Source organism: Alkalicoccobacillus porphyridii (genome assembly GCF_007293315.1).
Lineage (GTDB): Bacteria > Bacillota > Bacilli > Bacillales > Bacillaceae_D > Alkalicoccobacillus > Alkalicoccobacillus porphyridii.
Window position 1 is genome coordinate 1 of record NZ_VLXZ01000004.1, and the last position, 115,343, is coordinate 115,343.

A 115,343-nucleotide genomic window follows, 5' to 3' on the forward strand; every position below is an offset into this window, starting at 1 on the left:
AACTTCTTCGGTATTATGAAGCAAGAGATGTATTATGGGAAGGCTCTGTTGTCTTACGAAGAATTGAAACAGAAAATTGAGGCATACATAGCGTATTATAATAACGACCGAATTAAACTAAAACTGGGTGGACTAAGTCCGGTACAATACCGAACTCAAACCAACCAAACAACTGCATAACAAAAACTCTAACTTTTAGGGGTCACTACCTTATCGCGCATTTCTCATCCGCGAGGGCTGGATGGTGGTGGATTGGCTGTGCTTACCGACTTACGCACGCTTGTTTAGATCGTCTTCCGATGTATTTATCTCTCATTCCCGATATCCTTGTGAAAATAGGAACAAGGTTCACTTTTCACGTTATTAAAAGTTTAAGGTAAAACGCATTTTTCAGTGGCATCCTTTTCATCCCCCCGAGGTGTCAGCCCGCCATTTTTGTCCGCTGGTAAAAGGCAGGATTCAAGTATGTATGAGATAACTCACGTAGAGTCTATTACACAAAGCTACTGCTATATAAGTACTCGGAGGGAATGTAGGTTGTCTGAGTGTGAAGCAAGCAATAACAGCCCTCATTTCCTTAGATAGGAATGTTGGTCATTTGTCTGATTGGGAACGTAGGTTTCCCCTGTAGTGGTGCACATGAGCTTTGTTCTAGATGACTTTTTCTCTCACAATCACCTCCTGTGTTATTAAAGATGCTCATTCCTTGATTTTTCTTAAATCAAGTGATATGATTCACACAACTTCAATGATAATAATGAAGACCAACTTAATACTTTTTTTGCTTCGGGGCCGGGTGAAAATCCCGACCGGCGGTGATGAGACGTATTGTCTCTTAGTCCGTGACCCGTTTTTCTTTGAAAAACGGTGGATCTGGTGAAACTCCAGGGCCGACAGTGACAGTCTGGATGGGAGAAGGAAAAAAGCTACAGGCAGAAAACTGCCGCTAAACATGCGGGAGAGGACTGTCTATTCGATTAGCGCATTTTCAACGATACTTGTTTGAAATGTTATTTGTGCTACGATTGTATGCTTATTTAACGACGCCTTGAAGCAATAGCTTCAAGGCTTTTCTTTATGGAAATGGCGGTGTTTGTAATGGATCAGGAGTATATGAAACTGGCATTAACGCTGGCCGAATCGGCAAAAGGGCAAACCGCACCCAATCCAATGGTGGGTGCGGTGATTGTGAAAGATGGCCGTATCGTTGGAACTGGGGCGCATTTAAAGGCTGGGCAGGCTCATGCAGAAGTGCATGCTTTAAAAATGGCCGGTGATGAAGCAAACGGTGCAACGATGTATGTGACGCTTGAACCTTGCAGTCATTTTGGCCGGACGCCACCATGTGCTAAGCAAGTAATAACTTCCGGAGTGAAACGAGTAGTCATCGCGGTAGTGGATCAAAACCCAAAGGTTGCAGGTAAAGGTGTAGCTATGCTCCGTGAGGCTGGAATTGAAGTAGAAGTGGGTATGTGTGAGCAAGAGGCTAAAGAGTTAAATCGAGCTTTTTTTCATTTTATTAAATCTCACCAGCCTTATGTCACACTTAAGGCGGCGTTAACCTTAGATGGAAAAACGGCCACTGTAAAGGGAGAGAGTCAGTGGATTACTGGTCCAGAAGCAAGATTAGATGGACACATAATGAGACATGAACATGATGCCATTCTTGTAGGGATTGGCACAGTGCTTGCTGATAACCCATCACTAACAGCTCGATTGCAAAATGGGGAAGGACGTCATCCAACTCGAGTCATTCTGGACTCCCATCTACGTATTCCCTTAAATGCAACCATTGTTAATGATCAAAAGGCTGATACTATCATTTTTACAACTAACACAGCTCCAGAAAAACATGAGCTTTTGTTAGCAAAACCGCGCGTTCATATCATTAGTTTAGAGCAGCTAACAATTAGCAACGTGTTACAAGAGTTAGGAAAGCTTGAGATCGTGACGCTCCTTGTAGAAGGTGGGGCAAGGGTACATGGTAGCTTTGTGAAGGAGCACGCGGTTCATGAGCTTGTTCAGTACATCGCACCTAAGCTAATAGGAGGAACACACGCAACTCCTGTAATAGGGGGCGAAGGAATTGCTCGCCTTGATCAAGCTTTAAACCTTAGCATTGTATCTGTGAACAAAGTAGGAGAAGATCTTCGAATACTCTCTAAAGTAAGGAGCGAATAATATGTTTACTGGAATTATTGAGGAGGTTGGCACCATCCAACAGATCACGTCGTCCGGTGAGGCGGTTGTGATGACCATAAGAGCTTCAAAAGTATTAACTGATGTACAGGAAGGGGATAGTATTGCGGTGAACGGTGTTTGCCTCACGGTTACTTCCTATACCGAGAACTCTTTTGAAGTTGATATGATGCCAGAAACCGTTAGAGCGACTAGTTTACAGAATCTTAGCACCAATTCAAAGGTTAATCTAGAGCGGGCTATGCATGCACAAGGACGTTTTGGTGGGCATTTTGTCTCTGGACATGTGGACGGGGTAGGAACCATATCTCATAAGAGCCAAGACCATAACGCGATTTACTACACAATTGAAGTAGCAAGCGATTTAAGAAGATACATGATTAATAAAGGCTCTGTTGCAGTAGATGGCACAAGCTTAACGATTTTTGGGGTAAGCGAATCATCCTTTACAATCTCAATAATTCCTCATACAGTGGATCACACGATTATCGGGGATAAGAAGGTAGGGGACATCGTGAATATCGAATGTGATTTAGTGGGTAAATACATTGAGCAATTTATCCAATCTCCTCCTAAAAAAGAAGGCATCACATCAGAGTTTCTTACAAAGCAAGGATATGATACGTAGTAACCGGAGAGGACATGAGAATATGGAAGAAACACTGTTTGATTTAATTGAAGATGCCATTACAGATTTAAAGCAGGGAAAAGTTGTCATCGTTTGTGATGATGAAGACCGTGAAAATGAGGGGGATTTTGTCGCCCTTGCTGACCAAGCAACGCCTGAGGTTATTAACTTTATGGCTGTTCATGGGCGCGGTTTAATCTGTGCACCGATCAATATGGAGATTGCAACTCGACTTGAACTAAGTCCGATGGTTCAAAACAATACAGATCCACATGAAACGGCCTTTACCGTTTCGATTGATCATGCGAATTCTACAACTGGTATCTCTGCGCATGAGCGTTCTGAAACCATAAAAGCTTTGGTCGATCCTAAGACAAAGGCTGCTGATTTTAAGCGACCTGGTCATATTTTCCCGTTAATAGCGAAAGATGGAGGAGTTCTTCGCCGAGTGGGTCATACTGAGGCTGCTGTTGATTTAGCAATGTTATCTGGAGCGCAGCCAGCGGGTGTTATTTGTGAAATTATGAATGAGGATGGGACAATGGCTCGTGTTCCTGAACTACGAAAGCTAGCGGATGCGCATCAGCTAAAAATGATTACTATAAAGGATCTCGTTCGCTATCGACACAGAAAGGACACGCTTATTAAGCGAGAGATTGAAACAGTTTTACCATCTGATTTTGGGGAATTTACAATCGTTGGTTTCTCGGATGTGCTGGAGGGCAAGGAAAGTGTAGCGATGGTTAAAGGCGATGTGACCACTGATGAGCCGGTGTTGGTCCGCGTTCATTCAGAGTGTTTAACGGGTGATGTCTTTGGCTCTCATCGTTGTGATTGTGGCCCTCAGCTCCATGCCGCATTAAAACAAATTGAGGCAGAAGGTCGCGGAATATTATTATATCTTCGTCAAGAAGGTCGCGGTATTGGATTACTGAACAAGCTGCGTGCGTATAAGCTTCAGGATGAGGGACTTGACACGGTTGAAGCCAATGAAAAGCTAGGTTTTCCAGCTGACCTAAGAGAATATGGAATAGGTGCTCAAATTTTGCGTGAGCTAGGTGTACGTCAAATGAAGCTACTGACAAACAATCCACGAAAAATTACCGGTTTATCAGGGTATGACCTAGAGGTTGTGGAACGAGTTCCTATTCAACTAGCTCATCATAAGGAAAATGAACAGTATTTAAAAACAAAATCAGATAAGTTAGGTCACATTTTAAAATTTTAGGGTTTATTGGAGGAGAAAATGATGGGAAATGTATTTGAAGGAAACATGAATGGAGAAGGATTAAAGATAGGAATTGTTGTGGCTCGTTTTAATGAGTTTATTACAAGTAAACTACTTGGTGGAGCAGAGGATGTATTTAGAAGACATGGAGTAGCGCAAGCAGATGTAGATGTTGCCTGGGTACCAGGAGCATTTGAAATTCCGTTTGCTGCTAAGAAAATGGCAGATACGGGACAATATGATGCCATTCTTACATTAGGCACCGTGATTAGAGGCTCGACTCCGCATTTTGATTATGTGTGTAACGAAGCTGCGAAGGGCGTTGGTTCCCTGTCGATAACTACGGGAATCCCCGTCATCTTTGGCGTATTAACAACAAATACAATTGAGCAAGCGATTGAGCGAGCTGGTACAAAAGCTGGAAATAAAGGCGCTGAAACGGCGATCGCGGCCATTGAGATGGCTAATTTAAGTAAACAATTTGAGTCTAAATAAGTATTCTTTTGTCACTTCATCCGAACACTGACGTTTAATTTTGGTCAATGTTCGGATTTTTTGTATGGTGTACCGCCTACATCATCCTACTTTTTTTCTTTGTTATTTTGTCTACGCTTTAATTGATTGGCGCGCTCATCGATCACGGGTTGGCGATCGCGTAAGGTATGCTTATGGATAAGCTGGGTGTTACTTAGTACACTTGGACTGCACCAAGTTACACGGAGTTGTTGACTTTTGTTTAGACAGAGCTCAAGTAACGCTGAATCCTTGATCGGAAGGTTCAGGTCAACAAATTCAGATTCACTACTTAGTCTTTTATATCTTTCATCTAGTAAAAGTATTAGTTCCTCTGAGTGAAGCCCTAGCTTTTGAATGGGAGCTGGATGAGCTGAAATCAAACGCCTTGCATTTGTTAGCATACGCTCAGCCCCTTTTATATTTCCCCTCCGCTCGTGATATAAAGCGACGGCGATTTGGATTAAAGCCACCCAATGAGAGTTAGCGGAGCCTCTTGACGTTGTTTTCCAATGCTCCTCTAAGATCTCATGACATTCAAAATAATCTCGTTCAGCATGGAAGTAGATTAAATAATCAATATAAGCTGCTGGATAAGTCATAAGAAAAACTCCTTGCCACGTTTAGTAGATTCACTATAACATAAACGAATTGTACCGATAAATGAAATACATGGTTGAGTAACGCTTTCAGTGCATGTTAAGAGATTCCTAAGTATGGTATACTCCAATTGTAAGTAAGCAAAAGGCCGTGATAATTTGAATCCATATAGCGTAAAAGTAGAATCATTTGAAGGACCCCTTGATCTACTCTTGCATCTAATTAACCAAGAAGAAGTTGATATATACGATATTCCAGTTGCTCGAATTACAGAACAATATTTGCATTACGTACACACGATGCAAATCCTTGAGCTAGATCTTGCCAGTGAATATTTGGTGATGGCTGCGACATTGTTAGCCATCAAAAGCAAGATGCTGCTACCAAAAGAAACGCCTGAGCTTTTTGATGATGAATGGAGTATGGAAGAGGAAGATCCTCGCGATGAGTTAATGTACCAGCTTATTGAGTATCGCAAATACAAAGAAGCCTCCTTAGAATTACAGAAAAAAGAACAGGATCGAAGTTTAATACATACTAAACCACCTGAGGATCTTGATCCTTATATAAGTGACGAGGAAAAAAGGAACTTAGCGATACAAGGTGTTTCCTTATTTGATATGTTGTCTGCTTATCAAAAATTAATGAATCGCAAAGCCTTTACAAGTAAAAAGACACGAACAATTAAAAGCCAGGAGTATTCGATTGAAGAGAAGATGAATGAGGTCATGGAACGGTTACTCATAACGGACGGACCTCAACCATTTGAAGCATTTTTTGAGTCAGGAGAGAAGAGCCAGCTCGTGGTCACATTCTTGGCTGTATTAGAATTGATGAAAACAAATGTCATTCGCTGTGAGCAAAGCAGCCATTTCTCTGATATTATGATTTATCAGTCAGATGGAGGAGTACAAGCATGAAACTAGAAGAGCTACATGCAGCCATTGAAGGACTGCTTTTTGTAACAGGAGACGAGGGCTTATCCCACAAACAGCTTGCCGAGGTATTAGAGCTAGAAGAGCATGATATTAAAGAGGCTGTGCATTTCTTAAAGCAAAACTTTCAAACACAAAAACGAGGTTTACAGGTGATTGAGACGGCCGGCATCTTAAAGCTCGCAACATTGCCTGAGCATACAGATTATTTTAAGAAACTGGCTGCTTCCCCGATCCATTCTGGGCTATCTCGAGCAGCCCTTGAAACATTAGCTATTATTGCATATAAGCAGCCGATAACACGCTTAGATATTGATGAGGTAAGAGGTGTTAAATCGGAGAAATCATTACAATCACTTATTTCAAAACTGTTAGTGACAGATGTTGGACGAGTGGCTGGAACTGGAAGAGCCATTCTTTATGGCACTACATCCTATTTCTTAGATCATTTTGGGTTAAAAAGTCTAGATGAACTCCCACCGTTGCCTGATCATGGTGACCACGGTGAGTTAGAAGATGAAGCAGATCTTTTCTTTGAAAAAATGAACGAGACCCCATGGAATTCAGATTAGAGAGGCATGTTGAGTAAGTTTAAGCGTGCCGAATGTTTCAAACTGAAGGAATAGCCAGGGCCTAACGATTATGTGCTTAATCGTTAGGCTCTTTTTCGTAGAGTTTACATAACATCCTCTCTTTTTTATGCACGTACTAGGCAAATGCACATAGTATAAAGCATTCTGATGAATCGGGGGAGTAAAGGATGAGTGCATATGCGCAATCAATTATCACGTGGGCACGGAATTTAGAACAGATGTGGCAACAAGAACGCGTTCAATTAAAAAGAAATCAAGTGAACACGGATGATTTTGAACGGGCTTTGTTTCAATTACAAGATGGTCTTCACTATCGTCAGCGAGATGAAACGGGACTTGCTTATGCTGCGGAAGAGGCATACCGACAGTGGCAATTATTACAATCGTTTAGTAGTCAGAACGGGGAAGTAGATCTTGCGCCCGTACCAATTGGTGGCCACACGCTCCCCCCTCTCCCATACAGTCTTGACGCATTAGAGCCATATATTGACCGGGAAACAATGCGAATTCATCATGATATTTTACATCAAAATTATGTGAATGATTTGAATAAAGCAGAGCTTGCTCTCCAGCAGGCAAGAAACAATAATAATTTTGATTTAGTGAAAAATTGGGAACGTGAGTTAGCTTTTAATGGGGCAGGACATTACTTGCATACCCTATTTTGGAACGTAATGAGCCCTGAAGGTGGAGGGCAGCCAATGGGTGAATTGGCTGTAGAAATTCAACAGGATTTTGGCAGCTTTGAACAATTTAAAGCGCATTTTTCAGCTGCGGCCGAGAAGGTGGAAGGGGGCGGATGGGCGATATTAGTTTGGTCCCCTCGTGCGCATCGTTTAGAAATATTGCAAGCGGAGAAGCATCAAAACCTTTCACAGCAAGATCAGGTACCACTGCTTGTGCTAGATGTATGGGAGCATGCCTATTACTTGCCTTACAAAAACGAGAGGAAAGTATATATCGAAAATTGGTGGAACGTTGTTAATTGGCCAGAGGTTTCAAAACGTTACGCCGAAGCCAAAAAATTAAGATGGCAACCATACTAAAGATAGATTACGTAAGGAGATCGGGACATAGGTAAACAATCTCATAATGCCCCAAACGATTAGATAGATTTACTATATACTCGTTTAGGGCTTCTATAACGGCGAGGTAGGCTCCCCTTCAATACACTGTGCTGGATTAGCTGCGATCTGGCTAAATAACTCAGTAGTGTCTGCGCCTCTCTTAAGAGGCTTTTTCTTTTAAATGCTTGATTCTGTTATGCTTATAAGAGAGGTAGCTGTGAAGTAGCATGCCTACCATAATGATGAGAACACCTATTATTGCAATCCCAGTTGGGGGAGCAATGGAGAGTAGGAGCATTTCTCCAAGTATCACAAACACCACCTGCATGGATTGTGTGGCTTCAACAGAGGCAAGCTGTGCTTGATGCGTTCGAACCTGATTTGTCGCATAAAAAAGTAGGGTGGTAGCAATGACTCCTGAGCAGATCCCAACGATGCCTGATTGAACAATTTGTGAGGGAGCGGGTACACCGACTTGCCAGAGAGCGACGCCACTTAAAACGATCCAAAAAGGTAAGCTAGCTAATGTCATACCTAACACACGTTGAAGTGTGTCGATACGCCCTTCGCAGAGCTCCATCATTTTTCGGTTGCCTAGTGGAAAAGCGAAAGCAGCAATAACCACTGGAGAAACACCTAAAAGCATCTCAGATGTTGAAAGTGAACTTGCATTAGGTAGCTGAATCATCACAACTCCTGCTAAAATGAAAAAAGAAACAGCCAATGTAGAGAATGGAAGACCAAAGCGGGCTTTAACGTTTGGTTTGAACAAAGGAGTAAGTAGGGCACCGCATACAATAGTAAGCTGCCATGTGCCAGCTACTAACCATCCTGGTCCAAAGGATGCTGCAAAGGTTATCGGTCCATAAAAAAGGACAAAACCTACAAAGCTCCAGAGTAACCATTGTAGTGGATATTTCCTCATTTCTAACCAAAGTCCTTTAAGATTACGTCTTAAAAGGACAAGAAGTAAAAGGAAAGGGATCATCCAGAAATATCGTAAAGAAGCAGACCACATCCAGCTGCCACCGGCCAATTCCATTGAGCGATTTAAGACAAAGGTTACAGCAAAAAACGCCGATGCAAGAATTCCAATTCCTATTTCTCTCATGACTAGCCCTCATTTCTGGTTATTATAATATACTTTAAGTAATGTATAATATACCATATTATAAAATAGAAAAGGAGTGCTTCACAAAAATGAGTTCATTTTTAAGTGAAAAACAATTAGCTGCTCAATTTGGCCGTATGTTAAGAAAGGTACGTTCTGAAAAGGAGCTAAGCCTTCAAGAGCTATCTGAGCAAGCAGATGTAAGTAAGCTGACTCTAGGTAACATTGAAAGAGGAGAGGCAAATCCTTCATTAACGGTAATCTGGAAAATAGCGAATGCATTAAATATTCCAATCTCCACACTATTGCAAGAATCTCAGAATGTCGTTGTTTCTAAAAGTCATTCGGGAAGTAGAGTATATAGCCCGGGTGAAGTATGTGTTTTAGAGCCAATGTTTGCCGATCGGGTGTATGGACCGCTAGAGGTGCACAGGGCTTTTTTAAAAGCAAGGAGTACCTATTCTCCGGGTAAGCATCAAAAAGGAGTCGTCGAGATTGTTACTGTCATGAAGGGGGAGGTAACCATTTCAGTCGATAATCAGCAAACGCTTCTTCAGACGTATGATTCTATGAAGTTTGAAGCTGATGTTGCCCATGCCTATACAAATGAGACCGATGACGAAGCGGTTCTGCACTTTGTTATGACGTATACATAATGAAAGGCGCCTTCTCAAGTAAAAAGAGGGCGCCTTGATGAATCCTTATAAGATAGGGGAGAGTAAACGTGAAATAGATTCCTTAAAGCGAATCATTTTGGATCTCTGTTCGTAAATCTCCCAAGTGAATAGTTTAGAAACTTTAAGATCCTCCTGAAATTTAACGAGAAGCTTCTCCGCTGTTTCTTTTTCGTAAATAAACGCATTTACTTCAAAATTCAACTTAAAGCTACGCATATCAATATTGGCTGTACCCACAGAGCTTACTTTGCGATCAACCATTAAGACCTTAGAGTGAATAAATCCATTTTCATACGTATACACCTTCGCTCCAACCTTTAATAGTTCTCCCACGTGCGAGGTAGTCGCCCAATAGATAAACATATGATCTGGTTTATTAGGAATAATGATCTGGACATCAATGCCACTTAGGCAGGCAACCTTTAGAGCATCTAGTAGGGTTGGGTCTGGAATAAAGTAGGGTGTCTGAATGTAGATAGACTCCTCAGCCATCATGATCATCTTTAAATAGCCGTATTTAATTTGCTCCCATTCTGAATCAGGACCACTCGATACAATTTGCATAGCGGTTGTTCCGGTTGTTTGAATCTCCGGAAAGTATCGATCTTCATATGCGATGTGATAATTTTTGGCTGCTTGATTCCAATCAAGAATAAATCTTGTTTGAATCGAATGTACGGCGGGCCCAATGATGCGCAAATGAGTATCTCTCCAATAACCGAATTTCTTGCTTTTCCCTAGATATTCATCACCAACATTAAATCCACCAACATAGCCTAGATGTCCATCAATATTCACAAGCTTGCGGTGGTTTCGATAATTTAATCGCAAATTAATAGGCGAGAATTTAGAAGGAAAAAACACTCCGATTTCTCCACCGGCTTTCTCAAGCTCAGCCAGATGCTTATTCTTCAAGCGACGAGAACCAAGATCATCATACAAAAATCGAACTTTCACGCCTTCTTTAGCCTTCTCCGTCAAGGCACGGATGATTTCTTTACCAATGTCATCATACCGGTAAATATAATATTGCATATGAATGAAAGATTTTGCTTGTTGAATATCAGACAAAAGCTGATCAAATTTTTCTTTTCCGTCTGTTAATAGTTCAATCTGATTTTGTTTGGTTAGTACCGCATCGTTGTTGATTAAAAGCATATAAATTAGATCTCTGCTTTCATCCACCATGGGTTCATTGAATGTAAATTCAGGATCACTAATCTGTTCTTTTTGTTCCTCAATCAGGCTTTCTATTCCTATCTTTTGGATACCTTCCCATTCAAACATTTTTCTTCTTGTCAGGGTTTGCCCAATCAATAAATAAATAATAAATCCAAAGAAAGGGATGAAATACAGAACTAATAACCATGCCCAGGTTGCCGTGGCATCCTTTCGTTCGATAAAAATGAGAACAATCGCTAAAAGCAAATTTACAATAAATAAAATGATTGCGAGAGCTGTTAAGATATCAAATTCAATTGTCAACATAGTGTGTACCTGCCATCGTTAGTATTTGCGTGACTAGAACCGGCCTGACCTGATGATCGAGTAGATAATCCAAATAAACATTAGAGTAGCTATAACAAAACCAACTTCAATAGCCGGAAGCTGAAGTAAGATCGTCGGCTCGCTTGTAAGGGAAGCCCCTACAATAATGCCGACCATGATAATACTGAAGGACATTAACACGATGGCAAATGAAACCTTATTGCTAACTTTGTCAATTTTGTTGATCAGTCGATCTACTTCAGGTACTGAGATCTCGACTTTCACTTTTCCGTGTTGAACAGTTTTGGAAAGGGATCTAAGCTCACGTGGAAGATCTCTTAATAATTCTACTGAATCAACAATTTCATCTTTTAGAAGAGAGCTGAGTCTTCGTGGGTCGTAGCGTTCCTTAATAAGTGTGCGACCAAATGGTTCGATCAAATCCATAATTCTTAAATTAGGATCAAGCGTTGATACTATCCGCTCAACGGATAATAACGATTTGCCTAAAATGGTTAAATCAGAAGGAACCTTACAATGATGTTTATTAGCAACGGCGAATAGATCCTGCACAGCTTCTCCTAAACTAATATCACTTATAGGCATATCATAATACCTTAATCTTAAGGCATCTAAATCATCTCGAAGTAATTGCTGATTTACATGATCCTGTACAATATTTGTATTTTTAAGTGCTTTTAATACTTTATCGGTGTGACGGCTTTTTAGACCAATTACCAGTAGTGCCATGTTTTGTCGCATTTCTGGAGTTAAGCGACCAACCATTCCAAAATCTATAAGAGCGATCGTATGATCTTTTTTCACAAAAATGTTTCCGGGATGCGGATCGCCATGGAAAAAACCATGAACAAATATTTGTTGAAAAAGGCTTTTTGCAAAGGTTTCAGCTACTTTACTAAGATCGTACCCGTCTTCCTCACGAATGGAGGTAATTTTGATGCCTTCTACATAAGCTATGGTCATCATTCGTTTGGTTGAAAAAGAAGGGTAAATAGTAGGGATTTCCACATCCTCTTCATCTTCAGTCTGTTTATAAATTCGTTCTGTGTTTTGTGCTTCCTCTTTATAATTCATTTCCAACTTTAACGCTTCAGCAAATTCATGGAATACTTCAAGCAAATTAAAGCGTTTGGCCCAAACTAAGCGTTCCTCAGCTAATCCAATTAAATCCTCCATAATAGCTAAATCCGTGAGCACTTGCTGTTCAATATTCGGTCTTCTAACCTTTACAACTACCTTTTCTCCTGAAGGCAGAATCGCTTTATGTACTTGACCAATGGAAGCTGCAGCAATCGGCTCTTCATCAAAGTGCTGAAAAATAGAATCCAGAGAATTACCTAAATCCTCTTCAATAATTGCTTTTACATCTTTGAAGGGGAAGGGCGGGACGTGGTCCTGGAGCTTGGATAGTTCCTTAATTAGATAATCAGGAAAAATATCAGATCGTGTGCTGGCCACTTGCCCCATTTTAATGAAGGTAGGACCTAACTCTTCAAGCAAAAGCCGTAATCGCTCAGCTGTTGACCTGTAATAATTAGGATCCTTTTTTCTTTTAGGAGTGCGGACAAAGTCTAATAGTCCAAGATCTCGTACTAGATGACCGAAACCATAATGAAATAAAGCGGTGAGAATATCTTGATATCGCTGAATATAGCGGATCCGTTTTTTAATCATAACACGTTCTCCTCCAACTGCCCGATTATTCAGACGTAACACAAATCGGCGGTTCCTAATGATAAGAGCCGCCTCTTTACTATTTGTTAAACATCATTTTTATTTACTCAGATTCCTTTTGCTCCAACATACGAACTCTTTGTTCAAGTGCAGCAATCTCATCCTTTGTGGCAATGTTCATAGAATCAAGCACCTGTTTCACCCGTTCCTGAACGATGCTATCTATCTGCTTTTGAGTTTGGTTTCCCTTTTCTACAAGCTCATCAACTAGATTAGAGGATTCAGAACGCTTCACTTCGCCTTTTTTGACCAAGTCATCAACGGCCTTTTCAATTTGTTCTTTACTGGTTACAGCAGCGCCTAAACCAAGTGAATACACATTATTTAATAAACTCCGTACCATACAGTGATTCCTCCTCGTTATATCTTATATTTTTGACGAGTGTGTATCTCTTTTCCTTATTCTACCGCAATCTAAACCAAATGAAAAACATTTGCTTAAAGACTGACCGAATCTTACGACTGATTCTCGAGAGGACGGAAGGATTCTACATATAAGCCTTCTCCTTCCACCCATTCTGCGTAGATAATATTTTTGATGTCCGTTTCCCCTTGTCTTGCCATTTCATCATAAAGCCATGACTCCGTAAGGTTTGCTTTTTCTAGATTTTTTGTAGATATCTCCCCATCAAGTATTAATAACATGGGCAGGGGCCTTGCTGTAGGAAGAATATTCAATTCCTCATTTTTTGGTGTATCATATGCGTGTTTTTTCATAACGGTAACCGTACCATCAGTTTCTAAGATTCCATGCTCAACTTCTTGGATCGCAAAGGAGCCTTTGTCACGTAATAGATGCTGTAATTGATTAATGTCTAATTTATTCTTTTTTAGCTCATCATATTGCACTTTACCCTTATGGATAACGATTGATGGGCTGCCCTCTAATATAGAACGAGATCTACGAATTTTTTGTGTGAGTAGCTCGATTAAATAAATGAGAGCCCCCCAAATGGCAATCGCCACTAATACTCGAGTTAAGGTAACCTCATCATCATAAATGGCGTTCCCTACTAGCTCACCAACCACCAGCGCAGACACAAAGTCAAATGGAGATAGCTGTGATAATTGATTTTTACCTAAAATTTTGGTTAACAGTAATAGTGCAAAGAAACCAACAATCAGTTCAATTGCAAGTGAACCATAGACGGAATTCATTCTTTACCCTCTCCTCTAGTGTTCTTATTGAACGTTAGTGTAAACAAAAGGTTTTATCCCTATCCGTAGAATTAATGCAGGAAGGTTGTAATAAAAACAACAGAAAATGTCATCCTAATAAAATCAGGCTCTGCTAAAAAAGAGTAAAAGGGGTGATGGCATGAAACATCGATATTTAGCGGTGTTATTAATAGTGGTTTTCATAACTGGATGTGGTGAAGCAGACAACACGAAGGCTCTTTCAACAGAGGTAGGTGAACCGGTTCAACGACAAGCTGAGGTTGACGAGGCAAAGCAAATTCTCTTATCGATGGAGGAGATTAAAGATGTAAAGGGTGTACAGTATACTCATCTTTTATTTCTTGCTCCAGACGTTAAACAATTTGACAGATTAAAGCTAGAACATGTTCGTCAAGAAGCCTTTCAGAAAGTCAAAAAGGAATATCCAAATGCAAAGGTGCATGTGTCAACGGACAAAAAAATCTACATGGAGCTTGATAAGCTGGAACGAAAGCTTTATGACCACGATATTAGCGAGGAAGAACTTAAAAACAAATTAATGAAACTTGAAGAAGATATGAAAGGGTAGATGAAGGATCATGGCAGCTAAAAATGCTACAGCCGAGCAGAAGAATTATCAAAAATTAGCAAAGCAATATGAAAAAAAACGTCCTGTATTAAAGAATTGTATCCGCGCTTTTTTTGTGGGTGGTTTTATTTGTATCATCGGACAAGCATTAAATATCTTTTTTTATACGTTTTTTGATTTCACTGAAAAATCAGCTGGAAATCCTACGGTAGCTGTTCTTATCTTTATAGCTACTTTGCTAACAGGACTCGGTGTGTATGATCGCTTTGCTCAATTTGCTGGTGCCGGAACAGCTGTGCCCGTGACAGGATTCGCCAATTCTATCGCCTCTGCTGCAATTGAGCATCGTACGGAAGGCTATGTACTGGGAGTAGGCGGAAATATGTTTAAATTGGCAGGCTCAGTTATTGTTTTTGGAACAGTAGCTGCGTTTTTTGTTGCAATAATTAAAACCCTGATTCAAGGGGGCTTGTAAATGCTAACAGGGAAACAAAGCTGGGTGTTTGAGAGCAAACCTATTATTAGAGCAACAGGCACGATTGGGGGTCCATTCGAAGCAAAAGGAAGGCTCGCTGAAGAATTTGATCTTCTGCACGACAACTTATGGATGGGCGAAAGCTCGTATGAAAAGGCACAGACTGTATTAATTGAACAAGCATGTGAACAGGCGATACAAAAGTCAGGTCTTAACAAAGAACAAATTCAATTTATGTTATCTGGAGATTTAGTTAATCAACTAACGCCATCTACCTTTGCTGGAAGAAGCCTCAAAATACCGTATATTGGTTTATTTGGTGCTTGCTCTACGTCAATGGAGGGCTTGGCCATGGCCGCCTATTTAGTGGATTCAAAAGGGGCTAATCATGTGGTAACCGTTGCTTCTAGTCATAACGCTGCAACAGAAAAACAATTTCGCTACCCAACTGAGTACGGTGGTCAAAAGCCACCAACCTCCCAATGGACCGTGACAGCTGCTGGTGCTGCTGTGGTCTCTACTGAGGGAAAAGGACCTCGAGTGACGTCTGCTACTATAGGGAAGATTGTAGACATGGGATTGTCTGATCCATTTAATATGGGTGGAGCGATGGCGCCAGCAGCTGTTGATACATTAGAAGCTCACTTTAATGATACTCAAACTAGTCCAGCGGATTATGATTTAATTGTGAGTGGGGATCTTGGTGAGATCGGTTTAGCTATTGCGAAAGATCTCTGTCAGCAGAAGGGAATTCAGTTAAAGGAAAATCAATTTAAAGACTGCGGATTAATGATTTATCGTGAAGGTCAGCCAGTTCTTGCCGGAGCTAGTGGGCCAGGCTGCTCTGCCGTTGTTACGTATGGACATCTCTTAAACCGTTTGAAAGCTCGAGACTTAAACAAAATTCTCGTCATAGCTACGGGTGCTTTGTTATCCCCCTTATCCTTTCAGCAGAAAGAATCGATTCCATGTATTGCTCATGCTGTATCGATTGAAGCGGCGGAGGTGAGTCTATGATATTTGTTTGGGCTTTTTTGGTGGGAGGTCTCATCTGTGTAATTGGGCAGTTGTTAATGGATGTGGCAGGTCTAACCCCAGCCCACACCATGTCTGCTTTAGTGGTTAGTGGAGCTGTGCTTAATGGAATTGGTGTATACGATCGATTAATTGATTTCGCCGGTGCAGGAATGACGGTGCCTATTACAAGCTTTGGAAATTCGCTAGTTGAAGGAGCCATGGCTGAAGTTGAACAGAATGGGATTATTGGCGTATTAACAGGAATCTTTGAAGTAACAAGTGCAGGTATTTCCGCTGCGATCATTTTTGGATTCTTAGCGTCACTTGCCTTTAAACCAAAGGGTTAATGCTGAATGGATTCGTAACGATAATCAGTCCTATCATAGGATAGATGAATGTTTAAATTAGAGTCAATGGTACAAAGAAAAATGGATGCATACGATGTAATACCCTTCTCGGATAGCTTATTCAGAAGGGTATTTTCATGTAGGTTAATACTTTTTAACACTTCCTTTTGAATTTCCCCTTCTATAATCACTGGATAGGACATACCGCCTGGTTTTTTTTGAATGTGTAGATCCTCTATTAAAACAGATTGTTTACTTGCTTTCTTAAATACGCTCAGCTCACCACTTGCTTCAATAATCCCCAATTCCACGTCGTTAATATCAAATACATCCTTTTCTCTTAGTAGCTGTAAAATATTATCTAAAGAATATCTAATACTTGATAAATTCTTCACAAGTATTTTTCCGTCACGAATAATAACGGTAGGTTCAAATGTAATCCACTTTCCAAATCTCCGTTTACTTATGGCAAGCTTTGATACAAGGACTTGAAATAAACAGATGCAGATAATTGCAAAAGCCGTTGGCAAATGCTTGACATTAGGATCAGCAATATCTGCCCCAACGACAGAGGCTAATGAAATAATAATTAAAAAATCAAAAATAGGAAGCTCACCGATAGACCGCTTACCCATATACATAGTCATGGCAAGTAAAAGGGGGAATATCGTTATAATTCTTCCGAGTATAAGGACTAAGTCTTTTAATTCTTCAAACATGCTGCTGAGCTCCTTCCGATTAGTAGCTAGTGTAATCAGATTTTGCCTTGTTTAAACTTGGTTAAAACAGCTTTTGGCGGAATAAATAAGGTTGTCCGGCATACATATGGTGGTAATACGTGAGGGTGCAACCCCGCATACAGGAACGAGGCGAGGTTACAGATGATAAAGAGACTACTTATTATGCTGGTGTGTGGTTTGATGATTACGGGAGCTCTGCCCCTGCCACCTGCAATGGCTCAAGTAGATTTAGAGGTCTCAGGGAAAGCAGCAGTGTTAATGGAGCAATCAACAGGCAGGATTCTTTATGGGAAAAATGAACACGAACCAATGCGTATAGCAAGCATCACCAAAATCATGACAGCCATTCTAGCCATTGAATCAGGTAAATTAAATGAAACGGTGACTGTTTCTGATCGTGCATATGGTACAGAGGGTTCCTCTCTATATTTGGAAGAAGGAGAGAAGGTAAAGCTTGAAGATTTAGTATATGGTCTCATGATGCGCAGTGGGAATGACGCAGCCGTAGCCATAGCCGAGCATGTAGGAGGAAGTCTTGAGGGCTTTGTCTTTATGATGAACGAAAAGGCAGTTGAAATTGGCATGGATCAAACGTTATTTGAAAACCCGCATGGACTTGACGATCATGAACATCATCGTTCTAGTGCTTATGATATGGCGTTGTTAACCCAATATGCCATGATGAATGATACCTTTAAGACCATCTCGGGAACTAGTGACTATCGTACAACAGAAGGAAAGGTTCGTGTGTTTCATAACAAAAATAAACTACTTACACAGCTATATAAGTATTCAACAGGTGGCAAAACGGGCTATACAAAGCTTGCTCACCGCACACTAGTTTCAACAGCTACAAAAGATGACCTAGATTTAATCACAGTCACACTGGATGCATCCAATGACTGGGATGATCATATGAACTTATTTAATTGGGCTTTTGAACATGTCCAGTTAAAAGAGGTTATTAAAGAAGGTATTCTCCCGCAAGTTAAAGATGATTATTATAAAGGGCGCCTGTACTCAAAACAATCTTACTTTTACCCGCTACAAAAAAACGAATGGCATAAGCTGAAACAGGAACTGACCCTGCAGACGCCTCCAGTTAAAGAAGAGCAGGAGAATCAACCTATAGGAAAGTTAACAATGAAACTTGATAAACAAACACTTGCTAGCATTCCATTATATTATGAGGCTCCTACAAATGAAGAAAAGCGTTCTTTTTGGCAGCGGTTGTTTGGTGTTATTTCAATTGTTGTGGGGGTGAGCCTCATTGATTAATAAGATCTGGGTTTCTATGTTCGTGATTGGAATCCTTTTCGCCGCGTGGAATGGAACGATGGATCAAGTGAATGCAGCTATTTTTTCTGGTGCAAAAGAAGGAGTCGCCATATGTTTAGGCTTAATAAGTGTACTTGCCTTTTGGCTAGGGTTAATGAAGATTGCTGAGAACTCGGGGTTACTCGCTTCATTTGCCAAACTACTAAAACCACTCGCAACTCGAATATTCCCAGAGGTGCCGGAGAATCATCCAGCGATGGGTTACATCCTTAGTAATGTAACAGCAAACATGTTTGGCCTCGGAAATGCTGCGACACCAATGGGCATTAAAGCCATGGAGCAGCTTAAGCAATTAAATCAAAACCGAGATTCAGCGAGTCGTTCAATGGTTACTTTGCTTGCATTAAATACAGCGTGTATCACATTCATCCCCACCACTGTTATTTCTATTCGGATGAGCTATGGATCCGCGTCACCTACAGATATAGTTGGACCAACCATAATGGCCTCTGCCTGCGCATTCACCGGAGCTATATTAATTGACCGATATTTTTATGCCAGAAGACGTAAGAAGGCAATATAGGCATGGGTTGGCTATCAGAATTGTCGATATGGTTTATTCCGTTGCTAATAGGTGGCATTCTTTTATACGGTACGATGAAGAAGGTACCAACCTATGAAACGTTTGTTGAAGGAGCTAAAGAGGGCTTTGGTATGGCCGTTTCTATTATTCCTTATTTAGTTGGAATGATGGTGGCGATTTCTGTGTTTCGTGCTTCAGGTGCATTGGATTTTGTCATGAACGCCCTATCGCCATTTTTCTATGCCATTGGAGTACCTGCTGAGGTTGTGCCGCTTGCTTTATTACGACCGATTTCAGGTACTGGGGCGCTTGCTTTGATGAGCGATTTAACTGCAACGCATGGTCCTGATTCATTTATTGGCAGGCTTGCTGCTACCATGCAAGGAAGCACAGACACAACCTTTTATATTCTCACAGTCTATTTTGGGGCAGTGGGAGTAAAGAAAATGGGAGATGCTTTAAAAGTAGGCTTGCTCGCAGACGCGGTCGGCATCATTGCCTCAATCGTTATCATTACTGTTCTATTTCACGCGTAAGTACCACGATGGTATAACGAAAAAGAGATCGTATCATTCGCTCCCGAAATGAGCGTATGATGATAATCAACCAAACGTAGGACCGTGGTTGGTCAGAAAAAATATAAATAATAGGAAGAGGCTGGGACAAAAGAATTATTACTAATCTAAAAGCTGAAGAATGTTGGAGTCTCTCCATTCATTGTTCGGCTTTTTTTATTGTCTAAACAAGGATAGATGGTACTCTAGGTTACACTTTATACGCTTAAGTACATAAAGGAATTGGAGGTTATCTGAGTTACAGTTCTTCGATTGCCGCTCCCGAAAATGGGGGCACGCTTACCGCGGGAAGATAATGAGCTAACTCGACTCCATCGATTTATCTCATTGAACCTTTTCATCGAGGTCACTGAAAACGATCTTTATAAGATTGCGAACGTTCTTCCGTTTGTTAAGTCAGAACGTTAGCGAAAGGAGAACCCGAAGACTCCTGCGGAACAGAACGAGTCTGAAGACATCGAAGTGGTGGTTTTCGGCTTCGAGGGCTGAGGCCGTTCCCGCGGAAAGCGTAGGGTTCTCCTGTAGCGGCGCCATTCAACTCATTCTTACATGATTTTTTTCAGTGGCCTCCTTTTTATCCAAGCAGGTGTCGGACAACCATTCTCGTCCGCTTGATGAGTAGTAGGCATCAAATATCAGAGATGACTCATCCTGACTCAGAGTAATTAAATCTGAATACCAAACTGAAAATGTTACTTAATGAATGTAAGGAAGCATAAACCAGCGTAAGAAATACACGGAGTCTTCTATAGGAGAAAAAACCTAGGTGAGACACTACAGTGTGTAAGCACAAAGGGCTCAACAGCCGCCCATGGAAAGCGAAGTGTATTTCCGAAGCGGGACCTACCTCTCACGCTCCAGAAAAAACACTAATCTTTGTTGTTTTTCTGTTGATTTTCAAACTTGTTTAATGAGGTTCACAGAGGTATGATGGTACGTGAGGTGAAGGATAAATGGAACGGTTACAAAAAGTGATTGCCCATGCAGGCATTGCATCAAGAAGAAAAGCGGAAGAGCTAATCCTGCAAGGACGGGTGACAGTGAACGGAAAACCCGTAACTGAACTTGGCGTTAAGGTTCAGGCTCAGCGAGACAAGATTGAGGTCGACGGTGTACCGATTGATAAAGAGGAGCCCGTTTACTTTTTGCTGTATAAGCCTAGTGGAGTTATCTCAAGTGTGAGCGATGATCGAGATCGTAAGGTGGTCACAGACTATTTACACATAGAGCAACGAGTATTTCCAATTGGAAGATTAGATTATGATACCTCTGGTTTAATTTTGCTAACGAATGACGGGGATTTTGCTAATCTACTCATGCACCCTAGACATCAAATGAATAAGGTGTACGTGGCGAAGGTAGAAGGCACTCCAACAAAAGAAAGCCTAAAGAAATTAGAGCGTGGAGTTATGCTTGAAGATGGAAAAACCGCTCCTGCCCAAGTAAAGCTAATCTCAGGCGACAAGAAAAAAAATACGGCGATCGTGCGATTAAGTATTCATGAAGGGCGAAATCGTCAAGTTAGACGGATGTTTGAAGCGATTGGACATCAGGTACTTAAGCTGAAAAGAGAAGAGTATAGCTTTTTGACACTTAAGGGGCTTAATCCTGGGGATGTTCGTCCATTAAAACCAATTGAAGTTAAACACTTACGTGAATTGGCTGTCACGAAACCGTCATAAAACGTAAGGTAATGCGAATATCGAGAGCGTTATACTAAAGAGTAGGGTACCATGTGAACAAACGGATGGATTAAATAATGTTTGTGTGGAGGCTGCCTATTTAGGTAGCCTGTTTTAGCAAAGGAGGTACACCATTGAAAAGAAAACGACTCATCATGAGAACAGTGATTCTACTGGCAATTCTTATAGCGGTTGGCTATGCGTTTTACTCAAATTTTATTGCTGATCATAGTATTGCCCAAGCAGGTAATGCGTCAATTGATTTTTCCTTAGAGGATCTTCAGGGTGAGCCGCATCAGCTCTCTAATTATGAAGGAAAGGGTGTTATGCTTAATTTCTGGGGTACGTTCTGTCCGCCATGTGAGCGTGAAATGCCACATATGGAAGCTTTGTATGAGGAATATAAGGACAAGGGTGTTGAGATCTTAGCTGTTAATGTTAACGAAGCACCGCTAACGGTAAATACCTTTGTAAATCGATATGGGTTAAGCTTTCCGATTTTGCTTGATAAAGGCATGAACGTAACGGATGCGTATGGTGTGAGACCACTTCCCACGACTATTTTAATAAATGAAAGCGGTATGATTACAAAAGTTCATGAGGGTGGAATGACTGAAGAAATGGTAGAGGAGTTTCTTGATTCCATTGTTCCACAAGAGTAAAACGGGGTGAGGAAAAATGAAAGATCAATCATGTGAGTGTGGACAGCTGAATCCCGAAGGTACACTGATCTGCCAAAAGTGCGGTAAACCTCTAGTGAAAGAAGAAGCTGAATCAACCCTTCTAAATATGAGATACGAAGGAGCAGCAAGGCGATCTAAGACCTATACAACAACGCTCATTGATAAAATATGGGTGTTTTTTTCCTCTGTAAAGGTAGGCATCTGGATTTTGGTTGTCTTATTAATTGCTTCAGCCTTGGGCAGTGTTTTTCCACAGGAGATGTATATTCCCCCTGAACAAAATGCATCCGTCTATTATAGAGATGAGTATGGGTTTTTGGGGCAGCTTTATTATCAGCTAGGTTTTCATAATCTTTATGGCTCGTGGTGGTACATGCTATTAATGGCCTCTTTAGGTATCTCACTCACGATTGCTAGTCTTGATCGTGTTGTACCATTATATAAATCTTTATCAAAGCAACGAGTAACAAGACATAAGATTTTCTTAAGTAAACAGCGCTTCTTCTCTAAAACGCCACAGCCTGATATGTCAGATGCTGAGCTACTGGAAAAAGTGAAGGACAATCTGCGGAAAAAACGCTACATAATTAAAGAAGAGAATGGTAATTTGCTGGCCGAGAAAAATCGATTTGCCAGATGGGGACCGTATGTAAATCATATTGGAATCATCATCTTTCTTATTGGCTGTATGCTTCGATATTTTCCAGGTATGTATGTTGATGAAACGATGTGGATACGTGAAGGCGAAGAGGCCGTTGTTCCAGTAAGTGATTCCGAATTCTATGTGAAAAATGAACGTTTTTTTGTTGAATATTATGATGAGACTGACCCTACGTTTCAAGATGCACTAGAACGTAACGTGGAACCAGTTGTCAAAACCTTTCAGACTGATGCGGTTCTTCTAGAATCAACAAGTGAAGTCATCGGTGTAGCAGGTGAGAAAGAAGAGGTAGCAAGACAAGAAATACGGGTTAATGAACCATTAACATATGAAGGCTTATCCTTATATCAAACACAATATAAATTAAATGAGTTAAACGAACTGTCGTTTACCCTAGAGGACAAAGAATCTGGAGAAACGTTTGGCAGGATAGACATAGATCTATTTAATCCTGAAGACGAGTATGAATTTGAAGATGGATATCGAGTGGAAGTAATGGGATATTTCCCGGATTACTTTATGAATGATATGAATCAACCATCAACCAGGTCTCGTGTGCCGGATAACCCGTATTTCTTCTTTAGAATGTTTACTCCTGAAACACCAGAGGGCGAAGTAAGCTTTGTGGGTATCCAAGACAATCGAGAACCTATGGGTGAGAATCAGTATAAAATGACGTTTGTTGATGTTGTCATGAAAAATGTTAGCATTCTTACGGTGAGAAGAGACCATACCATTCCTTTTCTTGTTGTAGGAGGGGCTATTTTTATGATTGGACTGATACAAGGTGCGTATTGGATGCACCGTCGGATTTGGTTGCAAAAGGTAGATGGAGAATGGTGGATGGCTGGCCATACGAATAAGAGTGGGCTAGGACTCCAAAAAGACATGTCTGCTGCAATAGAGGAGACAAGCTTACATCAACCAGAGGATCAATCCGAAAAGAAATCAAAAAATCAGTCACAATCTGAGGAGGGGTAACAAGATGGTTTCATTAAGTGGAACATTAATGTTGATTGCTTTTTTCTTATATCTTGCATCAACCATTGCGTATGCTGTGGCTGTTACAGGCAGAAAATGGAGAAATAAGCAAGGTGAGATGAAAGGGAATCACTGGGGCCGTTTTGGTTATATCTTTAGTATATTGGCGGCAGTTTGTGCCATAGGCTACTTCGTCATTCGATGGAACGTAGCCGGGCATCCGCCTGTAAGTAATATGTATGAATACATGACGTTCCTCGGCATAGCTATGGGACTGGCCTTTATTTTAATTTATGGTATTTATAAAAGTAATGTTATTGGATTGTTTACGATGCCAACAGTGATGTTACTAGTAGCCTATGCTTCATTATTTCCAAGAGAGGTTGAGCCACTTATCCCAGCGTTACAAAGTAACTGGCTTAAAATTCACGTGATTACAACTGCTCTTGGGCAAGGTATTTTATCCATTGGTTTTGCAGCAGGATTAATTTATTTAATTCGAACACTAGATTATCAAAAACCTGGAATAAAAACCGCTGCCCTTGAATGGATTATGTATTCAATTACAAGCTTAGTTGGATACATTGGCATTCGTTATCTATTTAAATTAATGAATTATGAAGCCACATTCGCCTATATTAATGAGTTTGATGCAGAGGCTGAAATGACGTATTCATTGCCAGCATTAGTTGGGCCAAACCAAGCAGAAATGCTTTCTGACGGTCGTCTGCAACCATTTTTTAATGTAGGTGCTAATATTCGTAGTGATGATTTAAACACGGTGATTTGGTCCTTTATTGCAGGAGCAGTGATCTATCTAGCTTTACGATTAATTCTTAGAAAAAGAATTGGCCATGCCATCCAACCTCTATTAAGAGCTGTTAAACCAGATCAAGTAGACGAAATAAGCTATCGTGCGATTGCCATTGGTTTCCCGGTATTTACATTAGGGGGACTAATCTTTGCTATGATTTGGGCTCAAATAGCATGGACAAGATTCTGGGGATGGGACCCTAAAGAGGTTTGGGCGCTTATTACTTTCCTATTTTATGCAGTGTATTTACATCTACGCCTATCAAATGGCTGGCATGGAGAGAAATCAGCCTGGTTATGTGTTATCGGTTTTGCCATAATCATGTTTAATCTTGTTTTTGTTAACTTAGTCATTGCAGGTCTTCATTCCTACGCATAAATTCGCAAAAAGTGACTGAAATAATGGTGACATGGTACACTACAACGTATAGTTATTGTTTGTAGCAAAAGGAGGCACTTACTTCATGGACCAACACGAAGCAACGATATTGGTAGTGGATGATGAAGATCGTATCAGAAGATTATTACGTATGTATTTGGAAAGAGAAAATTACGCAATTGAAGAAGCTGTGAACGGCCGTCAAGCGTTAGAGATGGCAAATGAATCAGAGTACGACTTAATTCTACTTGATGTCATGATGCCTGAAATGGACGGAGTAGAAGTGTGTCAGGAGCTTAGAAAAACAAAAGCAACGCCAGTGATGATGCTGACGGCTAAAGGTGAAGAAGCTAACCGTGTTCAGGGCTTTGAAGTTGGTGCAGATGATTATATCGTCAAGCCATTCAGTCCGAGAGAGGTTGTTCTTCGAGTGAAAGCCTTGCTTAGAAGGTCTTCAACAACAAAGTTCTTACAAACAGATGTCCAAACCAAGGATCTGCTTGTGTTTAGCCAGCTAACCATTGATAATGATGCGCACCGTGTGAGTGTGGATGGACAGGATATTGGATTAACACCTAAAGAGTACGAGCTTCTGTATTACCTAGCGCAATCACCTGATAAAGTGTTTTCTCGTGAGCAGCTACTTAAGGATGTTTGGAACTATGAGTTTTTTGGGGACTTGAGAACAGTTGATACGCATATTAAGAGACTTCGCGAAAAACTTAACCGAGTCTCGGAGGAAACTGCAAGTATGATTGCAACGGTTTGGGGAGTTGGCTACAAGTTCGAGGCTATGAAGTCATAATGCTGTGGCAAAGTGTCGTTGGAAAGCTTTGGTTTACGATACTACTACTTGTTTCTGTTGTGTTATCTATTCTAATGGTTCTTCTCCTGCGTTCACTTGAACAGCACAACTTAACCGAAGCTGAGACTCAGCTGCAAAAGCATGCCTCCATGCTCGCAACTATTTATGAGGAACAGGGCAATGATCCTGATAATAGAGAAATGATCGATAGATACGGGGAAAATTTTTCGAGTAACATTGCCATTTTTGAAGCAGGTGAAAAGGTATGGAGCTCAGAAAATTATCTCCCATTTCGATTGCCTCCTGAAGTATTTACTGAGGATACAGATCTTTCAAGAGTCCTTCAAGAGGGAGCAGTTGTTGCAAAAGAAGCTGACTTTAGACCAAGGTCGGCTTCTATTGATAGTGAAATGGAGACCATTATGGTTGTAGGTGTTCCTCTAAACAATGTAGATAATGGCGCAGTCTATATGTACCAAACGCTTTCTATCATTGAACAAACATCTAATGAAACAAGACGAATTGTTTATTTATCTGCAGGTATTGCTATTATTCTTACGACCGTTTTTGCTTTCTTTTTATCTTCTAGGATGACTGCTCCACTAAGAAAAATGCGTCAGGCTGCACTTGAGGTTGCTGAGGGCAACTTTCAAACAAAGGTTCCGATTCTGACACATGATGAAATTGGGCAGCTTGCTATTGCCTTTAATCGAATGCGTCGAGAATTAAATCGGAATATTGCGGCGCTTAATCAGGAAAAGGAGCAGCTTGCCCGTATTTTAAGTAGTATGGCAGACGGGGTCATGACCTTTAACCGTAAAGGAGAGGTTGTGGTGATGAACCCTCCGGCTGAGCGTTTTTTTGAGGATTGGCGTTATGAGATGGAGCTGCAAGAGTCAATCGCTCATCAGTTGCCTGAGGAAATGAATGAACTCTTTCAAAAGGTTGTAACCCAAGAGCGTGAGGAGTTAATTGAGATTGTAGTTCAAGGCAGAAGCTGGGCTATTTTAATGGCACCCTTATATGATCAAGAGGATGTCAGAGGAACCGTTGCTGTTATCCGTGATATGACGGAGGAGCGTCTACACGATAAATTGCGCAAGGATTTTATTGCTAACGTATCTCATGAGCTACGAACACCCATTTCATTACTACAAGGATACAGTGAAGCGATTGTTGATGATGTAGCAGGCACAGAAGAGGATCAAAAGGAAATTGCCCGTATTATTTATGATGAATCCTTACGTATGGGTCGATTAGTGAATGAGCTTTTGGATCTAGCACGAATGGAAGCTGGACATACAGAACTTAATAAAGCAGAAGTTAATATTCAGGAGTTTAGTGAACGGATGATTCGTAAGTTTTACGGTTATGCCGCAGAGGATGGGCTTCATTTAACAACTCATCTAACAGGCGAGAATCCTATTGTTTGGATTGATCCAGACCGGATGGAACAGGTTCTTACCAACTTACTTCATAATGCGATTCGGCATACGGAGCAAGGTGGAGATGTAGCTCTAAACATTCGATTAAAAACAGATATAATTGAGATTGATGTCGCAGATACGGGCAGTGGAATTAAAGAAGAAGATTTGCCATTTGTCTTTGAGCGTTTTTATAAAGGCGATAAGTCACGTACAAGAGGAAGATCTGGTACGGGCTTAGGTTTAGCGATTGCTAAAAACATTGTTGAAGCACATCAGGGTGAGCTCTCTGTTCATAGTCGAATGAATAAAGGTACAACTTTTTCTATCCATTTGCCTCGAATTACTGTTGAAGCTGACGAACGATAAAGAAAAATCTTGTTTCATACGGAACAGTATAAGGTAGGAGAAAAAGTGGGAAACAGACGAGTATTATCGATAAGTATGTTTGTTTTTTTAATATGTGGCATGGCTGGCTGTGTTACGGATCTATCTAATGACACGCCTGAATCGAATTCCTCTTCTGCCTATCCTATTGAACAAACCGATGCTATCGGGTCTGACTTCGTATTAGAGAATGAACCAAAACGAATTGTTTCTCTCATTCCAAGTAATACGGAGATCATTTATGCACTGGAAGCTGGAGGTATGCTTGTAGGGCGTTCTGACTTCGATGATTATCCGGAAGAAGTGTTGGATGTACAAAGTATTGGTGGCATGGAATTTGATGTTGAGCAAATTATAAAGCTGGAGCCGGATTTGATACTGGCGCATGAGTCAGGAATAGGACAGGCAGAGGATCCATTAAACCAGCTTAATGAAGCAGGATATCCAGTATATGTAGTCGAAGATGCTCAAACATTGGATGCTGTATATGATTCAATTCAATCAATTGCTGGTCTGATTAACCGGAATGAAGAAGCTGTTCAGTTAATTGAGGAAATGCAAGATGAGCTGGCGCAGTTGTCTGCAATAACAGAAAGGTCTGAGGAAGAGCAAAAAAGTACATGGATTGAAATTTCCCCGCAGCCTATTTATGTAGCTGGTAAGCAAACATTTATAGATGAGCTGCTCCAAAGGATTCATGCACTAAATGCGGCTGAGGATGTTATTGGTTGGACAGAAGTAAGTGAGGAAGCTGGGGTCACGTATAACCCAGATGTGATTATCTCTACGTATGGTGGAACTGAAGATATTTCCAATAGGCCTGCCTGGCAGCAAGTACAAGCTATCAAAGAGGACCAAATATACGATATTGATCCCAACGTAGTTAGTCGACCGGGACCAAGGCTAGTAGAGGGTGCAAGAACGCTTGCCGAAATGATTTACCCTGAGGATTTCTTAGAGTAAGAATGCATTTAAAAAGGCTTTTTATAACCCGATAAAGGTATAAAAAGCCTTTTTTCTATGAGTTTATCTACAAAAAAGGAGTGAGCATATGAAATTGTATACCAAAACAGGAGATAAAGGTAAAACATCCCTAATAGGCGGAAAGTTATTTAAGCATGACCTGTTGATTGAAACATTGGGCGCATTTGATGAGGTTAATAGCTTTACAGGTATGGCAAGGGCAGAAATGCAGTGTTCGGAGCTAGAACAAATTAGTCAGGAATTGCTAGAAATTCAGCATCAACTATTCGATTGTGGAAGTGATCTGGCTGTCCTTCAATCTAAAAATAAAGTCGATCTAAAAGTAACTTCTGATATGATTACTTGGCTTGAACAGCGAATTGATAACTGGGTTGAACAAGCGCCGCCTATAAAACGTTTTATATTACCCGGTGGAAGCAAGGCTACAGCAGCTCTTCATGTGTGTCGAACCTCCACGCGTCGAGCCGAACGAAATCTCTCAAGGCTCCAAAGTGAAACTAATTCTGTACCCGCAGAGTTATTGGCATATACAAATCGTTTATCAGACTATTTTTTTGCAGTCGCTAGAGCTGTAAATGCAATCGATTCAAATCCTGATATAGAATATGTACGTGGATCCTCGGTGTTCTCTTTTTCAGAAGACAAAAATAAATAATCAAACATGAATTAAGCCCCTCTCACATAGATATATCGAGGGGGTGAAAGTGTTGCTGAGAATCCTAGCTCGTATTGGCTATATATTCATGAGTGTCATGATTTTAACTGCATGTCAGGCACAAGACAAGCTTATAAGTAAACCGAATCCCAAAAAAATTGTGAGTTCGATTAGTGTAAAGGAAAGCTTATCATTTGATTCTATAGAGATTGAGGATCACCTAAATCAACGTAAAATGATTCAGTTGGCAGATGTGGGATTCCCCGAGCAGGGAGATGAACAGGAGCTAGATCAGGAACGAATTATTCAATTTGCTAAAGAACTAGCAGGAGAAATTGATACACCGATGCGTAATCCGTCTTTATCAGAGTCTGGAGATGTAACGGAAGGAACGAACCGACTTATTCTGGCTGAAGATGAATTAGTCGACATGATGCTTGAGTTATCACCGAGAACAAAAAAACTGACGCTCCCGATTTATGAAACTGAACCAACGGTGACAATCGAAGAGTTGGCTGGAATTGATGAATACGAACGAGCAAGCTTCCATACATATTTTGATGGGTCTGTAGATGGCAGGGTAAACAATATTCAGTTATCAGCAGAAGCTATTAATAACTATGTATTAGGTCCCGGAGATCAATTTTCTTTTAACAAGGTAGTTGGTGAACGAACGGTAGAACGGGGCTATGAAGAAGCTCTAGAAATTGTGAACAAGGAATTTGTTCTTGGAATTGGCGGAGGCATCTGTCAAACCTCTTCAACGCTATTTAATGCTATTGATCAGGCAGGGCTAGAGGTTATCCAGCGATATTCCCATTCTCGTGAGGTAGGCTATGTTCCATCAGGTAGAGATGCAACTGTATCCTGGGGAGGGCCTGATTTTGTATTTAAGAACCCATTTGATTATCCGGTTATCCTTCGGGCTGAAGTTTTGGATCAAACAATGAGAGTGAAGGTGTTTTCACATCATCCTTAAATGAATGAGTATATTAGGAGGCATACATGTTCGATTACATTAGACGATTATGTATCGCATTAGTATTAGCCGTTTTTATTGGCGCGTTATTTCTGGGGGCTGCAACAGCAAACGTTGGAGGAATGGATATAACAGATGCAAAAGAGACTGAAAGTAAAGACATTAAATATTTATTTGTGCTAAACTGAACATAAGAATGTGTAAAAGAAAGTATCCATGCTTTTGTGTATGTTTTTAGCGATGAATAGAGTTAAAGTGGCGGCTAAAGGTTTGTTTCTCTGTCCACCGCAAAGAATAATAAGGAATTGAGCAAAAGAAAGGGTTCGGCACGATGACAACTGATGGATTAAAAGCTGAGCTGCTTTCATGGTTTAATCAGCAAATGGATTTATCGAGTGCACAAATTGATATTGTAGATGGTTTTGTATTTATGCTAAAAAAAATTCGGGCAGAGCATAATCAGTGCTTCGTTCGGAATGATCGATTACACAATCGGTTTTGGAAGGCCCATAATCGTGCATTTGGATATCGTATTCAAACAAGGGAAGATCACGAGATAGCAAAGCAAATGCAGAATTTTTACTGGACTGTCGCTCTCCAAGAGGAGTTTCTGAAGGTCGAGCATCAGCAGGTCCAATTAACGGAAAAAGGGCACAACTACTTGCAGCTCACGAAAGAACAACAGCTTGAACAAATTCTTATGCATATTTGGTTATGAATAAGCTGTATAGAGATGTGTAAACTAAGCCAAACACTTAAATGGACGATACTGTTGTCCATTTTTTGGTTTGGGGGTACACGATGAATGAATACAGCATTATTGCTTGAATACGCATGGGTTTTACTCGTACTTATTGGGCTTGAAGGTATTCTTGCGGCTGATAATGCGGTTGTTTTAGCCATGATTATTCGCCATTTGCCAGAACAACAACGAAAAAAAGCCTTATTTTATGGTTTGGCAGGAGCATTTATTTTTCGGTTTGCCTCATTATTTCTGATTTCATATCTTATTGATGTGTGGCAAATCCAAGCCATAGGGGCCATTTACTTACTTTATCTTTCTCTTCATTATATTTGGAGAAAGTTCATTCTTCATAAAACAAAATCGGCAAAGTCGGTAAAGGCACCAGCAGGATTTTGGAAAACGGTCTTAAAAGTAGAACTTGCTGACTTTGCCTTTGCGGTAGATTCTATTCTTGCTGCCGTTGCACTGGCCATGACCTTGCCGGAAACAGCACTTCCTACGATAGGTCAAATGGACGGTGGTCAGTTCATTGTGATATTAATTGGGGGAATTGTTGGCATTATTATTATGAGGTTTGCAGCCAGTAAGTTTGTGAATCTTCTTGAGAAGCGTCCTAATTTGGAAACAGGTGCTTATATTATCGTTGGCTGGGTAGGCGTTAAGCTTCTTGTCTTTACAATTAGCCATCCTGATTTAGCGATCTTACCTGAACATTTTCCAGAATCAACCCCATGGAAGATTGTGTTTTGGAGTGTACTCGTGCTAATCATTCTAATTAGCTGGTTTACTTCAGGTACAAAGAAGAATGAATAAACAAATGCCCGAACCCCTAGGGTATAGGCAGGGTCATGAAAGAGCACAAACCAGCGTAGAGAATACACGAGAATCCCGCCGCCGAAGCCTTTAATGTTAGTAAGACAAAAGAACCGAACCATTACGTTAGTCTATGGCTCGGTTCTTTTTTTAGCTAAAACATATAGTCTGTCTATTGTGGAAGTAAATTTTGTCTTACCTCTTGCTTATGTCGTTAGCAGTTTAGCATTCAATCGTTTCAACAAACTGAATTTCTTCTATTTTCTGCAGGCCTTCTAATACCGCCTGATCCACTAATTTATCAACAGTTACAAGCATAATCGCTTGTCCACCTGCTTCTTGGCGGCCCACCTGCATCGTTGCAATATTAACCTCATGCTCTGCTAAAAGTCCACCCATTTTACCAATAACACCTGGTTTATCATTATGTTGGATATAGAGGATGTGTCCTTCAGGTACAAAGTCAACCGAAAAGCCATTCATATTAACAATACGCGGCCCATATTCTTTAACATAAGTACCCTGAATAGAAAAACTACGATCTTCCCCTTTTACAACAGCATGAATAAGATTTGCGTATCCATAAGAGTCGGATACGTGTTTTTCACCAAAGCTAATATCACGCTCCTTAGCAATAAACGAGGCATTGACATCATTTACCGCTGCATCAACACGAGGTTGCAGGAAACCTGCGAGCAAGCTACGTGTGGTTATTGTTGTTTCAGAGTCCGCAACCTGTCCACTATAATGAACATTTATTTCTTGCACGGGAGTTCGCATAACCTGAGAAAGAATGTTACCCATCTTTTTAGTAAGTTGATAATATGGCTTTACTTTTTCGTAGACCTCTTTTGATAGGGTCGGTAAGTTAATTGAATTTGTAGCAGGAGCTCCTTGGAGGAACTGCAACACTTCTTCAGCAACTTGTGAGGCCACATTTAATTGGGCTTCCTTTGTAGAAGCAGCAATATGTGGCGTAGCGATCACATTTTCAAAGTCGAGTAATTCTCGATCGGTTGCTGGCTCTTCCACAAATACGTCAAGAGCAGCACCGGCTACATGGCCAGTATGGAGATAGTGCTTTAATGCCTGCTCATCGATAATTCCTCCACGAGCACAGTTAATGAGAAAAACACCTGGTTTGGTTTTTGCAATATTTTTCATGCCCAGTAAGCCTTTTGTTTCCTTAGTGAGTGGAGTGTGAACGGTAATGATATCTGCCGCAGCTAATACCTCTTCAACCGAACCTAATTCAACGCCAAGCTTCTCAGCACGGTCTTTTGTTAAAAATGGATCAAAGACAATTAATTTCATTTCAAATGCTTTTGCACGTTGAGCAATCTGACTACCGATTCGACCAAACCCTATGATGCCGAGAGTTTTTAGACGTAATTCGGAACCCTGGTATTTATTTCGATTCCAAAGACCCTCCTTAATGGATGCGTTCGCCTGAGGGATCTTTCGTAATAAGGAGCTCATCATGGCAAAGGTATGTTCAGCTGTCGATATTGTGTTTCCGTCGGGGGCATTAATGACAACCACACCATGCTTTGTCGCTGCGTCTAAATCAATATTGTCTACACCTACACCAGCACGAGCTACAATTTTTAAATTAGGCATTTTAAGCAACAATTCTTCAGTAACCGTTGTTGCACTGCGAACAAGTAGTGCATCAAATTGATCCAATTGATCTAGTTCGTTCACATTTTTTTGTACACATTCTACGAGGGGGCTTTCAAGTAAAGGCTGTAGACCTTCCTTGCTCATTGTGTCTGAAACTAAAATGTTAAACGTATTTGTTCGGCTTTCTCTTTCTTTTGTTTTCATTTCAAGTTGTTGTCCCATTTTACACTCCACTCCCTTGATTACTTTTATGCTTTGTCGCGGCACTGTGAAAGCGTTGCTATCTCAAAAAAACTCCGCCCCTCACAACAATTAGTCGTGAGGGGCGGAAGTCCGCGGTACCACCCTCATTATCTGAACACGTTCAGAGCTCTTATGGAGATATACTCCAATCGTAACGGGATTCACCCGAATACATCTACTTACATTCGATGTATTGACTCAGAAGGGCTATCCAAAAAGACTCTTACTGACTTACACCAACCGTCAGCTCTCTGAAAAGAAGTGCTTTTTTTCATTCTTCTTCGATGTCTGTATCAATATAAAATTAATTAAAGTTCTAATTGTTAGATAACTTATCATACTCAATTAGTACTGTCAACAGGCTACTTAAGGCTAGCTTCATTAAAAATTTTTAACTTTTTTAGAGTAGAAGAAGAGGGGAGAAGCGATATGAACTATGTAGTCAAGAAGGGGGATACCGTTTCACTCGTCGCTTACCATCATCAAATCCGACCGTTTGATCTAATGCTTTTAAATCCGAGTATTCGTTTTGAATATGATTACCTACCTGTCGGAAAAAACCTCCTCTTACCAAAGCAAGCACGTTTCATTAAAAACATTTCACTTGATAATGATCTTCTTTGTGAGTATGGGGCCAACCAATTAGAGCAAGATCGCTTAAGACTTGAGGAGTTAGGAATAAAAGCATCCGTGATAGGATTCTCAGTTCTTGGTCAACCCTTGTATGCGTGGGTGATAGGCACTGGTAAAAAAACCTGTTTATATTCAGGAGGCTGGCATGCAAATGAGTGGCACACCTCAAAGTTTCTCAGTCGATTTATGATGAGCTATGTGGAAAAACAACAGGCGAAAGAGCAATGGTACGGTTTTGATTTAACGGAACTTTTTAAACGGGTTCAGTTGCACGTAATTCCGATGGTTAACCCCGATGGGATTGAGCTCGTACTGCAAGGGTTGTATGAAGGGCATCCATATGAGCATCAAGTAAAAGACATCAATCAAGGGATAACCAGATTTAATCATTGGTCAGCCAACATTCGTGGGGTGGATTTAAACCATCAGTGGCCAGCAGGCTGGGCTCAAGAAGCAAAAGGAAGCCCACATCAACCTTGGCCTAGGCATTATGGTGGTCCCCACCCTTTATCTGAACCAGAAGCAATGGCTGTTTATGAATATACGAAGCAAATACAACCTGATTATGTGTTAGCGTACCATTCCCAGGGTCAGGTCATTTATTGGGGTTATCGAGGAATGGAGCCGGCAGAAAGCGAGGAAATGGTTCAACGACTTTGTCAAGCGAGTTCATACACGGCCATACGCACTGCAGAAAGTGACGCAGGTTTTAAGGATTGGTTTATTAAAGACACACATAAACCTGGATTTACAATTGAAGTGGGTTCAGGGGTAAACCCTTTACCACCCCAATCATTTTCAGAAATATGGACAAATAATGCCAGGATGGGTCTCGTTGGGCTTACCTTATAATAAAAACTAACAAAAAAGACTTGCTCTCACACTTAGAAGGTGAGGGTCAAGTCTTTTCTGAGGTGTATCTATTCAAACTTCAGTGCGTCTCCATTAAATGGTTCGTCTGCGACTTTAATGGAATCAGTCGGACATCCTTCATGGGCATCAACCATGTCTTCCTCTAACTCATCAGGTATTGCTGTTGTACCTGCATTGTCATCTAGAATGACAAATGCTATGCCTTCATCATCGTAATCGTAAATATCAGGGGCTGCTGCGCCACATGCTCCACAGGCGATACAGGTATCTTTATCTACAATCGTGTATTTAGCCATATTATTAACCTCCAATTCGGCAAGCTTTCCCTTTTTACTCATTGTCAATTTATCAGGGAATGCATTTTCTTTACCTATTGTAAAGTCTACCCGTTTTTTTTTCAACTGAATCCTGCTGCTTATTACGCGGAAATCATCGAATGTAGATGAAAGTTCACGAAATCCATACTCTGTTAACACAAGGAAAGCTGAAATTTGTTACAATGATTGAATAGAATGAAGAATCAAAGGGGCTGGCCTAATGAAAAAAGCGTTGCTTCTTTCTATCCTAGGGGCGTTTAAGGGAGAGCGGACGATTTATGGGGCTTTGCATATCTTACAAGGAAAAAAATCAGCACAGGCCATTCAGGATAGTCATTTCTATTCTTTACTCCCTTTTTATAATCTTACACCCCAAATGACAAGAATTGATTTGGAGAAGCTAACTCAGGAACTTGTTCATGAACAGAGTATTATCTTAGATGAAGAGTTTGCAGTCTTGACAGATAAGGGTCAAGAAAAGCTCGCCGAGTTTGCTCAAAACCATCCATACATGACAGAATTAAATGGCTTAAAGTATCTTCAACAAACGACTGAGTACTGGCTACGTTTGACATTACTTATCCAAACAGCAACACATCTTATAATAAAGCAACCACATTTTGTACCTGTCACCTCAAACCATAGTGTGCAAAAATGGGTTAAAGCTCAAATTAAGCAGAACAGAAATGGATTAGACCACCTAGTCCATCAATTGTATAAAGAATGTGACGCATTTCTTTCCACCTGTTCAACGAGTCAGGCGACTGCTTTTGTATTACAGCTAAGCTCGCCTGCTCAAATAGGTTTAACTATTCAACAAATAGCAGAACGCTTACAAATGGAGGAGCTTAATGTAGCTGTTATGCATAAGGCGACATTACATAGGCTTTTCAATGCATTTCAAACACATACTTTTGAAACGCTAGCTATTTGTAAAGTTAACGAGCAAACATTCTCAACCGCCACGGCGCAGAAAACAGCACAATTACTAAAAGAAGGATACACATTACTCCAAGTGGGAAACAAACGAAGACTTAAGCAAAGCACAATTGAAGACCATATTGTGGAGCTAGCTTTGTATGATTCAACCTTCTCTATTGAAGCATACGTTACTGAACAGGAAATTAGAGCTGTTGATAAGGTCGCAAATGAATGTAACACACTAAAGTTAAAAGAGCTGAGAGAAGCACTTGGTGAAGAGTTTACATATTTTAAAATTCGGCTGGCATTAACTCGAAAGGATTATTTGAATGGATCTACTACAATCATTAGATAAGTGGTTTGGATATTCAAGCTTTAGAGCGGGGCAAAAAGAAATTGTTAGCTCGCTTTTAGAAGGATCTGACGTATTAGCTATGCTGCCAACAGGCACGGGAAAGTCAATATGCTATCAGCTTCCTGCATTTTTATCTAAGGGTTTAACCATTGTTGTGTCTCCACTCCTTTCACTGATGCAGGATCAGGTCCAAGATCTTCGTAGTAGGGGGTTAAAACAAGTAGCAGCATTAAATAGTATGGTTTCATACGAAGAAAAACAATATATACTAGCTAATTTGGACTCATATCAATTACTTTATATATCTCCAGAGATGCTACAAACTGACTGGTTAATGACAAGACTAAAACAAGTTTCTATCAGCTATTTTGTTGTGGATGAAGCTCATTGTATTTCTCATTGGGGAAAATCGTTTAGGACGGATTATTTAAAATTATTTGAGGTTCGAAAAGAGCTCGGCCTACCTCCTTGTCTTGCCATAACAGCTACTGCTACACAAGTAGTCCGCAGTGACATTAAGAAACACTTAAAACTTGATGATCCCGTCAGTTTTATCTACAGTGTGGATCGACCAAATATTTCGATAGCCGTGGAGCCTGTATCTTCAATCCAAGATAAGCTAGAGAAACTGATAGAGTATGTCACCACCCTAGAAGGTCCAGGAATGATCTATGTTCAAAGCAGAAAGTGGGCTGAAAAGGTTGCTTCGTATTTAAGACAGAATGGACAGACAAAGTGTAACCATTATCATGGGGGCATGGTTCATGAAGATCGACTACTCATTCAACAGCAATTTATGAATGGTCAGCTCGATATTGTTTGTTGTACAAGTGCATTTGGAATGGGGGTAAACAAAGCAGATATACGGTTTGTTATTCATTTCCATGCTCCTCTTGATCTTGAATCCTATCTACAGGAAATGGGCCGAGCTGGCAGGGACGGGCGACCAAGTGTGGCCATTTTACTGTATTGGGATGAGGATAAAGCATTCTCTCAGGCAATGCTACAAAAGGATCACTTTGATTCTCAGCTTCTTAGACGTGTACTTCAATCTTTTTCAGCGGGCGGCACGTATAACAAAGAAGAAGAAATGGCCATCTATTCTGCTCTAGGCTGTTCAGATACAGCGTTTAACATGCTACGATATCTTCTTGAGCAAAAGCATTACATAAAGGGCAAGACATGGTTAGCCTTTGATCCGCTTACTGTGTATTCTTCACTTGTACCTTCCATACGCTCTTCTCAGTCACTTATACAAGAAAGGCTATTAGCCATGTGGGACTGGGTAACGTCTGATCGTTGTAAACGTGAGCACATTTTATCTTATTTCGATGAAAACTTAACTAATAAGCCCGATCCATGCTGTTCATCTTGTGGAATTAAGCTGACTCGTGTTCATTCACCTACTCAGAAACAAACGTCTCAACATCAAGAAATAAACTGGAGGCAAGAGCTTAAAAACGTATTTACAGGAAGGCAACTTTATGGAGAGTAAGCGAGGAGAGATTGATCAATTTACAAGTAGAGAACTGATTATACAAGCGTATATCACTCAATTAATTCTACTTATGATAATCGTTGTTTTACTTTTGGGTTTTAAAGAACATGTGCATCCCGTTTTTCAGATGAACCGCTTGGACATTGGACAGGCCATTTGGCTAGGGAGCTTAACCGCTGTATTAGTTGTGATTGCTGAATGGTTTTTACTGAAAAATGTGAGTCCCAAAGCCTTGGACGATGGTGGTATTAACAATAAACTGTTTAGTACGATGAGTCATTCTCATATCGTAGGCTTTTGCATGATTGTTAGTATTATTGAAGAAATTCTATTTCGAGCTATTTTGCAAACCCTACTAGGTTTAGTGGGGGCAAGTATCTTATTTGCACTCGTGCATATCCGTTACTTAAGAAAACCACTGCTCTTTAGTGTTCTTATTATTGTTAGTTTTCTATTAGGTGTTTTATTTCATCTTACTGAGAATATTCTAGTACCAATTACAGCTCATTTTTTAATTAATGTCATAACGGGTATGTATATTCGTAAAAAGTCAATATCAAGAGGTGAAGAAATATGAATTCATTACCAGAGGATGATCAGAAGCAAACATCCTTACCACCAAGAAGTGAAATGAGAGAGCGAAGAAGAAAACGAAAGCAGAAACCAGTGGTACCATTAGCAACCCTTCTTTTAATTTTGTTTCTAACCCTTGTTGGTATGGCTTTATTTATTTTGCCAAGGCTATTCTAAATAGGCAAGGCTGTTCATATATTGGGGCTAAAAGGGGGTGCAGGTGTGACACTGCATCAAGAAATAGAGAATAATCCTGTAGCCAAAGTCATCATTTATGAACTAATAGATAGAAAAAAGAATGTAACAAAATTGGAGCGTTTAAGAAATTGGACGAGTGTGGCTCTGCTTTTACTATTAGCAGCTTTATTATTCCTTGGCCTAGACTCAGCTCAGGTAGGCATATTAGGTTTACCTTTTCAACTGACGACATACGGAATATATATAGTAGTTGGTGTGGTTATTATACTAATTAGACTTTTACATCTCCAGAAAAAAGCAGAGAAAGCCGATAACGACTTTGAAGAGCTTCGTGGGGAACTAATAGAAAGAGCCGAGGAACTATGGAAGCAAGATGAAGGCTGGCAGAAACGGAAACTGGTATTCCAGCATGTTCTAACTGATTATGGAATCAACCTATATTATCGATAATTTATCTAAAGTATAATCAGCTTTGACAACATGCCAATACTTCAGCTAAAATATAAGATAGATAAACAGCTTGGGGAGTGAGCATAATGTCAATGAGTCAATTTTTGGCCGTTCTAGGTTTTGGGGGACTGGCCGTTCTGCTTGCGGTATTTATGGCAATTGGGTTACTGAAACTTTCACAGAAATCGGATTAATCAGGTTGATACTCTGAAGCAGGGTATCAGCCTTTTTTTAGCAAAATGAGCTATTATTCCAAGGAGGAGAAGACCATGGCAACGATAATGGAGCAATTAGAAGAACTATACCCAGAGATGGTGGAAATTAGAAGGAAGCTTCATGCACAACCGGAACTTTCCTTTCACGAAGAAAAAACACCCGCTTTTATCGCTGACTACTTAGAAGAGTTGGGAGTAGACGTTAAACGTGGGGTCGGTGGCCGAGGAGTAGTTGGATACATAAAAGGAGATTTACCTGGTAAAACCGTGGCCTTGCGAGCAGATTTTGATGCGTTGCCAATTCAGGAGGATACGGGTTTGCCATTTGCTTCTGAAGTTCCAGGAGTAATGCATGCGTGTGGACATGATGGACATACAGCAACCCTTCTCGTATGTGCAAAGGTGCTAATGGAAAATCGTCACCTAATAAAAGGAACCATTGTGCTCATTCATCAATTTGCGGAAGAACTAGCTCCAGGTGGTGCTATTGAGATGATTAAGGATGGTTGCTTAGATGGAGTGGATGTCATTTATGGTACACACCTTTGGAATCCTCTTCCATTAGGACAAGTTGGATATCGTAGTGGTCCAATTATGGCTGCCTCAGATCGCTTTGAAGTGAAGATTCAGGGTAAAGGTGGACACGGTGCAGCTCCACACGAAACCATTGACGCGGTAGCAGTTGGAGCCGCTGTCGTTCAAAATCTTCAGCATGTAGTAAGCAGGCAGGTAGATCCTCTTAAATCAGCTGTTGTAACCACCGCGTCATTTCATGCAGGAGGGCCATTTAATGTCATTTCCGATACTGCAGAGTTAATCGGTACGGTGAGAACCTTTGAAGAGGACTTGCAAGAGCTCGTCATTAATAAAATGGACCAGCTAATTACCGGGGTATGTGCCAGTATGGGCGCTACTTGTGAATTTACGTATATAAAAGGATATCCAGCTGTTGTAAACGATCCAGTTGAAACGGAGCGGTTTGCAAGCATTGCAAAAGAGATTCATTCAGAACAGCTTGTTACTGAAATGGCTCCAGTCATGGGCGGAGAAGATTTCGCATATTATTTGAGAAAAATTCCTGGTACTTTTTTCTTTACGGGTTCTGGAAATTCAGAGATTGGTGCTGATTATCCTCACCACCATCCAAAGTTTACATTTGATGAAAACGCAATGTTATTGGCTGGGAAGTTACTTTTACATGCCGCAATGACCTATCAAGAGCAATAAAGCATTTTTCTAGGAAAATTTGGTGCGCTATTGTATATTGGATAAAGAAATGGGGAGTACTTTTTGAAATGGTTGCCATACGTTTTGCTAACAGGTTTGTTAAGCGTACCGCTATTGTTTCATATGAAAAAAGAAGCCGCGAAACATCGATTAATTAAACAAACTCTATCCTTTGATAAATTGCCAGAAGCATTTGATGGATGTAAAGTCTTCTTTGTTTCTGATTTGCATAAACGTTTGATTTCAAAAAGTCTTCTCGATGAAGTCGGGACATGTGACATCGTTATCATTGGAGGGGATTTGCTTGAATCAGGGGTATCGACTCCACAAATTAAACAAAACCTTCAACGTATATCAGCCTGCGGACCAACTTATTTTGTTTGGGGTAATAATGATGTAGAAGTGGATGAGGAGATACTTAGAGATCTGCTAAATAAAACAGGAGTTCAAGTACTTGAGAACTCAGGAGCTATTATTAGTCGTCATACAGACGCTCTGTTTATAGCAGGTGGTACAGAGCCATTGGAAGTTGAACAGTATCACCACCTTTCAAAACAGGCGAGCGACTATCCTTTTTCTATTTTTGTCTGTCACTTTCCACAGGCATTTAAGCAGCTTCCGGTTAAGCATCCTTTTTCTTTCATGCTTGGTGGACATACACATGGTGGACAAATTAGACTTCTAGGGTTAAGTGTAGCCAGACATGGTTCTATTCAACAAAAACAACAAGCTATTGAATTAATAAGTAATGGATATGGAACAAGTAAATTACCACTTAGGCTGGGTGCACTGCCAGAAGCGCACCTCTTTACCCTAAGGGCAGGTTTACCTTCCATACAGCCTCAAGTCATATACCAATTTGAAGATTGAGCATGCAAATGTTTATGTACTTGGGAGGAGAGGAATATGACAACATCAGATGGGAAATATAATATTAAGGCTCTATCCATTAAACTTGGCATCCAACCCGGGACTCTCCGGGCATGGGAGCGTCGGTATAAAGTGATTCAGCCATCCCGTAACGCTGCCGGTCATAGACTTTATTCAGAACAGCAAGTTCATATTTTAAATTGGCTAATTGATAAAATAAACCAAGGTTTTACAATTGGACAAGCAGTAGATTTAATGGAGGCAGAGTGGCAATCTCATGAAGAGAGTAAGTACAAGCAAAAAGCAGATTTCATTACACAGCTTGCAGATGAGATCCAAGCGGCATTGTTATCTTTTAATGAGCATGAAGCGACGCAGTTGTTAAACAAAGCATTTAGTATTTATAGTATTGAAAAAGTTGCAAATGACATACTTGGTCCAGTTTTTAAACATGTGCATTTAGAAGCTAATGAACCATCCATTAGCTCCGCAAGCAAGTATATGGTTAAGTCGTTTATCAATACAAAAATTAAACATATTTGTTCAAACCTTCCTGTGGATAGTCGCCTTCCAAAAGCTGTCACTGCACCATTTCACAAAGGTGAACTCGCAAGCATTCAATGTCTGCTTTTTACGTTATTTTTAAGACAACGTGGTTTTGAGGTCATCTATTTAGGAGAAGGAGTTTCGAACCTTGATGTCGAAATAGTGTTGCGGGAAGTAAGTCCAGGATTAAGTTTCTATTTCTGTCAAGAAGATGGGTGCGAGGAACAGGTTCAGTTGTTTCAACAACATATGAAAAAGCAGTTCCCTAACATGTATATTGCATTCGGAGGAAATGTGGATTTAACTATGTGTGACTGTGACTGCTTTTTAATTGGAACGCAGCTTTCTGAATGGGAACAATGGTTGAATCAATGGTTTAAATCAAGGTAGTAAATGTAAAGAAGGGCTTTCAAATAAGCACCATATGCATTGAAAGAACATACCGTATGATATAAGGAAAGATAAGTCGGTTACTAGTAATGGTTTCGTGATAAGGGAGGGACCAATATGCGTCTTGAGCGCTTAGCTGTAGATAAATTTAAAGTGTTTCTAACATTTGATGATATGCAGGATCGCGGCATTACAAAAGAAGACTTGTGGCAAGATGTACCTAAGGTTCATGACTTGTTCCGCGATATGATGCTGGAAGCAGACGATGAGCTAGGCTTTAAGGTGGATGGTCCTATTGCTGTTGAAGTCTTCGCGATGCCTGCTCAAGGAATGGTCTTTATTGTCAGTAAAGGTCAAGCAGATGATGACTTTGACGATGAAGGATTTGACGAGGGCTTTATTGAGATGCAGGTAACGTTGGATGAAACAGATGAAATTTTCTATGAGCTCTTTCATTTTGAGGCGGCAATCGGTTTAGCTTCTAGATTGTATTCCTTTGGAGTGAAAGGTGGGAAACTGTATTCATTTCAAGATCGATTCTTTATGAAATTTGAAGAGCAGGAGATAGAGCAGGTGAACGAAGATGCCTTTATTGCCTTATTGGCTGAATTCGGTAACCCTTCGACCATCTCGTCATTTAGAGTGTATGAATACGGTAAAGAATTAATGAATGAAAACGCCGTAACAACCATTTATGAATATTTTGTAAAGAATAGCATGTGACTAATAATATAGTCATATGCTATTTTTTTGAAAAAAAAATGAAGTCGTTTACGCTAATCTTTGCTAAAATGAGTTTGAGGTGAATCGTTTTGGAAAATGCAATCTTAATTATTGAGGACGATGCGGAAATTGCAAAGATTATACAGGATTACCTTGAAAGAGAAGGGTATCGTGTAAATTGGAAAGCTGCAGGGGATGAAGGCTTAAAAGCTTTTCACGATGAATGCTATTCACTAATATTAGTGGATTTGATGTTGCCAGGAAAAAGCGGTTTTGAAGTCTGTCAGGAAATTAGAGAAACAAGTGAAGTTCCAATCATTGTTGTGAGCGCAAAGCAAAGCGACCTTGATAAAATCCACAGTCTTGGTATCGGAGCCGATGATTATGTAACAAAGCCATTTAGCCCACTTGAGCTAGTTGCGCGAATTCGTGCTCAAATTCGTAGATATCAAGTGTTTCAATCTAAACTTCTTCAACAAAATCAACGTGAGCTCATTTTTCATGATGTTGTTATAGATCAAGGGGGCCGCTTGATTACATTAGATGGCCAACCGATTTCATTTACTGCAAAAGAATATGAACTATTTATCTATCTTGCTAAAAACCCCGGACAGGTTTTTACTAAGGAACAGCTCTATCGACAAATATGGCACCAGGCTGATTACGAAGATATTAGAACCGTAACCGTACACATAAAAAACATTCGTCATAAGCTAAAGGATGGGAAAAAATTTCCGAAATATATTGAAACTGTTTGGGGTGTAGGATACAAATTTATAGGGCACCAGCATGAGTATTCGACTTAAACTATACATAATTTTACTATTAACAGCGATTGTTCCTTTTGTTGTTACTTTGGTGTTTTATATACAGTTAACGGGTTGGTTTGATCGTGAGGAGAGTGCGGAGAGGCTTAATGCAATTCTAAGAGTGAATCAAATTAGTGATTTTATGAAACAGCACAGAGATCTTATGGAAGAGGCCGATGAATTAAGGGAAGCTGTAATCAATGAGCTTGAACCAAATGAAGATATGACTGTATATACAGCAGGATATAACCAGCTATTTTCAACAGGTAATGCTAATTCTGGCAGTATGACATCAAGAAATCAAGTCATGAGAAATTTGTATGAGCTCAAGACCTCTATGAGAGGTTACACGTACAAAGAACCGATCTTTACAAACGAGGGGGAAATCATTGCTTTTTTCACCCTACAAATTGAACGGACTGAAGTACAAGAAAAAACAAACCAAACCTATTGGATGGCACTTCTTATATTTTTGTTTGCAGTTGGAGGCACATTAACTCTTGTTCATTTCTGGTTAAAACGTAGAATGATTGTTCCAATTAATTATATTTTAGCGGAGATGGGCGAAATAGGGCGAGGACTTCCTAATGATGATACCAAAATCAATAAAAAACAAAAAGACGAAATGTCCCAATTATTGGCAGGATTTGGAGATATGAGTCAACGTCTAATTGAGGCTAAGAAAAATGAAGAAGAGGAAGTAGCAAATCAACAAAGACTAATAGCGGCCATTTCTCATGATTTACGTACTCCACTAACATCCATCCGTGCGTACGCTGAGGGAATGAGTGATCATCGTGATAAACAAGAGGATTACGCAAAAGTCATTCTCGCAAAAACCGAGTTTATGCAGAAGCTAATTAATGATTTACTTGCATATTCTGCCATACAGGCAACGAGCTTTTCTCTAAACCTTAAAGAGGTTGAGGCGGAGGAGTTAGCTGAATTGTTAGTTGATGGTTATAGCGAGCAAGACTTAAAAGTACGTGTTTCCTCAGAAATCAAGGTCGAACCGGCCATGGTTTCATGTGATGTAAATCGACTTATTCAAGTAATGGATAATTTAATTATGAATGCTGTAAGGTATTCTGATCCTTTTGAAGAGATTTCAATTCTCATTACAAACAAACGTAATGAATTGCCATCCTTTGTGTCCTATTCACCAGATCAGTTATATTTCCTTGTTAGTGATAAAGGGAAGGGCATACCGAAAGAAGAACAGGAACGTATCTTTTCATCTTTTTATCAAATTGAAAAAGCTAGAAATCAAACAAATTCAAGTGGAGTGGGGCTAGGTTTATCCATTTGTCAGGAATTAATTCATAAGCATCATGGAACGATGCAAGTATATTCAGGTGGGAAGGGAAGTACATTCTACTTTTCCATTCCGAGCTTTAACCACGATTTAAAAAAGGAGTATTCCAAATGAAACGTTTAATAGCAATTGGCTTAGGATCAGTACTGCTCTCAGGCTGTTTCCAGGAAATGAAGGCCGAGGATGTGCTGTACGAGGTATTTGAAAATGGTGGTTCTAAAGATGTATCCTATACAATTAATATGACTTCAACAGATTTGGATGGAGCTAAAACTGACATGCACGAGTGGTATGATGGTAACGGTCAATCCAAAAGGATTACGTACAAAAATGATGAAATTATTTACGAAGATGTGACAAATAATGACGTATCCATGACTAAGGATTATGAAAATGAAGTGGTTACCAATAATGACTATTACGGAGAAGAACGAGATGCCATAGGTTACGTTAGTCCATTTGAACAGGTAGAAGAACTAGTACGATATTATTCGGGATCCTTTAAAGCCGAGGTTGTAGGCGAGGAAACCCTATTGGGCCGGGAGACTACACATCTTCGCTTGGAGGTTCGACCTGAACGTGATATAGGGATGATAAGCGAAATTAATTTATGGTTTGATAACAAAACGTGGGTTGTTTTAAAGGAACAAATTAAAGATGGAGATAGAGATTTCACAAGAGAGGCTACCTCATTTGAACTTGTAAATGATTTTCCGGATGGTACGTTTGAAATTGAGAACGAAGAAGGATTTAGTGAGGAATCCTTCATTGATCTTTTTAAGCCTGAGCCCGTTACGTTAAAGGAAGCGTCAGAACAATATCAGTCCGACTTTTTAACATTTGATGAATCCTTTATTTATGATTCCGGCTTTATAAGACCAGACCCTGATATAGATAACAGCTACGTTTTAAATCTGACCTTCACAGATGATCGTGGGGAGGTATTTCTTTACATTGAACCCGAATGGCGACTCGTTGAAATAGAGGGACTAGAAAAGAAAACCGAAGTAAGGGGCCAGGAAGCTTTAATGGTAGATGAGACCTCGTTACTCACTTTTAATTGGCAGGAGAATGGTTTGCAATATTTTGTAGAATTTACTGGTGACTATTCAAGCGAAGTCGCGGAAGAAATTCTTTCTAATATGACGTTTACTAGCAAATAAAAAAAGATATTAGTTGATTTTTAACGTGACAAGTTTCACTATTAGAAAGAGTGAATAGAGTAAAAGAACACATGGGCAGGAGAGTGGAAAGTATGAAGGTAGCAGTTTTATATGGCGGTATATCAGCCGAACGAGAGGTGTCGTTATCTTCTGGTAAGGGAATAATGAATGCTTTAAAAAACCGAGGGCATGAAGTGGTTGCTATTGACTTTCATCCAGAAAGGTTAGATGAAATTCTTAATTTAGAAGCTGATATTGTCTATATTGCGCTTCATGGACGATATGGTGAAGATGGAAAAATACAAGCGTTACTTGATATGCTTTCAATTCCATATGTAGGATCTGGTGTGCAAGGCTCTGCCTTAGCAATGGATAAAGCTAAATCAAAATTATTCTTTGAACATGAAGGTACACGCGTGGCAAATGAACAAATTCTTTATAAGTATGACTTTAATGAACAGGATTTTAAGTTGTCATTAAAGCTGCCTGTTGTTGTTAAACCAAATCAAGAAGGCTCAACCATTGGTTTAACAATTGCTGAAGATATGGAGACCTTGATGAACGGAATTAAACAAGCGTTTGAATTTGATCAAACCGTGATGCTTGAAGAATTCATTTCTGGAAAAGAGGTTACTGTCTCTGTTCTTGGCGAGCAAGGAGAGGAACAAGCCCTACCGGTTATTGAGATTGTACCGAAAAACAAGTATTACGATTATGAAGCTAAATATGCGGTGGGTGGCAGTGAGCATATCATTCCAGCGAGGTTAAGTGCTGAACAGACGGCATATGTTCAAAAGCATGCCGTAAGAGCACATCAGGTTCTTGGGTGTGAAGTTTACTCACGAGTTGATTTCATCGTGCCAGAAGATGAAACCCAATTACCTGTTATCCTTGAAGTAAACACTTTACCCGGCATGACACCAACAAGTCTTTATCCAGATGCTGCAAAAGAAATTGGTTTATCTTATGAGGATATGGTAGAAAAGCTGATTGAGCTTTCTCTTAAAAAGCATAAGTAACAGCAGAAGCTGTTTCTACAGGGCTAAGCCCATTACATTCTAAGAGTCGAATAATTATGTGGTGAATCTAACATAATTATTCGGCTCTTTTTTAATGTTAGCTTCATGAATAAAGGGAAAACGTACGATATTTTTGCGTTTTGCTGCATGTCTAGTGTTATTTATAATATATTTATTGAACATCTGATAGATTATTTAAAAAAAATCGCAAAATGGTGGAAATCTATTTCGTTTGTCATTATAGTTAGGAGGAGAGGCTTGTTTGGGATATATAAAGACAAGCGATACACAGCTCAGAGGTGAAAGAAATGGACGATTATGAGAAGCAAATTGATCAGCTTGATGTTTTAGGTTCCACTCAAACCGTAATTAAACAGGCACTAACAAAACTTGGATATCCAGATGAGATGTATGAATTATTAAGTGAACCATTACGTATGTTGACTGTTCGTATTCCAATTCGGATGGATGATGGATCAACGAAGATATTTACCGGATACAGAGCTCAGCATAATGATTCTGTAGGACCAACTAAGGGTGGCGTTAGATTCCACCCGGAAGTAACAGAACGTGAAGTAAAGGCCTTATCCATATGGATGAGCTTAAAAGCTGGCATTGTTGATTTACCTTATGGTGGAGGTAAAGGAGGCATCGTTTGTGATCCACGAGAGATGTCTTTTAGGGAATTGGAACGTTTAAGCAGAGGTTATGTTCGGGCCATTAGCCAAATTGTAGGACCTACTAAAGATATTCCTGCACCTGACGTGTTTACAAACTCACAAATTATGGCTTGGATGTTAGATGAGTACAGTAAAATCCGTGAGTTTGACTCACCTGGATTTATTACCGGTAAGCCTTTAGTGTTGGGAGGATCTCACGGTAGAGAGTCAGCTACAGCAAAAGGTGTTACCATCTGTATTAATGAAGCAGCGAAAAAAGTTGGCATCGATATGGAAGGTGCTAGAGTGGTGATTCAAGGGTTTGGCAATGCGGGTAGCTTCCTAGCGAAGTTTCTTCATGATGCTGGAGCCATTGTTGTTGGTATTGGTGATGCATATGGTGCATTATATGAACCTGACGGCTTAGATATTGATTATTTACTAGATCGTAGAGACAGCTTTGGCACTGTAACCAAACTATTTAAAAACACCATTACAAATGAAGAGCTGCTTGAATTAGATTGTGATATTTTAGTACCGGCAGCGATAGAAAACCAAATTACCAAAGAAAATGCGGCAAATATAAAAGCATCCATTGTTGTTGAAGCTGCAAATGGTCCAACAACGATGGAAGCGACAGAGATTCTGGCAAAACAAGGAGTTCTTCTTGTCCCGGACGTTTTAGCAAGTTCCGGAGGAGTCACGGTATCTTATTTTGAATGGGTACAAAACAATCAGGGATACTATTGGACGGATGAAGAAGTCGAAGGAAAGCTTGAATCTGTTATCAAAGGTTCATTTAACAATATTTATCAGCTTGCAAAAACCCGTAAGGTAAATATGCGATTAGCTGCATATATGATAGGGGTTCGTAAAATGGCTGAGGCATCAAGATTTAGAGGATGGGTGTAATCCTTTTTCATTGTATATATTTCACATAGCTTCAGCGAAATCTCTTTGATTTCGCTGTTTTTTTTAGTTTAAACCCGTATGAACTGCAAGCTTTATACAGAGTATGCTATACTTTTTTAATGAAAAAGGAGCATAATAAGCGGAAAAGTGTAGTAGCTACCCGTTATAGTGTTGGAATGGAGTGAGTTGAGTTCAATGCAAAAGGAAGACGTGATTATCATTGGAGCGGGCCCATGTGGCCTAGCAGCAGCCATTGCTTGTCAGGAGCAGGGATTATCCCCTTTACTAATAGAGAAGGATTATATTGTTAGCTCTATTTCCAACTATCCTACCCATCAGACATTTTTCAGTACAAGTGAGAAACTAGAAATTGGAGATGTGGCATTTGTGACCGAGCAACGTAAGCCCCACCGCAACCAAGCCTTGGTTTATTACCGGAGTGTGGCTGAGCGAAAGCAATTACGTATTAACTCTCAAGAAGAGGTAAAACAAGTACAGAAACAAGAGGACGGCACATTTATTGTTGAAACAATAAAAACAAGCTACAAAGCCGCCTTTGTAGTCATCGCTACGGGCTATTATAACTCTCCTAACTTAATGAATATAAAAGGAGAAGACTTGCCCCATGTCTACCACTATTTTAAAGAGGCACACCCATACTTCAGGCGACATGTTGTTGTGATTGGTGGGAAAAATTCAGCCATTGATGCTGCTCTTGAACTAGAGAAGGCGGGTGCGCATGTAACAGCTTTATATAGAGGTACGGATTACTCGCCGAGTGTAAAACCGTGGATATTACCGGAGTATGTGTCACTCGTAAATCATCAAAAAATAAAACTGGAATTCCAAGCAGAAATCAAACAAATCACTGAAACAGAGGTCGAATACTCTGTGTTGGGAAAATTAAAACGAGTCAAGGCAGATTATGTTTTTGCGATGACAGGTTATCATCCTGACCATCAATTCCTAAAGAGTATGGGAGTTAGTGTTGAGGATGAAACAGGACGGCCTGAATATAACCCAGATAGTTTTGAAACAAATGTTGAAGGCCTATTTATCGCTGGAGTTATTGCGGCGGGCAATAATGCAAATGAAATCTTTATTGAAAATGGCCGTTGGCATGGATTGGGTATTGCCGCAAGAATAAAGGAATTGCTAGCAAAACGATAAAGGGGCAACTTAGATGAAAAAGGTCGTACTTATTACAACTGGTGGTACTATTGCAAGTACTGAGAATAAGGATGGTAAGCTCGTTGCAGGTGAACTTTCAGGTGAAGAGCTTGCAAAATTATGTCAGCTTCCTGAAGATATTCATGTCGTTGTAAGGTCAATGCTTCAAAAGCCTAGCATCCACATTACATTTGATGACTGGCTTGACTTAAAAAAAGAAATTGAATTAGCATTTATGCAGGATGATGTAGACGGTGTGGTTGTCACACACGGAACAGATACGTTGGAAGAAACAGCCTATTTTCTAGATTTGGTTATCAAGGATGAGCGACCAGTTATTGTGACAGGTTCCCAAAGAGGACCAGAGCAATTGGGTAGTGATGCATTTATCAACTTACGTCATGCCATTTATGCGGCTTGCCATGAGGATTTGCACCAAGTTGGAACATCTGTAGTATTTAATGAACGAATATTCGCAGCCAGGTATGTAAAAAAAGAGCATGCTTCAAACATTCAAGGCTTTAATGCTTTTGGATTTGGTTATTTGGGGATTATTGATAATGACACGATTTTTTTGTATCAAAAACCAATTGAACGTCAGGTCTTTCATTTACAAGAGGAGCTCCCCCAGATTGCCATTGCAAAGATCTATTTGGGCATGCATCCAAACGTGCTTAAAGGATTACTTGAAACCATGGATGGCGTTGTGATAGAAGGAGTAGGGCGAGGTCAGGTTCCACCACATTTGGTTCCTTTGCTTGCGGAAGCGCTACAAGTAGGAAAAACCATAGTAATGACTACCTCTGCTGAAGAGGGTAAAGTCTATCCTACCTACGAATATGAAGGTAGTGCTCACCAACTAGAACAATTGGGTGTCATTTTGGGCTCGGATTATGATAGTAAAAAGGCACGAATCAAAACAATGGTCCTGTTAGCTTCTCAATCAGATGTAAGGTCTGGCTTTAGTAGATAATAGTTTCTTCTTGAAATGGAATATCATTAGAAATATAATGACCTTACTACGTGTAATGGACAGGTTCCATCCTCTAAGCAGATGCTAACGGGACATTTGTTATAAGGACCTGTGGCTTATAGAAAGGCAGGTCGTATATGTTTTCGTTGCTAACGGCTGCAATAGCGCCTGCGCTGGCATTGTTAACATACTTTTATTTAAAGGCAGATTATCGTCGTAAGCTGCACGAGACCATCATTCGAACATTTCTTTTAGGAATTCTATTGGTATTTCCGGTCATGGTTTTGCAGTATGCATTTATTGAAGAAGAGATATTTACAAAGGAATGGCAGCAAGCTATTATTTTATACGGTTTTACCGAAGAGTTCTTTAAGTGGTTTATTCTTTTGATTTTTGCTTATCAGCATGGGAGCATTGCCAGAAGGAATGATGGAATTGTTTACGGGGTGTCTCTTTCTCTTGGGTTTGCAACAATGGAGAACGTATTTTATTTAATTGCTCATGGCATTGAAACAGCTGTCGGGCGTGCGCTTATGCCGGTTTCAAGCCACGCACTGTTTGGAATTATTATGGGATATTACCTAGGCAGTGCTAAATTAATGCCTACAAAGAAACGCTGGCTACTTTCACTATCACTGCTATTGCCTGTTGCTTTACATAGTTCATATGACTACATTGTATTTTTATTTGATCATTATGTGTTGTTTGGAATAATTCCTTTCATGCTAATGCTTTGGGTGTTTGCCATCTACAAAATTAGGCTTGCAAGTAAGCTGGATCAACAATCACCACGTACAAGGGGGAATTAAACCGTCATGGAAGAACGTTATCGAATCGTCATTCGCTGTCCAGAGTGTCAGGAAAAGTATATTCTTAGAGGCAGACTAAATGAATTTGGTGAATACGAGACTGGATTCAAGCGCTGTGTTTGTGGAAATGAAGAGCGACTTCTTATTGAAGCCTCTCCCGAATCATAAAAACCACTTGCATTTATAATATTCGTCAGGTATGTTATAGTGAACATCCAAAAACAAAATATGTTTTCTTATCAAGAGAGATGGAGGGAAAGGCCCTATGAAGTCTCAGCAACCAGCCTATTTTTGGCAAGGTGCTAAATCCGGCAGGGACAGTTCTGCTAAGATAAGAGGAAGCTTTATGTGCAGCAGACAAAGCACCTTCTTCTTATTAAAGAGGAAGGTGCTTTTTTAATTTTATGAGATGGAGTGATCACAATGGATAAGCGAGCCTTAGAAACTTGTTTGGTGCAAATTGGGAATCGAGTAGATCAACGTACAGGTGCTGTGAACGCTCCCGTATACTTTTCAACGGCCTATCGTCATACTGGCATTGGAGAATCAACTGGTTACGATTACGCAAGAACGGGGAATCCAACGAGAGAGGTATTAGAACAGGCGATTGCAGAACTTGAAGAAGGAGATAGAGGATTTGCGTGCAGTTCAGGTATGGCCGCGGTTCATACAGTTTTATCTCTTTTTCAAGAAGGGGATGAAATCCTTGCTTCTAAGGATTTATATGGGGGGACCTATCGCTTGTTTGAAGAGGGCTGGAACCGCTGGGGTTTAACCTTTAGGTATGAAGACCCTAGAGACTTGGAGACATTTGAGGCAGCAATAACGTCTGAAACAAAAGCGTTATTTATCGAATCTCCTACAAATCCACTTATGCAAGAGGCTTCAATTACTAGCTTAGCAACCATAGCAAAGAAATATAATCTGCTATTAATCGTTGACAACACCTTTTACACCCCGTTAATTCAACAACCCATTGTAGATGGGGCAGACATTGTGGTTCATAGTGCTTCAAAATACATAAGTGGCCATAATGATGTCATTGCTGGTCTCATTGTATCTAAAGGGGCGGAGCTTTCGGAGAGAATTGGTTACTATCATAATGGAATAGGGGCAACTCTTTCGGCATTTGATTCCTGGTTAGTAATTAGAGGCATGAAAACCCTCGCACTTAGGATGGAGAAGCATGAAGAAAATGCTAAAGAAATTGTTCGGTTTCTAGAAGAAGCTCCTGCGGTTGAAGAGGTGCTTTACCCAGGGCGTGGGGGAATGATCTCCTTTCGGGTCAAGGAAGAATCATGGATCAATCCAATTTTGCAGCATTTGTCTTTGATCTCATTTGCAGAGAGTCTTGGAGGGGTAGAAAGTTTAATGACGTATCCTGCTACTCAAACTCATGCAGACATTCCTGAGGAAATCCGCACAGCCAATGGTGTTGACAATAAGCTATTACGTTTCTCCGTAGGGATTGAACGTTGTCAGGATTTAATAGAAGACCTAAAGCAAGCGTTCTCAGCTGTAGATAGATAGGCATCCATCGATTATACGAAAGGAGATCATTATGGGACTATTGGAGAGATTAAAAACAGATATTTTAGTTGGCGACGGTGCAATGGGGACTTTATTGTATGAGCGGGGAATTGAGCACCAGTGCTTTGAAGAGATAAATATTACGCAGCCTGATCAGGTTATTTCGATTCATCGTGAATACCTTCAAGCGGGTGCAGACGTTATTCAAACAAATACCTATGCCGCAAACCACTTAAAGCTTAGCAAATATGGATTGGAAGAGAGAACTGCCGAAATCAACAGAAGGGCAGTTGCTTTAGCAAAACAGGCAGCAGCTGACAAAGCTTATGTAGTTGGCACGATTGGTGGAATCCGACGCTTCCAAATGGAAGAGTCGACTTTAGATGAGATTAATGAAGCATTGACTGACCAGCTTATTACTTTAATTGATGAAGGTGTAGATGGACTTTTATTAGAAACGTTTTATGATCTTGAAGAAGCTTTAATGATCACAAAAGAGGCAAAAAAGCATAGCTCGTTACCTCTTATCGTTAATGTAAGTCTTGGTGATATTGGTGTGATGAGTGGGGGCATTCAAGCAACTGAAGCATTTAGTCTATTAACAAAAGCAGGTGCAGATATTGTTGGGTTAAATTGTCGGATGGGTCCTGCCCATATGCTGCGTTCTTTTGAAGAAATTCCGATTCCCGAACATCATTATCTTGCTGTTTATCCTAATGCAAGCTTGCCTGATTATCGCGACGGGCGATTGTTTTACTCCTCTAATCCAGAATATTTTGCAAATATGACAGGGCGATTTATTGACCAAGGGGTCCGTTTGATCGGGGGATGCTGCGGTACCTCTCCTTCACATATTAAAGCAGTGGCTGAGGTAGCAAAAAGTCGAGTCCCTGTTCAAAAAAAGACGTTAAAGTTCACCGTGCGTGAGCCTATTCCAGAGGTTGATTTAACAGGAAGTGAAAAGAAGCTAACTGAAATTGTCCGTAAGCAGAGTTCCGTAATTGTTGAACTAGACCCTCCCAAAAAGCTCAGTACAAAAAGATTTATGGAAGGGGCACATGCTCTGAAAGAGGCAGGAATTGATGCCTTAACGCTTGCCGATAATTCACTTGCATCTCCTCGTATTGATAACCTTGCTTTAGGGACGATGGTAAAGGAACAGGTAGGGATGCGACCTCTTGTTCATTTAACATGCCGTGACCGAAATCTCATTGGGTTGCAATCACATTTAATGGGATTGCATGCGCTTGGTTTAAACGACGTATTAACGATTACTGGGGACCCAACAAAAATAGGTGATTTCCCTGGGGCTACCTCTGTTTATGATCTTGCATCGTATCAGTTGATCTCTATGATCAAACAGTTAAATGAAGGAATTTCTTTCTCGGGTAAGGATTTAGGAGAGCGAGCTAACTTTACAATAGGTGCGGCTTTTAATCCAAACGTTAAATACATTGATAAAGCAGTCAAGCGCTTGGAGAAAAAAATCGAAAGCGGCGCTGATTATTTTATGAGCCAGCCAGTCTACGATCATCAACAGTTAGAAGCAATTTATGAGGAAACAAAGCATATGACACAGCCTATCTATATTGGAATTATGCCATTAATTAGTGCACGTAATGCTGAGTTTTTACACAATGAAGTGCCAGGTATAAAGCTGACAGATCAAATAAGAGAAGCAATGTCAACTCATGAGGGCAATCGAGAGGCTTCTAAGCAAGAGGGATTGGCCATTGCTAAGTCTTTGATTGATACGGCCATGGACTATTTTAATGGTATTTATTTAATCACACCGTTTATGCACTATGATGTAACCGTGGAACTTGCAGGATATATTAATGCGAAAACAAAAATAAAGCAAAACCAATCTATATTTGAATAAGTTATAACATGTGATTTGCCACTGCTATGATGACAGTGGAAAATTTTTATGTGTAAGTAAACCTGGGAGTTTCTCGGCCGACTCCGAGGGGAGGTACGTGCAGGGGTGAATTAATATTGGCGTTAGCTAAGTTTAGTTCACCGCACGCCCCCGGAAAGCGTGCCCTATCCCTGTAGCAAATTAAAAGCACTACTAATAATAATTTAGATTAGGGTCAATACACACCGAAAAACTCGGATCACTATTTATAGTGGTTTGAGTTTTTTTATTTATTTTTGCTTTTTAAGACAGTCACTTTTTTTATGGCAAAAAAGGTATGAATAAATCCTTTTTTCCAACAAACACTAACATCACGCACGAAGTATACGCGGATAAAAGTGATAGGAGGGAAAGAAATGTTTATTCACTCATTAACAGTTAAAAAAATAGTTCTAAGTTCAATGGCTGTTATTTGTCTTTTAACATGGCATGCTCAGGATGTTCAAGCCTTTTCTGACCAAATTATTCAGAAGGGCGCGACAGGAGATGACGTTGTAGAACTTCAAGCAAGACTGCAATATAACGGCTTTTACACCGGGAAGATTGATGGGGTGTATGGCTGGGGCACATACTGGGCTGTTCGAAACTTCCAAAACGATTTTGGAATGGAAGTAGACGGGTTAGTAGGAGATAACATGAAACAAATGTTAGCCAAGTCAACAAAGTATGATGAAGGCTTTGTGCAAAATGCTCTAAAAGAAGGTAGGAAATTCTCCCACTACGGAGGAACAGATAAGAAAAAGCAGCAAGGACCTAAAGGAAGTGCAAAGGGCGGAGGCAAGAAGGGAACAAGTGGAAGTCAAGCACCTGCACCTGATAATGAAGGTCAAACAGGTGGGGATGAACAACCACAAGCTCCTGAAAATGACGAGCCGACAATTGAAAAAGCAAATAATGTTCCCTCTGGTTATTCAGACAATGATATTCGCTTAATGGCTCAAGCTGTTTATGGTGAAGCTCGAGGAGAGCCATATGTAGGCCAGGTGGCAGTAGCAGCGGTTATTATCAACCGAATAAACAGTGCAACTTTCCCAAATACAGTGTCTGAAGTGATCTATGAGCCTAGAGCATTTACAGCTGTAGCAGATGGGCAAATTAACAATGAGCCTGATGAAACAGCAAGGCGCGCAGTTATTGATGCATTGAATGGGCAGGATCCAACAGGTAATGCTATTTACTACTTTAATCCAGTGACTGCTACGTCCGACTGGATCTGGTCAAGAGAGCAAATTAAAAAGATTGGTAAACATATCTTTTGTTATTAGAAGACGGAGGTGAATGAGAATGTTAAAAACCATCATTATAGGACTTGCCGTTGCTGCGGTGATAGGAACTGGCTGGTGGGGCTATCAACAAAAAAGTGAAGGGGATCAGCTTAGAATTCAAGCAGAAAACAGTTATCAACGTGCGTTTCATGATTTAACATTCAACCTTGATCAGATTGAAGATGAGCTCGGGAAAACATTAGCCATGAATTCAAGAAAGCAGTTATCACCCTCACTCGCAGAAGTATGGAGAATAACAAGCTTAGCTCAAAAAAATCTAGGGGAATTACCGGTTCAATCAGTCAAAACAAGTGATGCAGAAGAATTTCTTTATAAAATGGCTGATTTTAGCTACAGGACATCCGTGAGAGACTTAGATGAAGTACCGTTGACCGACAAAGAGTACCAGACCTTAAAGGACTTGCATAAGCATGCAGGGACAATTCGTGAAAACATGAGAAGTATGCAGGCAAAGGCAATGAACGATCAACATAGTTGGGTAGAGGCTAGTTTAAATGAGGACAATCAAGGGGAAGAAAGTATTCCTGGAAAGTTTGAATTAATGAATAAGTCGGTAGAAGGGTTTAGTGAGGTAGATTGGGGAGCTAGTAAGGATTCTATCCGCAACATTAATGGAGAATTAAAAGAAGCTTTAAATGGTAAAGAGATTAGCGAAGAAGAGGCGAAGGATATCGGCAGAAACTATGCTGGTGTTGGAAAGGGAGCTAATGTTCAAATCTCAAAAACAGGAAAAGGGCTAGAGTATCCTGCCTATACCCTGGTTATAGATGATCCTGATCATGAAGCTGACTATTATATGGATATTAGTCAAAAGGGTGGCGAGGCGATTTGGTTCATGCAAGAGAGACAAATGGGTAAGCAAACGGTTGGTTTAAATGAGGCAGCCGAAAAAGCTAAAACCTTCCTTGAGGACCACGGGAAATCCAATATGGAGTTAGTCGATAGCACACAATATGACAATACTGGTGTATTTGAATTTGTGTATACTCAAGATGATGTGAGGGTTTATCCGGAGTCAATATTAATTGAAGTTGCACTTGATAATGGAGATGTCACAAGCTATGAAGCCAAAGGCTATCTAATAAATCATCAAGAGAATCGAGATATTCCAAGTGTCAAGCTTTCAAGAGATGAAGCAAAAGAGAATGTAAACCCTAGAGTAGAAGTCATGGAAGAACATATTGCTATGGTCAAAAACTCCATCGATGAAGATGTGCTGTGTTATGAGTTTTTAGGTGTGTTAGATGACGATACATTCAGAATTTTTATTAACGCTGAAGATGGACAAGAAGAAAAGGTTGAGCGTTTGATTCAATCAGAACCAGTTTATCAATAACGAATGAGTTGGGAAAAAAAGAATACAGTCTAACAGAACCCGAACAATGATGATGTCATTGTTCGGGTTCTTTATTTGTACAAGCGTTTTCGCGACCATCGGGAATCATGTCTGCCGTTAATAGAACAGGTTTGGAGCTTCTTCCAAACATCTGTATCACGCTTTGCGCTAGTGAGAGTGAAGGTAATAATCGTACTTTAGACTTTATCATCAAGCTCAACCATTACCTTGCGCTTTTTCCAATTCGTGCGATAATAAAGATAATTACTTGGAGAAGGGGCGGCGAAAATGTGGAAGTAGGAATGACCTTATATCTTGAGGCTAAACACCAGGAGATGGAGAAACCCGTACCTGTCTATCGCTGTCGATTAGTTGATATTGAAGATGGACGACTGGTCATTGATTATCCAATTAACGAAAAAACAGAAAAACCTGCTTTTTTTTACGATGGAACACAGTTTAAGGCATGGTGGATTTCAAAGGATGAAGCGGTTTATTCTTTTGAAGCAACAATCTTAGGAAGAAAAAAAGCAAATATCCCTGTATTGCTATTAAATCAACCCGATTCCGATCAAATTATGCGAATGCAGCGACGTGAATATGTACGAATCTCAGCACGAGCCGATGTTGCGGTGCACCCCTTGCACTCGGATTATTATCCATTCGCCTCTACTACGGTTGACATTAGCGGCGGTGGGTGTGCGGTATCACTGCCTCGTAATTATACATGTCCTCCGATTGGTGAAATGGTTATGCTTTATCTTGTTTTACATAGGCCGTCTGGAACTGTGGACTATCTGCAGGTTAAAGCAGATATTGTACGTTTAGCAAAACCAACCGATTATGGTAGAGAGCGAATTTCGTTTGAGTTTTTGAATTTACATCAGCGGGATCGTGAGAAGATCATGACCTATGTTTTTGAGAAGCAACTGGTGGAAAAGAAAAAGATGAAATTATAAATAGCGTGAAGGTGTCTGTCGCACCAAGGTTTCATTAGACCCAACTACGTATCTATGCTACAATTGGGTCGTAGAATTAGTCCATTTTTAAAATGGAAAGTAAAGAAAACGTATATGTGACGGGTGTTACGTGATAATTTGAGGTGTTTGACATGAGTAATTGGGTGAATATTGCTATTGATGGTCCAGCTGGTGCCGGTAAAAGTACCGTGGCAAAGTTGGTTTCAGAGAAATTATCTTTTTTGTATATTGATACAGGTGCGATGTATAGAGCATTGACTTTAGCAGTGCTTAAGTCGAAAACAAATCCATCAAGTGAGACGGATGTTAGTGAGCTCCTTAATCATAGCCATATTCAACTAATTGTTGATCAAGAAGGATCAAGGGTTCTGCTTAACGATGAAGATGTAACACTAGACATTCGTTCTTCAGAGGTGAATCAGCTGGTTTCACTTGTTTCAAGCTACCAGGCAGTTAGAGAGGAAATGGTTAAACGTCAACGTCAGCTTGCTGGTACTACAAACAGTGTTCTTGATGGGCGAGATATTGGCACGTATGTATTACCTTATGCTAATCTAAAAGTGTTTCTTACAGCTGCAGTTTCTGAAAGAGCCCGTAGACGTCATCAAGAGCAGATTGCTAAAGGGATGCCATCTGATTTAGAGCAGCTTAAAGTAGACATTGCAAAACGAGATGAATTGGATTCTACTAGGGCTATCGCTCCTCTAAAAAAGGCAGAGGATGCTGTAGAAATAGATACCACGGCGTTAACCATACCTGAGGTTGTTCAAGCCATCACGGAACTCGCAAAGGAGCGGACAGCATAAGATGGGACTCTATGAATTAGGTCAATTTGTTTGCAGAACCTATCTTTCAACGATGTATAAGGTTGAAATTGAAGGGAAAGAGAATATCCCAGACGAGGGTGGCGTACTTCTTTGCTGTAATCACATCAGTAATTTGGATCCCCCTTTTCTTGGTGCCTATATTAAGCGCCCAACGAGGTATATGGCTAAGCAGGAATTATTTGAAAAGCCTATCCTTAAACAATTGCTGCCAAAGCTTGGCGCATTTCCGGTAAAACGTGGAGGAGCTGATAAGCAAACCTTACGTAAAGGAATCTCTTATTTAAACGACAATGAAATACTTGGTCTTTTCCCAGAAGGGACGAGAAGCAAGGATGGTAAGCTTGGAAAAGGATTGGCAGGCGCAGGGTTCTTTGCTCTAAAAACGGATGCAGTGGTTATCCCTTGTGCGATAATTGGAGAGTACAAACGCGGTAAGCCATTAAAACTGGTTTACGGTGAGCCGATTGACCTTAGTAAAGAAAAAGAGAATAAGGTAAACTCTGCAGACGTTACGTTAATCATCATGACAGCAATTCAAAACCTATTGGATCAGCACAAACAACCTCAAGATTAAATTTCTTTCACTTATCATGAAAGTTGTTTATAAAACTAGTTCGTTCCGCTACGTAAGTTGTGCGGGGATTGAAGGAGGCAGATGTCAATGGTCGAAGATATGAATAACGAAGTTTCTGAAATGAAGTCATTCTCTGTTGGAGATATCGTCACTGGAAAAGTCACAAAGGTAGAAGAAAAACAAGCCTTTGTTGATGTGGGTTTTAAAGTTGATGGTATTATTCCTATCAGTGAATTATCCAGCTTGCACATTGAAACGGTTAGTGATGTGTTAGCAGTGGATGATGAGCTAGAGCTTAAAATTCAAAAAGTCACCGATGATGAGCTAGTATTGTCTAAACGTGCAGTCTCCGCTGAAAAAGCATGGGAACGTCTTCAAGAAGCCTTTCAATCTGGAGAAGTCATTGAAGCGGAAGTAGCTGACGTGGTAAAAGGCGGATTAGTTGTTGATGTTGGTGTACGTGGATTTATTCCAGCTTCATTGGTAGAGCGTCATTTCGTTGAGGATTTTTCTGAGTATAAAGGTCGTACTCTTCGATTAAAAGTAGCTGAAATTGATAAGGAGCACAATAAACTTATTTTATCTCAGCGTGCTGTGCTTGATGAAGAGGTAGAAAATACAAAACGCAAAGTACTTGAATCCTTAAAGCCTGGAGATACCGTGGAGGGCACGGTTCAAAGATTAACAAACTTTGGAGCGTTTGTTGATGTCGGTGGGGTTGATGGGCTTGTTCACATTTCACAGCTTGCACATTATCGCGTAGAAACACCGTCAGAAATTGTTTCTGAGGGCGATAAGGTAAACGTAAAAATCTTATCTGTTGATACGAACAGTGAGCGAGTGTCACTTTCAATTAAAGATACAGAACCAGGCCCTTGGGAAAAAGTTGCACAACAATTCTCTGCCGGTGATGTTGTTGAAGGCACAGTTAAACGATTAGTTTCCTTTGGTGCTTTTGTTGAAATTGCTCCTGGAATTGAAGGGCTAGTCCACATTTCACAAATAGCTAATCGCCACATTGGTACACCATCTGAGGTACTAAGTGAAGGAGAAAGTGTTCAAGTTAAGGTACTTGAGGTTAGTTCAGAGGATAAACGTGTTTCTTTAAGTATACGTGAACTGTTAGCTGATGAAGAAAGTAGCCAAGAATATACTCAATATGAAAATAATCGTGAAGAGGATTCTGGTGGATTTTCTTTAGGAGATATGATTGGTGATCAGCTTAAGAAGTACAGACCATAAATTGAAATATGGTAAGCCAGTAACCCGATGAAAGATTCGGTTACTGGCTTTTTTAGGTTTAACAAATCATCTTATAGCCCATACTAGTTTATGAAACTAGGAGGGCTAAAAATGATTGAAGGATTACTCATGTATTGGTTATGTTGGGCAGCATGGATTACCGTTACGTTTTTGTTACCAAAGTCTACTAAACGTTATCGTTATTCTGTATTTATTTTAATGTTTATCATTCTATATTCAGTGAATATTACGATTGCCTCAAGTACGTTAAATGTCGGCATGATATGGCTTAGCATGGGCTGTTATTTACATGTCAGAAACCAAAAAGCTCTAACGCTTCTATTTTATATGATTTCTGCCTGGTTGCTTTCGGCCTTGTATGCAGGGTTTTCTTTGTGGGTACTATACGATCCTATCATTTTAATTGCGCCTCAATCGTGGATGGCAGCCTTTATTATTTGTTTTTCCTCTATTTTTATTGCTAAAGACTATAAGATGAAAGTAGGTATTTCTATTCTAGGAATGATTCATGGTGAGGTGTTGGCACAGCTTGTCTATGGGCAAATATGGGGAATGTATGTCATCGGTGATTGGATGTTTTATGATGTATTGGCGATGGTCTGCGTATTCTTTATTTTTATGGGAATCTTTGCAGCATGTATGCGATTCTTCGAAAAGTGGGTGAAAAGCCATCCTTATGCCTCACAGAGCCTATAAAACCTTGCTTATAGGGTCGACAAGCTTGGTTTTCTTTAGTAAGATAAGTGAGTTAGAAACGGCAAAGCATGCACTCTGAATTAAGTGGATGGAGATGTCGTTTTTTCGTATGAAAAAATGGCTGTAGAAATCATTTTGATCCATACAGCATTTAAGAGAAAGGTTGTGGCGCTGTGACGAAACCAGTCGTGGCCATTGTAGGTCGTCCAAATGTTGGAAAGTCAACGATTTTTAATCGAATAGTTGGAGAAAGAGTAGCCATTGTAGAGGATATTCCTGGTGTAACACGTGATCGAATTTACAGTCAGGGAGAATGGCTGGACACAGAATTCCAGGTAATTGATACAGGCGGTATTGAAATAGGAGATGAACCACTTCTTGTACAAATGCGTGCTCAAGCAGAGCTAGCGATAAAAGAATCAGATGTCATTATCTTTATGGTAAATGGTCGTGAAGGCATTACTCACGCTGACCAAGAAGTAGCAAAGCTATTATTCCGTTCTAAAAAACCAATTGTGCTAGCTGTTAATAAAATTGATAATGTAGAAATGCAAGAGCAGCTTTACGAATTTTATTCTTTGGGAATGGGCGAGCCTTTTGGGATTTCCGGTTCTCACGGACTTGGTCTTGGTGACTTGCTTGATGAAGTGAAAAGTCATTTTCCCGATCAGGTGGAGGAGCCGTATGATCCAGATACCATCCGAATTGCGTTAATTGGTCGACCAAACGTCGGTAAATCGTCACTGGTTAATGCGATGCTTGGCGAGGACCGTGTTATTGTAAGTGATATAGCTGGAACTACGCGAGATGCAATCGATACACCGTTTTCAAAAGACGATCAAGATTATGTTGTGATTGATACAGCGGGTATGCGTAAGCGGGGGAAGGTCTACGAATCAACAGAGAAGTACAGTGTGTTACGCGCTTTAAAAGCGATCGAACGCTCAGATGTCGTGTTAGTCGTTTTAAATGCCGAAGAAGGAATTATTGAACAGGATAAAAAGATTGCCGGTTATGCCCATGAAGCAGGGAAAGCAATTTTAATTGTAGTAAACAAATGGGATGCATTTCAGGAAAAAGATGATAAAAGCATGAAGAATTTTGAACAAAAAATACGAGATGAATTTTTATTTTTAACGTATGCACCCATTTTGTTCTTATCTGCTTTAACAAAACAAAGAATGCAGCATTTGCTACCGCTTGTGAACAAGGTTGCGGAAAATCATACGCTACGAGTACCAACCCATGTACTCAATGATATGATTATGGATGCAGTGGTGATGAATCCGACACCTACAGATAAAGGAAAACGTTTGAAAATCAACTATGTAACTCAGGTAGCGGTGGGCCCACCAACATTTGTGTTCTTTGTTAATGAGCCTGAATTGATGCACTTCTCCTATCAACGATTCTTAGAAAATCGTTTACGGGCTACATTCGAATTAGAAGGCACACCAGTGAAAATTATTTCTAGAAAGAAAAATGATTAATAAATAGAAAACATGCAAATGGAGGAGAACGTCTATGGGAGTAGCCCTTCTAGTTTCCATAACTATTGGCTACCTGCTCGGTTCAATTAGTTTCAGCTATCTTATTGGCAGAAAGCTGCTTAAGCTGGATATTCGAACAATGGGGAGCGGCAATGCTGGTGCCACCAACACATTACGGGTGATGGGTAAGGGTCCGGCCATATCCGTTTTGGCACTAGACATTGCAAAAGGGATTGCAGCTGTTTGGATCGGAGTGTTTATTGGCTCAGGAAATGATTTAGTTCCTGCTTTAGCAGGTTTGGCAGCGATTCTTGGTCATAACTGGCCCATTTATTTTGGATTCAGAGGGGGAAAAGGGGCCGCAACCACGATTGGTGTGATTGCGACTCTAGTATTTATACCAGCTCTAATAGCAGGTGTTGTGGCGATCGCTAGTATTTTTATTACTCGTTATGTGTCACTTGGGTCTTTATTATTTGTTATTTTAACTCCCGTCACAACCTGGTTACTTCTGAGTACTTTTGATTATCCGATAGAGTTTTTCTACCTCACATTGGCGGTAGCCTTGCTTTCGCTATGGAAACATCGAACCAATATTCATCGGTTAGCAAGTGGCTCTGAAAATAAACTTGGTTCAAAAAAAGAAGCATAATTATGATCGTTCAAGGAGTTGACTTGGTATGAGTAACATTGCTGTAATTGGCTCAGGAAGCTGGGGGACAGCGCTAGGTATGGTTTTAGCTGACAACGGCCACTCTGTTCGTATGTGGGCTAGAAGAGCTGAACAAATAGAAGAAATTAATACTCATAAAACAAATAAACGGTATCTTCCTAATATTCTTCTTCCTGAGAATATACACGGTTATACTGAAGTCAACGAGGCTATTAAAGATACCGATATTGTTGTTCTTGCGGTCCCGGTAAAGGCAATCAGAGAAGAAACTAAGAAGCTACTAAAAACGGCGACTAAGCCTTTAACGATTATTCATGTAAGTAAAGGAATTGAACCTGGAACGCAAAAGCGAGTATCTGAGATGATTGAGGAGGAGGCAGTTGGGTTTACAACGTTAAAGTCTGTTGTTGCCTTGTCTGGCCCAAGTCATGCTGAAGAAGTCAGTCTTCGGCAGCCTACCACGGTAACCGTCTCTTCGTTAGATTCTAATGCTGCTATGCTTGCTCAGGATTTATTTATGAACCAGAGCTTTCGAGTATACACCCATACAGATTTAGTCGGTGTAGAGTTAGGTGGTGCTTTGAAAAATATTATAGCCTTGGTCTGTGGGGTAACGAACGGACTAGGTTATGGTGATAACACTAAAGCTGCCATTATGACGAGAGGGCTTGCTGAAATGACGAGAATAGGAGTTAAGCTTGGAGCGGATCCATTGACGTTCTCAGGGTTATCAGGTCTTGGCGATCTAATTGTTACATGTACAAGTGTACATTCTCGAAATTGGAGAGCTGGACAAATGATTGGGCAAGGTCTCTCACTAGATGAAGTACTAGAGCAAATGGGCATGGCTGTAGAAGGCGTGCGTACAACCCAGGCAGCCTATGAGCTTGCAAAGGTTCATCAGGTCGAAATGCCAATTACAGCTGCGATTTATAAGGTATTATTTAATGGAGTGAAGCCTCAAGAAGCTGCTGAAGAGCTAATGGGCCGTGTCAAAAAGCATGAGGAAGAACAATTAAAGGATCGCTAAGTAAAAAAGAATGAGCTTGATGACGCACCTTCTCCTAACGTACGCATACGATATGTTGATACTACGTACGGAGGAGGAAAACCAGTGGCCTCAAAAAAGGACCCATCGTTTTTTGATCATATTCAAAAAAATACAAAAGTAAGACCTGATGAGCTTCTTAAGCTGGCGAATTCGGTCAGTAAGTCTAACCTTAAGGATGAAGAGACTGTCCGCAGACTCATTCACCAAGTAGCACAGTTAGCTGGCAAGCCCGTTTCAAAGGAAAAAGAAGATCAGTTAGTTCAAGCTATCATCAAAAATAACGTTCCTGCGGATTTTGCTTCCCTTTCAAAAATGTTCAACAAAAATTAAGCGCCACTAGGCACATGTTCTTGCAAATAAACAAGTAGTGCATATACTTGTAAGGAACAACAAATATAGGGCTTGTTACAATATGGGTTATGTCGGAAGTTGGAGAAGGGGCCCCTCTTTTCTCCAATTTTTTGCGAGTGTAAGGACAAGCTATTAATAAGTGCGTGATATTTAAAGGAGGATGACAATGTCTCAAGCAATGCTACATATGTATATTTCATTCGCCGGTATGCTGTTGATGTTTGTGTCTGCTGCATTAGCATTGTTCAGTCGGACTAAGCTACGTGGTATCGTACAAAAAGTAGTGCTTAGCTTTTCTTTTATTTGTTTAGTTGTTTCAGGCCTTATCGTTTTTTATATTGTAATTGGCGGTCCAACTTCAACTTAACTTTCGAATACATCAAAGGGGGGACGAAGTTGAAATCACTACCCATGAAAGCGTTGTTACTCGGAGCTATGCTGTTACTTACGGGATGTTTTTATCCACAAGGTGAGAGACAGGCGTCACAAGTTCCTTATCTTGATCAATTAGCATCTGTACAAAGTGCTGTGGACTCATTTCAGGAGAATACAGGTGTGTTACCTATTCAGACCTTTAATGAACAGACCCCTACCTACAATCGTTACGTGATAGATTTTAGACAGCTGATTCCTCGATATATGCAGGAGCCACCAGGCACAGCTTTTGAGAATGGTGGAGTCTATCAATATGTACTTGTTGATGTGGAGGAAGATCCAACAGTTAAACTAATTGACTTACAATCAGTGAGCACCATACAAGATTTCACTAGAAAAATTAATACCTATCGATCTCAACATACATATGCGCCTGTAAAAGAATTTGTCGCAGACGGGATATTTGAGCTCGATTATGAGAAACTCTCATATGATCAGCCTCCCGTTGTAATCAGTCCATACACAGGGAATACACTACCATTACTATATTCAAATCAAGGTGAAATCATCATTGATTATGCTAGTGATATTAACCAAATTATTCAAGAGCATGAGGTAGAAGAAGGCGAGGATTTACGCCCTTTACTATATGAAAATTCACCATTTGTTCCCTTTCATTCTGTGCCATATACATTGAATGAAGATCAGGAACCCGAGCTAGATCCACAGTTTATACATACAACCGAAGAATAATTAGAAAAAACAAGGTCTATTCTGCCTCTTCCATTGATATATATACGATAATGGAAGGGGCATTTTTGTCGTTGCCGGTGTCCCCTTCCCGAAAAAGGAGTGAAACCGATAATTGAGTAAAACCAAAAACATGATCATATTTTTGGGACAACGCTCATAGCATGAAGTATGTGAGGTTTTGCGAACAATCGGAGCAGCTCTTACATTGAGATGATCGGGAGGGGATCACGTGGAAAAAGTAGACATTTTCAAGGATATTGCTGAGCGAACTGGCGGAGATATTTATTTAGGTGTCGTGGGGGCCGTACGTACAGGGAAATCGACGTTTATCAAAAAATTTATGGAACTCGTTGTTCTGCCAAACATTGAAAATGAATCGGATAAAATCAGGGCACAGGATGAGTTACCACAATCTGCTGCTGGTAAAACCATTATGACAACTGAGCCTAAATTTGTTCCAAATCAAGCTGTCTCTATTCATGTCGGAGATGGACTCGATGTCAACATCAGATTGGTCGATTGTGTGGGGTATGCTGTACCAGGTGCCAAAGGATACGAAGATGAGAATGGACCTCGTATGATAAATACGCCTTGGTATGAGGAACCTATTCCGTTTCAGGAAGCAGCCGAAATTGGAACAAGAAAAGTGATACAGGAGCACTCAACCTTAGGTGTGGTAATCACAAGTGATGGAACGATCGGAGACATCCCACGCTATGATTATGTAGAATCTGAAACAAGAGTGATTGAAGAGTTAAAAGAAGTAGGCAAGCCGTTTATTATGGTGGTCAATAGCGTCAGACCTTACCACCCTGATACAGAAAGGCTACGAGCTCAGTTAGCTGAAGAGCATGACATACCAGTCCTCTCCATGAGTATAGAAAGTATGACAGATCAAGACATACAAAATGTATTAAGAGAGGTACTATTTGAATTCCCGGTTCATGAAGTGAATGTGAATTTACCTAGCTGGGTTATGGTATTAAATCAAGAACATTGGCTGCGTCAAAGCTATGAAGAATCTGTGAGAGAGACCGTGAAGGATATCAAGCGTCTTCGTGATGTTGACCGGGTTGTGGGCCATTTCACAGAATTCGATTTCATTGATGATGCAAGGCTTGCAGGTATTGAAATGGGTCATGGTATTGCCGAAATTGACCTCTACGCACCTGATACACTATATGATGAAGTTTTAAAAGAAGTAGTAGGTGTAGAAATCAGAGGGAAGGACCATCTGCTTTCATTAATGCAGGATTTTGCTCATGCAAAATCTGAGTACGACCAAGTGTCAGATGCACTGCAAATGGTAAAGCAAACCGGTTACGGTATTGCCGCACCTGCATTATCGGATATGAGCCTAGATGAACCAGAGATCATTCGCCAGGGAGCTCGTTTTGGTGTCAGATTAAAAGCCGTGGCACCTTCCATCCATATGATTAAAGTAGACGTAGAATCTGAGTTTGCCCCGATCATTGGAACAGAAAAGCAAAGCGAAGAGCTCGTTCGATATCTTATGCAAGACTTTGAAGAGAATCCTTTATCCATCTGGAATTCAGACATCTTTGGACGCTCATTGAATTCTATTGTGAGAGAGGGGATCTCAGCTAAGCTCTCCTTGATGCCTGAAAACGCCCGCTACAAGCTAAAAGAGACACTAGAGAGAATCATTAACGAAGGCTCAGGCGGTCTAATTGCGATTATCCTTTAAAACAATATAGTCGCTAAACATTACCGAAAGCTTGTCGAATCAATCGACCAGCTTTTTTTTGTGATCAAAATAAAGAAAAACGTCTAATGATTATGACGTGAAAAATGAACAAGCCCACTCTTGTCACATAGATATCGAGATGGAGAGGTAGATCCATCGGGAGAAAGTCGAATACTTCGCAAAGTGCAGAAAAATTTACGGGAACAGCACGTGGCAGATCGACATTGAAGTGGCGCCATACAATTTCAAGGGCTGAGGCCGTTCCTGTGGAAAGCGTAGGTTTCTCCTTTAGCGACGCAAGGAGCTTATTTCTAGCGGACTTTTTCATGGCCCGTTTTTATAATACTAACGAAGAGCAATCAAATCCTGAACGTTTTCATATTTATTGTTAGGGCCCTCTATCCCAAAGGGTTCCTTTTGCTTTTTATGAATTGAATATGCTAAGCTTTAGGGCATAATGGTTGATATTATCGGTTAAAAGCAAACTTAACAGGAGAGATGAATATGTCTAATGATAAAGAATATATCGTGATTAAAGCAAAGGAAAATGGTGTCACTGTCATTGGTCTAACCAGAGGGACAGACACACGCTTTCATCATTCTGAGAAATTGGACAAAGGGGAAGTCATGGTCGCTCAGTTTACAGAGCACACGTCAGCAGTAAAAGTTAGAGGTAAAGCAGAGATTCAAACTAGCCATGGAACCATAGAGTCTGGTGAAGAGTAACAGAGAGGCTAGGAATAGGAAGATTCAAGTCCGGACAGATCATGGTTGGGGCTTCCTGACTATGCTATACTAGTATAGATGAATATGTTTAGCACTGGAGGCAAGACAATATGGGGAAACGTAGCCATATCGAAGAAGAGGTCACAGCAATCATAGAGAAATTTAATCGACTCACGTACCACCCATTTTTAAATGATTATATCCCTGAAGTCGGGATAGATGAGGGAAAGTGCAAATTATTTTATGCTGCCCTAGCGAAGAAGGTACCAAAAGAAGAAGCGTCCGTTGTTACGTTATGTGTGATGTTAGTACAAGCGGCTTTAGACGTTCATGAACAAGTATCTCTTCATGAGGTTGATTCAGATACAGCACGTAAACATCGACAATTACGAGTGTTGGTTGGCGATTTCTATAGTAGCCTTTATTATTATCTGCTAGCAGAAGCTGACCGCGTTCCTTTAACAAGAATATTTAGCTTTACATTACAAGAAATAAATGAAATGAAAATGGAAGTATACAGTACAAGCTCAGATAGCTATGAAGACATAGCTAATAAACTGGTCTTTATTGAATCTATTCTCTATGAAAAAATATTAGAAGAATACAATTTACAGGAATTGAAACCCTTTTTTCAATTGTCCTTTTATTACCACCGTTTCATGGCGGAATGGAATTATTGGTCTCAAGGTCAGAACTCTACGTTGATGAGTTTATTAATTAATTCTTCTGGTTCAGATAGTGCTTGGCAACGCATTCATCATAAACAAGAACAATTAAGAAAAGAAATAGATCAATTAACAATGGAGCAAAAAGGATTCACACAAGAGCTTGAATTATTTTTACAGGAGTCCGTACCGGCGGCTCCTACTGGGTTTATTGAAGGAAGGGTGCAATAGTATTATGACTCAACAATCAAAGGAAGAGCGAGTACATCAAGTATTTGAGTCTATCTCGTCCCAATATGATCGAATGAACTCTGTGATTAGTCTCAAAAGACATATTGCCTGGCGAAAAGATGTCATGAATATGATGCAAGTAAAACAAGGAGACGCGTCCCTTGATGTATGCTGTGGTACGGCTGATTGGACCATGGCACTTGGACGTGCAGCGGGACCTGAAGGACGAACGGAGGGTATTGATTTCAGTCAGAATATGCTTGATGTAGGGAAGAAGAAGCTTAAAGATAGCCAACTTGAATACATACGCTTACAACATGGGAATGCAATGGAGCTTCCTTATGAGGATAACCAATTTGATTTTGTAACCATTGGATTTGGCCTACGAAATGTACCAGACTATCTTCATGTTTTAAAAGAGATGAGACGAGTAGCTAAACCAGGTGGATTGGTTGTTTGTCTGGAGACATCCAACCCTAGTCTTCCCGTTTATAAGCAGGTCTATCAACTATATTTTAGGTACCTCATGCCGCTTGCGGGTAGAATTTTTGCACGGAGCCATAAAGAGTATTCCTGGCTTCAGGAATCAACCCGGACCTTTCCATCTAAAAGTGAACTGGCCGATTTATTTAAGGAAGCGGGTTTAGTGGATGTGAAAGTAAAAAGCTATTCAGGTGGAGTAGCTGCAGTCCATAGTGGAATAAAAGAAGAAAGATAGAGTAGTGTCGGGAATTCTGTCAGGAAGATAGACAGTGTTTGGGCAAATAAGGGGATCGGATAAAGTGATACGTAAGTTAAAAATCATTCTTGAAATGATTAAATTTGAGCATACGGTATTTGCATTACCATTTGCATTTATGGGAACCATTGTTGGAAGTATAATTATTAATGGACGTTTTCCAGAATGGATGGATTGGGTATGGATTGTGGTCGCCATGTTTGGAGCAAGAAGCGCGGCGATGTCATTAAATCGTTTGATTGATGAACGAATTGACCGAGATAATCCACGTACAGCTGACCGAGCGATTCCGTCTGGGTTAGTTTCCAAGATGGAAGTTCTATTATTTATTGTCGTTTCTTTTGCCTTATTATTTATTGCGGCTTTTCAGCTTAACCCGCTGGCCGTTGTCTTTTTACCGCTAGCTGTCTTTTTGCTAGTGATTTATTCATATACAAAACGCTTTACATGGATGTGTCATATTGTGCTGGGATTAACCATAGGTTTTGCCCCTCTTGGCGGATGGATCGCGGTTACCGGACAAATTACTTGGACAGCCATTATTCTATATTTAGCAGTAGCCCTTTGGATTGCTGGTTTTGACGTTGTGTATGCAACCCAGGATGCAGAGTATGACCGGGAACGTGGACTTTACTCCATACCAAGTCGTTTTGGAGTGGCGAAAGGACTTATGATTGCAAGAGGTCTTCATATTGCGAGCTTTTGCGCATTTTTAATGTTGTTTTTTATCACCGGCTTGTTAGGTTGGATCTATTTGATAGGTGTTATAATTGCTGGATTGATGATGCTCTATCAGCATTCACTTGTAACAAAGAATGATTTATCGAGAGTGATGTTTGCCTTCTTTCCGATGAACGGAACGTTAAGTGTAGTTATGTTTTGTTTTACAATGGGGGATATATTACTATGACTTTACCATATGTAGTAGGTGTTACTGGTGCAAGTGGTGGAATTTATGCGGTTCGACTTGTTCAGGAGCTGTTAAGATTAGATCATGAAGTTCATCTAGTGATAACAGAAGCCGCGTGGCAGGTATTTAAAGAAGAAATGAAGCTGGACACGACAGATCGAAAAGCGTTGTTAGCTAGCTTGTTTCCTAATAATCAATCCTTATTGCATGTTCATGATCTCCATCATTATGCCGCTCCTATTGCAAGTGGCTCATTTAAAACAGCGGGTATGATTGTGATTCCATGCTCGATGGGATCTCTTTCTGGTATTGCATCAGGTGCCTCTGGTAATTTAATAGAAAGAGCTGCTGATGTCATGCTTAAGGAAAGACGCAAGCTCGTTATAGTACCTCGGGAAACACCATTACATCAAATTCAGCTAGAAAATATGCTGAAATTATCTAATGCGGGTGCGATTCTCCTACCAGCTATGCCGGGATTTTATCATGCTCCAGAAACGATGGATGATCTAATTAATTTTGTTGTCGGAAAAGCTTTAGATGTTCTTGATGTGGATCACGACCTGTTTAAAAGGTGGGGAAGTACATCATGACATTACGTATCGGCGAAATCGAATATGCGAACATCCAACCTTTTTTTCATAAATTAAATCGGAAGCAGTTAGGATCCCAAGGGTTTGAATTAATCACAAACGTACCAAGTAGAATTAATGAAGAGCTTGCAGCAGGACGATTAGATGTTGCAGGAATTTCTTCTTTTTCCTACGCTGAGCATGCTGATGAGTACTCGATTCTTCCTGACATCTCCGTATCCTCCAAGGGAGAAGTACGATCTTTGCTTTTGTTTTCTAAAGTACCTATTGAGAAGCTGAATGAAAAAACAATTGCATTGACTGCGAGCTCTGCTACAACGATTCATCTGTTAAAGATTATGCTGCACTTCTTTTATGATTTGCAGGTTCAATACGTTACAATGAAGCCTCAACTTCATAGCATGCTCGATCATCATGACGCTGCTCTGCTAATAGGGGATGATGCCATTCGGGCAGCAAGAAAAACGGGTGATCTGCATGTATATGATCTTGGCGAGCTATGGTATCAACATACTGGCCTGCCAATGACATATGCTTTGTTTGCTGTTCGCAAAGAAGTACTACATACTCAAACCAATCCATTAGAAACGGTATATCAATCGCTGTTGGATAGTCGAGAGCAAACAAAAGAAGATAATTATCGCCAATTAGCTGAGCATTTTTCCTTGAAACAAGGGGGAACATTTCATTTTTGGCAGTCATATTTTCAAAATCTATGGTATCATTTTAATGAAGAGAACATGCGTGGACTATTATATTATTACAAGCTGGCTTATGAGTATGGATTCTTGTCAAAGTCAATTCACTCAATTAGCGTCTGGAATAAGATTCATTCCTGATATGGCGGGCAGGATAAGGTGACATAATGAAACTAGCAGAAATCTACGGACATTTTCAATCAGATATTAAGATCATCGAAAAGGAATTAGAAGAGACGATTCAAGCAAGGCACGAGGTACTACGTCAGGCGTCAACGGACTTGTTACACGCTGGGGGAAAGCGTATTAGACCTGTCTTTGTTTTGCTTGCAGCTAGATTCGGCACATATGATATTCAAGCGCTGAAACATATTGCTGTTTCGCTTGAGCTTATTCATATGGCCTCATTGGTCCATGATGATGTGATTGATGATGCAGACTTACGACGTGGAAAAAAAACAATCAAGTCGCAATGGGATAATCGTGTGGCTATGTATGCGGGCGATTACATTTTTGCAAAGGCAGTGCAAACAGCAGCCTACTTTGATTCTCGCTCCATTCACTTGATTATCTCTGATGCCATCATGGAAATGTGCATTGGGGAAGTTGAACAGATTCGAGATCAGTTTAACTGGGATCAGAATTTGCGGACGTACTTCCGCAGGATTAAGCGAAAAACGGCACTTCTAATTGCCGTTAGCTGTAAACTTGGTGCCATCGCAGCTAATGCACCTATTGATGTCCAACGAAGACTTTATTTATTTGGATATTACGTTGGGATGTCGTTTCAAATTACGGACGATATTCTTGATTTTGTTGGTACCATGGAGCAGCTTGGCAAGCCAGCAGGTGGTGATTTGCGCCAGGGCAATGTTACACTTCCGGCTCTATACGCCATGTATAAAGAACCAAAACTGAAGACCATCATTCAAAGTAGCCTTACAAAAGACGAGCCATTTGAAGACATGACTGATATTATTAATCAGATTAAAGCCTCTGGTGGCATTGAATATGCGGTTACAATAAGTGATCGTTATCTTCAAAAGGCTTTTGATCAGCTTGAAGCATTACCTGATGTAGAAGCAAAAACCTATTTTTTGCAGCTTGCATCCTATATAGGCAGAAGGAAGTTTTAACAGGATATTAGGTCAGTTATTGATATTGTCAATAGCTGGCTTTTTTGCTATACTCAACAATGTAAGCGAATGCATAACATACATATTGATGAAGAAAAGAGGCTATACATATGGAACGTACCTACTTAATGGTTAAGCCTGACGGAGTTCAAAGGGGTTTAATCGGAGAAATTATTTCTCGTTTTGAGGCAAAAGGATTTACACTTGTTGCTGGAAAGCTTACTCAGCTATCAAGGGATCTGGCAGAAACCCATTATGGTGAGCACAAAGAACGTCCTTTTTTCGGAGAGCTTGTAGATTTTATTACCTCTGGTCCGGTATTTGCTATGGTGTGGGAAGGTGAGAATGTCATTAAGTCTTCACGCACATTGGTAGGTTCAACTAATCCAATTGAAGCATCACCGGGTACGATTAGAGGCGATTATGGCGTACATGTTGGTATGAATTTGATACACGGCTCTGATTCACCGGAAAGCGCGGTAAGAGAAATTAATCTCTTTTTTACAGAAGATGAGCTTGTTTCTTATAAGAAAACAATCAATCAATGGATTTAAACGAGGGAGGGTAACCTACCTCTTTCGTTATAATAACAAAGATGAGCAGAACAATTATGTTAGCCTACATAACTGTTCTGCTCTTTCTTGTTGCTAAAACCAACTTGGACATAAGAAGATCTCAATCTGACAGAAGAATTTCAAATTATCTTTTAGAGTTGTATTCTTTTGTGTAACAGTTTGGGTTGAGCGCAGTCATCAAAATAGGGTATGATGATCAAAAGATATTTAAGAAGGAGACCACATGAACGGGGATTACGAGCAATTTATTCAATCGCTTAAATCAATGACTGGCATTGATTTAGCATCCTATAAAGAAGCACAAATGAAACGAAGATTAACATCATTACGAGAGAAAAAAGGATTTCCAGACTTTGCATCCTATGTTAGAGCTATGTTACATAATCAGGAGCTGTTAGATGAGTGTTTGGAAAGAATGACGATTAATGTTTCTGAATTTTTTCGAAACCACTCACGTTGGCAGGTACTCGATCAGGACATTCTACCGAGATTGCTAACTCCAACACGAACGCTTAAAACCTGGAGTGCAGCGTGTTCTTCAGGTGAAGAACCGTATACACTGGCTATGATTCTTCTAAAGCATTTACAGCCTGACCAATTCTCAATCCTGGCAACAGATCTCGATCGTGTGATTTTAGAGCGTGCAAAGCTCGGGTTGTATGGGGAGCGTTCTATGAAGGAAGTTCCACCCATTATGCTCGATCAATATTTTTCAAAGAAAAGCACGATCTATGAGCTTGATGCAACATTAAAACAATTGGTTACATTTAAACAACAAAATTTGTTATCAGATCGGTTTGCAGGACCGTATGATTTAATTATCTGTCGGAATGTGATGATTTATTTTACGGAGGAAGCCAAGCATATTCTTTATCAGAAATTCAGTAGAGCATTACGACCTGGCGGGATATTGTTTGTAGGTAGCACCGAACAGATCTTTAATCCAGATACATATGGTTTAAAAAGTCGAGATACGTTCTTTTATGAAAAGATTGGATAAACAGAATTGATTTTAGTGTGATAGAAGACATCAATATAAATATATGTTATAATTTAACGCATAAAAGCGATAAAGAATTGAGTTATACGTATGGATAGTAGGGGGATGGAAGATGAGATATTTAACGGCAGGAGAGTCGCATGGACCACAGCTAACAACCATAATTGAAGGGGTGCCGGCTCAGCTGGAGCTTACGGCGGAAGATATTAATACAGAGCTTTCCAGAAGACAGGGCGGTTATGGTCGTGGCAGACGTATGCAAATTGAAAAGGACCAGGTTCAAATTACAAGTGGCGTTCGTCATGGAAAAACTACAGGGGCTCCCATCGCCTTAGTAGTAGAGAACAAGGATTGGACTCATTGGACAAAGGTGATGGGCGCTGAGCCTATTTCAGATGAAGAAGAGAAGGAAGTAAAAAGAAAGCTAACTCGACCAAGACCGGGGCATGCAGATTTAAATGGTGCGATTAAGTATGGTCATCGTGATATGCGGAACGTTCTAGAGCGCTCCTCTGCAAGAGAAACGACAGTTCGAGTGGCAGCAGGAGCCGTCGCAAAAAAAATCCTCAAAACGTTTGGAATTGAAGTAGCAGGGCACGTTCTTGAAATTGGTGGCGTCCGTGCTGTTCAAACAGAATATCAATCTGTTAAGGATCTTAAAGAACGCTCTGAAGCCTCTCAGGTACGCTGTTTAGATGACCAGGCATCAGAGCAAATGATGGCTGCCATAGATCAAGCAAAACAAGACGGAGATTCAATTGGGGGCATAGTTGAGGTTGTTGTGAGTGGTGTACCAATTGGACTCGGAAGTCATGTGCAATATGACCGTAAGCTTGATGCGAAAATTGCTGGTGCCATTATGAGCATTAATGCTTTTAAAGGTGTAGAAATTGGCATTGGTTTTGAAGCGGCTAAATTACCAGGCAGTCGTGTTCACGATGAAATTATTTGGGACGAAGAGCAAGGCTACACCCGAAAGACCAACAATCTTGGTGGGTTTGAGGGCGGAATGACAAATGGTATGCCTATCGTAGTAAAAGGCGTAATGAAGCCAATACCAACCTTATATAAGCCTCTTCAAAGTGTAGACATTGAAACAAAAGAGCCGTTCCAAGCCAGCATTGAACGCTCGGACAGCTGTGCAGTTCCAGCAGCCTCTGTAGTGGCTGAAGCAGTCGTGGCTTGGGAAATAGCTGGTGCCCTGCTTGAAACGTTTGGACAGGATAAGGTGGAAGCTATTTCTGAGAATATTCATCGTCACAATGCTGCGGCAAAGGACTTTTAATTAATGAAACAGGTTCATGTAAATACAAATGACCATTCATATACCGTGTATTTAGACAATGGGTTACGATTTGAAACCGGGAAATGGCTGCAGAAGTGTCTGGAGCAACCGGTGTCTTCTATTTTAGTTATTACAGATTCCACGGTTGGTCCGCTATATTTAAAGGATGTGCTCTCTGGTTTAAGTGGATTTGAGCAAGTGCATACTGTGACGATTCCGAGTGGCGAACAGTCAAAATCCTTTGCTGAATATGAGCGATTGATTACGGAAGCTTTAACGTGTGGTTTGGACAGGAAATCAGTCATCATTGCACTTGGTGGCGGCGTCGTTGGAGATATTGCTGGGTTTGTTGCGGCTTCCTATATGCGAGGTATTCGTTTTGTTCAAATGCCGACAACGCTGCTCGCTCATGATAGTAGTGTCGGAGGAAAAGTCGCCATTAATCATGCTTTAGGTAAGAACATGGTAGGGGCATTTCATCAGCCTGAAGTTGTATTATATGACACAGCGATGCTGGGGTCACTTTCAACACAAGAATGGCGCTCGGGCTTTGCTGAGGTCCTAAAGCATGGTCTCATTCTTAATCGCCCATTTTATGAGTGGCTGCAAACGTCCATTAAGTCATTTGACTCCATAGATAATGACTTAATGGCAGAGCTTCTTAGTCAATCAATAGCTATTAAAGCGAAGGTCGTATCCGAGGATGAACAAGAGCATGGCGTTAGAGCGCTGCTAAACCTTGGACACACACTTGGACACGCAATTGAGTCCGTATCCGGATATGGGCGAATCACTCATGGTGAGGCAGTAGTCATAGGAATTGTGTTTGCAATGAGGCTGAGTGAACAGCTTTATGATACTCATCTTGATATACCTAGCTTCATAGCCTGGGTGAAGTCATTCGGATATGAGACTGAAATTCCTAATGAGTTAAGTCGTCAAGAGCTTTTACTTGCTATGAAAAAAGACAAAAAAACAGAAGCCGGAATGATCCGGATGATCTTATTAAAAGAAATTGGAGTAGCTTGTGTAGAGAAGGTAGAAACAGATATAATTTTTTCTCTACTCAAAGAGAATTAGGAGGCTGGAAATGGTTCGAGGCATTCGTGGGGCAACAACTGTCGAAGAAAATAAGGAGCACTTCATTCTGGATGCAACCGAGCAGCTTTTTGTGGATATAGTGAAGCAAAATAACATCAAACCTGAGGACGTGGCACAAGTATTATTAACGGCCACATCAGACCTAAATGCTGCCTTTCCAGCTAAAGCAATGCGCCGCTTAGAGGGCTGGGACTATGTTCCGGTAACCTGTGCGCAAGAAATAAATGTGGCTTCTGGTATGCCACTATGCATTCGAATGCTTATGACGGTTAACACAGATAAAACACAGCAACAAATAAAGCATGTTTATTTAAACAATGCAGTTAAGCTTCGTCCTGATTTGGCACAAACAGAAGTTGATAGTTGACGATTAGGATAGATGCAAGGTACAATTTATGAAAGTGTACGGACCAGAGGGTCTGTAGCTTCAGATGAGAGTATTACGAGATGAGAAAAAATGAGAAGAGCCGAGTAGAGAAGAGCTGAGTAGAGACGAGCGGAGACGAGACCAGTCTGCCCTTTACACGTCCCTGAGCCAAGCTCAGAGGGCGTTTTTATATTCCTCTATAGTTACCCTTCCTTCTACTGGCCCTCATATACGTGAGGAGCGAGACAATTCAATGAGACAGACCCCCTATGATACCTTTGCCGAAGCTTGCAAATCGTATGGTACGGTTAGATTTACAGCTAGCTATTTTGCTGATGGCCTTACACCCATCCATATCATTCAACAGCTTCATGATCAGGCTGCCTTTTTACTTGAAAGTAAGGACGAACAATCAACATGGTCTCGGTATTCGTTTATCGGACTAAATCCACTGTACGAATTAAAAGAAAATCAGGGAACGTATGAAACATTTGATCGAAATAAAAAAGTACTAGTAAAGGCTAGCTCATTTGAAGCTGCTTTTGAGAACACATTAACAAAGCTTGATGTAGAACCAAGTGACATCCCCATTCCATTTACTGGTGGTGCAGTTGGATACATGAGCTATGATGCAATTGAAACGATTGAACCAAAGTTAAAGCGAGAGACAGAATCAGTCTTGCCGCACTATCATTTTCTTTTTTGTGAGACATTAATTTCTTACGATCACGAGCAAAAAGAGCTAGTAGTTATGGTGCACTTGCCAAAAGATGATTCCTCCACTAAAGAACGATATGAACGGGGAGAAGCGATTGTTGCTGATGTGATGGGGAAATTAAGCAGAACATCTATTTCAACTCTATCTTCGGGTATACCTACAAGTAATCAAGAGGTTTCCTTTGAGGGAATATCATCAAATTATACAAAAGAGACATATATTCGTGATGTGGAAGCTGTTCAAGAGTATATTAAAGCCGGAGATGTATTTCAAACCGTGTTATCGCAACGATTTACTACACCTGTTTCTGTAAAAGCTCTCGACATCTATCGCGTATTACGCTTAATTAATCCGTCTCCGTATTTATTTTATCTTCGTCTTGATGACATGGAGGTAGTGGGAAGCTCCCCAGAACGCTTGGTACAGGTCCAAAACGGACATGTAGAGATTCATCCGATCGCTGGAACTAGGCCTAGAGGGCAAACTGCTGAAGAGGATCTGCAATTTAGAGAAGAACTTCTAGCGGATGAAAAAGAACGTGCGGAACATTATATGCTTGTGGATCTAGCTAGAAATGATGTAGGTCGTATTGCACAATATGGCTCCGTGGAAACGCCACAGCTTCTAGAAATCGGTTTGTTTTCACATGTGATGCATATTGTCTCAAAAGTAACAGGGCGGTTACATCCCAATACAAAACCACTTGAGGCCTTAATGGCATCCTTTCCTGCAGGCACAGTGTCGGGCGCTCCAAAAATCCGTGCGATGGAAATTTTGCAGGAGCTTGAGCCAACAAGAAGAGGATTATATGCTGGCGCGATTGGCTATTTAGGTTATGACGGGAATATTGATTCATGCATTGCCATACGGACTATGACGATCCAAAATGGCACAGCGACGATACAGGCTGGCGCTGGTATTGTGGCTGATTCGCACCCAGAGTCAGAGTTTGAGGAAACAAGAAATAAGGCTAAGGCATTAATTAGAGCGGTTCAGATTGCTGAGGTCATGTTTAGTACAGAGGAGGCATCATCCCATGTTTAGAACGTTACTAGCGATGTGCGCAGAAGGGCATACGTTAACTGAGCAACAAGCTTATGAGGCTATGGATATGATGATGAAAGATCAAGCGGATGTTAGTCAAATTGCTAGTTTAATAAGCATGATGAAGCTTCGTGGAGAGTCGGTTGATGAATTAGTCGGCTTCACAAGAGCGATGAGAGATCATGCTGTTTCTATTCCGCACAATCTTAGCGGAGTATTAGACACCTGTGGAACGGGTGGCGATCATTTAAATACGTTTAATATCTCTACGGCTGTTTCCTTTGTATGTGCAGCAGCCTCTGTACCAGTCGCTAAGCATGGAAACCGAGCTGTAACCTCAAAAAGCGGAAGTGCAGACGTGCTAGAACAATTAAATATTGATATTCAGCAAGAGCCAGAAGCGGCTGCCAAAGCGTTAGAAGACAAAAATCTATGTTTTCTATTTGCTCCCCTGTATCATCGTTCTATGAAATATGCAGCACCAGCAAGAAAGCAGATTGGCTTTCGGACAATATTTAATTTTGTTGGTCCAATGACCAATCCGGCTAAGGCAGAATTTCAATTAATTGGGGTGTCTGGCAGAGAGCACGCGATCAAGATGGGGGAAGCCATTAAAAGGCTAGGTACTACACATACCATTCTTGTTACTGGTGCAGATAATCTTGATGAATGCTCTGTCCATGGTTCAACGCAAATTGTGGACGTGATGAACGGGGAAATGAATGTGTATGAACTCACACCTGAGGAAGCTGGGATTAAGACAGGTTCACTAAAAGAGATACAAGTGGCAACAACAACGGAAAGTGCTCAATTAATTCAGGGGATTTTCGCCAACACGGCTAATGCTTCGGCAATATCGATCGTTTGTTTAAATGCAGGTGCAGCCCTATATGCTGCTAATCAAGTTACCACTATTAAACAAGGTGCTGATTATGCTAGGGAATTAATAGAAGGTGGAAAGGTACTAGAGTATCTTCAGATGAATGTTAAGCAACAAGAAGAGGGGTTTAAGCATGCTTGAGACCATTTTAAAAACCAAACGTAAAGAAATTTCAGAACTGATACTACCTGAAGAAATGGAAGTAGAGCGACACTCGCTATATCAATCTCTTATACGACCACAAAGAACAGTGGGTTTGATTGCAGAAGTGAAAAAAGCTTCCCCGTCTAAAGGGTTAATTAGGGAGCAGTTTAATCCGGTTGAGATTGCAACAGAGTATGAGAAAGCTGGAGCCGACGCGATTTCTGTACTAACTGACGAGCATTATTTTCAAGGGCACCGTGAGTATCTATCAGCTATCAAACAATCTACGAAGCTACCAATTATGAGAAAGGACTTTATTATAGATGAGATTCAGATTGAAGAGAGTTTTAGAATTGGAGCAGATGCCCTATTGCTAATCGCAGGTACGGTCTCTGATGAAAAGCTTTATGAGCTATATCAATCTGCTTACAGAAGAGGTTTAGAGTGCTTGGTAGAAGTACATGAACGAGAGGAGCTTGAGGGACTTCTTAACGTATTTACGCCACAAATCATCGGAATAAATAACCGAAATTTAAAAACATTCCAAACGGATCTTGGTCAAACAGAAAACATCGCTGAGCTGGTGCCAAAAGAATCGATTTTTATTAGTGAAAGTGGAATTCATCTTCCGGAGGATATAGAACGTGTGAAATCAGCCGGTGCACAGGCAGTCCTTGTAGGCGAATCACTAATGCGGGCAGCATCTCCTACCCATGGGATTGCCACTTTATTTGGAGAGACAAATCATGAGACCACTTCTTAAATATTGCGGGAACAAAAACGAAGAGGATCTTAAGATTACCTCACAAAGTGCTGCAAGTTATCTTGGGTTCGTGTTTGTTCCTGGTGTAAAAAGGGAAGTCCGACCAAGTGACGTGAAACAATGGTTGTCAAAGCATCCTAATTCTAAAAACAAGAAGCTCGTTGCGTTATTTGTGAATGCAACGATTGATGAGATTCAGCATGTGATTAGCCAGCTGCCTATTGATGTGATTCAATGCCATGGCACAGAGTCCCCAGAGACAGTTGCTAATATACGGGCGAAAACAGGGGTTAGGGTTTGGAAAGCCATACACCATCAACTGAATGGTCGAACAGAAATGACGAGGTATGCAGGGATTGCGGATGGGTATGTGATTGATGCCAAAGTGAGTGGTCAATGGGGAGGCACAGGCCAAACATTTGACTGGAAAGCTGTACCAGAATACATTTCAGAAGGAAAAAGACAACGAGTGCCGGTCTTTATTGCTGGTGGAGTTGATACCAGTAATGTCAAGCAATTACTGGCTTATCAACCAGATGGGATCGATCTTTCCAGTGGCTTAGAGGTGAACGGAGAGAAGTCAACGGAAATTATCACTCAATTTGAAGGAGTTGTATGCAAGTGACGATGCAGTATCCAGACGAGAAAGGGCGTTTTGGTGAGTTTGGCGGAAAATACGTCCCGGAAACACTTATGAGCGTGTTAGAAGAGTTAGAAGAAGCTGTAGAGGCGGCTATAGATGATGAAGCGTTTATGGATGAATATCATGAACAATTACGTGAATACGCTGGCCGGCCAACCGCTTTATCCTATGCAAAAAACATTAGCGAGCAAATAGGTGGCGCAAAAATATATCTTAAACGCGAGGATTTGCTACACACGGGAGCCCATAAATTAAATAATGCAATGGGTCAAGCCCTGCTCGCAAAAAGAATGGGGAAAACCAAAATTGTTGCGGAAACCGGTGCAGGACAGCATGGAGTGGCAACGGCAACAATCGCAGCCAGATTTGGACTTGAATGCAAAGTATTTATGGGAACAGAAGACATAGAGCGTCAATCATTAAATGTTTTTCGTATGGAGCTGCTTGGTGCAGAAGTGATCCCGGCCGAATCAGGAAGCCGTACGTTAAAGGATGCTACAAATGAGGCGATACGCTACTGGGTGGCGAACGCAGAGGATACATTTTATCTGATCGGCTCAGTGGTTGGGCCACATCCTTATCCAAAAATGGTTCGTGACTTTCAACGAATTATTGGGGATGAAGCAAAGGTTCAGCTTTTAGCTACAGAGGAACGATTACCAACTGAGATTATTGCCTGTGTCGGTGGGGGAAGCAATGCAATTGGCAGCTTTTATCCCTTCTTAGATGACGATGTCGCATTAATTGGGGTAGAAGCTGCAGGTTTAGGGGTCGAAACTAAACACCATGCTGCAACCATCTCAAAGGGAACGCCTGGAGTGATTCATGGGTCTCTTACCTACTTAATACAAGATCAAGCGGGACAAATTATAGAGCCGTACTCCATTTCCGCAGGACTTGATTATCCTGGTGTTGGCCCAGAGCATGCTCATCTTGCAAAAAGTGGACGTGTGACCTATAAGGCGGTTACTGACCAGCAAGCATTGGATGCTCTCATGAAGTTGTCAAAAGAAGAAGGGATCATTCCGGCAATAGAATCTTCTCACGCGCTAGCAGTGGCTTTTGAGCGTGCTTCAGAGCTCTCAAAAGAAGATATTATTTTAGTTTGCTTGTCTGGCAGAGGTGATAAGGATGTTCATACCATTCGCAAGCATGTAAAAGGAGAGAGTCGTCATGAGCAATAAACGATTAGAAACAGCGCTTAGCAAACAAGAGAAACTGTTTATTCCGTTCATTACGGCAGGAGATCCTTCTGGAGAGGCTACAATTGATATTGCCCTTTCCTTACAGGAAGCGGGAGCGTCCATTTTAGAGCTTGGTATTCCTTACTCTGATCCGCTGGCAGATGGTCCCGTTATTCAAGCAGCCTCTAAACGAGCACTAGCAGGTGGTATGACACTGACGAAAGCTTTAGAGCTAGTACCTGTTATGCGGGAGAGGGGACTCGAGATTCCAGTTATTATTTTTACGTATGTGAATCCACTTTTACAATATGGGCTTAAGCGTTTTACTGAAGAAGCGGCTTCTTTTGGCGTAGATGGGATATTAGTGCCGGATCTGCCTTATGAAGAGAGTGATGAACTAAGCTCGTATTGCGAAGAGGAGGATTTAGCTTTAATTTCTCTAGTTGCTCCTACTTCTAAGGAACGTATCGAAAAAATCGCAAATCGAGCTCAAGGGTTTCTTTATTGTGTCTCTTCACTTGGTGTGACAGGTGTACGAGAGGAATTAGACCCAAGAATCTCAACCTTTATGGATACAGTGCGATCAGCAAGTCGTATTCCAATCGCAGTTGGTTTTGGAATTTCTACGAGAACACAGGTTCAAACGGTTAATGAGTTAGCGGATGGGGTTGTAGTTGGTAGTGCACTCGTGAGACAGATTGAAGAGCAGGCGGAAGCGTTAAAATCGCCACAACAAAAAGAAGTAGCGCTTCAACGCATTAAATCATTTGTCAAAGACCTTATTTCGGAGTAACATAGTCTTAGAATGAATTTAGACATGTAAACGAGGTGCGAGTATGCAAGCGAAGCCACAGCTTTATGGATTACCTGCTTATAAGCCAGGTAAACCGATTAGTGAAGTTAAACAAGAATTAGGATTAGATCAAGTCATTAAGCTAGCCTCAAATGAGAACCCGTATGGTTCTTCTGAAAAAGCTAAACAAGCAATTATTGATGCTGTATTAAACTCAGCTATTTATCCTGATGGGTATTCTACCCTTCTGCGTACTAAGGTGTCGGAGTATTTAGGGGTAGATGGGGAGCAACTTATTTTTGGAAATGGGACAGACGAGGTTATTCAATTTTTATGTAGAGCCTTTCTAACTCCTAAAGATAATACAGTGATGGCCAATCCAACGTTCTCACAGTATAAATTAAACGCAGTGATTGAGGGAGCTGAGGTACGTGAAGTACCTTTGACAGAGGTAGGGGAACATGACCTAGAAGAGATGCTTAATCAAATTGATGAGCATACAAAAATTGTATGGATTTGCAACCCCAATAACCCATCAGGAAATTACATCACAAAAGAAGCGTTTGAATCCTTTCTTAAAAAGGTTCCAGAGCATGTGATCGTAGCTAGTGATGAAGCGTATATTGAATATACTATAGCAGAGGATTATCCTGATAATATTCCTTTATTAGAGCAATTTCCAAATCTAGTTATTCTACGTACATTTTCTAAAGCCTATGGACTTGCTTCATTAAGAATTGGATATGGTGTTGCTTCTAAAGAATTAATTCAAGTAATGGAGCCGCTTCGTCCGGCTTTTAATACAACCACCTACGCACACGCTGCTGCAGCTGCTGCAATAGAGGATCAAGAATTTGTTCTTCATTCAGCCAAAAAAAATCGTGTTGAGCTAGAGAAGTTTGAGTCTTTTTGCCAAGAGCATAGCCTCTTTTATTATCCTTCACAAACTAACTTTATCTTAATTGATGTAGGTATTCCGGGTGATGAAATCTTTTCATATTTATTATCGAAGGGGTACATTACGCGGTCCGGAGAAGCACTTGGTTTCCCTACGTGTATTCGAATTTCTATTGGTACAGAAAAGGAAAACCAAGGAGTTCTTCAAGCGCTGAGTCAACTATTAGAAGAGCGCACGACAATATCGAAATCATAGGATCTATGTTGGTTGGAGTGAATGAAATGAAAAAAGAAGTGCTGATTGTAGGGCTTGGATTGATTGGTGGCTCGATTGCACTAGGAATCCGCAAAGAACATGATGTTCGTATTACAGGATTCGACATAAATGAAGAACAGCTTCGAATGGCGATATCTCTAGGTGTGATTGATGAAAAAGCCGGTTCTCTTGAAGATGCTGTTAAGAACTCAGATCTTATTATTTTGGCAGTACCTGTTGCTGCAGCTGAATCCCTTTTAGAGAGTATGAAGAATTATTCTTTTAAACCAGGAGCGCTCATGACAGATGTGGGCAGTACAAAAAATGAGATCTGTAAGCGGGCTAAAGAACTTAGTCATAAAGTTACTTTTATAGGTGGCCATCCAATGGCAGGCTCGCATAAAAGTGGAATAACAGCAGCAAAGGTGCATTTGTTTGAAAATGCCTTTTACGTCCTGACGCCAGATGCGGAGATTCAGTCACAGCAGATCGATACATTAAAGCAATGGCTAAAAGGTACAAGCGCAACGTTTTTAGAGATGAGTCCAAAAGAGCATGATGAAGTGACAGGGGCTATTAGTCACTTCCCTCATATCATTGCTGCAAGCCTAGTTCACCATGTGGAAGCGGAAGAACATAGAGATGCTAATGTGACACGCTTAGCAGCAGGAGGATTCCGAGATATTACTCGCATTGCTTCTTCAAGCCCAGAAATGTGGCGTGATATTTTACTGCATAATCAGCAAAGTCTACTTAGACTTTTAAATAGCTGGGATAGAGAAATGCAGCGTGTAAGAGTATTGCTTGAGGAGAAAAATCATGGTGGAATTCTTGAGTATTTTCAAAGAGCAAAAGATTTTCGTGAGGGATTACCCCAACGGAAAAAAGGTGCCATTCCTGCCTTTTACGACTTATATGTAGATGTACCCGATCACCCAGGTGCAATATCAGATGTGACCAGTATCTTAGCAGAAGCTGAAATTAGCTTAACAAATATTCGAATTCTGGAAACACGTGAAGACATCATGGGAGTTCTTAGATTAAGCTTTCGTTCCGAAGAGGATCGCGATCAAGCTAAACAGCAGCTTGGTCTTCATACATTTGAGAGTTATATTTTATAAAGGCTGGAAAGTAGCCTACCTCTCTCATATTAATAACATCAAAGAGCCGCCCATTGCGCAATCGGGCGGCCTTTCCTTTAGCTATAAACGTCTGTCTCAGCTTCACTTTAATCAGAAAAAAAATACCTGCATCCGAAAGCGTAAACGCTTACAAATGCAGGCTCAGCAACACGCTGAATTAAATAGTATGGATAGGAGTGGAGAGAAACCATACGCTTAATCCTTATTATATAGAAAACGCTTACATTGTCAATGGATTTAAAAATTTTTTTCATCTTTTTTTTGTTCTGGTGTTAATAAATGATGCATAGCTTGTCTTAATAAGAACCATCCCACTGGAGGGATTAGCTAATGTATCTACTTAATGAAGCGTTACGTCTCAAAAATAATGAGCTTTTCCGGCAATCCTTAGTCATTGATCAAGAGAAAATTAGCTATGTAAGAGAAAGGCTACCGTATTGGAAAAAAAGAAAAGTGAATATGGAAGGTATTGTTTTGGCACCCGCAAAAGTTGGTATGTGTATACGAATGTTAAACAGTCGTAGCGAACAGGAACGCGAAGACATTGAACGCCAATGGCTTAGTGAGGGTGTAACAACGATTATTGTGTTAGCCGAAATTGAAAAGGAACGAAATCTTCATGAGAAGCTTGAAGCAGTAAATCATAAAATGAAGAAGGTATCACTTGATTATGTTGTAGCTATCACAATTCCTTTAAAGCTATTAAAGCCCTCCCTTTTAAGGTTATGCCGTCGTTTAAAAATTCCTTTGATTGAAGTTCGAATTGACTCCAGAGAATCTCTTTCAAGAGTCGCCTGGAGTAGACTTGCGGAGGCTTCGCTTACGTACCCTTGTGTGTTAGTACCCTCAACCCAAGATATTCACTCGACTGAAACCACTCGCTTATGGCAACAGCAGAGTGCACATTTTGGACTAACAACGGCCTCTTCAAAGCGGATTTGGTCTAAAGAATTATTACAGAAAAGCGGTATCTACCCGCAAAAAGGGGAATTACTAGTAGGAAGTGATGCAGATTATCTGCTTTATAAGCAGCTTGGTTCTCATCAGTTAAGTAGAAAAGCTCGAAAGCTTGCGGCGAGCCATAATCTTGATTATGATAGGGTTGAAGCTGAAGTTGTTGTTCGAAGGGGACAGATTCTAAAGGCAAATCAATCTTACTTTTTGTATGGTGATGGTAAGCAAATTCAAGTGAACAAACCAAAACGAATGCTCTCTTTAAACTATGCCACTAAACACAATGTAAACATGTAGCATGGATGTAGAGTAATTAAGAAGTAGCTGGAACGGAGGATTTTAAATACACATGACATTAGTTGAAGAAGCCATTCAAGCGATAGAAGCAGGTAAAACAGAAGATGGCTTAAAGAAATTAGAGCAAGCAAGTCAGACGAATGATCATGAGGAAATGCTTACGGTTGCTGAACTTTATTATGAACTCGGTCATCTTAAGCAGGCGCAATCCCTTTTGGACGAGCTCTTAGTCCTGTATCCAGATGAAGGCGGACTATTCGTGTTCGCTGCTGAAATGATGATTGATGCTGATAATGAAGACGAAGCAATAGAATTGCTGCTAGATATAAAGTCAACAGATGAAGCTTATTTACAGGCTCAGCTTCTCTTAGCAGATCTGTATCAAATGCAGGCGTTAGATGAAGTAGCAGAGCAAAGATTGCTTACAGCATTAAAGCATGCACCAGATGAAGTAATTATTTCTTATGGTCTTGGTGAATTTTATCTTGATCGTGGAGATTATATGAAAAGTATTCCGCACTTGAAAAAAGCCCTTCACCAAAAAGATGAACTTTCAGGAATTGCGATTGAGCTAAAGCTTGCGGAGGCATATAGTGCAAGTGGTGAATTTGAAGAAGCACTCACCTATTATCAAGCAGGTATTAAGGATTCAATGACAGCTGATGCTTTATTTGGATTCGGATTCACTGCCTATCAGGCTGGGGACATGGTTCTTGCTATTGAACAGCTTGAAGCTCTTAAATCACTCGACTCGGATTATACAAGCCTATTCCCATATTTAGCAAAAGCGTATGAGGCAGAAAATAGAGTAGACGAAGCATTAGAGGTTTTAAGAAGTGGTATGTCAGTTGATGAATTTAATGACCAGCTTCATTTGCTCTCCGGAAAGCTACATTTTAAAAAGCAGAATTTAGATGAGGGAGAACATCATCTGCGGCAAGCTCTTGCTTTAAACCCCTCTAATATGGAAGCTTTCCAAACACTGGCAGCTTTCCTTAGACATGATGAACAAATGGAAGAATTACTTGAGTTATGTCAACATGCAAGATCATATGGAGAAGAAGATAGTATGCTGGATTGGTATGAAGCATTTGCACTTCGCTCATTAGACCAATATGAAAAAGCACTGCCTCTCTATCAGGAAGCCCTTGCTGCCTTTAAAGAGGACGTGGATTTTTTAGAAGAATATGCACACTTTCTTTTAGAGTTTGGATTACGCGCGGAAGCGGAAAAGTATTTCCGAGAGCTGCTTAAACAACGTCCTGATCGATTGGATATCATTGAGCTACTTGAGGAATTCTAAAGAATCAAAATTAAAAAAAAGGAAATCACGGCTTTTGTAGAGAACTGATTATGAACAGAGTGTCTTGTGAAGCTTAGAGCCAGACCAATCATTAAAGGAGGGTATGGAATGGGTAATACAGTTCCAGTTGTTGATAAGAAGGACTTTTTAAAAAGCTTCTTGAAACAGTATGAGCTCAAACGGCGTGAATGCGCATGGCTGCTTAACTACCTAATGAGTGATGACCATTTAATGGAAAAGGTTCATTTTATTGAACAGGCTGAACAGACCCCGAAGGCACTTGTTATTTCAGCGCAGGGGATGAGCACGGTGCCCTTTTCCTTTCGAAAGCACCAGCACGTAACAACGGACGCAGAAAAAGCATTTCATGATATTCGCTTAAATCAATCTGAAGAGATATATATAGAGCTTCATTTCAAAGGTGCAAAATCTTACTCGCTTTATTTAGCTGTATTGGAAGAAAATCCATATCTCCCTGAAAATCAAAAACGAGCTGAGATTATGGAAAATGAAGCAGATCGTCTGCTCTCGCATTCCTTATATGTTTTTAGGCGTAACCAGCTGTTAGGTAAGATTGACGACTCATTGGATGCTAGAGACCACGAGTTGTTTAAACAGTACTCTGAAGAACTGCGTTTATTAGATGATCAGTATCAAACAACGTAGAGGGCTCATGTTGAGCCTTCTCTTTTTTATTTGAGGAGTGAAGAAGATGAAATGGAATACTAAAGATATCAAGGTGTATCAGCAACAGAAACAATATGTGGACACTGTATTAATTCCGCTATTACCAATGTCTCCGGGTAAAGAATTAGCTCGTTCCGTCACTCAAAGTGAATATTCAATGGCGATATCAGATGAGCTTGAACGGATGTATCAAGGTCGTTTAATTGTCAGTCTCCCATTTACTTATCAACCAGTGGGTTCTTACGAATCTGTTTTGGATCAGCTAAATCAATGGATACATGCATGGCGAGAGGATGGAATAAAGCATGTTGTACTTGTGACAAGTGATAGTGAGTGGAGAAGTTATGAAACAGCACTGTCAGGCACTCTTATATGGCTAGCGGCTGTTTCCCTGTCTACGATGGAGCCGAAAGAACGTATGAATATTTGTTCACAAATTGCACAGGACCTTGCCCCTATTTTTAAAAAAGAGTGGTCCTAAAGTCCCGAAATTATGAAAACGAAATCAACGCGTTGTTTAAGAGATATTGCGATATGAAACCGGTTGTAGTATCATTACATTGTCCTAGTATGAATTAGTTTTATTGTCTAACGATTGGGCTTATTAACTGTTGGTAGGAGGGGAGAACCGTGAGCGAGAAAGAACATAAAGTGTCACGACGGCAATTTTTGACGTATACGCTTACAGGTGTGGGCGGATTTATGGCAGCTGGTATGCTAATGCCAATGGCCAGATTCGCTCTTGATCCTGCGTTAAAAGCAGGCGCTGAATCTGATTTTCATTATGTGTGTGAGTTAGATGAACTAACTGATGAACCTCAGCGTTTTGTTTTTTCATATGATCAAGTAGATGCCTGGTATGAGTCAGAAGTGCAACATGAAGCGTACATATTTAGACAGGGTGATGAAGTGATTGCCTTATCCTCTGCCTGTACTCATCTAGGCTGTACAGTGGCATATCAAGAAGACCAAAACGAATTTGCATGCCCATGTCATGGGGGTCGTTTTGAAATGGACGGTAATAATGTACCAAACTTGCCGCCACAAAGACCTTTGGATCGGTATGAGGTTTTAGTTGAGGATGGACGAGTATCTTTAGGACAAGTGAATCAGCAAACTTAATGGGAGGCGTAGTAGATGCTTCAAAAAATTTATGATTATGTCGATGAACGTCTTGATATTACGCCAATGTGGCGGGATATCGCTGACCATGAAGTGCCTGAGCATGTCAATCCTGCTCATCATTTCTCAGCATTTGTTTATTGTTTTGGTGGATTGACGTTTTTTGTAACTGTTATTCAGATCTTATCCGGTATGTTTTTAACGATGTATTATGTTCCAGATATTATTAATGCCCACGCTTCTGTGTATTACTTACAAAATGAAGTAGCGTTTGGGGTTATAGTCCGGGGCATGCACCACTGGGGAGCCAGTTTGGTCATCGTCATGATGTTTTTACATACGCTTCGAGTCTTTTTCACTGGCTCCTATAAAAAGCCACGTGAATTGAACTGGGTTGTAGGTGTATTAATCTTTTTTGTTATGCTTGGCTTAGGATTTACAGGGTACCTGCTTCCTTGGGATAATAAAGCATACTTTGCAACCGTAGTTGGCTTGGAAATTGCCGACAGTGTACCAATTATTGGTGATTTCACAAAGACATTATTAGCAGGTGGAAATATTATTGGCGCCGCAACATTAACTCGTTTTTTTGCCATTCATGTATTTTTTCTACCAGCAGCATTACTTGGTCTTTTAGGAGCTCACTTCATCATGATTCGTAGACAAGGGATCTCAGGACCGCTATAAGAAAAAATTCATGTGATGTAAGGCAAAAAAGGAGGGGACAACATGCATCGAGGAAAAGGGATGAAATTTGTGGGGGACTCTCGTGTGAAAGAGAACGGGAGAAAGCCCAATATTCCTAAGGATTATTCAGAATATCCTGGTAAAACAGAGGCTTTCTGGCCGAACTTTTTATTACGTGAGTGGATGGTAGGAGCCGTATTCTTAATGGGTTATCTATGTCTAACAATTGCTCATCCTGCTCCACTTGAAGGGTTAGCTGATCCTACTAACTCCGCTTACATTCCGTTACCGGACTGGTATTTCCTTTTTCTATACCAGCTACTAAAGTATACATACGCATCTGGGGATTATAACGTACTTGGTACAGTCATTATTCCTGGTGTAGCGTTTGGTGCTTTATTGCTTGCGCCATGGCTCGATACAGGGAAAGAAAGACGTCCAACAAGACGCCCAATTGCTTCATCAATGATGATGCTTGGGGTCATTGCGACCATCTTTCTTACATGGGAAGCAGTTGACCAGCATGACTGGGCAGCAGCTGCTCAGCAAGGTCAACTAGTGGAAGATAGCGACGTGGACATTGATATGGAGGCTCAGGGCTATGAGATTTATTCAGGTCAGTCAAGCTGTATTCAATGCCACGGAGATACGCTTAGTGGTACAGAGATGGGCGTTAATCTGTTAGAGACAGAGAAAACCGCTGAAGAAATTATTAATGTTATTGAAAATGGTCAAGGCTCTATGCCTGCAGATATGTTTGAAGGCTCTGAGGAAGAGCTTCAAATCCTTGCGGAGTATATTGAAGCCCATGGTCAACCTGAAGAATAAGATGTTTAAGAAAGATGTCTACAAAGTCCTCGTGTGAAGAAGAGGACCTTGTTAGGCATTTTTTTTTGAAGGAGAAAGAGGGTTAAATGATGCTACAAGCTTGGCTATACTTTTTTAGTAGACGGACAGTCATATGGCTATTGTTATTAATTAATGTGCCTGGAACAATTTATGGTTTTATATGGTATTGGAATCAGCTTAAAGCCACTCCGTGGTATTTTGTTCCTTTTGTCCCTGATAGTCCAACTGCAAGCCTGTTTTTTGTGTTTGTTCTCATTGCTTTTTTACTTAGGACAAACTGGCCGTTAATGGAAGCTTTGGCTGGGGTGACACTCATTAAGTATGGAATTTGGGCGGTAGTTATGAATTCATCAGCTGTGCTTGCGGGTGCCCCGTTAAGCTCGGATATTATTATGCTTAATCTCTCTCATGCAGGCATGGCACTGCAAGCCATTATATACGCTCCATTTTTCCGTCTTAAAGCATGGCATTTAGTGGCCGCTGCTGTTTGGACTGTGCATAACGATATCATTGATTATGTTTTTGGTATGTTTCCCTGGTTGTCGCAAGGTTTACTGCCATACTTACCGCAGATTGGTTATTTTACGTTTTTATTAGGTTTGTTCTCAGTAGGAATGATCTACCTACTGTCTTTACGAAAGGATCGACTTATTTTATCTGTACATTCATAGTAAATATCTCTTCTCCAGGTCTACTCTTGTCCATTTTTTCATAGGATGCAGTAATGGAGGAGGGATAGAGTGAGATATGTAATCATGCTCTTACTCAGTCTATTTTGTTTAAGTTGGCCTACGGTAGTGGCAGCGCAAATGAATGCTGTGGAAAGCGAATGGGCAGACTTAAACAAGACAGCTGATTTAGTCTTACAGCTTACAAAGCAAGGGGAGCAAAACAAAGCAAAAGAGTTATTGGAAGCATTTTCTTATACATGGACGGAGTATCAATCTGAGCAGCATGTATTTTATTCACCAGGCGCTGAGCAAGCCATTTCACTTACATTACATCAAGCAAATCAGGCCTTACAGTCTGCCGATATGGATGAATCGTATCAAATAGATAAAGTAACATCATTACGCTTAGCAATTGATGCCTTGGCAAATGAATCACAGCCGCTATGGCTTTATAGTGAAGAAGCGCTTCTGCGGACGGCCGACAATGTTGGCGTGGCGGCAGGAATGGATACACCAGAAGACTTCTATTATCAATTAAATGAATTAAACAGACAATATCAAGTTATTCGTCCGGCATTATCAATCCAATCGGTTCATGATACGCTTCTACTCGATCAACAAATAGAGGATATTTTGTCTGCAACAAAGCATCCAACTGTTGAGGTTCGTACAGCGTATGCTGAGAAGTTAAAGCAGGACATTATTGAGATGTATGAGGACTACGATAAGGAAGAGGCAGATCCTTCCCTCTTATGGATTATGTTCACGATTGGCGGTGTCATTGTATTCTCACTCGCTTATGTAGGATGGAGGAAGTATCAAGCTGAACAACAAAAGGTCAGAGAAAAAGAGAAATCTTGACAATCCTGTGAAGAGGATCATTTGAAGTTAAAAAGGTATATGCATATACTTTGACTTTCTTTGACGTTTTGCGTACACTTTAAATATATAAAAAGGGTGGGGTGAATGCAATGTCAATGAGTATACTTGTGTATTTTGCCTTGCTGCTAATCATTCCGATTATTGCTAGTGGGCAAGTGAAAAAAGCTTATAACAAATATTCAAAAATCCGTAACTCGTCTGATATGACTGGTGCAGAAGTAGCAAGAAAAATTCTTGATGATAACGGACTTTATGATGTAGGTGTTGAAGAGGTAAAAGGTCAATTATCTGATCATTATGATCCTCGTTCTAAAACAGTTAGGTTATCAACTGATAACTACCATAAGCCGTCTATTGCAGGTGCAGCCATTGCGGCGCACGAGGTAGGACATGCGATTCAAGATGCGGAAAGTTATTCGTTTCTCGCGTTCCGTAGTGCACTAGTTCCGGTAGCAAGCTTTGGTTCAAACGCTTCGTTTTTCTTTATTATTGCTGGTTTGTTATTCCAAGCGTCTGGTTTATTATTGGTTGGTATTGTTTTTATGGCCGCAGCGGTCCTATTCCAGCTCGTTACTTTGCCTGTGGAGTTTAATGCAAGCAACCGAGCGATGGGGCAAATGGTCTCTTCAGGAATTATTCGCAACAATGAAGAGCGTGAGTCAAAAAAGGTACTTAATGCAGCCGCAATGACCTACGTTGCCGGTGCGTTAGTAGCATTACTTGAACTTGCACGTTTTGTCTTTATGTTTATTGGAATGAATGACGATTAATCATAATTAAACAATCCACTCCCAGATCACAAGTAACCTGGGACATTTTAATCACATGAAGGCCCAAACGATAATGTTGATCATCGTTTGGGCCTTCTGCGTAAAAACGGGAAATGAAGCTTCCTATAAATGAAGAGGTCGTTTGTTTTCATCTAAGGTAAAACCTTCGCCGCTTACATCCGTTACATTATTAATTGTTACAAAAGCATGGGGGTCAATTCTATGAATTAATGCCTTAAAACGAGGGATTTCGTTTCGTGCTACCACACAATATAGCACATCTTTCTCAGTTCCTGTAAACGACCCCTTACCTTTTAAAGAGGTAGCCCCACGCCCCATCTCTCTTAATATGGCTTCTGAGATATCCGGAATGTGTTCAGATATAATAAAAGCAGCTTTGGCAGAATAAGCACCCTCTTGGATGAAATCAATAACTCTTGCCGCTATGAATACAAGCACCAGTGTGTACATTACTTCCCGATAATTAATATACAGTAGGGAAGTAGCAATAACACATGCATCAAAAACAAACATGGTTCGTCCGATACTCCAGCCAAAATAACGTAAACAAAGCTTCGCAATGATGTCTACACCGCCCGTTGTTCCTCCATAACGAAATACTAAACCGAGTCCCACACCTATAAACACACCAGCGAACAGGGCTGCTAGTGTTAAATCATCATGTAAAGGAACATGGATCAGCGGATAGCGCTGAAAGAGGTCTAAAAATACTGAAACAGAAAGTGTACCAATTAGTGTATAGACAAACGTTGTGCGCCCTAATAGCTTCCACCCTATAATAAACAATGGAATATTTAATAATAAGTTTGAAATAGCAGGATTAAAATCAAATGCATAAAAGAATAATAGCGTGATACCCGTGAAACCACCATCTGCTAAAGAATTCTCCATATTAAAGTATACGAGACCAAAGGACATTAATGCCGAGCCCGCAAGAACAAAAAATATATTTCGAATATGTTGATACATGAACCTTCTCCCTCCCTACCTTGATTACTCTATAAGAGACTCAGCAAAAAAGCTAGCAGTTCTTTATAATCTTCCATATACATGATCATCTCATTCTTAGCATAGAAATGAACAAAAGGCGAAAATGGGTGAGAAGAGAATGGCCAAAACCATCTCCTTGTTCGGAATATTAAGCTTAAACTGTCTCTTCTTTGCAGCTTTTATTATGCTCTCGATTGCAAAATGGGGAATGATTGATCCACAAACGTTAACCCTCTTTATTATTGGTTGTTTTATAATGGGTCTTTGGAACGCAACGGTTTTGATTGATAGTATGTGGCAAAAATCTAGAAAAAAATAACACATTTTGTGGTTTTAAAACCTCTAAAGCTGGGAACATCCTATATATTAAATGCTTAAGGAAACGAGGGGAATAAAATGGTTAATTATCTATCAGCTGAAATATTAAAAGTAGCATATAAGAAAGCGCATGAAGAAAGCCATAATGAGGATTTTATTGAATTATTAAAAGAAGAATGGTTAAAAAAAGAAGAGGAACGACATGATCACCTAAATGATTATCAAGGAATAGCGATTCAATTAAAAGAGTAAACTCATACATATATATGAATAGCTAGCTTGGGACATTAGGGTTTTAATCTTAGCTGTTAAGTCCTTTGTGTATCGCAAGCTGTATTTCACCAAGACCTAACTCGTACCGCTGAAAAAGTCATTTAGAGCGCATGTGCACCGCTACAAGAGAATCCCTCGCTTTCCGTGGGAACGACCTCAGCCATCGAAGCGGAAAACCACCATTTCGATGTCGGTCTGCCACGGTCTATTCCACAGGAGTCTCGAGTTCTCCTTACGCTCGTTAAAAACAATACGAAATGACGAATGATCCTCCTAAGTCATTCGTCTTTTCATTATGTTTAATTACTTTTGTCCCAGCCCCTTTCATACTTTTTGGATGATGTACTGTACATTGTCTAGCGTAAGGAGATACTCAGCCCCTACAATTCCTCCTTGTACTTACTTATACAGTCCCCTTAAGCAGTTCAAGTAAACTTATATCTAATCATTCGGTTTTAAAAGGAACTATGTAGTAATATCACAAGTGATGTTTTTTTGCCTTAAATAATGTGTCCGAATAGTAACAATTGCGAAATGGTGTACAATTCGCTAACATAAGGATACATGCTTCGATAATAGGATGGTTACTTACATATGATTTAATGTTGATTAAAAGAAGGGTGATGGATAGACCAATGAAAGAAATTAAGATTGTGATTGCTGGTCCACGAGGAAATATGGGGAGAGAAGCCGTTCAATTAATGCAGGATACAGAGCATTTTAATCTGGTTGCTGTTATAGATAGGAAGCATGAAGGCAAAAAGCTTTCAGAATTAGATGGCATGCCACCTCTAGATGTGCCGGTTTATACAGAGATCGAGACCTGCTTTACAGAAACTCAGCCGGAAGTTCTTATTGATTTAACCTCTCCCGAATCAGGGCGTAAGCACATACATGCAGCACTGGAATACGGGGTAAGACCTGTGATGGGTACAACAGGCTTTACACAGGAAGAAATTATCCAGCTGCGTCAGAAGACTGAAGAAAAAGGGATTGGAGCCATTATTGCACCGAACTTCGCGATAGGAGCCATTTTAATGATGAAATTTGCCCAGACTGCTGCACGGTATATGCCAGATGTAGAAATTATGGAAATGCATCATGATCGAAAATTGGATGCTCCCTCAGGGACTGCTTATAAAACGGCACAATTAATGGCAGAAGTAAGAGAAGCGAAGATTCAGGGGCATCAAGATGAAGAGGAGACGATGGAAGGCGCAAGAGGTGCAGAGCTAGAAGGAATGCGTATTCACAGTATTCGTTTGCCTGGATTAGTAGCTCATCAAGAAGTGTTATTTGGGGGACCAGGACAAACATTATCGATTCGACACGACTCTATTAATCGAGCTTCATTCATGCCTGGTGTAAGATTATCAGTAGAAACGGTGCTTACCCTAGATACACTTGTATATGGATTAGAACATATTATCGAATAGGAGCGACGAGATGAGAATTGCCTTAATTGCACACGATAAAAAGAAACAAGATATGGTTGAATTCACATTAGCGTATAAAGAAATTTTAAAAGATCATGAGCTTTTTGCAACAGGTACAACAGGAACAAGAATAACAGAAGCAACAGCTATGCCTGTACATTTATTTAAGTCTGGCCCCCTTGGGGGAGATCAGCAAATTGGAGCGAGAGTGGCTGAGAATTTTTTTGATTTAATTATTTTTTTACGCGATCCGCTGACAGCTCAGCCTCATGAGCCAGATGTGACTGCGCTTGTTAGATTATGTGACCTTCAAGCTGTGCCTCTGGCAACGAATTTAGGTACGGCTGATATCTTAATTAAAGGGTTACAAAACGGTGATTTTAATTGGCGAGAAAACGTAGACAATAAGGCTGAAGAAAATGGATCAGCTTGACATACTGGCCTTCGGTGCCCACCCTGACGATGTAGAAATTGGGATGGCAGCTACTCTAGCGAAGTACGCTTCATCTGGATATCGAGTTGGTATTTGCAACTTGACAAAAGCAGAGCTATCTTCTAACGGAACGGTTGAATTACGTCAAGCTGAAGCAGATCAAGCAGCAGCCGAACTTGGTATCTCGGTTCGTATTCAGCTTGATCTACCGGATCGAGGACTTTTTCTACTTCAACCTGAAGACTTGGCAAAGGTAACAGCTGTGATTCGCCGTTACCAACCTTCCCATGTCTTTTCTCCGAGTGGGCCCGATCGGCACCCGGATCATATACATGCAGGAAATATCATTCGTGAAGCTGTTTTTAATGCAGGGATATTTAAATATTCTTGTGGAGAGGACAACCCCTCTCATAAAGTAAAAGGAGTCTATAGCTACTTCATTAATGATGTAGGTCAACCTGATTTTGTTATTGACACGACTGAATGGATCGAGGTCAAAAGAAAAACATTAGCAGCCTACAAGAGCCAATTTGTACCTTCTTCATACTCCGTTGAGACTCCACTTACAGCGGACTATATTGAAAGAGTCATGGCTAGAGATAAATTGTTTGGCAGTGAAGTAGGGGTAGGAAGTGCAGAGGGCTTCAAAACAATGAAACCACTAGTTATTTCCAATTTAATGGAAGGGACAATGTCATAAATGAAGTATCGAATTGGTATAAGCTGTTACCCAACGGTTGGAGGTTCGGGTGTAGTAGCTACAGAGCTTGGAAAGCAGCTTGCGGAAAGAGGGCACGAGGTTCATTTTATTACATCAAGTGTCCCTTTCCGACTAGAGAGAATGTTTCCAAATGTTTATTATCATGAGGTGGAAGTGAATCAATATGCTGTATTTCAGCACCCACCATATGATTTAACATTAGCAAGCAAAATGGCCGAAGTGATTGATCGTGAGCAGCTTGATATATTACATGTTCATTATGCAGTTCCCCATGCTATTTGTGCAATTTTAGCAAAACAAATGGCTTCGTATCCTGTTAAAATTGTAACCACTCTTCATGGGACTGATATAACCATACTGGGGGTTGATCGCTCGCTTCAACCGCTTATTCGTTTTGGGATAGAAGCCTCAGATGCTGTAACCGCTGTTTCTGATGATTTAATTAGGCAAACACATAAGCTCGTCCAAACAACAAAGGACATTACTACTGTCTATAACTTTATAGATGAACGTCAGTATCATCCTGTGAACTCCCTACATTTAAAGCAAGAATATGGAATTTTAGATGATGAAGCTGTTTTTATTCATATTTCAAACTTTCGTCCTGTTAAACGTATTGGGGACGTCATTAGTAGCTTTGAGATCATTACCAGTAGGATAAAGGCAAAGCTTCTGCTTATTGGTGATGGTCAAGACCTACCGGCAGCAAGAGAAATGATTCGAGAGAAGAATCTAGAAGACAGTGTCCTTGTGTTAGGAAGTCAAAAGCATTTAGCAGAGCTTCTATCCATAAGTGACATCATGCTATTATTAAGTGAAAAAGAGAGCTTTGGTCTTGTGGCTCTTGAAGCAATGGCCTGCGGAGTACCGGTGATCGGAACCAATATTGGCGGAATACCTGAAGTAATTATCGATGGAGAATCTGGATATTTGTGTAAGGTTGGAGATGTTGAAGCAGTAGCCAGTCGTGCAGTTGAATTAATAAACAATCGCTCGCTTCATCAGCAATTTAAAGAGGCAGCACGATCTAGGGTCTTAGAACAATTTCATTCAAACAGCATTGTTGCTAAATATGAATACGTTTATCAGCAGGTGCTTGATAGGAAATGAGGCTAGAAGCGTGCAGGGATCAGTTGAACAAGAAGCAAAGCAAATAATTAGTGCCTTACAGGCTGGCGGATTTCGTGCTTATTTTGTAGGGGGCGCGGTTCGAGATGAACTCTTGAACCGGGCATCCTCAGATATAGACATTACAACCTCAGCAAAACCGGATGAGATCTGTTTCTTGTTCCCGCATGCTCATAGAATGCATACGGAGCATGAAACGGTTTTGGTACGATCAGGTGGTGTTTCCATTGAAGTCACAACGGAAAGAGGTTCATCTTTAGAAGAAGACTTAGAAAAACGTGATTTTACGATTAATGCGATAGCCAAATCTCTAGAGGGTGAATTTATCGATCCGTTGGATGGAAGAACAGATCTTCAAAAAAAACAAATTCGCTCCGTATATCCCGAAGACCGACTAGAAGAAGACCCGTTACGTATGCTTAGAGCAATGCGCTTCGCTAGTGAGCTTGACTTTACGGTAGAACCAGCATTGTTGCAGGTGATTTCCGAAAAAAGAGGGCTACTTAAAAGTGTTGCGATGGAAAGAATTGTAGTTGAATGGGAGAAGCTGCTCAAAGGATTGGCTCTTCCTCAAGCTATTCATTATTTGAAAAAAAGCGTTTTGTATCAGTATATTCCAGGTTTGTCATTAACTATTTCCGACATGGATAAGCTGCAAACTTTTCCTCCTTTATCTAAAGATGAAAGTCGTGTTTTTGTATGGTTTTTATACTTGGTTTGGATAGGCAGAACATCTGAATCGTCTACTCAAGGATTACTGTTATCAAATGATTGCAAACGCCAGATAAAGCAAAGAGTGAGCTTATTTAACTGGCGTTTGCAGAACCATTTAACAGATTGGCAGCTTTATCAGTATGGTTTTGATGCCGTAATTGATGTAGAAAGGAGTAGGCGGATGTTAGCTTTGAACTCAGTTGAAGAGCAAGATATCCGAAGCTCATGGGGGAAATTGCCGATAAAAACACGCAATCAACTTCCGGTTACTGGTCATGACCTTATTCAATTATCAAATAAACAAGCTGGCCCATGGTTGAAAGCAGAACTAGAATGGCTAGAAAAAAAGGTGATTCATCGGGAGGTTCAGCTTGATAAAAAAGAGCTGCTAGACTGTCTTAGGAGGAAGTGGTTACATGAAAACTAAGCTCGTTCAACTTTTAGTGGAAAATCAAGGGAAGTATAGTTCGGGAGAAGCATTAAGTCAGTCACTAGGTGTGTCTAGAACGGCCGTTTGGAAACAGATAGATATACTTAAAAAGAATGGGTATCAAATCGACTCCGCTCCGAAAAAGGGATATAAGCTTATTAAACGTCCAAATGGCATCCAAGAGTATGATCTTGATTTATTCTTGCAGACCAAGCGTTTTGGACAAAAAGTAACGTATCATGCTAGTGTACCAACAACTCAATCCGTTGCGCATAAATTGGCAGAAAACGGAGCAAGTGAAGGACACGTCGTTTTAGCGGATGAACAAACAAGTGGCAGGGGTCGACTAGGTAGAAGCTGGCACTCTGCGTTTGGGACAAGCATCTCTATGAGTTTAATTCTGCGTCCACTTCTTGAGCCTCAGCAAATTCCCCAATTGACACTGGTAGCAGCCGTTGCTCTGACTAGAGCCATTGAAAAAGTGACTAAGCTTGAGGTTGATATAAAATGGCCAAATGATATCTTAATAAATGGAAAAAAGATTGTTGGCATTCTTACGGAGATGCATTCAGAGCCTGGACTGGCCAAGGTAGTGATTTTGGGGATTGGTATCAATGTTAATCAGTCAGCTCTAGAACTCACTCAGGACGATCGGAACCAGGCTACTTCATTAAGTATTGAGGCTGGCATGGAAATAAATCGTGCAAAATTAGTGGCTCAAATTTTATATGAATTGGAATGGCTTTACGATTTATATGTGGAAAATGGTTTCTCTGAGCTTAAGGTCATGTGGGAAGCGAGATCCATTAGTATTAGAAAACGGCTAAAGGCACAGACGATTAATGGAACAATTATTGGGACGTCTAAAGGCATTTCTCCTGAGGGTGCCTTATTAATTGAGGATGATGCAGGCGTTGAGCATCTGTTGTATTCTGCAGATATAGATCAAGCGTAATCGTAGAGGGATGTATGTATTTTTGTTATACTAGCATAAAGTGGGCTGTATTATCGAATGAGATAAACAGCACCAGTTAAAAAAGTGTTTAAAACAGTACTGCCTTGATCCAAATGGACAGGGACGGGTGTTTATAAGTGGCTGGATTCTGTTTTTTAACAGGGGCATTTGTCCTGCCCACACCCTTCTATCTCCAGGCAGAAGGTTTTTTTGCGTGGATTTATACAGAAAGGGGCTTATTGGAAATGAAATCAGTAAGGGATTTTCAGAAGAATAAACAAACGGGAGAACCTATTTCAATGATCACCGCCTATGATGCTCCCGCTGCACATTTAGCAGAAGCTTCAGGTCTTGATGCGATTCTAGTGGGTGACTCATTAGGAATGGTTGTTCTGGGGTATAACTCAACACTTCCGGTAACGATGGATGATATGGTTTTGCATACAAAGGCAGTTCGTAGAGGTGCGCCAAATACATTTGTAGTGGCTGATTTGCCACATTTAAGCTATCACGGAAGCTTAGACGAAACGTTAACCAATGTAAGACGACTCGTACAAGAAGCAGGAGCAGACGCCATCAAGCTTGAAGGGGGAGCCTCGGTCATTCATCAAGTAAAGGCTTTAACTGAAGCTGGTGTGCCTGTTATGGGGCATCTAGGACTTACCCCTCAATCAGTTGCTGTCATGGGAGGCTACCGAGTTCAGGGGAAGGATCTTGAGGGAGCTAGAAAGTTGATAGAGGATGCTAAAGCTTTAGAAAAAGCAGGAGCATTTAGTGTGGTATTAGAGTGTGTGCCTGCTGAATTGGCCCAACGAATAGCAGAAGAATTATCTATTGCTGTGATCGGAATTGGGGCAGGGGCCCATACGGACGGCCAAGTCCTTGTTTATCATGATGTGATTGGATATGGAGATGTTCATGTTCCTAAATTTGTAAAGACCTATACAGAGGCAGGCCAACAGATTAAGTCTGCTTTAGAAATGTTTCATCAGGAGGTCAAGTCGCGCCAATTCCCTGGCCCAGAGCACAGTTTCACTATGGATGAAGAAGTGTTAGTAGGCCTTTACGGAGGAAAAGAATCGTGATCCTAATTAACAAACCAACAGAGCTACATGAAAAGATTAAAGAAGAACGACAAAAAGGAAGATCGATTGGTTTTGTGCCAACAATGGGTGCATTGCATGAGGGCCATCTTTCATTAATCCAAGTAGCACGATCGAATCATGATCTTGTGGTTGTAAGTATTTTTGTTAATCCTCTCCAGTTTGGTGAAGGAGAGGATTTTGAAACCTATCCTCGTGATATTGACCGTGATCAAGAACTTTGCAGGCAGGAAGCGGTAGACATTTTGTTTGCCCCTTCTGTTTCAGAGATGTATCCCGAAACAGCTTCTGTTGAAATAAAGGTTGTAGAGGGAGTAGATGTCTTATGTGGACAAAGCAGACCTGGTCATTTTGATGGGGTAGCGACTGTGGTTCTGAAGCTGCTTCATATGGTTTGGCCGGATGCGGCTTATTTTGGTCAAAAGGATGCGCAGCAGGTGGCAGTTATTAAACAGATGGTTAAAACATTGTCAATGCCACTATCCATTGTTGCTTCTCCCACCGTTCGTGAGAGCGATGGTTTAGCTAAAAGTTCCCGCAACGTTCATTTAACAAAAGACGAAAGACAGATTGCTCCAAAGTTATATCAAACACTGCTTGAAGCAAAGGAACATGCGAGCGGAGGGGCTAATCGAAAAGAGCTGATCTCATTTATTCAAAAGAGGTTAGAGACGCTTACACTTGGTCGTGTGGACTACGTCGATGTATTATCGTACCCAAAGCTAGAACAGGTTGAAGAATTATCTGGAACGATCATACTTGCCTTGGCTTATCATTTCAGCCACGCCCGTCTCATTGATAATATTATAATTGAAAAGTAAAGGGGTTATTTTATGTACGTGACTATGATGAAGTCGAAAATTCATCGTGCGACGATTACGGAGTCGGATTTAAACTATGTAGGCAGCATAACAATTGATGAAGATATTATGAAAGCTGTAAATATTTTAGAAAATGAAAAGGTTCAAATTGTTAATAATCATAATGGAGCAAGGTTTGAAACCTACGTTATTAAAGGAGAGGCCGGCAGTGGAAGCATCTGTGTTAACGGAGCGGCGGCAAGGCTTGTTCAGCCGGGAGATACCATCATTATTATTGCGTATGCGATGATGGACCAAGAAGAAGCTGCTCAATTTAAGCCTCAGGTTGCCATTATGAATCAGAATAACCAAATTGATCAATTGCTTGGTACAGAACCAGCTTATACCGTATTATAAAGCGCATAAAAGCCCCCTCCCGTTGCACACTGAAAGAAAAGAATGCGGAAGGGGGTTTTTTTATGGAGACGTGGCTAAATGAATGGGAGGCAAACTACCACACCATTTGCGAATTAATGAAGCATGGCAAATTTGAGTCTGTATCTCATATGCTTGCACAGCTGGAACTTCAATCAGCAAAGTTATTAGACCAGTGGGTCGTTCTTGATGAGAAATTAGCAGTCGCTAAAGAAAAATTAAATGAAGCAGGGATGGGTGCAGAGAAGAGCTTTTATCAGTCTTTAGGCACGGACTATTTTGCACAAAATCAGATGCAACGGGCTGTTATTGCACTCTCTTTTGAAAAAGCAACGGGCGATCAAGAGGAATGGCGTCGATTATTTTTAGCTTATGCTTATCTGATGGAGGGTTATCACGATGAAACCATTGAGCAATTTCTATATCTAATCCAGACGGCACGCCATTTAGGTGTCAGGCATTTTTGTTATGCGGGGCTAGGATGTTATTATACCATTAACGGAAACGTAGATCGTGGGGTTGAATTTTTTGAACAAGCGAAAACCCTAACACCTACCTCAGATGTCGTGTATAATTTAGGTGTATGCTACTATTTAACGGGCGCATTTGAAGTGTCAGCAGAACATTTTGAGCAATATTCACAGCATGTTAAAAACGATACAGAAGCTTTACGTTTTTTTGGATTAATTCAAATGAAGCTAAATAAAGCTGATCGTGCCAAGCAACTATGGCAACAGGCGCTTAGTTTGTATTCATCTAATGAGGATGTTACTCGGTTAGCCTTATTATGCGAATGGTATGGAGAGCACGACCTGGCTATTCATTGCTATCAGAAGGCCTTATCACTTGGAGAAAACCGTTTATTTGCAGAACATGGATTAGCTTGGAATTTAGCATTGTGTGGTCATAGAGCTTCTTCCTGGTCAATATTCAATCGTCTTCTCAAGGAGCAACCAGACAACCCGCATATAAAGCGTTCCTTGTATTATTTAGGGTGTCTATATAAGGATCATCATTCTTCGTAACATAATCGTTCGTTTGGTGGTAAATTGAGGTGAAAGAATGAACAAGCAATATGTTGTACTTGATCTTGAAACAACGGGTCACTCCGCAGCTAAAGGAGATCGAATCATCCAAATTGGGGCAGTAAAGATTGTAAATGGAAGCATTGTCGACCGCTTTGTTAGTTATGTTAATCCAGAGCAACCGATTAGCCATTTTATTCAGGATCTAACAGGCATCACGGATGATGATGTCCAAGATGCGCCATTGTTTCGAGACGTGGCATCAGAGCTATTAGATTTTATGAAGGATTGCGCATTTGTTGCTCACAATGTTCAGTTCGATTGGAGCTTTTTGTCCAGTCAATTAAAGATAGAGGGCTATGTGGTTCCGAAGCCTGCGATGTATGACACTGTTGAATTAGCTCGCATTTTTATGCCAACAGAAGAGAGCTACAACCTAGGAATGCTCGCTGAACAATTAAACCTTACACATGATCGGCCACATCAAGCAGATAGTGATGCCGAGGCGACGGCATATGTTCTTTTACATGTGCTGAATAAGCTAAATTCTTTACCTTTACTAACGCTTCAACAACTATTGCCTTTGAGCAAACGATATAAAAGTCATATACATTTAAACATTCAGGACTTGATCAACGAAAAAATAAAGACAAATCAAACAGGTGAGAAGGATTTTGATTGCTTTCGTGGTTTAGCTATAAAGAAATATAACGAACCAAGTAAGGATGAGCTAACTGCTGTAGAGAATCCTCCATTAGCTGAGAGCTTTCTCGGAGATGATAGCTTGTTAAAGAAGGCCTTTAGTCAATATGAACACCGGGCTGGACAAGGTCAAATGATGAATATCGTGTATCAGGCCTTTACTGATAATCAACACGCATTGATTGAAGCGGGTACGGGTACAGGCAAAAGCCTTGCTTATTTGCTACCTGCGGCTTTATATGCATTTGAAAGCCAGAAACCAGTGGTCATTAGTACCCAGACTATTCCTCTTCAGGATCAGCTATTGCTAAGGGATGCACCGTTACTTCAAAGCATAATGCCTGTTCCACTTCGAATTGCTTTATTAAAAGGTCGAAGTCATTACTTAGATCTTCGGAAGTTTGAATTAAGCCTAGATCGAGAAGATGATTATTCATATGACGTCATTTTATCGAAATCTCAAATATTAGTTTGGCTCACTCAAACAGATTATGGAGATGCAGAAGAACTTAATTTGCCATCTGGAGGAAAAAGCTTCTGGTATGAAGTCCAGAGTGATGCTGCTTCCGACTTAGGTAGGTATAGTCCGTGGTTTTCACGGTGTTTCTATCATCGTGCGAGAAAAAGAGCGAGACAAGCCCATATTATCATTACTAATCATGCGCTACTTTTAACAGATATCGTTCATAATCAGCAGTTAATTCCCTCTTATACACATGTTGTTTTGGATGAAGCACATCATTTGGAGGATACAGCCAGTGAGCGTCTTGGTATCCGAACGGATTACCTCTCATTTGCTTTTTTACTTGGGCGGTTGGCCGATACGTCAGAGGATGGAATTCTTTACAAGATGTCTAAGCTTGCTAAAAAAGCAGGGCACCCTTCAGACAAATGGTTAGAATGTAGTTCGAAGCTTGAAGAAGCAAAAGTTGAGGTAGACGAATTGTTTAGGATGATTCATGAGTACGCCATTCAAGCAAAAAAGAAAGGCTCCTCAGACATTGGGCGTGTTCGCTATGCCTATAGAGCCTTTGATGAACCAGGAGAATTATGGTCTGCCATTTTAGAGTGTGTGATGCGAGTTCACTCAGTTATCTCGCATGTATGCTTAGAGCTTGAGAGGCTCTCTACATTGATTGAAAATGAATTGACCCAGTTTGAGTACCGGGAGCGAGCACTTTGGTCCGACGGGATGAGAATGATTGCCTCATTATGCGAGGAAGACGAACAACTTTATGAACTTCTGCTTGAATACGACCAAAATCAGGTGTATTGGATTGAGGCTGAACCAAAGGGAGCCAAAAATGCTACTTTTTTGTATGGTAAGCCCATTGATGTGTCAGAGCGTCTAGCGGATGAACTATTTGGCCAAAAGAAAAGTGTGGTCCTTACATCAGCTACGTTAACGGTAAATGGTACGTTTGATTATCAAATACATAGGCTTGGATTACAGGATTTTGGAGTGAAAACGGCATTAATTGAGTCACCCTTTTCCTATCAACGACAAGCAAAGGTTCTTATTCCTTCCGACCTTCCTGCCATTAAAGATGTGAGTGATGAGGATTTCGCAATTGAAGTAGCGATAAAAATATGGCGTGTGGCTGAAGTGAGCAGGGGAAAGCTAATGGTTCTATTCACTTCGTATGAAATGCTTGGAAAAGTCTATCAGCATGTGAAGGATTTAAATCATCAGGAGCAATTCCAAATGATTGGTCAAGGCATCACCAGTGGCAGCAGAGTCAAGCTAATGAAAATGTTTAAACAATCAGAACATGGGCTTTTGTTTGGAACCAGCAGTTTTTGGGAGGGCATTGACTTACCTGGAGATGAACTAAAACATGTCATTATTGTCAGACTTCCGTTCTCACCTCCAGATGAGCCTTTACTAAAGGCTCAGCTTGATAAAGTAAAAGAAGAAGGCAAGAATCCGTTTATGGAAGTGTCGTTACCTCAGGCTATTATTCGCTTTAAGCAGGGATTTGGACGGCTCATTCGTACCCAGCATGACACAGGATGTGTTTTTGTCTTTGATCGTCGAATTACAACAACAAGATATGGCTCGTTATTCTTAAAATCATTGCCTGACGTTCCTATACATGAAGGGAAATTAGAGGACCTATTGGAAGAGCACCTTTCATTTCTTTAGGGAGGCAGCGGGAGGTATTTAACATGATTACATTAATTAAAAACGCACGAATCATCACATTGGATGAATCATTCCGAATCATTTGGAATGGTTATATTGTTGTAGAGGACATGACCTTCACAAGAGTAGAAGAAGGTGAGCCCGATCAACAGCTCATTGATGTTGCCGATAGAATCCGTGATGCCCGGGGTGAATGGTTGATGCCTGGATTATATAACACCCATGGTCATGCAGCCATGACGCTTATGCGCGGTTATGAAGATAATCTTCCTCTTGATAGATGGCTAAAAGAAAAGATTTGGCCATTTGAAGGACAGCTAACGCGTGAAGCCGTTGCTGCTGGGAGAGCACTAGCCATGAGTGAAATGATTTCAAGTGGCACAATCGGCTTTTTGGAAATGTACCATTTATATATGGATGACTTTGCAGAAGAAATCGAAAGAGTTGGTATGAGAGCGGCACTAACTAGATCAGTTATTGGACTCTGTTCAAGAGAGGAACAGGATGCTAAGCTAGAGGAATCAGCGTCCTTTGCCACACGTTGGAGCGGGGCTGCGTATAATAGAATTCAAACCATGCTAGCCCCCCACGCTCCATACACATGCCCAATAGATTATATTGAACGCATTGTCGATAAGGCCGAAGAGTTAGGGCTTCCAGTGCATATGCACTTAGCTGAAACAAAAAAAGAAGTGGATGATTACCAGAAGATACACAAGATGCATCCTCTAGATCATCTTGATGAAAGAGGGCTTCTAACTCGGGTTCCTTGGTTATTTGCTCATGGTGTTCATTTAGAGAAGCATCATTTAAAGCGAATGAGTGAAACACATGCGCGAGTCAGTCATAATCCGATGAGTAATTTGAAGCTTGGCTCTGGCATGGCACCATTAACTGCGATGCTTGATCAAGGGATATCGGTGTCCATTGGATGTGACGGGGTATCGGCTAATAATACATTAGATCTATGGGAGGAGCTTCGTATCGCTGTTTTATTACAGAAGGGGTTGCTGCAAAAGGCTGACGCATTGTCAGTTGAGCAGGCGCTTCGGATGATAACCTCAGAAGGAGCATCAGCACTTCAAACAGGTCACTCTGGTATGATAAAAGCTGGTGAAGAAGCCGACTTTATCATGATTGATGCAACGTCACCCCATCTTCAGCCAGAACAGCATATACACTCACATTTGGTCTATGCTGCCAAAGGATCTGATGTTACAGATGTCTATGTACAAGGAAAGGCGCTAATGGAGAATCGAGAGCTATTAACACTAGATAAAGAACGCACTCGATTTGAAGCAAATAAGGAATTTGCTGACATATTAAGTCGTGTAAACTAAAAAAGAGCGTACAAAAACAGGTTTGCACGCTCTTATCCAGAGGTATGGGTGAAGGTTTTTATATTGGTTCAGCCATGATTAGGATCTCCATCAGTTGGCTCTGTTTCATAACAAAGGTAGGAATAGGGAAATTCCGTTTGTCTTAATGAAACAGGCCAGAGGGTATCCACTGTATAGCCATGTCGGCTTAATAATGAAATGTGTTCTTTGTGCTGCTGATACCAATCGGCTGTTTGCAGGCCGCCTTTGCCTTTTTTCATCTTGCGCGCCCCCCTTCACTGGCGTACGCTTAGTATGAGTTAAAGAAACAAAGTTATAACAGGCAATACCTGCAATGTATAGACCATTATTTTATCAATTTGGGAGGAGAAACCGTGGGTTCAAAAAAAGAAGTACTATCTACCGTCAAAATTCAAAAAGCACCAGACGTATATAAAATGGTTGATTCATTAAATCGAACTCTAAAGGATCGAGACTTGTTATTTGGGTTAGCTTTAGATGAGGAAGATGAGCAAAAAATGGTCTTTACGATTTATAAGACGTAACGGAGGAAGATATGAAGAAATGGATGATTATTAGTGCTATTTCACTTGTACTCATTGGAATCGGGCTATCTGTTTATGCGTATTCCATCATTCGTGCGCCGTTAAATGAGAGGCTAGCTAGTGCCGAAGCGAGTGTTTTGGCCTCTGAAGAGCTTGAATCAATAACGGACATCTCCTATTATCATGGTCAAAGCTCCTTTTTTGTAGCAAAGGGCTTCGATGCTGATGGAGATGCGGCTATCGCATGGCTACTTGAAGATGGGGAGGAGCCGGTTCAGGTTCTTAAAGAATCCGAGGGTATTTCTGAAGAGGAAGCAGTAGCCATCACGGAATCTGCTGTGAATACAGAAACCATTCAATCCGTTAAACTAGGTATGGAGAACAATACAGCGCTATATGAGATCAAATATCTAACTGACTCTGATCACCAAGGGTATTATTATCTAACCTTTTCAGATGGATCATTTATAAAACGGTACAGTTTAAGAACGGACTAATACTTGATTGTCACAGCACGACATTTTATAGTTAAAGAGGACTGTGAGAGGAGAGATCAACGTGAAATTAGCCAAACGAGTGGCAGCGCTAACGCCATCAAGTACGTTAGCTATTACCGCTAAAGCAAAAGAACTTAAGGCAGCAGGTCATGATGTCATCGGTTTAGGGGCAGGAGAGCCTGATTTTAATACACCGCAATACATCATTGACGCTGCCGTTCAATCGATGGAAGCAGGCCATACAAAATATACCCCTGCAGCCGGACTACCAGCGTTAAAAGAAGCAATTATAGGCAAACTAACAAAAGATCAAGATGTGACATACATGCCATCGGAGATTTTTGTGGGAACGGGAGCTAAGCATGTTCTTTATACGCTCTTTCAAGCCTTATTAGATGAGGGAGACGAGGTTATTATTCCTACTCCTTATTGGGTAAGCTATCCCGAACAAGTAAAACTTGCTATGGGAACGCCTGTGTATGTTACGGGTCATGAGGAATCTGGATTTAAACTCACTCCGGATCAATTAGAAGCAGCGATAACAAAACGTACAAAGGCACTTATTATTAATTCTCCGAGTAACCCAACAGGTGTGATGTATTCACCAGATGAATTAAAAGCGTTAGGTGAGGTTGCAATTAATTATAATGTGCTTATTGTCTCTGATGAGATTTATGAGAAGCTTATATATGGGGATTCAACACATACCTCAATTGCCCAGCTTAGTCCTGAGCTTAAAAAACAGACCTTTTTAATCAATGGTGTCTCAAAATCTCACTCCATGACTGGTTGGAGGATTGGTTATGCGGCTGGCGATGAATCGTTAATCAAAGCGATGACAAACCTGGCAAGTCATAGCACGTCAAATCCAACAACAAGTGCACAATACGGTGCCATTGCAGCCTATACGGTAGAGAACAATGCAGTAGAAGAGATGAGACAAGCATTTGAAGAACGGTTGCAGACAGCGTATGAAAAGCTTATTCAAATTCCTGGCGTTACGTGTGTTAGACCCGAGGGTGCTTTCTATCTTTTCCCAAATGTAAGTGAGACGGTAAAGCTATGTGGATTTAATGATGTTGACAGCTGGGTGGAAGCTCTGCTTGAGGAAGAAAAAGTTGCGCTTGTACCAGGCTCTGGTTTCGGTTCTCCGGATAATGTTCGCCTGTCTTACGCTACATCGCTAGACTTATTTATGACCGCTCTTGAGCGGATTGAACGCTTTGTCATGAGTAGGACAAAAGCACAATAATCTCTGTCTTCAATAGAAGTCAGGGTACTACATAATGGAGGATTTTTATGAAAACAACAATTTCAAAAATAGGGGCTAGCGCAGGTAAGCAGGTAACACTCGGTGCGTGGTTAGCTCATAAACGTTCCAGTGGCAAGATTGCCTTCTTGCAGCTTCGAGATGGAACAGGTTTCATTCAAGGTGTGGTGGTAAAGGCAGAGGTTGGAGAAGAGCTTTTTGCTCAAGCAAAGAATTTAACTCAAGAAACATCCCTTTATGTAACAGGGGTGGTTCAAACCGATGAACGCTCTCCATCTGGCTATGAGCTTACGGTGACAGATTTCACAGTGATCAGTGAATCTCATGATTATCCAATCACTCCTAAAGAACACGGTACAGAGTTCTTAATGGATCATCGTCATGTTTGGTTACGCTCAAAGCGCCAGCAAGCCGTTATGAAAATTCGAGATCAAATCATTAACGCTACCTATGAGTTTTTTCACGAACATGATTTTTCAAAGCTTGATTCCCCTATCTTAACAGGTAGCTCACCGGAGGGAACGTCTGAATTATTTGCTACAAAGTATTTTGATGAGGATGCTTTTCTCTCTCAAAGTGGGCAGCTTTATGCGGAAGCAGGTGCGATGGCACTTGGAAGAGTCTTTACCTTTGGGCCAACCTTCCGTGCAGAGAAATCAAAAACAAGAAGACACTTAATTGAATTTTGGATGATTGAGCCAGAGATGGCTTTTGTAGAATTTGATGAAAACTTAGAGTGGCAGGAGAACTATGTATCTCATTTAGCCGCGTCTGTATTAAAGAACAATCAAATTGAGCTAAAAACACTTGGACGTGATCTCTCAAAGTTAGAAGCCATCCAGGCTCCTTTCCCAAGAATTACGTATGATGAAGCACTGGCATTTCTTCATGAAAAAGGCTTTGATGATATTAGCTGGGGCGATGATTTTGGTTCACCTCATGAAACAGCCATTGCCGAGCATTATGAAAAGCCTGTATTTATTACACACTATCCGACATCATTAAAGCCTTTTTATATGCAGCCTGACCCGAACCGTCCAGAGGTTGTGTTATGTGCGGATTTAATTGCGCCTGAAGGTTATGGTGAAATTATTGGTGGCTCAGAGCGTATTCATGATTATGAGCTGTTAAAGCAACGAATTTCTGAGCATAATTTATCTGAAGAAACCTATGCGTGGTATCTGGACTTACGGAAATATGGCTCAGTGCCTCACTCCGGATTTGGACTTGGCCTAGAGCGTACGGTGGCTTGGCTTTCTGGAGTAGAGCATGTTCGCGAAACCATTCCGTTTCCGCGTTTGCTTAACCGCCTGTACCCTTAAGTTTACGTAAAAAAACACAGTACTGTTCGCTAACCCCGAATGGTTCCTGTGTTTTTCTATTTTTCGTTCCATTTGAAGAATGAGAAAGTCGAACTCAATCACAAGCGTGATTCAGAACATGTTATAATAATTTAGAGGTGTTTGCATATGAAGAAAAACCAAGTAGTGAAGTGGATTTCTCAAAAGCATGTCCACGTCCCAGCACTGCTTTTATCTCATTATACAGAATTAGGATTAACAGAACACGAGTTAGTATCTTTATTACATATTCAAAGCTTTATTGATGAAGGGGAGGAATTTCCCACCCCATTAAAACTTAGTGAACGTATGTCTTTAAGTCATGAAGACTGTACAAAAGTATTAAGCCGACTTATACGCACGCAGCTATTAGGTTTAGAAAAAAAATCTGATGAAATGGGTATTTTATATGAGACCTATTCATTAGAGCCATTATGGCTGCGATTATATGAATTGATAGAGCGTCAGGAATTCAACGTAAAACAAACGGAGTCACACGAGCTTGAAGGAAAATTGTATCAACAGATGGAGCAGGAATTTGGTCGACCGCTTTCTCCTATAGAAGGAGAGACCTTATCCATGTGGATTGATCAAGACCAGCATGCACCTGAACTCATTTTTGCTGCGTTAAAAGAAGCCGTCATATCTGGTAAGCTAAACTTTCGATATATCGACCGAATATTGTTCGAATGGAAAAAGAACGGGATTCGTTCAACTGAACAAGCCAAGTCACATAGTGAAAAATTTAGAAATCAGAATCAAGGTCGAAGAAATGAAAAAGAACCGATCAAAACAGATGGTGTTCCGGGTTTTAGTTGGTTAGAGCAATCATAAAGGAGTATAGGATACATGCTAAGTAAGAAAGCAACATTAAAAGCCATTGAGGTGATGGGAGAGTTATTTCCAGAAGCGGAGTGCGAGCTCGTTCACAAAAATCCGTTTGAGTTGTTAATTGCAGTGGTATTGTCTGCTCAATGTACGGATGCTTTAGTGAACCGTGTCACACCAGCTTTATTTGAGAAATATCAATCTCCATATGATTATATAAAAGTACCCGTTGAGGAATTAGAGAATGATATTCGGTCCATTGGTTTATTTCGAAGTAAGGCAAAGAATATTCAGAAGCTCTCTCATTCATTAATCAATCAGTATGAAGGACAAGTA

The 115,343-nt window shown here is 40.6% G+C and carries 124 protein-coding genes, 2 riboswitches and 1 other annotated feature (1 of these 127 running past the window's edge); of the genes, 113 read left to right on the top strand and 11 right to left on the bottom strand.

The window, feature by feature from the left end:
- The 5 genes from FN960_RS07405 to ribH all read left to right on the top strand — a co-directional run.
- Nucleotides 1-180 (top strand): IS3 family transposase (locus FN960_RS07405; protein WP_143848073.1); only part of this gene is annotated, 180 nt, incomplete at its 5' end.
- Between the two features lie 598 nt (nucleotides 181-778).
- Nucleotides 779-924, top strand: a riboswitch (FMN riboswitch).
- Between the two features lie 174 nt (nucleotides 925-1,098).
- On the top strand, nucleotides 1,099-2,181 hold the full coding sequence (gene ribD, locus FN960_RS07410; protein ID WP_260681956.1) for a bifunctional diaminohydroxyphosphoribosylaminopyrimidine deaminase/5-amino-6-(5-phosphoribosylamino)uracil reductase RibD: 1,083 nt from the start codon (nucleotides 1,099-1,101) through the stop codon (nucleotides 2,179-2,181).
- 1 nt (nucleotide 2,182) lies between these two features.
- Nucleotides 2,183-2,827 (top strand): riboflavin synthase, encoded by a 645-nt coding sequence (ribE, locus tag FN960_RS07415; RefSeq protein WP_143848074.1) that lies wholly within the window; start codon nucleotides 2,183-2,185, stop codon nucleotides 2,825-2,827.
- Nucleotides 2,828-2,861: 34 nt separating this feature from the next.
- Nucleotides 2,862-4,055: a bifunctional 3,4-dihydroxy-2-butanone-4-phosphate synthase/GTP cyclohydrolase II gene (locus FN960_RS07420; RefSeq protein WP_143848395.1), complete on the top strand. Its 1,194-nt coding sequence runs from the start codon at nucleotides 2,862-2,864 to the stop codon at nucleotides 4,053-4,055.
- 21 nt (nucleotides 4,056-4,076) lie between these two features.
- The gene (gene ribH, locus FN960_RS07425; RefSeq protein WP_143848396.1) at nucleotides 4,077-4,550 is read left to right on the top strand and encodes a 6,7-dimethyl-8-ribityllumazine synthase; all 474 of its coding nucleotides are present in this window, start codon (nucleotides 4,077-4,079) and stop codon (nucleotides 4,548-4,550) included.
- A gap of 86 nt (nucleotides 4,551-4,636) precedes the next feature.
- On the opposite strand, the gene FN960_RS07430 is transcribed toward ribH, so the two are convergent.
- Complete coding sequence (locus FN960_RS07430; RefSeq protein WP_143848075.1) at nucleotides 4,637-5,170, bottom strand: DUF309 domain-containing protein; 534 nt, start codon at nucleotides 5,168-5,170, stop codon at nucleotides 4,637-4,639.
- 156 nt (nucleotides 5,171-5,326) lie between these two features.
- Between FN960_RS07430 and FN960_RS07435 the strand changes: the two genes are divergently transcribed.
- The 3 genes from FN960_RS07435 (at nucleotide 5,327) to FN960_RS07445 (ending at nucleotide 7,742) form a co-directional block, all read left to right on the top strand.
- Entirely contained in the window at nucleotides 5,327-6,088 is a 762-nt protein-coding gene (locus tag FN960_RS07435) for a segregation/condensation protein A (protein WP_143848076.1), read from the top strand.
- Nucleotides 6,085-6,675, top strand: coding sequence for an SMC-Scp complex subunit ScpB (gene scpB / locus FN960_RS07440; protein ID WP_143848077.1), 591 nt, complete (start codon nucleotides 6,085-6,087; stop codon nucleotides 6,673-6,675). The genes FN960_RS07435 and scpB overlap by 4 nt, the downstream gene beginning before the upstream one ends.
- Before the next feature lie 188 nt (nucleotides 6,676-6,863).
- The gene (locus tag FN960_RS07445; protein ID WP_143848078.1) at nucleotides 6,864-7,742 is read left to right on the top strand and encodes a superoxide dismutase; all 879 of its coding nucleotides are present in this window, start codon (nucleotides 6,864-6,866) and stop codon (nucleotides 7,740-7,742) included.
- A 181-nt stretch (nucleotides 7,743-7,923) separates the two neighbouring features.
- Here FN960_RS07445 and FN960_RS07450 read toward each other — a convergent pair whose 3' ends face one another.
- Nucleotides 7,924-8,874: a DMT family transporter gene (locus FN960_RS07450; RefSeq protein WP_143848079.1), complete on the bottom strand. Its 951-nt coding sequence runs from the start codon at nucleotides 8,872-8,874 to the stop codon at nucleotides 7,924-7,926.
- A gap of 89 nt (nucleotides 8,875-8,963) precedes the next feature.
- Between FN960_RS07450 and FN960_RS07455 the strand changes: the two genes are divergently transcribed.
- Entirely contained in the window at nucleotides 8,964-9,530 is a 567-nt protein-coding gene (locus FN960_RS07455) for a helix-turn-helix domain-containing protein (RefSeq protein ID WP_143848080.1), read from the top strand.
- A 45-nt stretch (nucleotides 9,531-9,575) separates the two neighbouring features.
- On the opposite strand, the gene cls is transcribed toward FN960_RS07455, so the two are convergent.
- The 4 genes from cls to FN960_RS07475 all read right to left on the bottom strand — a co-directional run bounded on the left by cls (nucleotide 9,576) and on the right by FN960_RS07475 (nucleotide 13,952).
- Nucleotides 9,576-11,039, bottom strand: coding sequence for a cardiolipin synthase (gene cls / locus FN960_RS07460; RefSeq protein WP_143848081.1), 1,464 nt, complete (start codon nucleotides 11,037-11,039; stop codon nucleotides 9,576-9,578).
- Between the two features lie 33 nt (nucleotides 11,040-11,072).
- On the bottom strand, nucleotides 11,073-12,734 hold the full coding sequence (locus FN960_RS07465; RefSeq protein WP_143848082.1) for an ABC1 kinase family protein: 1,662 nt from the start codon (nucleotides 12,732-12,734) through the stop codon (nucleotides 11,073-11,075).
- 103 nt (nucleotides 12,735-12,837) lie between these two features.
- A complete protein-coding gene (locus FN960_RS07470) occupies nucleotides 12,838-13,137 on the bottom strand; it encodes a phasin family protein (protein ID WP_143848083.1) in 300 nt (99 codons plus the stop codon).
- A gap of 113 nt (nucleotides 13,138-13,250) precedes the next feature.
- Nucleotides 13,251-13,952 carry a DUF421 domain-containing protein gene (locus FN960_RS07475; protein WP_143848084.1) on the bottom strand — a complete coding sequence of 234 codons (702 nt, stop codon included), beginning with the start codon at nucleotides 13,950-13,952 and terminating at the stop codon, nucleotides 13,251-13,253.
- Between the two features lie 160 nt (nucleotides 13,953-14,112).
- Between FN960_RS07475 and FN960_RS07480 the strand changes: the two genes are divergently transcribed.
- The 4 genes from FN960_RS07480 to spoVAE are packed head-to-tail and all read left to right on the top strand — an operon-like array spanning nucleotide 14,113 to nucleotide 16,380.
- The gene (locus FN960_RS07480; protein ID WP_143848085.1) at nucleotides 14,113-14,541 is read left to right on the top strand and encodes a hypothetical protein; all 429 of its coding nucleotides are present in this window, start codon (nucleotides 14,113-14,115) and stop codon (nucleotides 14,539-14,541) included.
- Between the two features lie 10 nt (nucleotides 14,542-14,551).
- The gene (gene spoVAC, locus FN960_RS07485) at nucleotides 14,552-15,016 is read left to right on the top strand and encodes a stage V sporulation protein AC (RefSeq protein ID WP_143848086.1); all 465 of its coding nucleotides are present in this window, start codon (nucleotides 14,552-14,554) and stop codon (nucleotides 15,014-15,016) included.
- The gene (gene spoVAD, locus FN960_RS07490; RefSeq protein WP_143848087.1) at nucleotides 15,017-16,033 is read left to right on the top strand and encodes a stage V sporulation protein AD; all 1,017 of its coding nucleotides are present in this window, start codon (nucleotides 15,017-15,019) and stop codon (nucleotides 16,031-16,033) included. It abuts the gene before it with no gap.
- Nucleotides 16,030-16,380 (top strand): stage V sporulation protein AE, encoded by a 351-nt coding sequence (spoVAE, locus tag FN960_RS07495; RefSeq protein ID WP_143848088.1) that lies wholly within the window; start codon nucleotides 16,030-16,032, stop codon nucleotides 16,378-16,380. The genes spoVAD and spoVAE overlap by 4 nt, the downstream gene beginning before the upstream one ends.
- Here spoVAE and FN960_RS07500 read toward each other — a convergent pair.
- The gene (locus tag FN960_RS07500; RefSeq protein ID WP_143848089.1) at nucleotides 16,377-17,099 is read right to left on the bottom strand and encodes a DUF421 domain-containing protein; all 723 of its coding nucleotides are present in this window, start codon (nucleotides 17,097-17,099) and stop codon (nucleotides 16,377-16,379) included. The genes spoVAE and FN960_RS07500 overlap by 4 nt on opposite strands.
- A 162-nt stretch (nucleotides 17,100-17,261) precedes the next feature.
- Here FN960_RS07500 and FN960_RS07505 point away from each other — a divergent pair, with 162 nt between their 5' ends.
- The 15 genes from FN960_RS07505 (at nucleotide 17,262) to FN960_RS07570 (ending at nucleotide 31,547) form a co-directional block, all read left to right on the top strand.
- Nucleotides 17,262-18,398 (top strand): D-alanyl-D-alanine carboxypeptidase family protein, encoded by a 1,137-nt coding sequence (locus FN960_RS07505; RefSeq protein ID WP_143848090.1) that lies wholly within the window; start codon nucleotides 17,262-17,264, stop codon nucleotides 18,396-18,398.
- Nucleotides 18,391-18,981: a nucleoside recognition domain-containing protein gene (locus FN960_RS07510; RefSeq protein WP_143848091.1), complete on the top strand. Its 591-nt coding sequence runs from the start codon at nucleotides 18,391-18,393 to the stop codon at nucleotides 18,979-18,981. Before FN960_RS07505 ends, FN960_RS07510 begins: the two co-directional genes overlap by 8 nt.
- 2 nt (nucleotides 18,982-18,983) lie before the next feature.
- Nucleotides 18,984-19,517 carry a spore maturation protein gene (locus tag FN960_RS07515; protein WP_143848092.1) on the top strand — a complete coding sequence of 178 codons (534 nt, stop codon included), beginning with the start codon at nucleotides 18,984-18,986 and terminating at the stop codon, nucleotides 19,515-19,517.
- 992 nt (nucleotides 19,518-20,509) lie between these two features.
- The gene (locus tag FN960_RS07520; protein ID WP_143848093.1) at nucleotides 20,510-21,238 is read left to right on the top strand and encodes a pseudouridine synthase; all 729 of its coding nucleotides are present in this window, start codon (nucleotides 20,510-20,512) and stop codon (nucleotides 21,236-21,238) included.
- 134 nt (nucleotides 21,239-21,372) lie between these two features.
- Nucleotides 21,373-21,900, top strand: coding sequence for a thiol-disulfide oxidoreductase ResA (gene resA / locus FN960_RS07525; protein WP_143848094.1), 528 nt, complete (start codon nucleotides 21,373-21,375; stop codon nucleotides 21,898-21,900).
- 16 nt (nucleotides 21,901-21,916) lie between these two features.
- Nucleotides 21,917-23,563: a cytochrome c biogenesis protein ResB gene (gene resB, locus FN960_RS07530; RefSeq protein WP_143848095.1), complete on the top strand. Its 1,647-nt coding sequence runs from the start codon at nucleotides 21,917-21,919 to the stop codon at nucleotides 23,561-23,563.
- A gap of 4 nt (nucleotides 23,564-23,567) precedes the next feature.
- A complete protein-coding gene (gene ccsB, locus FN960_RS07535) occupies nucleotides 23,568-24,755 on the top strand; it encodes a c-type cytochrome biogenesis protein CcsB (protein WP_143848096.1) in 1,188 nt (395 codons plus the stop codon).
- An 85-nt stretch (nucleotides 24,756-24,840) separates the two neighbouring features.
- Entirely contained in the window at nucleotides 24,841-25,560 is a 720-nt protein-coding gene (locus FN960_RS07540; protein WP_143848097.1) for a response regulator transcription factor, read from the top strand.
- Nucleotides 25,560-27,353: an ATP-binding protein gene (locus FN960_RS07545; RefSeq protein ID WP_306461605.1), complete on the top strand. Its 1,794-nt coding sequence runs from the start codon at nucleotides 25,560-25,562 to the stop codon at nucleotides 27,351-27,353. Before FN960_RS07540 ends, FN960_RS07545 begins: the two co-directional genes overlap by 1 nt.
- A gap of 45 nt (nucleotides 27,354-27,398) precedes the next feature.
- Nucleotides 27,399-28,334 (top strand): ABC transporter substrate-binding protein, encoded by a 936-nt coding sequence (locus FN960_RS07550; RefSeq protein ID WP_143848098.1) that lies wholly within the window; start codon nucleotides 27,399-27,401, stop codon nucleotides 28,332-28,334.
- A gap of 88 nt (nucleotides 28,335-28,422) precedes the next feature.
- The gene (locus FN960_RS07555) at nucleotides 28,423-29,010 is read left to right on the top strand and encodes a cob(I)yrinic acid a,c-diamide adenosyltransferase (protein ID WP_143848099.1); all 588 of its coding nucleotides are present in this window, start codon (nucleotides 28,423-28,425) and stop codon (nucleotides 29,008-29,010) included.
- 52 nt (nucleotides 29,011-29,062) lie between these two features.
- A complete protein-coding gene (locus tag FN960_RS07560) occupies nucleotides 29,063-29,989 on the top strand; it encodes a VanW family protein (protein ID WP_260681957.1) in 927 nt (308 codons plus the stop codon).
- A 26-nt stretch (nucleotides 29,990-30,015) separates the two neighbouring features.
- Entirely contained in the window at nucleotides 30,016-30,177 is a 162-nt protein-coding gene (locus tag FN960_RS22765; protein WP_185970958.1) for a hypothetical protein, read from the top strand.
- Nucleotides 30,178-30,320: 143 nt separating this feature from the next.
- Nucleotides 30,321-30,707, top strand: coding sequence for a hypothetical protein (locus FN960_RS07565; protein ID WP_143848100.1), 387 nt, complete (start codon nucleotides 30,321-30,323; stop codon nucleotides 30,705-30,707).
- An 87-nt stretch (nucleotides 30,708-30,794) separates the two neighbouring features.
- On the top strand, nucleotides 30,795-31,547 hold the full coding sequence (locus FN960_RS07570) for a TerC family protein (protein WP_143848101.1): 753 nt from the start codon (nucleotides 30,795-30,797) through the stop codon (nucleotides 31,545-31,547).
- 222 nt (nucleotides 31,548-31,769) lie between these two features.
- Here the strand turns inward: FN960_RS07570 and serA are convergent, their stop codons facing one another.
- On the bottom strand, nucleotides 31,770-33,392 hold the full coding sequence (gene serA, locus FN960_RS07575; protein WP_143848102.1) for a phosphoglycerate dehydrogenase: 1,623 nt from the start codon (nucleotides 33,390-33,392) through the stop codon (nucleotides 31,770-31,772).
- Between the two features lie 96 nt (nucleotides 33,393-33,488).
- Nucleotides 33,489-33,707 (bottom strand) — a binding site (T-box leader).
- A gap of 135 nt (nucleotides 33,708-33,842) precedes the next feature.
- Here serA and FN960_RS07580 point away from each other — a divergent pair.
- The gene (locus FN960_RS07580) at nucleotides 33,843-34,898 is read left to right on the top strand and encodes a M14 family metallopeptidase (RefSeq protein WP_143848103.1); all 1,056 of its coding nucleotides are present in this window, start codon (nucleotides 33,843-33,845) and stop codon (nucleotides 34,896-34,898) included.
- 68 nt (nucleotides 34,899-34,966) lie between these two features.
- Here FN960_RS07580 and FN960_RS07585 read toward each other — a convergent pair whose 3' ends face one another.
- Nucleotides 34,967-35,215: a ferredoxin gene (locus FN960_RS07585; RefSeq protein WP_143848399.1), complete on the bottom strand. Its 249-nt coding sequence runs from the start codon at nucleotides 35,213-35,215 to the stop codon at nucleotides 34,967-34,969.
- A gap of 241 nt (nucleotides 35,216-35,456) precedes the next feature.
- Here FN960_RS07585 and FN960_RS07590 point away from each other — a divergent pair, with 241 nt between their 5' ends.
- The 64 genes from FN960_RS07590 to FN960_RS07895 all read left to right on the top strand — a co-directional run bounded on the left by FN960_RS07590 (nucleotide 35,457) and on the right by FN960_RS07895 (nucleotide 95,557).
- Entirely contained in the window at nucleotides 35,457-36,512 is a 1,056-nt protein-coding gene (locus FN960_RS07590; protein ID WP_143848104.1) for a YpbB family protein, read from the top strand.
- On the top strand, nucleotides 36,487-38,007 hold the full coding sequence (locus FN960_RS07595) for a RecQ family ATP-dependent DNA helicase (protein WP_143848105.1): 1,521 nt from the start codon (nucleotides 36,487-36,489) through the stop codon (nucleotides 38,005-38,007). The genes FN960_RS07590 and FN960_RS07595 overlap by 26 nt, the downstream gene beginning before the upstream one ends.
- On the top strand, nucleotides 37,997-38,587 hold the full coding sequence (locus tag FN960_RS07600; RefSeq protein WP_143848106.1) for a CPBP family intramembrane glutamic endopeptidase: 591 nt from the start codon (nucleotides 37,997-37,999) through the stop codon (nucleotides 38,585-38,587). Before FN960_RS07595 ends, FN960_RS07600 begins: the two co-directional genes overlap by 11 nt.
- On the top strand, nucleotides 38,584-38,760 hold the full coding sequence (locus FN960_RS22770) for a hypothetical protein (RefSeq protein ID WP_185970959.1): 177 nt from the start codon (nucleotides 38,584-38,586) through the stop codon (nucleotides 38,758-38,760). Before FN960_RS07600 ends, FN960_RS22770 begins: the two co-directional genes overlap by 4 nt.
- A 45-nt stretch (nucleotides 38,761-38,805) precedes the next feature.
- Nucleotides 38,806-39,231 carry a DUF2663 family protein gene (locus FN960_RS07605; RefSeq protein WP_185970960.1) on the top strand — a complete coding sequence of 142 codons (426 nt, stop codon included), beginning with the start codon at nucleotides 38,806-38,808 and terminating at the stop codon, nucleotides 39,229-39,231.
- A 269-nt stretch (nucleotides 39,232-39,500) separates the two neighbouring features.
- Complete coding sequence (locus FN960_RS07610) at nucleotides 39,501-40,673, top strand: M20 family metallopeptidase (RefSeq protein ID WP_143848108.1); 1,173 nt, start codon at nucleotides 39,501-39,503, stop codon at nucleotides 40,671-40,673.
- 63 nt (nucleotides 40,674-40,736) lie between these two features.
- Nucleotides 40,737-41,543, top strand: coding sequence for a metallophosphoesterase (locus tag FN960_RS07615; protein WP_143848109.1), 807 nt, complete (start codon nucleotides 40,737-40,739; stop codon nucleotides 41,541-41,543).
- Between the two features lie 36 nt (nucleotides 41,544-41,579).
- A complete protein-coding gene (locus tag FN960_RS07620; protein WP_143848110.1) occupies nucleotides 41,580-42,479 on the top strand; it encodes a MerR family transcriptional regulator in 900 nt (299 codons plus the stop codon).
- Nucleotides 42,480-42,596: 117 nt separating this feature from the next.
- Complete coding sequence (locus tag FN960_RS07625) at nucleotides 42,597-43,202, top strand: genetic competence negative regulator (RefSeq protein WP_143848111.1); 606 nt, start codon at nucleotides 42,597-42,599, stop codon at nucleotides 43,200-43,202.
- Between the two features lie 89 nt (nucleotides 43,203-43,291).
- Complete coding sequence (locus FN960_RS07630; protein WP_143848112.1) at nucleotides 43,292-44,008, top strand: response regulator transcription factor; 717 nt, start codon at nucleotides 43,292-43,294, stop codon at nucleotides 44,006-44,008.
- Nucleotides 43,992-45,440: a sensor histidine kinase gene (locus tag FN960_RS07635; protein ID WP_143848113.1), complete on the top strand. Its 1,449-nt coding sequence runs from the start codon at nucleotides 43,992-43,994 to the stop codon at nucleotides 45,438-45,440. The genes FN960_RS07630 and FN960_RS07635 overlap by 17 nt, the downstream gene beginning before the upstream one ends.
- Nucleotides 45,437-46,489: a LolA family protein gene (locus FN960_RS07640; RefSeq protein ID WP_143848114.1), complete on the top strand. Its 1,053-nt coding sequence runs from the start codon at nucleotides 45,437-45,439 to the stop codon at nucleotides 46,487-46,489. The genes FN960_RS07635 and FN960_RS07640 overlap by 4 nt, the downstream gene beginning before the upstream one ends.
- 92 nt (nucleotides 46,490-46,581) lie before the next feature.
- On the top strand, nucleotides 46,582-47,508 hold the full coding sequence (locus tag FN960_RS07645) for a D-alanine--D-alanine ligase family protein (protein ID WP_143848115.1): 927 nt from the start codon (nucleotides 46,582-46,584) through the stop codon (nucleotides 47,506-47,508).
- Between the two features lie 308 nt (nucleotides 47,509-47,816).
- The gene (locus FN960_RS07650) at nucleotides 47,817-49,079 is read left to right on the top strand and encodes a Glu/Leu/Phe/Val family dehydrogenase (protein ID WP_143848116.1); all 1,263 of its coding nucleotides are present in this window, start codon (nucleotides 47,817-47,819) and stop codon (nucleotides 49,077-49,079) included.
- Nucleotides 49,080-49,274: 195 nt separating this feature from the next.
- Nucleotides 49,275-50,249 carry a YpdA family putative bacillithiol disulfide reductase gene (locus FN960_RS07655; protein WP_143848117.1) on the top strand — a complete coding sequence of 325 codons (975 nt, stop codon included), beginning with the start codon at nucleotides 49,275-49,277 and terminating at the stop codon, nucleotides 50,247-50,249.
- 13 nt (nucleotides 50,250-50,262) lie between these two features.
- A complete protein-coding gene (locus tag FN960_RS07660; protein ID WP_143848118.1) occupies nucleotides 50,263-51,222 on the top strand; it encodes an asparaginase in 960 nt (319 codons plus the stop codon).
- 137 nt (nucleotides 51,223-51,359) lie between these two features.
- A complete protein-coding gene (prsW, locus tag FN960_RS07665) occupies nucleotides 51,360-52,031 on the top strand; it encodes a glutamic-type intramembrane protease PrsW (RefSeq protein ID WP_143848119.1) in 672 nt (223 codons plus the stop codon).
- A 6-nt stretch (nucleotides 52,032-52,037) separates the two neighbouring features.
- Nucleotides 52,038-52,199, top strand: a complete 162-nt coding sequence (locus FN960_RS22775) for a hypothetical protein (protein WP_185970962.1) — start codon at nucleotides 52,038-52,040, stop codon at nucleotides 52,197-52,199.
- Between the two features lie 65 nt (nucleotides 52,200-52,264).
- A riboswitch (SAM riboswitch) is annotated at nucleotides 52,265-52,369 on the top strand.
- 85 nt (nucleotides 52,370-52,454) lie between these two features.
- A complete protein-coding gene (locus FN960_RS07670; protein WP_143848120.1) occupies nucleotides 52,455-53,561 on the top strand; it encodes a methionine biosynthesis PLP-dependent protein in 1,107 nt (368 codons plus the stop codon).
- Between the two features lie 31 nt (nucleotides 53,562-53,592).
- Nucleotides 53,593-55,443: a bifunctional homocysteine S-methyltransferase/methylenetetrahydrofolate reductase gene (locus tag FN960_RS07675; RefSeq protein WP_143848121.1), complete on the top strand. Its 1,851-nt coding sequence runs from the start codon at nucleotides 53,593-53,595 to the stop codon at nucleotides 55,441-55,443.
- Between the two features lie 395 nt (nucleotides 55,444-55,838).
- The gene (sleB, locus tag FN960_RS07680) at nucleotides 55,839-56,747 is read left to right on the top strand and encodes a spore cortex-lytic enzyme (protein ID WP_143848122.1); all 909 of its coding nucleotides are present in this window, start codon (nucleotides 55,839-55,841) and stop codon (nucleotides 56,745-56,747) included.
- 19 nt (nucleotides 56,748-56,766) lie between these two features.
- Nucleotides 56,767-58,104 (top strand): germination protein YpeB, encoded by a 1,338-nt coding sequence (gene ypeB, locus FN960_RS07685; RefSeq protein ID WP_143848123.1) that lies wholly within the window; start codon nucleotides 56,767-56,769, stop codon nucleotides 58,102-58,104.
- Nucleotides 58,105-58,394: 290 nt separating this feature from the next.
- On the top strand, nucleotides 58,395-59,063 hold the full coding sequence (locus tag FN960_RS07690) for a flagellar brake protein (protein ID WP_185970963.1): 669 nt from the start codon (nucleotides 58,395-58,397) through the stop codon (nucleotides 59,061-59,063).
- Nucleotides 59,064-59,215: 152 nt separating this feature from the next.
- Nucleotides 59,216-59,890: a (d)CMP kinase gene (gene cmk, locus FN960_RS07695; protein WP_143848125.1), complete on the top strand. Its 675-nt coding sequence runs from the start codon at nucleotides 59,216-59,218 to the stop codon at nucleotides 59,888-59,890.
- A gap of 1 nt (nucleotide 59,891) precedes the next feature.
- Nucleotides 59,892-60,485 (top strand): lysophospholipid acyltransferase family protein, encoded by a 594-nt coding sequence (locus tag FN960_RS07700; protein ID WP_143848126.1) that lies wholly within the window; start codon nucleotides 59,892-59,894, stop codon nucleotides 60,483-60,485.
- 87 nt (nucleotides 60,486-60,572) lie between these two features.
- Complete coding sequence (rpsA, locus tag FN960_RS07705) at nucleotides 60,573-61,727, top strand: 30S ribosomal protein S1 (RefSeq protein WP_143848127.1); 1,155 nt, start codon at nucleotides 60,573-60,575, stop codon at nucleotides 61,725-61,727.
- Nucleotides 61,728-61,838: 111 nt separating this feature from the next.
- Nucleotides 61,839-62,444, top strand: a complete 606-nt coding sequence (locus tag FN960_RS07710; RefSeq protein ID WP_143848128.1) for a YphA family membrane protein — start codon at nucleotides 61,839-61,841, stop codon at nucleotides 62,442-62,444.
- 173 nt (nucleotides 62,445-62,617) lie between these two features.
- Complete coding sequence (der, locus tag FN960_RS07715; RefSeq protein WP_143848129.1) at nucleotides 62,618-63,934, top strand: ribosome biogenesis GTPase Der; 1,317 nt, start codon at nucleotides 62,618-62,620, stop codon at nucleotides 63,932-63,934.
- A gap of 34 nt (nucleotides 63,935-63,968) precedes the next feature.
- Nucleotides 63,969-64,586, top strand: a complete 618-nt coding sequence (gene plsY, locus FN960_RS07720; protein ID WP_143848130.1) for a glycerol-3-phosphate 1-O-acyltransferase PlsY — start codon at nucleotides 63,969-63,971, stop codon at nucleotides 64,584-64,586.
- A 28-nt stretch (nucleotides 64,587-64,614) separates the two neighbouring features.
- Nucleotides 64,615-65,637: an NAD(P)H-dependent glycerol-3-phosphate dehydrogenase gene (locus FN960_RS07725; protein WP_143848131.1), complete on the top strand. Its 1,023-nt coding sequence runs from the start codon at nucleotides 64,615-64,617 to the stop codon at nucleotides 65,635-65,637.
- Nucleotides 65,638-65,721: 84 nt separating this feature from the next.
- Nucleotides 65,722-65,988 (top strand): stage VI sporulation protein F, encoded by a 267-nt coding sequence (locus FN960_RS07730; protein WP_143848132.1) that lies wholly within the window; start codon nucleotides 65,722-65,724, stop codon nucleotides 65,986-65,988.
- A gap of 187 nt (nucleotides 65,989-66,175) precedes the next feature.
- A complete protein-coding gene (locus FN960_RS07735) occupies nucleotides 66,176-66,376 on the top strand; it encodes a DUF2768 domain-containing protein (RefSeq protein WP_143848133.1) in 201 nt (66 codons plus the stop codon).
- 29 nt (nucleotides 66,377-66,405) lie between these two features.
- Nucleotides 66,406-67,137 carry a YphF family lipoprotein gene (locus FN960_RS07740; RefSeq protein ID WP_260681958.1) on the top strand — a complete coding sequence of 244 codons (732 nt, stop codon included), beginning with the start codon at nucleotides 66,406-66,408 and terminating at the stop codon, nucleotides 67,135-67,137.
- Between the two features lie 229 nt (nucleotides 67,138-67,366).
- A complete protein-coding gene (spoIVA, locus tag FN960_RS07745; protein WP_143848134.1) occupies nucleotides 67,367-68,845 on the top strand; it encodes a stage IV sporulation protein A in 1,479 nt (492 codons plus the stop codon).
- A 504-nt stretch (nucleotides 68,846-69,349) separates the two neighbouring features.
- Nucleotides 69,350-69,571: a trp RNA-binding attenuation protein MtrB gene (gene mtrB, locus FN960_RS07750; protein ID WP_143848135.1), complete on the top strand. Its 222-nt coding sequence runs from the start codon at nucleotides 69,350-69,352 to the stop codon at nucleotides 69,569-69,571.
- A 110-nt stretch (nucleotides 69,572-69,681) separates the two neighbouring features.
- The gene (locus tag FN960_RS07755; protein ID WP_143848136.1) at nucleotides 69,682-70,467 is read left to right on the top strand and encodes a heptaprenyl diphosphate synthase component 1; all 786 of its coding nucleotides are present in this window, start codon (nucleotides 69,682-69,684) and stop codon (nucleotides 70,465-70,467) included.
- Complete coding sequence (locus FN960_RS07760) at nucleotides 70,448-71,185, top strand: demethylmenaquinone methyltransferase (RefSeq protein WP_306461606.1); 738 nt, start codon at nucleotides 70,448-70,450, stop codon at nucleotides 71,183-71,185. The genes FN960_RS07755 and FN960_RS07760 overlap by 20 nt, the downstream gene beginning before the upstream one ends.
- Nucleotides 71,186-71,249: 64 nt before the next feature.
- Nucleotides 71,250-72,116, top strand: a complete 867-nt coding sequence (locus FN960_RS07765) for a UbiA-like polyprenyltransferase (RefSeq protein WP_143848138.1) — start codon at nucleotides 71,250-71,252, stop codon at nucleotides 72,114-72,116.
- Nucleotides 72,113-72,709 (top strand): UbiX family flavin prenyltransferase, encoded by a 597-nt coding sequence (locus FN960_RS07770; RefSeq protein WP_143848139.1) that lies wholly within the window; start codon nucleotides 72,113-72,115, stop codon nucleotides 72,707-72,709. The genes FN960_RS07765 and FN960_RS07770 overlap by 4 nt, the downstream gene beginning before the upstream one ends.
- Nucleotides 72,706-73,548: a menaquinone biosynthetic enzyme MqnA/MqnD family protein gene (locus tag FN960_RS07775; RefSeq protein WP_143848140.1), complete on the top strand. Its 843-nt coding sequence runs from the start codon at nucleotides 72,706-72,708 to the stop codon at nucleotides 73,546-73,548. Before FN960_RS07770 ends, FN960_RS07775 begins: the two co-directional genes overlap by 4 nt.
- A 26-nt stretch (nucleotides 73,549-73,574) precedes the next feature.
- Nucleotides 73,575-74,543 (top strand): heptaprenyl diphosphate synthase component II, encoded by a 969-nt coding sequence (hepT, locus tag FN960_RS07780; protein WP_143848141.1) that lies wholly within the window; start codon nucleotides 73,575-73,577, stop codon nucleotides 74,541-74,543.
- A 110-nt stretch (nucleotides 74,544-74,653) separates the two neighbouring features.
- On the top strand, nucleotides 74,654-75,097 hold the full coding sequence (gene ndk, locus FN960_RS07785) for a nucleoside-diphosphate kinase (protein WP_143848142.1): 444 nt from the start codon (nucleotides 74,654-74,656) through the stop codon (nucleotides 75,095-75,097).
- 244 nt (nucleotides 75,098-75,341) lie between these two features.
- Nucleotides 75,342-76,118, top strand: coding sequence for a CheR family methyltransferase (locus FN960_RS07790; protein ID WP_143848143.1), 777 nt, complete (start codon nucleotides 75,342-75,344; stop codon nucleotides 76,116-76,118).
- Nucleotides 76,119-76,230: 112 nt separating this feature from the next.
- A complete protein-coding gene (aroC, locus tag FN960_RS07795) occupies nucleotides 76,231-77,403 on the top strand; it encodes a chorismate synthase (protein ID WP_143848144.1) in 1,173 nt (390 codons plus the stop codon).
- 3 nt (nucleotides 77,404-77,406) lie between these two features.
- Nucleotides 77,407-78,483 (top strand): 3-dehydroquinate synthase, encoded by a 1,077-nt coding sequence (gene aroB, locus FN960_RS07800; RefSeq protein ID WP_143848145.1) that lies wholly within the window; start codon nucleotides 77,407-77,409, stop codon nucleotides 78,481-78,483.
- 10 nt (nucleotides 78,484-78,493) lie between these two features.
- A complete protein-coding gene (gene aroH, locus FN960_RS07805; protein WP_143848146.1) occupies nucleotides 78,494-78,871 on the top strand; it encodes a chorismate mutase in 378 nt (125 codons plus the stop codon).
- 253 nt (nucleotides 78,872-79,124) lie between these two features.
- Entirely contained in the window at nucleotides 79,125-80,633 is a 1,509-nt protein-coding gene (gene trpE, locus FN960_RS07810; RefSeq protein WP_143848147.1) for an anthranilate synthase component I, read from the top strand.
- Entirely contained in the window at nucleotides 80,626-81,654 is a 1,029-nt protein-coding gene (trpD, locus tag FN960_RS07815) for an anthranilate phosphoribosyltransferase (RefSeq protein WP_143848148.1), read from the top strand. Before trpE ends, trpD begins: the two co-directional genes overlap by 8 nt.
- On the top strand, nucleotides 81,647-82,420 hold the full coding sequence (gene trpC / locus FN960_RS07820; RefSeq protein ID WP_143848149.1) for an indole-3-glycerol phosphate synthase TrpC: 774 nt from the start codon (nucleotides 81,647-81,649) through the stop codon (nucleotides 82,418-82,420). Before trpD ends, trpC begins: the two co-directional genes overlap by 8 nt.
- Nucleotides 82,404-83,045, top strand: a complete 642-nt coding sequence (locus FN960_RS07825; RefSeq protein WP_185970964.1) for a phosphoribosylanthranilate isomerase — start codon at nucleotides 82,404-82,406, stop codon at nucleotides 83,043-83,045. The genes trpC and FN960_RS07825 overlap by 17 nt, the downstream gene beginning before the upstream one ends.
- A complete protein-coding gene (gene trpB / locus FN960_RS07830) occupies nucleotides 83,036-84,247 on the top strand; it encodes a tryptophan synthase subunit beta (RefSeq protein WP_143848150.1) in 1,212 nt (403 codons plus the stop codon). The genes FN960_RS07825 and trpB overlap by 10 nt, the downstream gene beginning before the upstream one ends.
- Nucleotides 84,237-85,040, top strand: a complete 804-nt coding sequence (trpA, locus tag FN960_RS07835) for a tryptophan synthase subunit alpha (protein WP_143848151.1) — start codon at nucleotides 84,237-84,239, stop codon at nucleotides 85,038-85,040. Before trpB ends, trpA begins: the two co-directional genes overlap by 11 nt.
- Before the next feature lie 43 nt (nucleotides 85,041-85,083).
- Nucleotides 85,084-86,193 (top strand): histidinol-phosphate transaminase, encoded by a 1,110-nt coding sequence (gene hisC, locus FN960_RS07840; protein WP_143848152.1) that lies wholly within the window; start codon nucleotides 85,084-85,086, stop codon nucleotides 86,191-86,193.
- A gap of 5 nt (nucleotides 86,194-86,198) precedes the next feature.
- Nucleotides 86,199-87,314 (top strand): prephenate dehydrogenase, encoded by a 1,116-nt coding sequence (locus FN960_RS07845; protein WP_368854046.1) that lies wholly within the window; start codon nucleotides 86,199-86,201, stop codon nucleotides 87,312-87,314.
- Between the two features lie 351 nt (nucleotides 87,315-87,665).
- The gene (locus tag FN960_RS07850; RefSeq protein WP_143848154.1) at nucleotides 87,666-88,586 is read left to right on the top strand and encodes a hypothetical protein; all 921 of its coding nucleotides are present in this window, start codon (nucleotides 87,666-87,668) and stop codon (nucleotides 88,584-88,586) included.
- 52 nt (nucleotides 88,587-88,638) lie between these two features.
- Nucleotides 88,639-89,889, top strand: coding sequence for a tetratricopeptide repeat protein (locus FN960_RS07855; RefSeq protein ID WP_143848155.1), 1,251 nt, complete (start codon nucleotides 88,639-88,641; stop codon nucleotides 89,887-89,889).
- A gap of 108 nt (nucleotides 89,890-89,997) precedes the next feature.
- Nucleotides 89,998-90,555 (top strand): ReoY family proteolytic degradation factor, encoded by a 558-nt coding sequence (locus tag FN960_RS07860; protein ID WP_143848156.1) that lies wholly within the window; start codon nucleotides 89,998-90,000, stop codon nucleotides 90,553-90,555.
- A gap of 46 nt (nucleotides 90,556-90,601) precedes the next feature.
- The gene (locus FN960_RS07865; RefSeq protein WP_143848157.1) at nucleotides 90,602-91,057 is read left to right on the top strand and encodes a DUF2487 family protein; all 456 of its coding nucleotides are present in this window, start codon (nucleotides 90,602-90,604) and stop codon (nucleotides 91,055-91,057) included.
- 149 nt (nucleotides 91,058-91,206) lie between these two features.
- Nucleotides 91,207-91,698, top strand: a complete 492-nt coding sequence (locus FN960_RS07870; RefSeq protein ID WP_143848158.1) for a Rieske (2Fe-2S) protein — start codon at nucleotides 91,207-91,209, stop codon at nucleotides 91,696-91,698.
- A gap of 15 nt (nucleotides 91,699-91,713) precedes the next feature.
- A complete protein-coding gene (gene qcrB, locus FN960_RS07875) occupies nucleotides 91,714-92,385 on the top strand; it encodes a menaquinol-cytochrome c reductase cytochrome b subunit (protein WP_143848159.1) in 672 nt (223 codons plus the stop codon).
- A 42-nt stretch (nucleotides 92,386-92,427) separates the two neighbouring features.
- Nucleotides 92,428-93,213 carry a menaquinol-cytochrome c reductase cytochrome b/c subunit gene (locus FN960_RS07880; protein ID WP_143848160.1) on the top strand — a complete coding sequence of 262 codons (786 nt, stop codon included), beginning with the start codon at nucleotides 92,428-92,430 and terminating at the stop codon, nucleotides 93,211-93,213.
- An 89-nt stretch (nucleotides 93,214-93,302) separates the two neighbouring features.
- Entirely contained in the window at nucleotides 93,303-93,905 is a 603-nt protein-coding gene (locus tag FN960_RS07885) for a DUF1405 domain-containing protein (RefSeq protein ID WP_143848402.1), read from the top strand.
- Between the two features lie 69 nt (nucleotides 93,906-93,974).
- Entirely contained in the window at nucleotides 93,975-94,766 is a 792-nt protein-coding gene (locus FN960_RS07890; RefSeq protein WP_143848161.1) for a sporulation protein YpjB, read from the top strand.
- 116 nt (nucleotides 94,767-94,882) lie between these two features.
- A complete protein-coding gene (locus FN960_RS07895; RefSeq protein WP_143848403.1) occupies nucleotides 94,883-95,557 on the top strand; it encodes a zinc metallopeptidase in 675 nt (224 codons plus the stop codon).
- 123 nt (nucleotides 95,558-95,680) lie between these two features.
- Here the strand turns inward: FN960_RS07895 and FN960_RS07900 are convergent, their stop codons facing one another.
- Nucleotides 95,681-96,547 carry a YitT family protein gene (locus FN960_RS07900; protein WP_143848162.1) on the bottom strand — a complete coding sequence of 289 codons (867 nt, stop codon included), beginning with the start codon at nucleotides 96,545-96,547 and terminating at the stop codon, nucleotides 95,681-95,683.
- Between the two features lie 139 nt (nucleotides 96,548-96,686).
- Between FN960_RS07900 and FN960_RS07905 the strand changes: the two genes are divergently transcribed.
- From FN960_RS07905 to FN960_RS07970, 14 genes are all read left to right on the top strand, one after another.
- Nucleotides 96,687-96,887 (top strand): hypothetical protein, encoded by a 201-nt coding sequence (locus FN960_RS07905; protein ID WP_143848163.1) that lies wholly within the window; start codon nucleotides 96,687-96,689, stop codon nucleotides 96,885-96,887.
- Nucleotides 96,888-96,964: 77 nt separating this feature from the next.
- On the top strand, nucleotides 96,965-97,138 hold the full coding sequence (gene sda / locus FN960_RS07910; protein ID WP_143848164.1) for a sporulation histidine kinase inhibitor Sda: 174 nt from the start codon (nucleotides 96,965-96,967) through the stop codon (nucleotides 97,136-97,138).
- A 656-nt stretch (nucleotides 97,139-97,794) separates the two neighbouring features.
- Nucleotides 97,795-98,595, top strand: a complete 801-nt coding sequence (gene dapB, locus FN960_RS07915) for a 4-hydroxy-tetrahydrodipicolinate reductase (protein ID WP_143848165.1) — start codon at nucleotides 97,795-97,797, stop codon at nucleotides 98,593-98,595.
- A gap of 10 nt (nucleotides 98,596-98,605) precedes the next feature.
- Entirely contained in the window at nucleotides 98,606-99,028 is a 423-nt protein-coding gene (locus FN960_RS07920; protein ID WP_143848166.1) for a methylglyoxal synthase, read from the top strand.
- Nucleotides 99,015-99,728, top strand: a complete 714-nt coding sequence (gene bshB1, locus FN960_RS07925; protein ID WP_143848167.1) for a bacillithiol biosynthesis deacetylase BshB1 — start codon at nucleotides 99,015-99,017, stop codon at nucleotides 99,726-99,728. Before FN960_RS07920 ends, bshB1 begins: the two co-directional genes overlap by 14 nt.
- Nucleotides 99,729-100,859, top strand: coding sequence for an N-acetyl-alpha-D-glucosaminyl L-malate synthase BshA (bshA, locus tag FN960_RS07930; protein ID WP_143848168.1), 1,131 nt, complete (start codon nucleotides 99,729-99,731; stop codon nucleotides 100,857-100,859).
- Between the two features lie 10 nt (nucleotides 100,860-100,869).
- Nucleotides 100,870-102,018 (top strand): CCA tRNA nucleotidyltransferase, encoded by a 1,149-nt coding sequence (locus FN960_RS07935; protein ID WP_185970965.1) that lies wholly within the window; start codon nucleotides 100,870-100,872, stop codon nucleotides 102,016-102,018.
- Nucleotides 102,008-102,976, top strand: a complete 969-nt coding sequence (locus tag FN960_RS07940; protein ID WP_143848170.1) for a biotin--[acetyl-CoA-carboxylase] ligase — start codon at nucleotides 102,008-102,010, stop codon at nucleotides 102,974-102,976. The genes FN960_RS07935 and FN960_RS07940 overlap by 11 nt, the downstream gene beginning before the upstream one ends.
- 245 nt (nucleotides 102,977-103,221) lie before the next feature.
- Nucleotides 103,222-104,061, top strand: a complete 840-nt coding sequence (gene panB / locus FN960_RS07945; RefSeq protein ID WP_143848171.1) for a 3-methyl-2-oxobutanoate hydroxymethyltransferase — start codon at nucleotides 103,222-103,224, stop codon at nucleotides 104,059-104,061.
- Entirely contained in the window at nucleotides 104,058-104,900 is an 843-nt protein-coding gene (gene panC, locus FN960_RS07950; RefSeq protein WP_143848172.1) for a pantoate--beta-alanine ligase, read from the top strand. The genes panB and panC overlap by 4 nt, the downstream gene beginning before the upstream one ends.
- Nucleotides 104,901-104,912: 12 nt before the next feature.
- Nucleotides 104,913-105,296 carry an aspartate 1-decarboxylase gene (gene panD, locus FN960_RS07955; RefSeq protein ID WP_143848173.1) on the top strand — a complete coding sequence of 128 codons (384 nt, stop codon included), beginning with the start codon at nucleotides 104,913-104,915 and terminating at the stop codon, nucleotides 105,294-105,296.
- A gap of 62 nt (nucleotides 105,297-105,358) precedes the next feature.
- A complete protein-coding gene (locus FN960_RS07960; protein ID WP_143848174.1) occupies nucleotides 105,359-106,339 on the top strand; it encodes a tetratricopeptide repeat protein in 981 nt (326 codons plus the stop codon).
- A 37-nt stretch (nucleotides 106,340-106,376) separates the two neighbouring features.
- Complete coding sequence (gene dinG, locus FN960_RS07965) at nucleotides 106,377-109,187, top strand: ATP-dependent DNA helicase DinG (protein ID WP_143848175.1); 2,811 nt, start codon at nucleotides 106,377-106,379, stop codon at nucleotides 109,185-109,187.
- Nucleotides 109,188-109,210: 23 nt separating this feature from the next.
- A complete protein-coding gene (locus FN960_RS07970) occupies nucleotides 109,211-110,527 on the top strand; it encodes an amidohydrolase (protein WP_143848176.1) in 1,317 nt (438 codons plus the stop codon).
- 68 nt (nucleotides 110,528-110,595) lie between these two features.
- Here the strand turns inward: FN960_RS07970 and FN960_RS07975 are convergent, their stop codons facing one another.
- The gene (locus tag FN960_RS07975; RefSeq protein WP_143848177.1) at nucleotides 110,596-110,787 is read right to left on the bottom strand and encodes a hypothetical protein; all 192 of its coding nucleotides are present in this window, start codon (nucleotides 110,785-110,787) and stop codon (nucleotides 110,596-110,598) included.
- A 114-nt stretch (nucleotides 110,788-110,901) separates the two neighbouring features.
- Here FN960_RS07975 and FN960_RS07980 point away from each other — a divergent pair, with 114 nt between their 5' ends.
- The 6 genes from FN960_RS07980 to nth all read left to right on the top strand — a co-directional run.
- Entirely contained in the window at nucleotides 110,902-111,072 is a 171-nt protein-coding gene (locus FN960_RS07980; protein ID WP_143848178.1) for a YpmA family protein, read from the top strand.
- 11 nt (nucleotides 111,073-111,083) lie between these two features.
- Nucleotides 111,084-111,569, top strand: a complete 486-nt coding sequence (locus FN960_RS07985; RefSeq protein WP_143848179.1) for a PepSY domain-containing protein — start codon at nucleotides 111,084-111,086, stop codon at nucleotides 111,567-111,569.
- Nucleotides 111,570-111,630: 61 nt separating this feature from the next.
- Complete coding sequence (locus FN960_RS07990) at nucleotides 111,631-112,821, top strand: pyridoxal phosphate-dependent aminotransferase (RefSeq protein WP_143848180.1); 1,191 nt, start codon at nucleotides 111,631-111,633, stop codon at nucleotides 112,819-112,821.
- 47 nt (nucleotides 112,822-112,868) lie between these two features.
- Nucleotides 112,869-114,161 (top strand): asparagine--tRNA ligase, encoded by a 1,293-nt coding sequence (gene asnS / locus FN960_RS07995; protein ID WP_143848181.1) that lies wholly within the window; start codon nucleotides 112,869-112,871, stop codon nucleotides 114,159-114,161.
- 147 nt (nucleotides 114,162-114,308) lie between these two features.
- Nucleotides 114,309-115,013, top strand: a complete 705-nt coding sequence (locus FN960_RS08000; protein ID WP_143848182.1) for a DnaD domain-containing protein — start codon at nucleotides 114,309-114,311, stop codon at nucleotides 115,011-115,013.
- Between the two features lie 15 nt (nucleotides 115,014-115,028).
- Nucleotides 115,029-115,343, top strand: partial view of an endonuclease III gene (gene nth, locus FN960_RS08005; RefSeq protein WP_143848183.1) — the beginning only. 342 nt of this gene lie beyond the right edge of the window; only the first 315 of its 657 coding nucleotides appear in the window; its start codon is at nucleotides 115,029-115,031; the stop codon falls past the right edge of the window.

Excerpts from the sequence above, each read along its gene's own strand:
- ribD (WP_260681956.1), top strand. The coding sequence starts at position 1,099 with ATGGATCAGGAGTATATGAAACTGGCATTAACGCTGGCCGAATCGGCA.
- ribE (WP_143848074.1), top strand. The coding sequence starts at position 2,183 with ATGTTTACTGGAATTATTGAGGAGGTTGGCACCATCCAACAGATCACG.
- ribH (WP_143848396.1), top strand. The coding sequence starts at position 4,077 with ATGGGAAATGTATTTGAAGGAAACATGAATGGAGAAGGATTAAAGATA.
- FN960_RS07430 (WP_143848075.1), bottom strand. The coding sequence starts at position 5,170 with ATGACTTATCCAGCAGCTTATATTGATTATTTAATCTACTTCCATGCT.
- scpB (WP_143848077.1), top strand. The coding sequence starts at position 6,085 with ATGAAACTAGAAGAGCTACATGCAGCCATTGAAGGACTGCTTTTTGTA.
- FN960_RS07445 (WP_143848078.1), top strand. The coding sequence starts at position 6,864 with ATGAGTGCATATGCGCAATCAATTATCACGTGGGCACGGAATTTAGAA.
- FN960_RS07450 (WP_143848079.1), bottom strand. The coding sequence starts at position 8,874 with ATGAGAGAAATAGGAATTGGAATTCTTGCATCGGCGTTTTTTGCTGTA.
- FN960_RS07455 (WP_143848080.1), top strand. The coding sequence starts at position 8,964 with ATGAGTTCATTTTTAAGTGAAAAACAATTAGCTGCTCAATTTGGCCGT.
- cls (WP_143848081.1), bottom strand. The coding sequence starts at position 11,039 with ATGTTGACAATTGAATTTGATATCTTAACAGCTCTCGCAATCATTTTA.
- FN960_RS07465 (WP_143848082.1), bottom strand. The coding sequence starts at position 12,734 with ATGATTAAAAAACGGATCCGCTATATTCAGCGATATCAAGATATTCTC.
- FN960_RS07470 (WP_143848083.1), bottom strand. The coding sequence starts at position 13,137 with ATGGTACGGAGTTTATTAAATAATGTGTATTCACTTGGTTTAGGCGCT.
- FN960_RS07475 (WP_143848084.1), bottom strand. The coding sequence starts at position 13,952 with ATGAATTCCGTCTATGGTTCACTTGCAATTGAACTGATTGTTGGTTTC.
- FN960_RS07480 (WP_143848085.1), top strand. The coding sequence starts at position 14,113 with ATGAAACATCGATATTTAGCGGTGTTATTAATAGTGGTTTTCATAACT.
- spoVAC (WP_143848086.1), top strand. The coding sequence starts at position 14,552 with ATGGCAGCTAAAAATGCTACAGCCGAGCAGAAGAATTATCAAAAATTA.
- spoVAD (WP_143848087.1), top strand. The coding sequence starts at position 15,017 with ATGCTAACAGGGAAACAAAGCTGGGTGTTTGAGAGCAAACCTATTATT.
- spoVAE (WP_143848088.1), top strand. The coding sequence starts at position 16,030 with ATGATATTTGTTTGGGCTTTTTTGGTGGGAGGTCTCATCTGTGTAATT.
- FN960_RS07500 (WP_143848089.1), bottom strand. The coding sequence starts at position 17,099 with ATGTTTGAAGAATTAAAAGACTTAGTCCTTATACTCGGAAGAATTATA.
- FN960_RS07505 (WP_143848090.1), top strand. The coding sequence starts at position 17,262 with ATGATAAAGAGACTACTTATTATGCTGGTGTGTGGTTTGATGATTACG.
- FN960_RS07515 (WP_143848092.1), top strand. The coding sequence starts at position 18,984 with ATGGGTTGGCTATCAGAATTGTCGATATGGTTTATTCCGTTGCTAATA.
- FN960_RS07520 (WP_143848093.1), top strand. The coding sequence starts at position 20,510 with ATGGAACGGTTACAAAAAGTGATTGCCCATGCAGGCATTGCATCAAGA.
- resB (WP_143848095.1), top strand. The coding sequence starts at position 21,917 with ATGAAAGATCAATCATGTGAGTGTGGACAGCTGAATCCCGAAGGTACA.
- ccsB (WP_143848096.1), top strand. The coding sequence starts at position 23,568 with ATGGTTTCATTAAGTGGAACATTAATGTTGATTGCTTTTTTCTTATAT.
- FN960_RS07540 (WP_143848097.1), top strand. The coding sequence starts at position 24,841 with ATGGACCAACACGAAGCAACGATATTGGTAGTGGATGATGAAGATCGT.
- FN960_RS07545 (WP_306461605.1), top strand. The coding sequence starts at position 25,560 with ATGCTGTGGCAAAGTGTCGTTGGAAAGCTTTGGTTTACGATACTACTA.
- FN960_RS07555 (WP_143848099.1), top strand. The coding sequence starts at position 28,423 with ATGAAATTGTATACCAAAACAGGAGATAAAGGTAAAACATCCCTAATA.
- FN960_RS22765 (WP_185970958.1), top strand. The coding sequence starts at position 30,016 with ATGTTCGATTACATTAGACGATTATGTATCGCATTAGTATTAGCCGTT.
- FN960_RS07565 (WP_143848100.1), top strand. The coding sequence starts at position 30,321 with ATGACAACTGATGGATTAAAAGCTGAGCTGCTTTCATGGTTTAATCAG.
- FN960_RS07570 (WP_143848101.1), top strand. The coding sequence starts at position 30,795 with ATGAATACAGCATTATTGCTTGAATACGCATGGGTTTTACTCGTACTT.
- serA (WP_143848102.1), bottom strand. The coding sequence starts at position 33,392 with ATGGGACAACAACTTGAAATGAAAACAAAAGAAAGAGAAAGCCGAACA.
- FN960_RS07580 (WP_143848103.1), top strand. The coding sequence starts at position 33,843 with ATGAACTATGTAGTCAAGAAGGGGGATACCGTTTCACTCGTCGCTTAC.
- FN960_RS07585 (WP_143848399.1), bottom strand. The coding sequence starts at position 35,215 with ATGGCTAAATACACGATTGTAGATAAAGATACCTGTATCGCCTGTGGA.
- FN960_RS07590 (WP_143848104.1), top strand. The coding sequence starts at position 35,457 with ATGAAAAAAGCGTTGCTTCTTTCTATCCTAGGGGCGTTTAAGGGAGAG.
- FN960_RS07595 (WP_143848105.1), top strand. The coding sequence starts at position 36,487 with ATGGATCTACTACAATCATTAGATAAGTGGTTTGGATATTCAAGCTTT.
- FN960_RS07600 (WP_143848106.1), top strand. The coding sequence starts at position 37,997 with ATGGAGAGTAAGCGAGGAGAGATTGATCAATTTACAAGTAGAGAACTG.
- FN960_RS22770 (WP_185970959.1), top strand. The coding sequence starts at position 38,584 with ATGAATTCATTACCAGAGGATGATCAGAAGCAAACATCCTTACCACCA.
- FN960_RS07610 (WP_143848108.1), top strand. The coding sequence starts at position 39,501 with ATGGCAACGATAATGGAGCAATTAGAAGAACTATACCCAGAGATGGTG.
- FN960_RS07620 (WP_143848110.1), top strand. The coding sequence starts at position 41,580 with ATGACAACATCAGATGGGAAATATAATATTAAGGCTCTATCCATTAAA.
- FN960_RS07625 (WP_143848111.1), top strand. The coding sequence starts at position 42,597 with ATGCGTCTTGAGCGCTTAGCTGTAGATAAATTTAAAGTGTTTCTAACA.
- FN960_RS07635 (WP_143848113.1), top strand. The coding sequence starts at position 43,992 with ATGAGTATTCGACTTAAACTATACATAATTTTACTATTAACAGCGATT.
- FN960_RS07640 (WP_143848114.1), top strand. The coding sequence starts at position 45,437 with ATGAAACGTTTAATAGCAATTGGCTTAGGATCAGTACTGCTCTCAGGC.
- FN960_RS07645 (WP_143848115.1), top strand. The coding sequence starts at position 46,582 with ATGAAGGTAGCAGTTTTATATGGCGGTATATCAGCCGAACGAGAGGTG.
- FN960_RS07650 (WP_143848116.1), top strand. The coding sequence starts at position 47,817 with ATGGACGATTATGAGAAGCAAATTGATCAGCTTGATGTTTTAGGTTCC.
- FN960_RS07655 (WP_143848117.1), top strand. The coding sequence starts at position 49,275 with ATGCAAAAGGAAGACGTGATTATCATTGGAGCGGGCCCATGTGGCCTA.
- FN960_RS07660 (WP_143848118.1), top strand. The coding sequence starts at position 50,263 with ATGAAAAAGGTCGTACTTATTACAACTGGTGGTACTATTGCAAGTACT.
- prsW (WP_143848119.1), top strand. The coding sequence starts at position 51,360 with ATGTTTTCGTTGCTAACGGCTGCAATAGCGCCTGCGCTGGCATTGTTA.
- FN960_RS22775 (WP_185970962.1), top strand. The coding sequence starts at position 52,038 with ATGGAAGAACGTTATCGAATCGTCATTCGCTGTCCAGAGTGTCAGGAA.
- FN960_RS07670 (WP_143848120.1), top strand. The coding sequence starts at position 52,455 with ATGGATAAGCGAGCCTTAGAAACTTGTTTGGTGCAAATTGGGAATCGA.
- FN960_RS07675 (WP_143848121.1), top strand. The coding sequence starts at position 53,593 with ATGGGACTATTGGAGAGATTAAAAACAGATATTTTAGTTGGCGACGGT.
- sleB (WP_143848122.1), top strand. The coding sequence starts at position 55,839 with ATGTTTATTCACTCATTAACAGTTAAAAAAATAGTTCTAAGTTCAATG.
- ypeB (WP_143848123.1), top strand. The coding sequence starts at position 56,767 with ATGTTAAAAACCATCATTATAGGACTTGCCGTTGCTGCGGTGATAGGA.
- cmk (WP_143848125.1), top strand. The coding sequence starts at position 59,216 with ATGAGTAATTGGGTGAATATTGCTATTGATGGTCCAGCTGGTGCCGGT.
- FN960_RS07700 (WP_143848126.1), top strand. The coding sequence starts at position 59,892 with ATGGGACTCTATGAATTAGGTCAATTTGTTTGCAGAACCTATCTTTCA.
- rpsA (WP_143848127.1), top strand. The coding sequence starts at position 60,573 with ATGGTCGAAGATATGAATAACGAAGTTTCTGAAATGAAGTCATTCTCT.
- FN960_RS07710 (WP_143848128.1), top strand. The coding sequence starts at position 61,839 with ATGATTGAAGGATTACTCATGTATTGGTTATGTTGGGCAGCATGGATT.
- plsY (WP_143848130.1), top strand. The coding sequence starts at position 63,969 with ATGGGAGTAGCCCTTCTAGTTTCCATAACTATTGGCTACCTGCTCGGT.
- FN960_RS07725 (WP_143848131.1), top strand. The coding sequence starts at position 64,615 with ATGAGTAACATTGCTGTAATTGGCTCAGGAAGCTGGGGGACAGCGCTA.
- FN960_RS07735 (WP_143848133.1), top strand. The coding sequence starts at position 66,176 with ATGTCTCAAGCAATGCTACATATGTATATTTCATTCGCCGGTATGCTG.
- mtrB (WP_143848135.1), top strand. The coding sequence starts at position 69,350 with ATGTCTAATGATAAAGAATATATCGTGATTAAAGCAAAGGAAAATGGT.
- FN960_RS07755 (WP_143848136.1), top strand. The coding sequence starts at position 69,682 with ATGGGGAAACGTAGCCATATCGAAGAAGAGGTCACAGCAATCATAGAG.
- FN960_RS07770 (WP_143848139.1), top strand. The coding sequence starts at position 72,113 with ATGACTTTACCATATGTAGTAGGTGTTACTGGTGCAAGTGGTGGAATT.
- FN960_RS07775 (WP_143848140.1), top strand. The coding sequence starts at position 72,706 with ATGACATTACGTATCGGCGAAATCGAATATGCGAACATCCAACCTTTT.
- hepT (WP_143848141.1), top strand. The coding sequence starts at position 73,575 with ATGAAACTAGCAGAAATCTACGGACATTTTCAATCAGATATTAAGATC.
- ndk (WP_143848142.1), top strand. The coding sequence starts at position 74,654 with ATGGAACGTACCTACTTAATGGTTAAGCCTGACGGAGTTCAAAGGGGT.
- FN960_RS07790 (WP_143848143.1), top strand. The coding sequence starts at position 75,342 with ATGAACGGGGATTACGAGCAATTTATTCAATCGCTTAAATCAATGACT.
- aroC (WP_143848144.1), top strand. The coding sequence starts at position 76,231 with ATGAGATATTTAACGGCAGGAGAGTCGCATGGACCACAGCTAACAACC.
- aroB (WP_143848145.1), top strand. The coding sequence starts at position 77,407 with ATGAAACAGGTTCATGTAAATACAAATGACCATTCATATACCGTGTAT.
- aroH (WP_143848146.1), top strand. The coding sequence starts at position 78,494 with ATGGTTCGAGGCATTCGTGGGGCAACAACTGTCGAAGAAAATAAGGAG.
- trpE (WP_143848147.1), top strand. The coding sequence starts at position 79,125 with ATGAGACAGACCCCCTATGATACCTTTGCCGAAGCTTGCAAATCGTAT.
- trpD (WP_143848148.1), top strand. The coding sequence starts at position 80,626 with ATGTTTAGAACGTTACTAGCGATGTGCGCAGAAGGGCATACGTTAACT.
- trpC (WP_143848149.1), top strand. The coding sequence starts at position 81,647 with ATGCTTGAGACCATTTTAAAAACCAAACGTAAAGAAATTTCAGAACTG.
- FN960_RS07825 (WP_185970964.1), top strand. The coding sequence starts at position 82,404 with ATGAGACCACTTCTTAAATATTGCGGGAACAAAAACGAAGAGGATCTT.
- trpB (WP_143848150.1), top strand. The coding sequence starts at position 83,036 with ATGCAAGTGACGATGCAGTATCCAGACGAGAAAGGGCGTTTTGGTGAG.
- trpA (WP_143848151.1), top strand. The coding sequence starts at position 84,237 with ATGAGCAATAAACGATTAGAAACAGCGCTTAGCAAACAAGAGAAACTG.
- hisC (WP_143848152.1), top strand. The coding sequence starts at position 85,084 with ATGCAAGCGAAGCCACAGCTTTATGGATTACCTGCTTATAAGCCAGGT.
- FN960_RS07845 (WP_368854046.1), top strand. The coding sequence starts at position 86,199 with ATGTTGGTTGGAGTGAATGAAATGAAAAAAGAAGTGCTGATTGTAGGG.
- FN960_RS07850 (WP_143848154.1), top strand. The coding sequence starts at position 87,666 with ATGTATCTACTTAATGAAGCGTTACGTCTCAAAAATAATGAGCTTTTC.
- FN960_RS07855 (WP_143848155.1), top strand. The coding sequence starts at position 88,639 with ATGACATTAGTTGAAGAAGCCATTCAAGCGATAGAAGCAGGTAAAACA.
- FN960_RS07860 (WP_143848156.1), top strand. The coding sequence starts at position 89,998 with ATGGGTAATACAGTTCCAGTTGTTGATAAGAAGGACTTTTTAAAAAGC.
- FN960_RS07865 (WP_143848157.1), top strand. The coding sequence starts at position 90,602 with ATGAAATGGAATACTAAAGATATCAAGGTGTATCAGCAACAGAAACAA.
- qcrB (WP_143848159.1), top strand. The coding sequence starts at position 91,714 with ATGCTTCAAAAAATTTATGATTATGTCGATGAACGTCTTGATATTACG.
- FN960_RS07880 (WP_143848160.1), top strand. The coding sequence starts at position 92,428 with ATGCATCGAGGAAAAGGGATGAAATTTGTGGGGGACTCTCGTGTGAAA.
- FN960_RS07885 (WP_143848402.1), top strand. The coding sequence starts at position 93,303 with ATGCTACAAGCTTGGCTATACTTTTTTAGTAGACGGACAGTCATATGG.
- FN960_RS07895 (WP_143848403.1), top strand. The coding sequence starts at position 94,883 with ATGAGTATACTTGTGTATTTTGCCTTGCTGCTAATCATTCCGATTATT.
- FN960_RS07900 (WP_143848162.1), bottom strand. The coding sequence starts at position 96,547 with ATGTATCAACATATTCGAAATATATTTTTTGTTCTTGCGGGCTCGGCA.
- FN960_RS07905 (WP_143848163.1), top strand. The coding sequence starts at position 96,687 with ATGGCCAAAACCATCTCCTTGTTCGGAATATTAAGCTTAAACTGTCTC.
- sda (WP_143848164.1), top strand. The coding sequence starts at position 96,965 with ATGGTTAATTATCTATCAGCTGAAATATTAAAAGTAGCATATAAGAAA.
- dapB (WP_143848165.1), top strand. The coding sequence starts at position 97,795 with ATGAAAGAAATTAAGATTGTGATTGCTGGTCCACGAGGAAATATGGGG.
- FN960_RS07920 (WP_143848166.1), top strand. The coding sequence starts at position 98,606 with ATGAGAATTGCCTTAATTGCACACGATAAAAAGAAACAAGATATGGTT.
- bshB1 (WP_143848167.1), top strand. The coding sequence starts at position 99,015 with ATGGATCAGCTTGACATACTGGCCTTCGGTGCCCACCCTGACGATGTA.
- bshA (WP_143848168.1), top strand. The coding sequence starts at position 99,729 with ATGAAGTATCGAATTGGTATAAGCTGTTACCCAACGGTTGGAGGTTCG.
- FN960_RS07940 (WP_143848170.1), top strand. The coding sequence starts at position 102,008 with ATGAAAACTAAGCTCGTTCAACTTTTAGTGGAAAATCAAGGGAAGTAT.
- panB (WP_143848171.1), top strand. The coding sequence starts at position 103,222 with ATGAAATCAGTAAGGGATTTTCAGAAGAATAAACAAACGGGAGAACCT.
- panD (WP_143848173.1), top strand. The coding sequence starts at position 104,913 with ATGTACGTGACTATGATGAAGTCGAAAATTCATCGTGCGACGATTACG.
- FN960_RS07960 (WP_143848174.1), top strand. The coding sequence starts at position 105,359 with ATGGAGACGTGGCTAAATGAATGGGAGGCAAACTACCACACCATTTGC.
- dinG (WP_143848175.1), top strand. The coding sequence starts at position 106,377 with ATGAACAAGCAATATGTTGTACTTGATCTTGAAACAACGGGTCACTCC.
- FN960_RS07970 (WP_143848176.1), top strand. The coding sequence starts at position 109,211 with ATGATTACATTAATTAAAAACGCACGAATCATCACATTGGATGAATCA.
- FN960_RS07975 (WP_143848177.1), bottom strand. The coding sequence starts at position 110,787 with ATGAAAAAAGGCAAAGGCGGCCTGCAAACAGCCGATTGGTATCAGCAG.
- FN960_RS07985 (WP_143848179.1), top strand. The coding sequence starts at position 111,084 with ATGAAGAAATGGATGATTATTAGTGCTATTTCACTTGTACTCATTGGA.
- asnS (WP_143848181.1), top strand. The coding sequence starts at position 112,869 with ATGAAAACAACAATTTCAAAAATAGGGGCTAGCGCAGGTAAGCAGGTA.
- FN960_RS08000 (WP_143848182.1), top strand. The coding sequence starts at position 114,309 with ATGAAGAAAAACCAAGTAGTGAAGTGGATTTCTCAAAAGCATGTCCAC.